Origin of the sequence: Streptomyces sp. KL116D (genome assembly GCF_030766975.1) — a bacterium.
Taxonomy (GTDB): Bacteria; Actinomycetota; Actinomycetes; order Streptomycetales; family Streptomycetaceae; genus Streptomyces; species Streptomyces longispororuber_A.
The window spans coordinates 1-112288 of sequence record NZ_JASERH010000150.1 but is presented as its reverse complement, the minus strand read 5'-3'; the positions used below and the strand labels follow the sequence as shown (position 1 = coordinate 112288).

Here is a 112288-nt window from a genome sequence, read left to right as displayed (position 1 = left end):
GGATCAGCCAGCTGGACCTGGCGCTGCGCGCGGACTCGTCGGCGCGGCACATCAGCTTCGTGGAGACGGGCCGCTCGCGCCCCAGCGAGGAGCTGATCCTGCGGCTCGCGGACCATCTGGACGTGCCGATGCGGGAGCGCAACGCCCTGCTGCTGGCCGCGGGATACGCGCCGCGGTACACGGAGACACCGCTCGACGACCCCTCGCTGGGCGCGCTGCGCGAGGGCCTGGAGCGGCTGCTGCGCGGCTACGAGCCGTATCCGGCGCTGATCGTCGACGCGACGTACAACGTGATCGCCGCGAACCGGGGCATCACGATGCTGATGGAGTCGCTGCCCGAGCACCTGCTGGCGCCGCCGCTGAACGCGATGCGGCTGACCCTGCACCCGGAGGGCCTGGCCCCGCGGATCCGGAACCTGCGCGAGTGGCGCGGGCACCTGCTGGCCCAGATGGAGCGGCAGATCGCGCTGGCCCGTTCGGACGCGCTGCGGGCGGTGTACGACGAGGTCGCCGCGTACCCCGTCCCGGAGGGCAGCGGGGAGGAGCCGGCCGAGCCGGTCCCGTACTTCGCGCTGCCGATGGTCGTCGAGCACGACGGGCACGTGCTGTCGTTCGTGTCGTCCATCTCGACGTTCAACACGCCGATGGACGTGACCGTCGCCGAGCTGGCCGTCGAGACGCTCCTCCCGGCCGACCCGGCGACGGTCAAGTACCTTCAGTCCGCGATGGGTTGAGTGCGGCTCGCGCGCAGCGCGGTGTGCTGGAGGGCTGCGAAGCCGCCCACCGTCACGGCCTGCAGCGGGACCCACACCGCGCCCGCGGTGCTCGGCTCCAGCCAGGCGAACAGGGCGATCAGGCTGAGCGCCGTCCAGGTGAGGTTCACCTCGACGACCGCGCGCACCGCGAGGACCGGCGGCCGGGTGCGCGCGGCGAGGGCCCCGACGGCGACGCCGTACGCGACGAGGCCCACGCCGAGCCCGAGCAGCAGGCCCGCGTCGATGCCGAGGAAGCGGCCGAGCGGTCCGGACGCGGCGACGTACGCGAGGCCGTTGCCCGTGGTGACGACGGAGTCGAGGGCGAGGAAGCGGCGCAGCCACATCCGGCCCTGAACTGCCGTGCCCAGCATGGTGGTCGAGGTCGTGGTGGCGGACATGTGGATCACCCTCCGTCGGCTCGGTGCGGATCCTTGCGGATCTCTGTCGTGCTGTTGCCACCACCCTGCCCGGGGCCGTCGGGCCGGTCGATTACGCCGGAGGTAATGGTCAGCCGAGCGTCAGCCCCTTGAACGCCTCGGTCTGCGCGACGATCGCCCGTTCCGTGGGCAGCCGCTCGACGGACGAGGCGCCGAAGAAGCCGACGACGCCGGTGGTGCGGTCGAGGACGTACTGGGCGTCCTCGGGTTCGGCGATGGGGCCGCCGTGGCAGAGGACGAGCACGTCCGGGTTGACGCGCTTCGCGGCGTCCTGCATCTCCTGCACGGCGGTGGCTGCCTGATCGAGCGTCAGGGCGGTGCCCGCGCCGATCGCGCCCTTCGTGGTCAGTCCGACGTGCGGGACGAGGACGTCGGCGCCCGCGCGCGCCATGTCGGCGGCCTGCCCGGGGTCGAAGACGTAGGGCGCGGTGAGCAGGTCGCGGGCGTGCGCGGCGGCCACCATGTCGACCTCCAGGCCGTACCCCATGCCGGTCTCCTCCAGGTTGACGCGGAACGTGCCGTCGTAGAGGCCGACCGTCGGGAAGTTCTGCACGCCCGCGAAGCCCATCGCCTTGAGCTGGTCGAGGAAGAGGTCCATGCGGCGGAAGGGGTCGGTGCCGCAGACCCCGGCGAGCACCGGGGTGTCCCGGACGACGGGCAGCACCTCGCGGGCCATGTCGACGACGATGGCGTTGGCGTCGCCGTACGGGAGGAGCCCGGCGAGCGAGCCGCGGCCGGCCATCCGGTAGCGGCCGGAGTTGTAGATGATGAGCAGGTCGACGCCGCCCGCCTCGGCGCACTTGGCGGAGAGCCCGGTGCCCGCGCCCGCGCCCACGACGGGGCGGCCCGCGGCGACCTGGGCGTGGAGTCGGGCGAGGGCTTCCTTGCGGTTCATGACGTGGCTCCCTGGGTGGTGATCAGTGCGTGCAGCCGGTCGGCCATGGCGACGGCGAACGCCGGGTCGTTGATGTGGGCGTCGATCTCGTGGAGGCGGACTCCGGTGCGCCGTACGGCCTCCAGCGCGGCGGCGTCGGCCTCCGTGTCCTCGAACGGGCCGTCCGCCACGTCGACCGCGGAGACGCCGCGCAGGGGCCAGAACACCTCGGCGGGGCCGGTCGCGGCGGCCGTCTTGCGGCCCAACTCGGCGCCCAGGTCCCGCATTTCGGCGGGGGTGGTGCGCATCAGGGTGACGGTCGGGTTGTGCACGAGGAGGCGGCGGTCGGCGAACCGGGCCGGGACGGTGGACTCCGGGCCGAAGTTGACCATGTCGAGCGCGCCCGGCGCGACGACCTGCGGCACGCCCGCGGCCCCGGCGGCGGTGAGCCGGTCGGGCCCCGCGCTGAGCACGCCGCCCACGCGTTCGTCGGCGAGTTCGGTCGTCGTCAGGTCGAGGACTCCGTCGAGCATGCCGTCGGCGGCGAGCTTCTCGACGGCCCGGCCGCCGGCGCCGGTGGCGTGGAACACGAGGACCTCGTAACCGAGTTCGGCGAGCCGGGCCCGCGCCGCGTCGACCGCCGGGGTGGTCACGCCGAACATGGTCGCGGCGACGACCCTGCGCCCGGTGCCGCCCGTGTCGGCCTTCTCGAACCGGGCGGCCATCCCCGCCGCGGCGGCGGCCGCGTTGCCGAGGACGAGCCGGGAGACGGCGTTGATGCCGGCGATGTCGACGACGCTGTACATGAGGGTGACGTCGCTGCTCCCCACGTACGGGGCGACGTCACCGCCCGCCATCGTGCTGACCAGGACCTTCGGCACGCCGATCGGCAGCGCCCGCATGGCCTGCGCGGCGATCGCCGAACCGCCGCTGCCGGCGGCCGCGAGCACGGCGTGCAGCCGCCCCTCCCGGTGCAGTGCGGCCACGGTCAGGGCCGCGCCCTCGGCCATCGCGGCGACGGCGGCGCCCCGGTCCCCGGCCGTCCGCAGCGCGGTCAGATCGTGTCCCGCGGTCCGGGCCACGACATCGGCCGGCACGTCGGCGGCGGGTGCGTCACCGGGTGGCGCGTGCACCCCGACGTCGACGAGCAGCACGTCGCAGCCCTGTTCCCGCAGCCGCTCGCGCAGCCATCCGTACTCCGCGCCCTTCGTGTCCAGCGTCCCGACGAGCACCACGGTCGCCATCGCCCGCTCACACCCCTTCGCGTCCGGTTCGTGTCCGGCGTTCTCGTTCGCCACTGCGCCGATCCTGCGCCCGTCCCCGCCGTCCGACAACGACCAGTGGGGCGGGATTGGCCTGCGGTGCCGCGGACGGCGCGGGTGAGTGAAGATGTTCGGTATGAGCCGAATCGCCGCACCCCGTCTGTCCCGTCTGCTGACGGGGTGGGCGGCGGACGGCGGCGGCGCCCTGCCGGCCCGGCTCGCGGCGGCGCTCGCGGACCTCGCCGAGCGCGGCGACGTGCCGGCGGGGACGGTGCTGCCCTCGCAGCGGGAGCTGGCGGCGGTGCTCGGGGTGAGCCGGTCCACGGTGACGGCGGCGTACGCGCTCCTGGAGTCCGACGGGCGGCTGGAGAGCCGGCGGGGTTCCGGGTCGCGGCTGCGCGGTGCGGGCGCGCTCGACCGGCACGTCGGCGAGGGCCGGCTGGCGAGCTTCGACACCCGGACCGCGCCGGTCGACCTGTCGAGCGGTGCGCTGCCGGGGCTGCGGGTGGTGACGGAGGCGTTCGGCGAGCTCGGCCCCGCCGACCTGGCCGGCCCGCTGCGCACCGACGGCTACCACCCGCACGGGCTGCCGAAGCTGCGCGAGGGCATCGCCGCGTACTACCGGGCGGCGGGGCTGCCCACCCGGGCCGAGCAGATCCTCGTCACGACGGGCTCGCAGCAGGCGGTCTGGCTGATCGCGCAGGCCCTCGTCGACCCCGGTGACACGGTCGTCGTGGAGAACCCGACGTACCGGGGCGCCCTGGAGGCGCTGCGGGCGCGCGGCGCACGGATCGTGCCGGTGGGCGGCGACCGTCCCGGCGCGGGCCGGGCCGGTGCGGACGTGGCGGCCCTGCGCGCGCTGCTGGGCACGAGCGTGCGCCCCCGGCTCGTCTACCTCCAGCCGTCCGTGCACAATCCGACGGGCCGCACCCTCGACAGCGCGGCCCGCGGCGCGTGGACGTCGGTGCTCGCGGACCACGGGCTGACGTCGGTCGAGGACAGCTCCTGCGCCGAGCTGACCCTGTCGGACGGCGCCCCGCCGGGACCGCTGCCGTCCTCCGACTTCACGATCGGCACGTTCTCGAAGCTGTTCTGGGGCGGGCTGCGCATCGGCTGGATCCGGGCCTCGGCGCCCGCGGTGGCCCGGCTCGCCGGCCTCAAGAAGGCGGTGGACCTGGCCTGCCCGGTCCTCGAACAACTGGTGGCGGTCCGGCTCCTGGCCCGGCTCCCCGAGGCCAGGGCCGAGCGCCGCGCCGCCCTGCGCGACGGGCTGGCCACGGCCGAGGAGGTGCTGCGCGAGCGGGCCCCCGACTGGGAGTGGGACCGTCCCGCGGGCGGCCCCGCCCTGTGGGTCCGGGTCCCCGGCGCGGACACCGAGTCCCTGGCCCAGCAGGCCAGACGCCGCGGCGTGGCGGTGGTCCCCGGCTCCGCGTTCTCGGCGGTGGACGGGTTCAGGGACCGGGTGCGGCTGCCGTTCGCGCATGACCGTGCGGTGCTGGCGGGCGCGGTCGAGGTGCTGCGCGGCATCGCGGCGCACGGCCCGCGGCCGGCATGACGGTCCGGGCGTCAGCGGGGCCCGCCGTCCGCCAGGTCGAGGCTGATGCCGAACAGCCCGTTGGCCGTCGCCACGCCGAGGAGTCGGCCTTGCACGGGGACCACGGACTGGATCTCCGCTGCCATGTGGACGGACGCCACCGGATCCGGTCTGTCGGGCGCGAAGAACACCAGGCGCTCGTCCGCGCTCACCATGACGACCAGGTCCTGCTCCGCCGTCCCGGCGAACCGGAGCAGCTGCGCCCTGCTGCCGTCGGGGCACGGCCAGACCCAGTTCCGCCCGGGGTCGGTGAGGTCCTGGACGAGGAGATGCCGGTCGCCGACCAAGAACGCGGCGGCCGGGGCGCCCTGCCAGGTGCCGAGGTCCCAGTCCGCCGATGCCACGAGGTGGGCGCCGGGGCGCCACTGCGTGGCGTCGTCGCGCGGATGGCGCAGGATGGGTCCGCCCTGCTTGTCCGAGCCGGGGACGCCGATGTAGAGGTGCCCGGCCGACTCGGCCGCGCGCAGCCGGTCGGGCGTGAACCAGCCGACGCGCCACGAGGCGATCCGGTGTCCGTCGAGGTCCCAGAGTGACACCGTGGACCCGGCGTAGCCGACGAGCACGGCGCGCCCGGCCCAGGACGCGGTCCGCAGGTTCCACAGGTACCGGCCGCGGGTCCCGTGCAGGGTGACCGTGCGCGGCTGCTCGGCCTCCCACACCTCGACGGAGTGCGCCAGGCCGCGGCTGCTCGCGCGCTGGTAGGTGACCGGGGGCAGATCGGAGCCGGAGGACTCGGCGAGCCAGTACTTGGAACTGCGGGCGCGCGGCAGCCGTTCGCCGGTGAACGCGTGGTAGAACGCGCGGTCCGCGCCGCTCCTGCCCAGGACGGTGCCCGCGGCGGTGCGGGCCGCGACGCCGTGCCGCCCCCAGGCCTCGTCCGCCTCCGGCGGCCGCGTGTCCTCGTCGCCGACCGTCCAGATCCGCACATAGGGGCCCTGACTCGCCGTCACCAGAGCGGGCAGCCCGGCGTGGTCGGGACCCAGGGTCGCCGCGCGCAGTGACCCTCCGACGTTGAACGTGGCCGTCCGGTCGGTCCCGGACACAGTGACCTCGCCCCCGTGGAAGTCCACGGTCCGCATTCCGTCGGCAGCGGGCGAGTAGGACCGGCGGTCGTGGCGGTCCATCGGGGACCACCATTCGACGAGTTCGTCCGCGTGCACGAGGCGCGCGTCCTTCGTCCGCAGGTCTCCTCGGCGGTACCCCACCGACGTCGGCACCTGGGCCTGCCCCCGCACCACGGAGACTCCCAGGACCACGTTGCCCCGGCTGGTGGCCTGCCGCACCCGCCGCACGGCCCAGCCGTCCCGGGGATCCACGGTCCAGGTCCGCATCCGGGCGTTGCGCGGACGCAGCAGCGACGTCTCGTACGTCTCCCTGCCGGTCGCCGCGGCGACGGTCAGCCGTCCGTGCCCGTCGGGTCCGGCCGCCAGGCGGTACGTGCCGCTCCTGGGGCCGGACAGTCCCTCGAGGCGCGCCACCACCCTGCCCGTGCGGGCGTCGATCAGCCGGACCGCGGTCTGTTCGGCGACGGCTACGACGCAGGTGCCGCCGGCCTCCGCCACGGCGAGTGCCCCGGGTGCCACCGGGGAGACGGGCAGGTCGGGCCCGACCGGTACGCCGGTGCCCGCATCGACGACGCGAACCTGTGCGGCCCGCTGTTCCGTGTCCTGCCCCGCGTTCTCGCTCCCGCTCACGACGGCGACCCACGCTCGGCCGTACTCTCCGAAGCCGTGCAGGGCGCGGGCCCGGCCGGTCCTGGGGCCGGACAGGTCGTGCAGGTGCTCCCCGGTGGCGAAGTCCCGCACCTCGATGCGTCCGGTCTCGTCGACGGCGACGATCGCGGTGCGGCTGCCGTCCGGCCCGTCCACCGGCACGACCGCGAGGCTCACGACCGGCGCGTCGAACGGGCCGACAGCCCGGTAGGGCGCCGGCGCGGCGCGGGCCCACAGGGTCTTCCACGGCAGCCGGTGGCCGTAGCGGTCCTCGATGGCGGTACGCAGTCCGGTCGCGGCCTCCTGCACCGCCGACATGTGGAGTTGGGCGGCCCTGTGCCCCTCGTCGGGTTCGGCGGCGAGGAGGGGCGCACAGCGCAGATACGCCGCCCGCGCCGCCCGCGCGGGCGCCTGGGTGACCTCGGGCAGCACCCGGCCCAGCGCCACGGGCTCGGCGGTCAGCAGGTACTGGGGGTCGACGGCCAGGCAATCGAGCAGCCCGGGGACCGCGGTGGCGTGCGTGGCGAGGTGGGCGGTCAGATACGGGTCGGCGCCGCGCCAGTCGCGCGGTCCCGGGTCGCCGTCGGCGAGGACGGGGACGAGTGCGTGCAGCGCCCGCGCGATGCGCTCCGCCGTGTCGCCGCCGGCGCGCTCGCGCAGCACCTCCGCGAACGACTCGTGGTAGAGCCGGTACACGGACCGCTCGTCGGGATCCGTGCTCTCGACGATGAACTCGCCGCCGCGTTCGAGGAGGCGGCGCACGTCGTCCACCGCGACCGGGGCGCCCAGCACGGCACCGGCTGCCGCCCGCCACACCTCGTTGCTGGGCAGACCGGTGCCCTCGGCGAAGGCCAGGGCGGTCAGCAGCGCGCGGCCGAGCGCGGGATCGTCGGCGAGCCGCTCGTCCATGACCCGGCTCAGGATCAGGCCGAGCGCGGCCCGTTCCTCGTCGGGCAGGCGGTCCCGTCCCTGCTGCGGGCCGCGCGGCGTGAGTTTCGCCATCCAGTCCCGGGCGTCGGTGGTGGGGCGGGCCAGATGCCGGGCGAGGAGGCGTGCGCACAGGTAGTTGTCCCCGGCGCGCTCGGCGACGGCACGGGCCAGCGTCCGGGTGGCGGAATCGTCCGTGTGCGGGCTGGAGCTGCCCTCGCCGTCGGGGGCGAGGAGCAGTTTGCGGGCGTACAGGGCGACGTCCTCGCCGCCGAGCCACCGTGTGTCGTCGAGGTCGAGCCGGGTGAAGGCGGGCCCGAGTGCGGCGGCCAGGTGGGGCCGGGCGCCGACGAGGAGCCGCACGCAGGGCAGTGCCGCGAGTTCACCGAGGAAGCCGCGGGCGATGTGCAGGGCCTCCTCGTCGGTTCCGGCGGTGCCCGCCTCGTCGAGGGCGTCCACGACGACGGCCAGCGGTGTGCTGCGGACGGCCAGGGCGGCCAGTACCTCAGGGCCTTCGGCGCCCGGCATGCCCGCGGCGTCGGCGACGGCCGCGACGATGTCCTCGAGGAGCTTGTGGCGGGCGTGGATCGCGGTGTGCAGCGGCCGGGCGGGCGGGGCGACGCGCGGGTCCAGGTCGTCGAGGCCGGCGCGGGCCGCCGGGTCGGCGAGCAGCACGAGGCGGCCCAGCAGGGAGGACTTGCCGACGCCTGGGCCACCGGTGACCAGGACGCAGCGTCCGAGGCCGGGCGAGCGGTCGTCGAGCCAGTCGGTGAGTTCGGCGAGCGCGGCCCTGCGCCCGGTGAAGTAGGACGCCGTGCCGGAGTGGGTGTCGGTACCGCGGCCGCGCGGGGCGAAGTGCTGCAGCCGTTCGGCGTGGCGGCGGCGCGCCTCGGGACTGGCGAGCCAGACCTGCTGTTCGGCGAGGTCGAGGCGGGCCGGGATGCTGGGCACGTAGCGGGGGTTGGGGAGGAACCCTGGGCCGCTGCCGCCGGCCAGGGTCGCGAGAACGGCCTCCTGTGCCGGGCCGGGACCGGAGGCGGTCGTCACCAGGATGTCGTTGACGCGGTCGACGACCGCTTCCAGGTGCAGCTTCGGCTGGTGCGAGCCGCCCAGCAGCCGGTCCTCCAGGGCGGCGCGCAGGGCGGGCGCGAACGCACCGTCCTGCGCGAGGTCCTGGCCCCTGGTGCTGGCTATGACGGAGAAGTCGGTGAGGCGATGCTCGTCGATCGCCGGGGAGGCGAGCAGCGCGTTGGCCAGGGACCTGACGGTGTCGACCGCCCCCTGGCCCGCGTAGCAGGTGTCGATGATCAGCAGCAGCCGGGTGAACCCGTTCTCCGCAAGGATCCCGACGACCTGGTCGGACGGGACGGCGGAGGCACGCAGTTGGTCCCCCTCGCTGTCCCGGCACATCAGGTAGTGCTGCCGGTCGTCCCGCTCGCCGTGGCCCGTGTAGTACAGGACGAGCACGTCGTCGGCGCCGGCCTCGCACTCCCGTGCCCAGACCGCCAGTTCCTTGCGCAGTTCCTGCGCGGTGGGGTCGAGGAGGCGCTCGGCCCGTGGGTAGCCGAGCGTCCTGAGGGCCTCGGTGACGGTGGCCAGATCGCTCTCGACGCAGGGCAGGTCGGGCAGGGCCTCCTCGTCGTAGCGGGCGGTCCCGGCGACGACGAGGAGTCTGCGGGGCGGGTCCGTGGTCATGGCCGCAGCCCCTCGGCGACGGCGGAGCCGGTCTGGACGGCGGTGAGGTGCCGGACGATGTCGTGGGCGTTCCATCCGTTGTCGACGAGGACGTCGGTGACGGTGCGCCGCCCGTCGCCGGGCGGATCGCCGAAGAGCGGGCCGAGCCGTTCGGCGAGGGCCACGACATCGCCGCGGTCGCACACGTTGGTCCAACTGCGCACGGTCCCGGGCCAGCTGCCCCGGCCGTCCACGGGTCCGGGCCTGAGCCGGTCGAAGACGAGTCGCGGCAGGCCGAGCGGGGAGCCCAGGGTGACCAGCGTGCGGACGTTCCACGCGGGGTTCGCAGCGAGTGCCTCGTAGGCGACGACGCTGCCGAGCGAGTGCCCGACGACGACGCGGGTGTCGTCGGTGACGCAGCGCGCGACGCACTCCTGCACCCGTTCCCGGACGCCGTCGTCGGTCAGGTACAGGCGGACCTGTTTGAGGACTCCGACGAGGAAGCGGTCGGTGAAGCGTGGCGGCAGGAGCTTGCTCAGGGCGTACAGGGCCCGCTGGACGGTGCGCGGGGTGACGGCCTTGTGGGACTCGCCGGGGTCGGGGGCGGGCACCCGTCCGGGGTGGCTTCGCGCCGCCTCCGCCCAGAGGGCCATCAGCAGATCGGTCTCGAACCCCTCGGCGACGTCCCGGTGGGTCCAGGACCGGTCGGCGCTCTTGGTGGTGGCGCCCGGCGGTCTGAACCAGTGTCCGTAGAAGGCGACATCGACGTCCTTCTCGGTCAGCGGCGGCCCGCCCGCGAGGTCGAGGCCGTCCAGCAGTGCGGGGGCGACCGCGGTGTGCAGGGTGCGGCCCCCCAGGTACTGCTGCGCGATGCCGTGCACGACGACTACGGACGCCATACGACCACTCCCCCGAGGTCCGCTGGTCATTCCGAAAAGCGTACTGCCCCGGCCCTGTGGGCAACCCGTCCGGCCGTCGCCCACGTGTGCGGATGCCCGCTTGCCCCTACCGTGCGAAGGACGGATGAGCGAGGGAGCACACGGTGACGGACACGACGGGCATCCCGACCGAGCCGGACGCGGCTCTGCTGCGGGCGGGACGGTTCTTCCGGAAGGGCACGGCCTCCGCCGATCTGCACAGCGTACGGATCGAGGGCGGCCGGGACGCGGACGTCTTCTACCGGGACCGGTGGAGCCACGACAAGGTCGTGAACTCGACGCACGGCGTGAACTGCACCGGTTCGTGCCGGTGGAAGGTGTACGTCAAGGACGGCATCATCACGTGGGAGACGCAGCAGACGGACTACCCGAGCGTGGGTCCCGACCGGCCCGAGTACGAGCCGCGCGGCTGTCCCCGGGGCGCGGCCTTCTCCTGGTACACGTACTCCCCCACCCGGGTCCGCTACCCCTACATCCGCGGGGTGCTCCTGGAGATGTACCGGGAGGCGAAGGCCCGGCTCAAGGACCCGGTGCTCGCGTGGGCCGACCTCCAGGGCGATCCCGAGCGGCGCCGCCGGTACCAACTCGCGCGCGGCAAGGGCGGGTTGGTGCGGGCGACGTGGGACGAGGCCGTGGAGATCGTGGCCGCCGCGCACGTGCACACGATCAAGACGTACGGGCCGGACCGGGTCGCCGGCTTCTCGCCGATCCCCGCCATGTCGATGGTGTCGCACGCGGCCGGGGCCCGGTTCATGTCGCTGATCGGCGCGCCGATGCTGTCGTTCTACGACTGGTACGCCGACCTGCCCGTCGCGTCGCCGCAGGTGTTCGGCGACCAGACCGACGTGCCGGAGTCGGGTGACTGGTGGGACGCCGCGTACCTGATGATGTGGGGCTCGAACGTCCCGGTGACCCGGACGCCCGACGCGCACTGGATGGCCGAGGCCCGCTACCGCGGCCAGAAGGTCGTGGTCGTGGCGCCGGACTACGCGGACAACGCCAAGTTCGCCGACGAGTGGCTGCACCCGCACCCGGGCACCGACGGCGCCCTCGCGCTCGCCATGGGGCACGTCATCCTCAAGGAGTTCTTCGTCGACCGGGAGACTCCCTTCTTCACCGACTACGTGAGGAAGTTCACCGACCTGCCGTTCCTGGTGACGCTGGAGGAGCGCGACGGGGCGTACGTGCCGGCGAAGTTCCTGCGCGCCGCGGATCTCGGGCAGGGCGGCGAGGGCGCGGAGTGGAAGACGGCGGTCCTCGACGAGAACACCGGGCAGCCCGCCGTGCCGAACGGCTCGCTCGGGTTCCGCTGGACGGAGTCGGGGAAGGGCAAGTGGAACCTCGAACTGGGCAATATCCAGCCGAAGTTGAGCCTGCACGGCAGTGACGTCGCGTCCGGTGTCGAGGTGCTGCTGCCGCGCTTCGACACCGACGGCGGCACGCACGGGCAGGGCCGCGGCGAGGTCGTGCGGCGCGGGGTGCCCGCGACCCGGCTCGGCGGGCAGGACGGCCCGCTGGTGACGACGGTCTTCGACCTGCTGCTGGCCCAGTACGGCGTGGGCCGCGACGGACTGCCGGGGCAGTGGCCCTCCTCGTACGAGGACGGGGACGCGCCCGGCACGCCCGGCTGGCAGGAGGGGCTGACGTCGGTGCCCGCCGCCAAGTGCGTCAAGATCGCCCGGGAGTTCGCACGGACCGCGGAGAAGTCACGCGGGCGCTGCATGATCCTGATGGGCGCCGGCACGAACCACTGGTTCCACTCGGAGACCATCTACCGCGGTTTCCTCTCCCTGCTCCAGCTCACCGGCTGCCAGGGCAGGAACGGCGGCGGATGGGCGCACTACGTGGGCCAGGAGAAGTGCCGCCCGGTCACCGGCTGGGCGTCGCTCGCCTCCGCCAACGACTGGTCGCGGCCGCCGCGGCAGATGATCGGCGCGGCGTACTGGTTCCTCAACACCGACCAGTGGCGCTACGACCGGTTCGGCGCGGACGTGCTCGCCTCGCCGCTCGGCAAGGGCGCCTTCGAGGGCATGACGGGCGCCGACTGCCTGGCCCTGTCCGCCCGTTCGGGGTGGATGCCGTCGTATCCGACCTTCGACCGCAGCCCGCTGGACCTCGGCGCGTCCGACGACCCGGTGGGCGACGCCGTCGCCGAACTCAAGGCGGGCACCCTGAAGTTCGCCTGCGAGGACCCGGACGCGCCGGAGAACTGGCCGCGCGTCCTCACCCTGTGGCGGGCCAACCTGCTGGGCTCGTCCGCGAAGGGCGCCGAGTACTTCACCAAGCACCTGCTGGGCACGCACTCGTCGCTGCGGGCCGAGGAGGCCTCCCCCGGCGAGCGGCCCACGACGGTCACCTGGCGGGACGAGGCACCGGAGGGGAAGCTCGACCTCCTCCTCTCCCTCGACTTCCGGCAGACGTCGTCGACGCTCCTGTCCGACGTCGTGCTGCCCGCCGCGACCTGGTACGAGAAGCACGACCTGTCGTCCACGGACATGCACCCCTACGTGCACTCGTTCACGCCGGCCGTCGACCCGCCGTGGCAGGCCCGCACCGACTTCGACACGTTCAAGGCGCTCGCGGAGAAGCTGAGCGAGCTGTCCGTCGCCCACCTGGGCACGCGCAAGGACCTGGTCGCGGCGCCGCTGCAGCACGACACCCCGGGCGAGATCGCGCAGCCCGGCGGCGTCGTCCTGGACTGGCGCAAGGGCGAGTGCGAGCCGGTGCCCGGCAGGACGATGCCGAACCTGGTCGTCGTCGAGCGGGACTACACGGCGATCGGCGCGAAGTTCACCTCGCTCGGCCCGCTGGTGGAGCAGCTGGGCCTGCCCGCGAAGGGCATCGTGCTCAAGCCGGACCAGGAGGTCGAGGAGCTGCGCGAGCGCAACGGCACGGTGCGCGGCGGCCCGGCCGACGGCCGCCCGCAGCTCGACACGGCGGTGAAGGCGGCGAACACGATCCTCGCCCTGTCCGGCACCACCAACGGCCGCCTCGCCACCCAGGGCTTCCACACGCTGGAGGCCCGTACCGGCCAGGAGATGGCGCACCTGGCCGCCGAGCACGAGGGCAAGCGGATCACGTACGCGGACACGCAGGCCGCGCCCGTCCCGGTGATCACGTCACCGGAGTGGTCGGGCAGCGAGGCGGGCGGCCGCCGCTACACGGCGTTCACGCTCAACACCGAGCACCTGAAGCCGTGGCACACGCTCACCGGACGCCAGCAGTTCTTCATCGACCACGACTGGATGCACGAGCTGGGCGAGGCGCTGCCCGTCTACCGGCCGCCGCTGGACATGAACCGGCTCTTCGGCGAGCCACGCCTCGGCCCGGACGGCGAACGGGAGGTGACGGTCCGTTACCTCACGCCGCACAACAAGTGGTCCATCCACTCCGAGTACCAGGACAACCTGTTCATGCTGGCGCTCTCCCGCGGCGGCCAGTCCATCTGGATGGCACCGCAGGACGCCGACGCGATCGGCGTGCAGGACAACGACTGGATCGAGGCGGTGAACCGCAACGGCGTCGTGGTGGCCCGCGCGATCGTCTCGCACCGGATGCCGGCCGGCACGGTCTACATGCACCACGCGCAGGAACGCACGGTCAACGTCCCCAAGGCGGAGACCACCGGCAAGCGCGGCGGCATCCACAACTCGCTGACCCGCCTGATCCTCAAGCCGTCCCATCTCATCGGCGGCTACGCCCAGTTGAGCTGGGCGTTCAACTACCTCGGCCCGACGGGCAACCAGCGCGACGAGGTCACGGTCATCCGCCGCCGCTCCCAGGAGGTCCAGTACTGATGCGCATCATGGCTCAGATCGCGATGGTCATGAACCTCGACAAGTGCATCGGCTGCCACACCTGCTCGGTCACCTGCAAGCAGGCGTGGACCAACCGCAACGGCATGGAGTACGTCTGGTTCAACAACGTCGAGACCCGTCCGGGGCAGGGCTATCCGCGCCGCTACGAGGACCAGGAGAAGTGGCGGGGCGGCTGGGAGCTGAACAAGAAGGGCGCCCTGAAGCTGAAGGGCGGCGGCCGGTTCAAGAAGCTCGCCGGGATCTTCTCCAACCCCAAGCTGCCGGAGATCAAGGACTACTACGAGCCCTGGACGTACGACTACAAGAACCTCACGGACGCCCCGCTCGGCGACGACTACCCGGTGGCGCAGCCCCGCTCGCAGATCACCGGCAAGCCGATGAAGATCGAGTGGTCGTCGAACTGGGACGACAACCTGGGCGGCGCGACCCAGTACGGCGATCTCGACCCGATGGTGGAGAAGACCCGCCAACAGGCCGCGGACAAGGTGCAGTTCGCGTTCGAGCAGACCTTCATGTTCTATCTGCCGCGGATCTGCGAGCACTGTCTGAACCCGTCGTGCGTGTCGTCGTGCCCGTCGGGCGCGATGTACAAGCGCGAGGAGGACGGCATCGTCCTGGTCGACCAGGACCAATGCCGCGGCTGGCGGATGTGCGTGACCGGCTGCCCGTACAAGAAGGTGTACTTCAACCACCGCACCGGCAAGGCCGAGAAGTGCACGATGTGCTACCCGCGCGTCGAGGTGGGCCTGCCGACGGTCTGCTCGGAGACGTGCGTGGGCCGGCTGCGCTATCTCGGCGTGATCCTCTACGACGCCGACAAGGTGACGGAGGCGGCCCAGACCAAGGACGAACACGGCCTGTACGAGGCGCAGTTGGGCGTCTTCCTGGATCCGGACGACCCCGGGGTGCAGCGGGCGGCCGAGGAGGCCGGGATCCCGTTCGACTGGATGGAGGCGGCGCGCCGCTCCCCCGTGCACGCGCTCATCAGCAAGTACAAGGTGGCCCTGCCGCTGCACCCGGAGTACCGGACGATGCCGATGGTCTGGTACATCCCGCCGCTCTCCCCCGTCGTCGACGCGCTCACCGAGACGGGCCACGACGGCGAGGACCACACGAACCTGTTCGGCGCGATCGACACGCTCCGCATCCCGCTGGAGTACCTGGCGGAGATCTTCACGGCGGGCGACGTCGGCCCGGTCCGGTCGTCGCTGGAGAAGCTCGCGGCGATGCGCTCGCACATGCGGGCCGTCAACCTCGGTGACCGGCCCGACGCCTCGATCTCCGAGTCGGTCGGCATGTCGGCCGTCGAGATCGAGGAGATGTACCGGCTGCTCGCCATCGCCAAGTACGAGGACCGGTACGTGATCCCCACGGCCGCGGTCGGCGACGCGCAGCGGCTCGAGGAGTCGGCGCTGCCGGACTCGTGCTCGCTCGACTACGAGGACGGCCCCGGCATGGGCGGCGAGGGCCCCTTCGGCGGCGACTCGGGCAACACCACCACGGGCGGCCGCAAGCTGCTGCCCGTCGTCTCCGTGGAGACCTTCCACCTCACCAAGCGCCGCCAGACCGCCGACGACCCGAAGGAGAGCCCATGACCGGCCCCACCGCGCTGGTGCACCAGGCGGCCGCGCTCTGCCTCACGTACCCGGACGAGGAGCTGTACGAGCGCCTCCCGCTGGTGCGGGCCGCCGCGCCGGCCCTGAGCGCCTTCGTCGACCACGCCGAGGCGACTCCCCTCCAGGACCTGGCGGCCCACTACGTCCAGGTCTTCGACTTCAAGAACCGGCACAGCCTGTACCTGACGTGGTGGCGCGACGGCGACACGCGGCGGCGCGGCATGTCCCTGGTGCGCATGAAGGAGGCGTACCGGGAGCACGGTCTGGAGTTCACCGGCGAGGAGCTGCCCGACTTCCTGCCCGCGGTCCTGGAGTTCTCCGCGCAGGCCGGACCGTTCCTCCTGGAGGAGCACCGCAGCGGCCTGGAACTGCTGCGGCTCGCGCTGACCGAGCACGGCACGCCGTACGCGACGGTCCTCGAAGCGGTGTGCCGGACGCTGCCGGGCCCGTCCCCCAAGGACCGTGCCGCGGCCCTCGCCCTGGCCCGATCGGGACCGCCGCGCGAAGAAGTGGGCCTGGAACCCTTCGGTTTCGGCGTCCACGAGGAACTGCCTCTGCTGGTGAAGGAGCACGCCCCGTGACCACGCTCATCTGGGGCGTCCTGCCCTACGTCGCCGTCGTCCTGCTGGTCGCGGGCACGATCTGGCGGTTCCGCTACGACAAGTTCGGCTGGACGACCCGCTCGTCACAGGTCTACGAGTCGAAGCTCCTCAACGTCGCGTCGCCGGTCTTCCACTACGGCATCCTCTTCGTCCTGGCCGGCCATCTCGTCGGCCTGTTCATCCCGGACGCGTGGACGGAGAAGGTGGGCGTCAGCGAGCACACGTACCACATGTTCTCGCTGATCGGCGGCACGTTCGCCGGGGTGCTCACGGTCTGCGGCATCTTCATGCTGCTCTACCGGCGCCGCACCAAGGCCCCCGTCTTCAAGGCGACCACGCGCAACGACAAGCTCATGTACGTGGTGCTGCTCGCGGCGATCGTGCTGGGCATGACGGCCAAGCTGACGCACGCCTCGGGCGACGGCTACAACTACCGCGAGTCGATCGCCCCGTGGGCCCGCAGCCTCTTCACGCTGAGCCCGGACACGTACCGCATGGACGGGGTGCCCGTGCTCTATCAGATTCATGCAGTAGTGGGCATGCTACTCATCGCGCTGGTACCGTTCACCCGGCTCGTGCATATGTTCAGCGCGCCGGTGCAGTACCTGTTCCGACCGTACGTGGTCTACCGCAGCCGCGACCAGCGGCGCCTCGGCCCGCGGCCGGAGCGACGGGGGTGGGAGCGCACCGGCACCTAGCCGCTGCTCGTCGTCAACCGGCACGTGGGGAGACGTGACGTGAGTGAACGACGGCCCGCCCCCACCGTGGGCCAGGTCGTCCTCGGCAGACGCCTGCGTGATCTGCGGGAGGCCGCCGGCCTCAAGCGGGACGAGGCGGCCCGCGCACTGCGGGTGACCGGGGCGACGATCCGCCGGATGGAGACCGCCGAGGTCGCCCTCAAGATCCCCTATGTCCAGATGCTGTTGGAGCTGTACGAGGTTCCCGAGCGGGAGATAGAGGCGTTCGTCGCGCTCGCCGAGGAGGCGAACCTGCCGGGCTGGTGGCAGCGGTTCCACGACGTGCTGCCCGACTGGTTCAGCCTGTACGTGAGCCTGGAAGGCGCGGCCGAGCTGATCCGCGCCTACGAACCGCACTTCGTGCCGGGCCTGTTGCAGACCGAGGAGTACGCGCGGGCCGTCTTCGACGCGGGCACGGTCGGCCGCTCGCACCCGGACGAGATCGAGCGGCACGTGTCGCTGCGCATGGCGCGCCAGTCGCTGCTGCACCGCGAGGACGCGCCGCACCTGTGGGTCGTGATGGACGAGACGGTGCTGCTCCGCCCGCCGGGCGGCCCCGCGGTGCTGCGCAGCCAGCTCGACCGCCTGATGGAGGCGGCCCGCCTCCCCCACGTCACGCTCCAGATAGCCGAGTTCTCCTCGGGCCCGCACCCCGGGACGTTCGGCCCGTTCACCCTGTTCCGGTTCCCCGTGCGGGAGCTGCCGGACATGGTGTACAGCGAGTACGTCACCGGGGCGCTCTATCTGGACGCACGGGACGAGGTGGGCGCGCACCTGGAGGTGCTGGACCACTTGGTGGCACAGGCGGCGGGCGCGGAGCGCACGCTGGAGATCCTCCAGAAGTGGCGCACACAGCTGAGCTGAGCTGATTCAAGCCCCTCCGGGGGACATATCGAGCCCCTCCGGCGATTGAGGAGCGGGGCCCGGGGCAGAGCCCCGAGTCGTCGGCCTACGAGGCCTCTCCCTTCTCGTCGTCCACGATCTCCGCATCGACCACGTCATCTTTCACGTCCCCGGCGGAGCCTTCCTCACCACCCCGCTGATACATGGCGGTGCCCACCTTCTGACTGACCGTGGCAAGCTTCCGGAACCCGTCCCGGAGGGCATTCGTGTCGGGCGGCTCCGCGGCCAGCGTCTCCTTCAACTCGGCGACGGCCGCGTCCACTTCACCGCGAACGTCCGGAGGGACCCGCTCCTCGTTCTCCCGCAGGAACCGCTCCGTCTGGTACACGAGCTGCTCCGCCTCGTTACGGGCCTCCGCGGCCTCCCGCCGCTTGCGGTCCTCGTCGGCGTGCGCCTCGGCCTCCCGCATCATCCGGTCGATGTCGTCCTTGGGCAGCGCCGATCCGCCGGTCACCGTCATCTTCTGCTCGCGTCCGGTGGCGAGGTCCTTCGCGGAGACGTGCATGATGCCGTTGGCGTCGATGTCGAAGGTGACCTCGATCTGCGGCACGCCGCGCGGCGCGGGCGGCAGCCCGGTCAGGTCGAAGACGCCCAGCTTCTTGTTGTAGGCGGCGATCTCCCGCTCGCCCTGGAAGACCTGGATGCCCACGGACGGCTGGTTGTCGGTGGCGGTGGTGAAGATCTCCGAACGGCGCGTCGGGATCGTCGTGTTGCGCTCGATGAGCTTGGTCATGACGCCGCCCTTGGTCTCGATGCCGAGGGAGAGCGGGGTGACGTCGAGCAGCAGGACGTCCTTGACGTCGCCGCGGATGACGCCGGCCTGGAGGGTGGCGCCCACGGCGACGACCTCGTCCGGGTTGACGCCCTTGTGCGGGTCCTTGCCGGTCAGCTCCCGGACGAGGTCGGTGACGGCGGGCATCCGGGTCGAGCCGCCGACGAGGATCACGTGGTCGACGGCCTTCAGCTCGACGCCCGCGTCCTTCACCGCCTGGTGGAACGGCTTCTTGCACCGGTCGAGCAGATCGGCGGTGAGCTCCTGGAACTGGGCGCGGGTCAGCTTCTCGTCGAGGTGCAGCGGGCCCTGCGCGGACGCCGTGATGTAGGGCAGGTTCACGTTCGTCTCGCTCGACGACGACAGCTCGATCTTGGCCTTCTCGGCGCCCTCGCGCAGCCGCTGCACGGCCATCTTGTCGGCCGCGAGGTCGATGCCGTGGGCGTTCTTGAACTGCCGGACGAGATGGTCGACGACGCGCTGGTCCCAGTCGTCGCCGCCCAGCTGGGTGTCGCCGTTGGTGGCCTTGACCTCGATGACACCCTCGCCCATCTCCAGGAGCGAGACGTCGAAGGTGCCGCCGCCCAGGTCGAAGACGAGGACGGTCTGCTCGTCGCCCTTGTCGAGGCCGTACGCGAGGGCGGCCGCGGTCGGCTCGTTGATGATGCGCAGCACCTTGAGCCCGGCGATCTCGCCGGCCTCCTTCGTCGCCTGCCGCTGGGCGTCGTCGAAGTAGGCGGGCACGGTGATGACGGCGTCGGTGACGTCCTCGCCGAGGTACGCCTCGGCGTCGCGCTTGAGCTTCTGCAGGACGCGGGCGGACAGCTCCTGGGCGCCGTAGCGGGCGCCGTCGATGGTCCCGCTGTCCGGGAAGTGCCAACTCCCGTCGCCCATGTGGCGTTTGACGGAGCGTGCGGTGCGCTCCACGTTGGTGACGGCCTGCCGTTTGGCGACCTCGCCGACCAGCACTTCCTTGTTCTTCGCGAAGGCCACCACGGAGGGGGTGGTGCGCGCGCCCTCCGCGTTGGCGATGACGGTGGGCTCACCGCCCTCCAGTACGGCCACCACCGAGTTCGTCGTGCCGAGATCGATACCGACCGCACGCCCCATGACGTGCCTCCTGTCCCATGAGTAGGCCCGCTCACGTTGTCCTGGTATCCAGCACAAAACTTGAGCGGGCCTATGTCAAGGGGGCCTGGGTCAGGCCAGCTTGGCCGTCAGCGTGATCGTCGTGCCGGTGAGCGCCTGGCTGACCGGGCAGTTCTTCTTGGCGTCCTCGGCGGCCGCCTGGAAGCCCTGGTCGTCGAGGCCGGGCACGGTGCCCTCGACGATCAGGTGGATGCCGGTGATGCCCTCGCCCGGCTGGAACGTGACGTCCGCGGAGGTGACCAGCTTGGTGGGCGGGGTGCCCGCACCGGCCAGGCCGTGCGACAGGGCCATGGAGAAGCACGACGAGTGCGCGGCCGCGATCAGTTCCTCGGGGCTCGTCTTGCCGTTCGCCTGCTCGGCGCGGGACGGCCAGGACACCGGCTGCTGGCCGATGCCGGACGAGTCGAAGGTGACGGTGCCGCTGCCCTCGAGCAGGTTGCCTTCCCAGACCGTGTGGGCGGAGCGCGTGGTTGCCACGGTGGTTCCTTTCCGGATGTGTGTGTCTGTGCCCACCATCCGATCACAAACGGCGCCGCGAAGCGCGCCAACCGGCCCCGGAACCCCGCGTCAGCGCACCTGGAACACCGGCCCCCGCGCGGTGAACGGCAGCCGGGCGCCCTGCGGCAGCAGATACGCGTGCTCGCGCGCGACCCGCAGCACGTCGCACGCGCCGTCCGTGATGATCAGCACCGGCGCGGTGGGCGGGAAGTCGTCGGCGCGGCGCAGCAGGTCGATGCCGGGCTGCAGGACCGTGCCGCCGCGCCCCTTCACCCGGACCCGGCCCGCGATCTCCGTCGCCGGGAGGTACCCGGCGTCGTACGCGGTGGCGTCGCAGAAGACGACCCGGGCGGCCGGTACGTCGCGGGACTGCGCGTACGAGGCGATGGCGCCCAGCGCCTTGCCGAGCAGGGTGCGGCTCATCGACCCGGAGGTGTCCAGGACGACGCCGAAGGTGCAGCGGGCGACCGCCTCGGGCGGGAAGTACCGGCCGGCGCGCGGGATGCCGGGCGTGGAGGCCTGGCGGCGCGCCGGACGGGAGTAGGACCGCAGGGGCTCGGGCCGGGGCACGAACTCGTCGAACCAGCGCGCCAGCCGGGCGTCCCACGGCACCGGCGGATGGGACAGGGCCCGGATCTCCTCGACCAGCCCGGACGGCAGCAGACCGCGCTCCTGCGCGTGGTGCAGCTCGAAGCCCTGGACGAGGCCGCGCCGGTAGAACTCGTCGAGGTCCACGAAGTCCCGTACGGGGCGCAGGGGTTCGCCGAGGACGTCACCGCGCCCCTTGCCGCGCGGCGTCGTGAGGCGGCGCCGGGTCCGCAGGTCGGCGGCGATCCGGTCGTACACCTCCTCGGCCGACAGGCCGCTCAACTCCGGGTCGTACAAGAGCCCTTCGGGCATCTCGCCGATCCGCATCTCGCGCAGCCAGCCGTTGATGACGTAGTCCGCGGCCACGTTGAAGAGAAAGGGGTCGCGGGCCCCGCACCGGTCGCCGTGGCGCAGCGCGGCGTGCAGCATCTCGTGGCCGAGGACGAACCGCCACTCCTCGTCGGAGAACTGCTTGAGCGGGTTGACGTAGATCTCGCCGAGGTCGGGGGCGACGGCGGCGATCGCGATGTCGTGCGCCCGGGCCAGCTCAGCGTCGGCGACGAGGGTCATGCCGGCCGCGACCCCGCCGAGCAGCGGGTACGAGGAGACGAACCAGCTCAGGGCCCGCTCCCAGGGCCGCAGCGGCACCCGCGCCCCGCCGAGCTCGTCGCGCCGGCCCCCGGCGACGTCCATGGCCGCCGACACCGTGCGGGTCAGGGCGTGCGCGAAGACCGCCTGCCAGTCCTTGACCGGCCCGTGCCAGGCGGGCCACGGCGCGAGCACCTGGTCGGCGTGGTCGGGGCCGCCCGCGCCGCAGCGGGCGTACTCGGGCGGGATGCCGTCGCGGCGCCAGCGCGCGGCGAGCTGCTCCTCGTCGCCGCCGGGGAACACCGTGGGCAGCTCGGCGGGGGGCTGCCCCACCGGGAACGTCTGCTGGAAGCGGTGCACGACGACGCAGCGCGCCGCCCGTTCGTACGCGTCGGGCTGCACGCGTCCGCCCCCGGCGGCCGGCACGTGCCCGAAGCCGAGGTGCAGCAGGCAGTGCGCGAGCGCCCAGGCCCACTCGGCGGGGTCGGCCCGGCGGGTGGGGTGGACGTGCACGCGGCCGTTCGAGTCGACGTGCGCCCAGCCGTTCGGCGGGGCCGCCCGGCAGCCGGCCCGGCAGAACTCGGCGTCGAGCGAGCCGAGCGCCGGATTGGCCCGGACCGTCGCGAGTCCCTCGAGATAGGCCTCGGTCGCCGGGTCGGGACGGTCCTGCGCGGTCTTCTTCCGGGCCCGGCTCACCGGCGGGCCTCCACCAGGCGGGGCATGTCGCGGGCCGCCTCCACGAGGAACCAGGCGGGCAGCAGCGGGTTGCCGTCGGCGTCGTCGGCGATGACGGTCTGGGCGACCTCGACGGAGATCTCGGCGAGCTGCACGAGCAGCGACTTGGCGCGGAAGGCCGTCTGGCGGACCGCGGGCGAGGCGTGCTCCTTGGACGCCGGGAGGTCCTTGGCGAGGCGGCCGCGGAACGAGTCGGCGAGGTAGTACAGCAGGTCGCGGTCCTCGACGCGGTGCGGCCAGCGGGCGTCGCCCTTGAGGATCGAGTCGAGGCCGAACCGGCTGCGGACGATCTTCGCGTAGCCGCAGAACGCCACGGCGTGGGCGGGGGTGAGCGTGCCGTGCGCGAGGATCCGCAGCGTGTCCTCGTCGAGCGTCGGGCCGAAGCTGTGCAGCGCGTCGGAGAGCATGTGCCAGGAGCGGGGCGTGGAGAACGGCTCCTCGGTCTTCGGCGGCTTCGACCACAGGTGGTCGGGGCGGTCGGTGAGGTGGTCCTGGATCCACGGGTGGATGCCGGCGCCGGCCGCCCAGGCCAGCCAGTCCGTGGCGGACGCCTGGAGGTGCACGTGGGTGAGCCGGTTGACCAGGGCGGAGGCGATGGGGCGGGCCAGCGCGTTGTCGGTGGCGCGGTTGCCCGCGCCGATCACGATCGAGCCCTCGGGCAGTTCGTAGTTGCCGATCCGGCGGTCCAGGATCAGCGAGTAGAACGCCTTCTGCACGTCGGGCGTCGCCGCGTTCAGCTCGTCGAGGAACAGGCAGTACGGCTCGTCGCGCGCGATCGCCTCGGGCGGGCAGAACACGGACCGCCCGTCGCGGATCTGCGGCACCCCGATGAGGTCCTCGGGCGCCAGCTGCGTGCCGAGCAGGCTCACGCACTCCAGGCCCAGCGAGTCGGCGAAGGCACGCACCAGCGACGACTTGCCGATGCCGGGCGCGCCCCAGATGAAGACCGGCCGCACGGTGGCGAGACCGAGCAGCAGTTCCGGGATGCGGGAGGGCGTGACCGTGACGGCAGCCTGCACGTACTGACTCCTTGCGGGAAACGAGGGATACGGGATGTGGGCGGGGCGGTGCCCCGGCGGCGACGGACGGGGCGCGCGGGTGCGCGGCTTCCCGTGCGACCAGTGTGGGCCGTGCCGCGCGGGCGCGCAGCCGAATTTCCCGTGCACCACCATGGCCGGAAAGCGCGCTGGGCAAGCCGTCACGGCGGTGACACTTTGAGGCCCCCAACTCAGGGGGATCCGCAGGGGGTTCGGCAGGGGGTTTGGACCATGCGCATGATCTATTCGGACCGGGGCCCGTCACCGCTGGAGACCGGCAAGCCCGGTGCGGCGGCCGACCGGGACTCGACGTTCGGCTGGTGGGGCGCGTTCAGCATCCAGAAGTTCGTGAACCAGAACCCGCTCTCGCACACGCACGAGGACGCGACCGGCTGGCTCTCGTACCTCCAGCAGTTCTACGACCGCAACTTCTGGTTCGCCGACAGCGGCGTACAGGTGTGGGCGTACGAGGAGACCTACGACAACTGGCAGGACAGGTACGGCGTGGACGCCGTGGTGGCCGTGTACCACTCGGGGCACGGCGGCATGGACGGCAACGGGGTGTTCTTCGCGCCGCTCGGCGCCAAGTGGGACAACCGCTCGGACGCTATCTCGAACCGGATGGCGTTCGGCAACGAGAAGGCCAACTACGTGTTCTGGTCGACGTGCAACTCGCTGCGCGTCCTCGACGGGCACTCCCCCGTGCGCACCTGGGCGGGCCCGAACCTGGGCTCCCGGATGATCTTCGGGTTCGAGACGACGAGCATCGACAGCCCGGACTACGGCAAGAAGTTCTGGGAGAAGTGGCGGGCCGGGCAGACGTTCTGCGACGCGTGGCTCAACGCGAGCTGGGACATCTACCACGGTCAGGCGCCGTCGGTGGCCGCCACGGGCGCGACCCAGGCCGAGGCGACCAATCGCCTCAACGCCGAGCGGAACTTCTACCGCGAGCACGTCTCCGACGCCTGGTACGCGTGGCGCTGGTACTACGCGCGCGAGGGCCTGCGCGACCCGATGACGCAGGCGCCGGCCGAGCCGGCGATCGTGCAGCTCGCGCCGCGCGACCCGAGCCAGGAGCTCACCCGGCTCGGCCAGCTCGCCCACTTCCCGCAGGCCGCGCTGCAAGAGGTGCACGTCGAGCGGCAGGGCGTGCTCAGTGCGAGCTCCGGCGACCGGTACGTGTCGACGGCGCCGCAGGCGGTGCGCTGGGTGCGGCTGGCCGAGGCCAACCACCGCAACACGCAGCAGCTGCCGACACAGCGGGCCGTCGAGGTGGCCCGGCAGTTCGCCGAGGAGCACGCCGACGGCGCCGAGCTGGTCGTCGACGGGGTGCATGACCTGATGCAGAACACCGGCAAGAAGGACGGTTCACAGATCGGTGAGCCGGTGTCGCTGGAGACCCACGTCACGTTCCGCCAGGTCCTAAACGGCGTCCCGGTCATCACGCCGGGCCGCGGCGAGTTCCGGGTGGCGCTCGACAACGACGGCACGGTCGTCCAGGCGACCCTGTCGACGCGGCGGGCCACCGGTGAGCTCCGCACCCCCGCGTCCGCGGTCGCGCCGCCGTCCGGCAAGGGCACGTCGGCCCTCGCCTCGCCCGGTTCGCGCGATCCGCGCCAGGCGCTCGACGAGGCGCAGCAGCGGCGCATCGCGCATCTGACCGCGATGGCGGCGGACAGTGGCCGTTCGGCGTCCGACATCGAGGCGCGGCTGGAGGTCAGGGACGTGCCGGGGACGCTCGAGGTCGGCTACGAGATCGAGGGCAACGAGGCGTACCCCGCTGCGCGGAAGCTGATCGAACTCGGGTCGCGGGACTCGATGTTCAAGAAGCTGAGGTGGGTCGTGGCTCCGCTGGCGCGGTGACGTCTGCCGTGTTCTGTTTCATGGGCGGGTGCGGGCCCGGTGGGGGCTTCTCGCGCAGTTCCCCGCGCCCCTGAAGGCATGCGCTGACGCGCAGCCTTCCCCCGTCGGGGAGATGCCGCACCGCAGGTGCGCATCTCAGGGGCGCGGGGAACTGCGCGAGAAGCCCCACCGGCCCGCACCCGCCCACGAGCGATCAGGCCCACGGCGACTGGGCGGTACCCCGCCGCTTCTTCGTCGCGGCCATCCACGCGTACACCAGCACCCCCACGAACAGGAACAGCACGCCCTGGTAGACGGCCGCGTACCCCGCCCCGCCGACCAGCCACATCGAGAACCCGAACGCGGCGACGGCCAGCACCATGTCGCGGGCGAGCCGGGAGCGCCGCACGCGGTGCCCCTGCCCCGACAGCAGGAAGTAGATCTGCGCGGCCGTGGCCAGCAGGTACGGCACCGTGGCCGTGAACGTCGTGACGAGCACCAGCGTCTCGAAGACCCCGGCGGACCCGACGGTGTAGTTGTAGACGGTGAGCAGCGACGCGAGGGTCACCGCGACGACGACGCCGAACGTCGGGATGCCGCGGCGCCGCTTGGTGAACGCGACCGGGAAGAGCCCGTCCCGCGCGGCCGCGTACGGCGTCTGGGCGCTGAGCAGCGTCCACCCGTTGAGCGCGCCGACCATGGAGACGAGCGCGGCGATCGCCACCGCCGTACCGCCCCAGGTGCCGCCGAACATGGCGTTGACGGAGTCGGAGAACGGGGCGGTGGAGTTCACCAGGTCGTCGTGGGCGACGGTGCCGAAGACCGCGACCGTGCACAGCAGGTAGAGCAGCGCGGCGAGCCCCGTGCCGAGGACGGTGGCCCGGCCGACGTTGCGCTGCGGGTCCCGGACCTCCCCGGCGCTGACGGACGCCGACTCGACGCCCAGGTAGCTGAAGAGCAGGATCGCGGCGGACGCGGAGACGGCGCCGATCGCGGAGTCGCCGCTCGCCCGGAACGGGCCCAGGTTGTCGGCCTGGAAGAAGAACAGTCCGCCGACCGCGACGAGCAGCAGCGGGGCGAACTTCAGCACGGTGGAGACGAGCTGGACCGCGCCGACGTAGCGGGTACCGGCGAGGTTGGCGAGCGCGGGCAGCCACTGGCAGGTGAGCGCGGCGACGATCGTCCAGAACGTCGAGCCGTGGATGGGCAGCAGTACGTCGAGGTAGCCGACGGCGGCGACGGCGAGGGCCGCGTTGGAGACCCAGGTGGTGATCCAGTAGCTCCACGCGGCGAGGAATCCGGCGAAGTCGCCGAAGGCCTCGCGGGCGTAGACGTAGGGGCCGCCGGTCTGCGGGTGGCGGTGCGCGAGCCGGCCGAAGACCAGCGCGAGCGCGATCGCGCCGACCGTGAGGACGCCGAAGGCGACGAGCGAGATCGTGCCGTACGGGGCGACGGAGGCGGGGAGCAGGAAGATGCCGCCGCCGATGATGTTGCCCATGACCAGGGCCGTGGCGATGGGGAGACCGAACCTGCGGGCGTGCCTGCCGTCCTGGTCGTCGCCCGGTGCCGGAGCCGTGACGGGTGCGGTTCCGGTGTCGTGCATGCGGGGGTGCGCCTCTCGGTCGTGCTGAGGCCGCCGCGGGATCGCCGGGCGGCGTCCCATGGTCCGGCGGCGGTGCGCTCCGCTCCAAATCAGGCGGATTTGTCCTGCGGCTCCGGGGGCGCCACCGCAAATGATGCGATGTCGGCGTCGCGGCCCGGCGAATTCTCCAGCGGCACCTGCGGCCCGTTCCCCTCGCCGAGCCAGCGCCGCAGGACCTGGTGGACCTGTTCGGCGCCGACCAGGTCGCCGCCGTCCTCGACCGGTTCGGACAGGCCGGGCGGCGACAGCAGGAACGGGCGGCCCTGGGCGCCGCCGAGCCCGCCGTGCGAGCCGATCTGCTCCTCGAAGGCGAGGACTTCACCGTCGATCGGGTCGTACCAGGAGTTGACCATGATGTCGGCGGTGTGCGGGAAGGAGTCGGTGCGGCGCACGGCGTCGGCGGCGCCGGGGCCGAAGTCGGCGAGCGGCCCCTGCCCGTCGGCGAGCTCCGCGCGCGGCACCTCGGCGCCGCGCGCGCCGAGGACGACGGCGCCGTGCTCCTCGCTGCGGACGAGGAGGAAGCCGATGCCGGGGTGGTTGGCGAGGGTCGGCAGCAGCGCCGGGTGGCGGGCGTCGAGCTCCTCGCGGCTCATCCGGTGCGGCACGTCGGGGAAGGAGACGAGCCCGAGGTTCCCGGAGGCCAGCACGACCGGCTCGCTGTGCTTGCCCCTGCCGGCGGACTCCTCGACCGGGCGGTGCAGGGCGGCGCGCACGGCGGCGCGGGCCTCGGCGCCGCTGTGGGTGCGGCGGGCCCGGCGCGGCACGGGCAGTCCGCAGCCCGCGCGCACCAGGTCCTGGAGGGTGAGGCCGTAGCGGGCGCGGAACGTCTCGCCGGGGCTCTGGCCGTGGTCGGACAGGACGACGACGCGGTACGGGCGCGGGGCGTGCTCGGCGACCTTCTCGATCAGGGCGAGGGACCGGTCGAGCCGTTCGAGGACCTTCTCCGCGTCGCGGCTGAACGGGCCCGAGTGGTGCGCGACCTCGTCGTAGGCGACGAGGTCGGCGTAGACGGCGCTGCGGCCGGCGAGCATGTCGCCGATGACCGCCGCGACGACGACGTCCCGCTCGACGACCGTGGCGAACGCGCGGATGAAGGGGTAGAGGCCGCCGCGGCTCACGCGCGGGCGCTGCCTGCAGACCCGGGCCCGGACGGACTGGCCGATCTCGCGGCCGACCTCGGCGAAGAAGGACAGGGCGGTGCGGACGGCGTTGGCGGGGTCGGAGAAGTACGCGAAGTATCCGGCCCGCGACCGGTTCTCCTTGCCGCGGCGGGCGGCGACGGACAGGACGAGCGCGACCTCTTCGGCGCCGCCGCTGAACAGGTTGCCGCGGCTCGCCCCGTCGACGGTGAGCAGGCCGCCGTCGCCGGTCCGCCGGATGGCGCGGCGCTGGAGTTCGGCGGCGCTGGTGGGGCGGTTGGAGACCTGGATCTCGCCGGTGTCCTTCTCGTACCAGCGGAAGGCGGGCACGTCGTGGTTCGAGCCGTGCAGGATGCCGAGCTGGCTGGCGCCGGTCTGGCTCGACCAGTCGGTGCGCCAGGGGGTGAGACGGTGCCGGCCGTCGCGCAGCCAGCGCCCGACCGTGGGCATCACGTCGTCGCGGGCGACGTGGCGCAGCACCTCGTGGCCGACGCCGTCGAGCTGGATGAAGACGGTGCCGGGGGTGGGCGGGCAGACGGCGGCGCCGTCCTCGGCGCGCCGCCGCCGGCGGTCGGCGAGGCGGTACAGGCGGCGGCGGTAGGCGTCGTCGTCGCGGACGGCGAGGGCACCGCCGGTGGCCGAGGCGACGGCCGACATGACGGCGGCCACGACGACCGCGGTCTCCGGGCCGACCTCGCCGCGGCCCTCGGGGACGAGCTTCAGGGCGAACAGCAGCAGGGCGCCGTTCAGGAAGAAGACGACGAGGCCGAGGACGAGGGCCGGTACGAGGAGGAGGGCGCGCACCAGCAGCGGCCACACCAGGGCCGACAGGATCGCGAAGGCGCCGGCGCCGAGGGCCGCGGTGATGGCGACGCGGGTGAGGCTGTCGCCGCTGTCCGACTGGAGCTGGAAGTCCGGCAGGATCCCGGCGAGGATCATCATCGTCGCGGTGCCCGCCGCCCAGACGGTGAGCGAGCGCCATGCCGCGCTCGCCGTCCGCCGCCACCACCGGCCTGTGGCCACTGTCCGGCTCCCCTCGCCCCGTCGCTGCTCTCGGCTGCTTGTCCGGGGCCAGACTTTCATACCTTTTGTACGGAGCCGGAGGGCCTTCGCGCCGTTGCGGTGTTCGACCGGCTAGCAGCCGTCGTAGCCCGCCGTGGGCATCGAGAGGCGGCGGTGCACGCGGGCCTTCATCTCCGTGTCGTACGCCGGCTCGGCGAGGCCCGCCGTCTCCAGCCGCACCCCGCGCCGCTCGCACTCCGCGGAGAACGCGTCGACGGAGCGCAGTGCCGCCCGCAGTACGCGGTCGCACGGGGCGACGAAGACGTCGACGAGGCCCGCGTCGACGTCGGCCCACAGGACCTCGTGGTCCGGGCGCAGGGCGTGCACGAGGAGTTCGCGGGTGATGACGTAGCCGCGCTCGGCGGCCCAGCGGGCGCACATCGCGTGCTGGCTGCGGGAGTCCACCAGGAAGGGGTCCGCGTCGAGTTCCTCCAGCGGAGTCAGACTGGCGATCGCCGCCACCCGGACCGCTCCGTCGGATGCGCCCATGGTGTCCCCCCTCACCTCAGCTTTCGCCGTCGACCCTACTCCTGCGCGTAGGCTCGGGGGAGTCGCACGAAGGAGCGTAAGGAGACAGCGTGCCGGTGGAGATCACCTGGTGGGGTCACGCCACCTGCACGGTCGAGGACTCGGGCATCCGGGTGCTGACCGATCCGCTCTTCGCCCGGCGGCTCGCGCACCTGCGCCGCCGGCGCGGCGCTCCCCCGCCGGCCGGCGCCGCGCACGCCGACCTGGTCCTGGTGTCGCACCTGCACGCCGACCACCTGCACGTCCCCTCGCTCGCCCGGCTCGCCCCCGGCACGCGCGTGCTGGTGCCGCGCGGCGCCGTCCGCTCCGTGCCCGCGCTGCGCCGGCTGCGCACGCTGAAGATCGTGGAGGTCGACGCGGGTGCCCGCGTCGAGGTCGGTGACCTGGTGGTGGAGGCGGTGCCCGCCGAGCACGACGGGCGGCGGCTGCCGGTCGGACCGCACCGTGCGCCGGCGCTCGGCTACGTGGTGAACGGCGAGGCCCGGACGTACTTCGCGGGTGACACGGGGCTCTTCGAGGGGATGGCCGAGGCGGTCGGCGAGGTGGACGTCGCGCTGCTGCCGGTGGGCGGCTGGGGCCCGTACCTGGGCCCGCACCACCTCGACCCGGCGCGGGCCGCCGAGGCGCTGACCCGGATCTCGCCGCGCAGTGCGGTGCCCGTGCACTACGGGACGTACTGGCCGATCGGCATGGACGCGGTGCGGCCGCACGAGTTCCACACGCCGGGCGACGAGTTCGTCCGGCAGGCGGCGCTGCGGGCGCCGGGGGTGGCCGTGCACCGGCTCGCGCACGGCGAGAGCGTCCGCCCGGAGGTGGCCAGGTGATGCTGTCCGCCGCCACCCAGGTGCCGCCCGAGTCGACCCAACAGGCCGTCGGCTACCCGACGTTGTTCCTGCTCGTCGCCGTCGGCGCGCTGGTTCCGGTGATTCCGACGGGTGCGCTGGTGAGTTCCGCGGCCGTCGTCGCGTTCCACCAGTCCGCGCCGTACTCGCTGCTGCTCGTGTTCGTCACCGCCTCCCTCGCCGCGTTCCTCGGCGACATCGCCCTGTACTGGCTGGGGCAGCGCGGCATGCGGTCGAAGAACGGGTCGCGGTGGCTGGCGGCCATCCGCTCGCGGGCACCCGAGGAGCGGCTCGCGCAGGCGCAGGACAAGCTCGCCGACCACGGGGTGATGGTGCTCGTGCTGTCGCGGCTGGTGCCCGCCGGGCGGATCCCGGTGATGCTCGCCTGTCTGATGGCGAAGATGCCGCTGCGCCGGTTCGCCCGCGGCGACGTCCCGGCGTGCCTCGCCTGGGCGGTGACGTACCAGGTCATCGGGATCCTCGGCGGCTCCCTGTTCCGCGAGCCGTGGGAGGGCGTGGTCGCAGCGGTCGCGCTGACCCTGCTGGTCAGCGCGGTCCCGTCGGTGTGGCGCAGGGTGCGGCGGCCGTCAGGCAGTCAGCACGCGTGACGCGCCGATCGGCAGGTCCCACAGCGCGGCGCGGGCCAGTCCCGCCTTCTCCCAGGCGGCCCGCAGCCGGGTGAGCGGTTCGAGGACCGGCTCGGCCGACAGCAGGAACGTGGCCCAGTGCATGGGCGCCATCCGGCGGGCGCCCACGTCCTGCGCGGCCCGCACCGCGTCCTCCGGCGAGCAGTGCACGTCCTCCAGCCACCAGCGCGGCTCGTACGCGCCGATCGGCAGCAGGGCCAGGTCGATGCCGGGGTAGCGGCTGCCGATCTCCGCGAACCAGTGGCCGTAGCCGGTGTCCCCGGCGAAGTAGACGCGCTGTCCGTCCCGGTCGGTGAGGACCCAGCCGCCCCACAGCGTGCGGCAGGTGTCGGTGAGGCTGCGCTTGGACCAGTGGTGCGCGGGGACGAAGTCGAAGCGCACCCCCTTCAGCTCCGCCGCCTCCCACCAGTCGAGCTCGGTGACCTGGGTGAAGCGGCGCCGGGTGAACCAGCGGCCGAGGCCCGCGGGGACGAGCACGGGGGTGTCCCGCGGGAGCCGTCTGAGGGTGGGCCAGTCCAGGTGGTCGTAGTGGTTGTGGCTGATGACGACCGCGTCGACGGGCGGCAGCGCGCTCCAGGCGACGCCGACCGGGGTGACCCGGGCGGGGGTGCCGAGGATCTTGCGGGACCAGACCGGGTCGGTGAGGACGGTGAGGCCGCCGATGCGGACGATCCAGCTGGCGTGGCCGGCCCAGGTGACGGCGGTGGTGCGGGTGTCGACGTCCGGCAGCGGGCCCGGCTCGAACGGCAGGTTCGGGATGTCGGCCAGTCCGTCGGCGGTGGGCCGCAGCGCGCCCTCGCGGGCGAACCGGGCGAAGGCGCGCAGCCCCGGCAGGGGTGCGGTCAGCCGGTCCGCGAACGACTTCGGCCAGCGGCGCGGCACGTCCGCCATGCCTCCCCCGCCGAGCGGCCGCGGCTCGACGAGGGGCCGGTGGGACGCGGTGGCATCAGCTCGCCGTGCCGTCTGCGCCCTGTTCGGCGCCTCGGACGCTTGGGTCATCGCTCGGACTCCCATCCCTCGCCAGTCGGCCCGTTGCCGTCCCGGCCCACGGGGCCCGCGTCGGCGCGGAGTTCGCCGATCTCGCCGAGTGCCGACCCCACCATGCTCAACAGCCGTGCCACGTGCGGCAATTCCAGGGGCTCCGGTGAGGTGAGAGACGCCGAGCGCTCCCGCGGGGTTGAACCGAGCAACGGCCCGGTGGCCAGCCGGCAGCGCAGGGCCGCCGGATCGTCGCCGAACCGGTGGCCGCCGGGCGCCGGCATGCCCAGGCGTGCGGTGAGGAAGTCCTCCAGGTCCTGGGCGTCCCGCACCCCGAGCGCGTCGAGCGGCGGGCGCAGCGGGTCCAGGTCGACGTACAGGTGGCGGCCGCACCGCGGGGGCCTGGCCAGGCCGCCCGCCGCGAGCACCCGGCGGTGCAGCGCGCCCGCCACCGCGCCGTGGAGGGCGACGGCGGCCGTGCGCCGGGCGGTGACCTCCTCGCCCTCGTTCAGGACGTACGTGGCCGCCGCCGCGACCGGCGCCGGGAGGACGCCGCCGGTCGCGGTGAGGATGTCGAGGACGCGGGCGGCGAGCGCGCTGCCCTCTGCGGTCGGCGCGAACCGGGCGCAGGCCGCGGGCAGGGACGGCGGCAGGAACGCCCCGGTCAGATCCGTCAGGACGGTGACCAGGGCGGGGAACATCTCGGCCGGGCTGAACAGGACGGTGTCCGTGTCCGGGTGCACGGTGTCGCGCCAGGTCTCGTCGCTGACGACGTGCAGCCCCTCGGCGGCGGCGGCCTCGACGGCCTCGTGCAGCACTTCGGGCGGCGGCACGGTGGCCGTGGGGTCGTCGGCCACGGACAGCACCAGCAGCCGCGGGTCGCCGCCCTCCGCTCTGACCCGGCGGATCGTCTCCAGGAGGGCGTACGGGTCGGGGACGCCGCCGCACTCGGCGGGCGTCGGCACGTGGAACACGTCGCGGCCGAGCAGCCGGGCCTGCGGCACCCACCAGGCCGGGCAGGGGCGCGGCAGCAGGACGTCGCCGCCGAGCGCCGCGGTGATCGCGAGCAGCAGCGGGGCGGCGCCGGGGGCCGCGGTCACCCGGCCCCGGTCGGCGGCCAGGCCGCGGCGCTGCCAGAAGCCGCGGGCCGCCTCGACGAGGGCGGGCGGGCCGCCGGGCGGTTCGGGGTCGGGGCGGGCGGCCGCTCCGGCGACGATCGCGGTGAGCTCGGGCAGGACCGGGAGGCCCGGTTCCGGCAGCGGTGGGCCGTACCGGACGGGGCCGCGCCCTTCGACGGGGCCGGGGGCTCCGCCGGGGGCGCGGGCGTGGGGGTCTCGGGCCGTGGGGTCCGATGGCCGCATGGTGCCTCCGTGACGTGTCCGATCGCCGGTGCGCTCCGTTGGCACCAGGGTCACATCCCGCGGGGCGTTTGCGCGCGGCGTACGCGTCTGCCGGGTTCCCTCTCGTGGGCGGGTGCGGGCCGGTGGAGGCTGGTCGCTCAGTTCCCCGCGCCCCTGGAGGCCTGCGGCCTCCTGGAGGCGCACGGAGTGCGCCTTTCAGGGGCGCGGGGAACTGCGCGAGAAGCCCCACGCACCCGCACCCGCACCCGCACCCGCCCACGACACACAGACCCGGAACGGCGTACGGGCGCCTCACCGCGTCAGGGCGGCCAGCTCACGTTCCAGCCCCCGCCCCCGCCGCTCCACCACAGCGGCAGCGACCTCCGCCAGTTTGCGGTTCGTGGTCTGCGATATCCGCCGCAGCACCGCGAACGCGGCGTCCGCGTCGCAGCCCAGCACGTGCATGACGATGCCGCACGCCTGGTCGACGACGGCACGGGTCCGCAGGGCGGCGCCCATCTGGTCGATCTCGGTGAGGGCCGCCCGGTAGGAGCGGTCCCGCACCAGACAGGTCGCGGCGAGGTCGCCCAGCGCGCGGACCGGGCCGTGCGGGGCGGCCTCCAGGGCCCCGGGCCGGAAGCTGCAGAGGGTGAGGGTGACGGTGAGGTCGGAGCTGCGGAACGGGATGGTCACGCTCGACCGCACCCCGGAGTCGAGCGCCAGGGCACGGTAGTCGGGCCACCGCTGGTCCCGCAGCAGGTCCTGCGCGTCCACCGGCCGCCCCTGCCGTTCGGCGGCGGGAATGGGCCCCTCGCCGGAGCGCAGCTGCACCGAGACGAGGGCGGCGAGGTCGGGGTGGGTGACGGCGGACGGCCGTTCGTCGCTGCCGTCGGACGCCGTGGCCACGGCGCCGCAGCAGTCGGCCGTGCACCGCACGGCCTCCTCGGCGAGTTCGGAGAGCCGCCGGGCCGGCAGCCCCGACTCCGGTGTCTCATGGGCGAGTCGGCCGCGCTCCGAGGAGTACGGCTCGCCGGTCCTGTGCTCGTTCCCGGTTCCTGGTGTGCGGACGGACTGTCGCATCGGATGACGCCTCCTCTACGGTCCGGCTTCCCCCTGCGCGCCCCCGAAAACGACCGGACGGGATACGTTCTGTCCATGGCGCAGAAGGAGGAATTCGGTGAAGAGCTTGCGGACTTCGTGCGCCGCGTGGCCGAGTTGAAGGCAGCCAGGTCGGTACCGACGGACGAGCTGCCTGCCGTGCTCGACGCGGCGCTCTTCGAACTCGACCACGCGGTCCGTGAGTTGTTGCCGGGGTACGCGCGGCTGAGCGCGGGCAGCGGTGGCGGCGCCGGCCGTTCGGCCACCGCGGACCGGCAGGAACAGCAGTTGCTGCGGGCCGTCTTCCAGCGGCTGCCGCTGCCGGTGGCGCTCGTGGACCGCGAGTCGGTGGTCCGCCGCCTCAACTTCGCGGCGACGACGTTCACCGGGGTGCGCGCCGGGTACGCGACGGGCCGCCCGCTGACGGGCCTGCTGGCCCACGCGGACCGTGTCGCGTTCCGCTCCCAGGTCGCGGCGGTGGCGCGCGGCGAGGGCGACCGCGGTCTGACGGTGCACCTGCAGCAGAGTCCGCAGACGCCCGTGCGCACCACCCTGACCGGCCTGCGGCCGGGCAACGAGCCGCGCACCACGGTCCTGGTGGTCCTCCAGCCCGCCGACGACGACGCCCCGGCGGGCCCGAGCACGGCCCGTCCCACCGCACCGGTCCCCGACCTCGCCGAGACGACCCGGCACACGGCCCTGATGGATCTGGTGGACCTGATGGCGCGGGAGTTGCTCGCCGCGCCCGCGGGCGACGCTTCCGAGGTGCTGCGGCGCGCCGCCCGGACCCTGCACGGCCGGTTCGCGGACTGGGTGGTGGCCGACAAGGGGGCCGCGCGCATGGAGCGTACGACGGTGCTCGGCGCCGACGACGAGGCGGTGCGGGACATCGCCGCGCAGGATCCGGCCGACAGCCCGCTCGTCGTCGAGGCGGCCCGCGGCGGCGCGCCCGCGCTGCTGGTGCGGCCGGAGGATCCGCAGGCGCTCGGCGCGGACGCGTCGGGGGCGCCCGTCGTGGTCCGTGCCGACGTCACCTCGCTGCTGTGCGTGCCGCTCGTGACGGCGTCCGGCGAACCGGTCCAGGGCGTGCTCACCCTGTGCCGGTCCGCCGGACGCCTCGCGTTCTCGATGGCGGAGGCGAAGGCCCTCGACGTGATGTCGCGGCACATCGCCCTCGCGATGCGGCGGCCCTGATCAGGCCGCGTCGGACAGGACCTGGTCCCGCAGCCGTTCGCAGCACCGGCTGATCAGCCGGGAGACGTGCATCTGCGAGATGCCGAGCTGGTCGGCGATCCGGCTCTGCGTCATGTCGCCGAAGAACCGCATGTACAGGATGCGCCGCTCCCGCTCCGGGAGCGCGGCGATCCGCGGTTTGACGGCCTCGCGGTCGATGACGACGTCGAGCGCGGGGTCGACCGAGCCCAGCGCGTCGGAGAGCGAGTACCCGTCCTCGCTGCCCGGCAGTTCGGCGTCGAGGGAGAGCGCGCTGAAGCTCTCCAGCGCCTCGATCCCGGTGCGGGCCTCGTCCTCGGTCATGCCCGCGTGCGCGGCGATCTCGCTGAGCGTCGGGGCGCGCCCCGAGATGCCCTGGGAGAGTTCGTGCTGCGCGAACCTGACGCGGTTGCGCAGGTCCTGGACGCGGCGCGGTACGTGCAGCGTCCACATGTGGTCGCGGAAGTGCCGCTTGATCTCGCCGGTGACGGTGGGCACGGCATAGCTCTCGAAGGCGTTGCCGCGCTCGGGGTCGTAGCGGTCGACGGCTTTGACCAGGCCGAGTGCCGCGACCTGACGAAGGTCCTCGTAGGACTCGCCGCGGTTGCGGAAGCGGCCGGCGAGCCGCTCCGACATGGGGAGCCACGCCTCGACGACCCGCTGGCGCAGTTCGTCGCGCTCGGGTCCGTCGGGAAGGTCGGACAGTTTCGCGAAGTCCTCGGCGGTGTCGGGGGCGTCGTCGTGCGGGTGACGTTGCCCGGGCTTCACCGGGTTCACGGGTGCGCTGGTACGCGTACGCATGGAATCGCAACTCCCTGATGGGGTGCCTTGGGTCCGGTGGTCACCGTGGGAGTCGCGCCCCGAAGCCACGTCGGGCACACCCGGGGCGAGGGCCGCTGACGCGGCTCCGTGGACACGTGATGTGCCCTTCCCACGGACGTGCCTCCTGTCCGAAGCACTGACATGCGCCTGCCCCCGGGGTGCCGTGACAAACACGGCCCCGCCCCGGGGACCCCTCAGCGGGCGGATGCGGCCGGTTCCCGTCGGTCGGAGTCGTCCGGCCGGGGCAACAGCCATTCTTCGTAGCGTCCGAGGGCGAGGACGAGCCCCAGCATGCCGACCGGTACGAGAACCGTGAGTACCTCCATGACCTGTCCTTCCCCAGCGATGGGAGCGAGGGGGTGACGGAGCACGGGTCTCCCCGGCGGAGGCGGGCAAACCGGCAGGTGTCAGCGGGAACCGGTCGGGTACGCGTCGGCCATCGCCGAGTCACTGGAGGGACAGATGCAGCGACGCAGCGACCGGCTCAGCGCGCATCGCGACGACGAGATGAAGACCGAACTGCAGGGTCTGCTGCGGTCCGGGCACTCCACGCGGGTCACGGAGTGGCACGACCCGGAGCCCGTGGCGGACGACGATCCGGAGGTGGCGGGCGGCCCGGTGCTGCCGGGCCCGGCGCCGGGCAGGTTCGAGGCCGTCCGCCAGGAACTGGGGCGGCAGTTGGGGCGCACGGCGTTCCCGGCGACCGCCGTCGCGCTCGCGGGGACGCTCCGTGAGCGCGGCGCACCCGACCGGCTGGCCGACCTGGTCGCCGGACTGCCCGGGGGCACGGTGTTCCGCACGGCGTCGGAGCTGGCCCGCGCACTCACCCCGGACGACGCATAGGACGCGGGTCACGGGGTACGCGGCGGGGTCCCACCACCGCCGCACGTCAGATGTACTCGAGGAGCAGAAAGGCCTACAGCCATGGCCGAATTGGTGAGGGACGTCATGACACCGAGTGTGGTGACGGTCCGCCCGGACGCCTCGCTCGTCGAGGCCGCCCAGTTGATGCGGGCCCAGGACATCGGAGACGTCCTGGTGACGGACGACCGGCGGCTGGTCGGCGTCCTGACCGACCGCGACATCGCGCTGCGCGCCGTCGCCGACGGAGCTGATCCGCTCACGATCAGCGCGCAGGCCGTGTGCACCCCGAATCCGGTGGCCATCGGACCGGACGAAGCGGTGTCCGCGGCGGTCACGCTGATGCGCGAGCACGCGGTGCGCCGGCTTCCGGTGGTCGAGGACGGTCACCCGGTGGGGATGGTGAGCCTGGGCGATCTGGCGCTCACCCAGGACCCGACGTCCGCGCTGGCCGACATCAGCGGCGCCGAACCGGACGGCGGCCCGGCCGGATTCCCGGTCTGACCGGCCCGAGCCGATCGGGCCGTCGATCGGTCACCCGTACAGGACAGCACACGGACACAACAGCACACGTGCACGTCAGCGCACGTACACGTCAGCACACGTACAAGGGAGTTGAGCAACCGATGCGTATCGCGTTCCTGGTGGCGCCCGAAGGGGTCGAACAGGTGGAGCTCACCGATCCCTGGCAGGCGGTGCGGGACGCGGGCGGCGAGCCCGTGCTCGTGTCGACGCGGCCCGGTGAGGTACGGGCCTTCCACCATCTCGACCGGGCGGACGCCTTCCCGGTGCAGGAGACCGTCGCGGACCGGGCGGCGCTGGGCGCCGACGGCTTCGACGCGCTGGTGCTGCCGGGCGGCGTGGCCAATCCGGACCAGCTGCGCACGGACCCCGACGCCGTGGCGTTCGTGAAGGACTTCTTCACCCGGGGTCTGCCGGTCGCGGCGATCTGCCACGCCGCGTGGACGCTGGTCGAGGCCGACGTGGTGCGCGGCCGGACGCTGACGTCGTGGCCGAGTCTGGCCACCGACATCCGCAACGCGGGCGGCACCTGGGTCGACATGCAGGTGAAGGTCTGCACCGGCGGGCCGAACGTCCTGGTCACGAGCCGTCGGCCGGACGATCTCAAGGCGTTCTCCGCGGCGCTGCTCGAACAGGTCAGCGGCGTCGCCTGACGGCTCTGGCGGCTCCGACGGGGCACGGCAGACCCACGCCGACGGGCCCGGCGCAGTGTCCGGGGGGAGTCCGGGCCCGCGGGCAGGTGCCGACCCGGCGGGTAGGGCCGAGTCGGGGCGCCCCCGGGTCCGTCACGTCGGCGGCCACGGGACGGCAAGGACCCGGGGCCGGGGACGGTCACCCGGCGACGGTCCCACGGTAGATCATCCGTGGCGGGCCGCTCGATCCGCTGAGCGCGGCCACTGTCCGGATAGCGCGGTGCCGTGCAGGACCGGGTCAGTCGGGCCGGCCCTCGCGCAGGGTCTGGGACGGCACGCGGCCGTAGCGGGCCCGGTACTGCTCGGCGAACCGGCCCAGATGTCCGAAGCCCCAGCGGTACGCGACCTCGCTGACGGTCGCCGTGCGCGGGTCGGCCGCGAGCAGTTCGGCGTGCACCCGCTCCAGCCGGACGGTGCGCAGGTACGCCATCGGCGGCATGCCCACGTAGCGGCCGAACGCCTCCTGCAGCCAGCGGACCCCGACCCGGGCCTCGGCGGCCAGGTCCGCCGTGGTGAAGGGGTGTTCGGGCCGCTCGCGCATGGCGTTCATGGCGCGCTTGACCGGGGCGGGCCGCAGCTCTCCCTCGACCCGGTCGATCTGTTCGCGGTAGCGGTGTTCGGCGGAGAGCAGCAGTCCGTTGAGGACGGAGTCGCGCAACGGGCCGGCGACCAGGGGGTGTTCGAAGAGGCGGGTGCCGTCGTGCAGATCGGTGGCGAGGGTCTCGACGAGGCGCGCCCAGGACCGGCCGCGGCCCGCGGTCAGGTCGAGTTCGGGGGCGAGGGTGACCGGGCCGCGGGGAGCCCGGCCGGTCAGTTCCTGGACGCGGCGCTCCAGCAGGGCGCGGTCTATCTTCAGCGCGATGACCCGGCCCTCGCCCACCCAGCGGTCCAGGACGGTGGTCCCGACCGGCTGGAACAGGGCGGCCCTGCCGGGCGCGGTGATCTGCTCGGGGCGTCCCGCCTGGTGCCAGGAGAGCGGGCCGCCGACCGGGATGTCCACGTGGTAGGCGCCCAACTCCCCGCAGCGCACCCGGACATCGGCCCCGCACGCCAGGTCGCCGATGGTGATGCCCCCGAGTTCGAGCACTTCGAAGGCGGCCCCGAACCGCTCCGGGCGGGCCAGCACGTCGAGCCGGTTGCTGTAGAAGGCGTCCTTGATCGCCTCCATGGCCTCGTCGACGTCGCCCGTACGGAAGGACGTCCTCGCCACCGCGTCTCCTCAAGCCTGGTCGAACGCTCCGACTCAGCAGCGTACGGCGATCCTCCGGTCGTGGCGACGATCCGCTGCGCCAGGCACCCGTTCCGGCCGCCGGCCCGCGGACACGGCCGCCAGGTCTGTCCACGCCCGGTGCGGGTACCTGCACCGCACGCGGTATCCCGGCCCGGGGTACCCACGACTCCTGGGAGGCAGTCATGGACCTCGCGTTCCTCACCCCGCTGTGCGACCGGCCCGGCCCCTGGGCGTCGGTGTACGTGGACACGTCGCGCTATTGCGGGTCGACGGCGGAGGACCAGACCCTGGAGGCGCTCGGCGTGCAGCGGGCCCTCGCGGCGGCCGGTGCCGACCAGGCCACGTGCCACGCTGCGCGGATGGCGGTCGACGAACTGCGGCACGCGCGGGAGCCGGTGGGCCGGGCGTTCTTCGCGACGGCCGGCGAAGTCGTCCTGGATCCGCCGCTGAGCGCGCCGCCGCCGGGTACCTCGGCCCACTGGGCGCCGGTGCCGCACACCGCTCCCCTGCTGGATCTCGCGGACGACGACCCGGTGTGCCTCGTCGTGTACCTGGACCGGCGGGGCGCGGACTTCGAGGTGCGGTCCTCGCTCGGTGAGTCGGCGGCCGGCACGGTGTCGGTGCCGCGGGCGGCGTCGGCCGGTCCGCCCGCCCGGAACACGTGGGACACGTGGGAGCGCGAGGCCGGGGAGATCGCCCGGGCGCTGGTGGTCTGCCAGGCGGAGACCGGGGCCGATCTGGTGGTGCTGGTGGGCGACGAGCGGGAGTGCGCCGCGGTGCGGGACCGGCTGCCGGGGGTGCTCGACGGGCGGGTGGTGCGGGCCCGGCACGGGGCCGGGAGCGGTCTGCTCGACGCCGAGCTGGAGCGGGCCAGGACCGGGCACGCGGCGCTGCGGGCGGCGCGCGGCGAGGACCTGTTCGCGTCCGCGCGCGGGCGGGTCGACGCGGCGGTGGAGGGGGTGCCCGCGCTGGTCGAGGCGGCCCGGGAGCACCGGATCGCCGAGCTCCTGGTGCGGTCCGGCGGGCCGGACGCGCACCGGGAGGTGTGGGTCGGCGACGCGCCGGACCAGGTGGCGGTGCGACGTGCCGACGCGGCCGCCCTGGGGGTGGCCGAACCGCTGCCCGCCCGGGCGGACGACGCGCTCCTGCGCTGCGCGGCGGCCACGGGCGCGTCGGCGCTCTCCGTGACGTCGGCGGGCCCCTCCGGCGGACTGGGGGCACTGCTGCGCCGGCCGGCCGGCTGAGTCCGTGGCCGGCCGCGCCTCCTGAGGCCTACCTCGTGCGCTCCACGCGGCGCTCGTCCCAGACCGGCTCCGGGGTCTCGCGGACCCTGCCGTCCGTGCCGAAGACCAGGAAGCGGTCGAAGGAGCGGGCGAACCAGCGGTCGTGGGTGACGGCGAGGACCGTGCCGTCGAAGGATTCGAGGCCTTCCTGGAGGGCCTCGGCCGACTCCAGGTCGAGGTTGTCCGTGGGCTCGTCGAGCAGCAGGGCGGTGGCGCCCTCCAGTTCCAGGAGCAGGATCTGGAACCGGGCCTGCTGGCCGCCGGAGAGCCGCTCGAACTTCTGCTCGGCCTGCGCCGTCAGCTCGTAGCGCCGCAGCAGCGACATGGCCGCTCCCCGGTCCTTGGCGTGGTCGCGCCAGAGGATGTCGAGCAGCGGGCGGCCCTGGAGTTCGGGGTGGGCGTGGGTCTGCGCGAAGTGGCCGGGGACGACGCGGGCGCCGAGCTTCCAGTGACCGGTGTGGGCCACCGACGCGTCGCCGGCGAGCAGTCGCAGGAAGTGGGACTTGCCCGAGCCGTTCGAGCCGAGGACCGCGACCCGCTCGCCGTAGAAGACCTCCAGGTCGAAGGGGTTCATGAGGCCGGTCAGCTCCAGGCCCTCGACGGTGACCGCGCGGATGCCGGTGCGGCCGCCCTTCAGGCGCATGGTGATGTCCTGCTCGCGCGGCGGCTCCGGCGGCGGCCCGGCCTCCTCGAACTTGCGCAGGCGGGTCTGCGCGGCGGCGTAGCGGGACGCCATCTCGTGGCTGACGGAGGCCGCCTGCCGCAGGTTCAGGACGAGCTTCTTCAGCTGGGCGTGCTTCTCGTCCCAGCGGCGGCGCAGCTCCTCGAACCGGGCGAAGCGCTCGCGGCGCGCCTCGTGGTAGGTGCTGAAGCCGCTGCCGTGCACCCAGGCGTCGGCGCCGCCGGGGCCGGGCTCGACACTGATGATCTTCTGTGCGGAGCGGGCGAGCAGCTCGCGGTCGTGGGAGACGAACAAGACCGTCTTGCGGGTCTCGCGGAGCTTCTCCTCCAGCCAGCGCTTGCCGGGTACGTCGAGGTAGTTGTCCGGCTCGTCGAGCAGCAGGACCTCGTCGTGGCCGCGCAGCAGCGCCTCCAGGACCAGCCGCTTCTGCTCGCCGCCGGAGAGCGTGCGCACCTCGCGGAACTGCGCCTTGTCGTACGGGACGCCGAGCGCGGCCGTCGTGCACATGTCCCAGAGCGTCTCCGCCTCGTACCCCTGCGCCTCGGCCCAGTCGGAGAGGGCCTGCGCGTACTGCATCTGCGCGGCCTCGTCGTCGACGGTCATGATCGCGTGCTCGGCCTTGTCGACGGCCTGCGCGGCCTCGCGGATGCGCGGCGACGACACGGAGACGAGGAGGTCGCGGACGGTCGTCTCGTCCTGCACGGAGCCCACGAACTGGCGCATCACGCCGAGCCCGCCACCGACGGTGACGGAGCCGCCGTGCGGCTGGAGCTCGCCGGACAGCAGGCGCAGGAGCGTCGTCTTGCCCGCCCCGTTCGGTCCGACGAGGGCGACGACCGCGCCCTCGCCGACGCGGAACGACACATCACCGAGCAGGGCCCGCCCGTCCGGCAAGAAGTACTCGAGGTGCGCGGCTTCCAGATGTCCCATGATCCCGCATTGTGGACGTCCGTGCGGGTGACGGGCAAACCGATTCCTCGGCCGGCGACGGGTGCGCGGCCCTTCACCGGGTACCCGTCGTCACATGTGTGCCGACCTCGACCTGACCACGCCCCCGCTGGACGTGGCCCCGCCGGGCCCCTCCCTGCGCGGCCGACTGGCCGCCCTCGACCTGCGCGTCTTCGAGTTCGCCGCCGGGGCCCGCTGGCCCGGCGCCGAGCGGATCCTGCCGCGGCTGAGCCGCGCCGCGAACCACGGTGTGCTGTGGTTCGCGGTGGGCGGCGCGCTCGCCGCCACCGGTTCGCCGCGGGCCCGCCGGGCCGCGGTGCGCGGGGTGGCGTCCCTGGCGCTCGCCTCGGCGACGATCAACACGCTCGGCAAGCGGTCGGTGCGCCGGCCGCGGCCGGTGCTCGACCCGGTGCCGCTGGTGCGCCGGCTGAAGCGGCAGCCGTTCACGACGTCGTTCCCGTCCGGCCACGCGGCCTCGGCCGCCGCGTTCGCGACGGGCGTGGCCCTGGAGTCGCGCGGCTGGGGCGCGGCGGTCGCGCCCGTGGCGTTCTCGGTGGCCGCGTCCCGGGTGTACACCGGCGCCCACTTCCCCGGTGACGTCCTGGCGGGCGCGGCGCTCGGCGTGGGCGCGGCCTTCGCGGTGCGCGGCCTGGTGCCGACCCGCGACCAGATGCCGTCGCCCGGCCGCCCGCTGGTGGACGACGTGCCGGCGCTGCCGGACGGCGAGGGCCTGGTGCTGGTGGTGAACACCGGGGCCGGGACCCCGGAGAAGGTGCGGGCCCTGAAGGGTGCGCTGCCGCGCGCCGAGTTCGTGGAGTGCACGGGCGGCGAGCTGGAGACCGCGCTGGAGAAGGCGGCGCCGCGGGCCCGCGCGCTGGGGATCTCGGGCGGCGACGGCTCGGTGAACACGGCGGCCCGGGTGGCGCTGAAGCACGGGCTGCCGCTGGCGGTGCTGCCCGGCGGCACCCTCAACCACTTCGCGTACGACCTCGGCATCGAGGACGTCGGCGATCTGGTGCGGGCGGTCGTGGGCGGTGACGCGGTCGCCGTCGACGTGGGCCGGTTCACCTCGTCCAAGGGCTCCGGCATCTTCCTCAACACGTTCAGCCTGGGCGCCTATCCGGAGCTGGTGCGGGAGCGGGAGCGCTGGTCGGGGCGGATCGGCGGGCGTCTCGCCGATGTCGTGGCGGCGGTCCACGTGCTGCGCCGCGATCACCCGCTCGAAGCCGAACTCATGGGCAGGAAGCGGCCGTTGTGGCTGCTGTTCGCGGGGAACTGCACGTACCGGCGGATGGGCCTGACCGCGGGGCGGCGCGCCGATCTGGCGGACGGGCTGCTGGACGTGCGCACCGTCAACGGCGGCCGGCTGCCCGGGGTGCGGCTGCTCGCGGCGGCGCTCTCCGGTCCGCTGTCCCGCTCCCCCTTCCACGCCGCGACACGGCTCACCCGGCTGCGGGTGGGCGGCATCGCGCCGGGCACGCCGCTCGCCTTCGACGGTGAAGTGGGCGAGTGCGGGCCGGAGTTGACGGTCGACAAGCAGCACGAGGCGCTGCGCGTGTACCGGCCGCTCGCCCTCCTCTGAGCCTTCGGACCCAGCACCGCTGTCCACATCTCAAGACACGTATCTCACTATGCGAGTGACCGGCGTACGGTGATCACATCGCCCGGGGCGGCCCGCCCCGGGCGGTTCGCCACACCGTGAAGGGGATCCGGTCATGTCGCAGGAGACCGCCGTGTACACACACGGCCACCACGAGTCCGTGCTGCGTTCGCACACCTGGCGCACCGCCGCCAACTCGGCGGGCTACCTGCTGGGTTCGCTCAAGCCGCACATGAAGGTCCTGGACATCGGCTGCGGCCCCGGCACGATCACCGCCGACCTGGCCGCCCTGGTCCCGGACGGACACGTCGTCGGCGCGGACCACGCCGCGGGGATCCTGGACCAGGCGCGCGCCACCGCCGCCGAACGGGGCCTGACGAACGTCGAGTTCACCACCGCGGACGTGCACGCCCTGGACTGGCCGGACGACACGTTCTGCGTGGTGCACGCGCACCAGGTGCTGCAGCACGTCGGCGATCCGGTGCAGGCGCTGCGCGAGATGCGCCGCGTCACCAAGCCCGGCGGGATCGTCGCCGTCCGCGACTCGGACTACGCGGCGATGGCCTGGTACCCGCAGTCGCCGGGCATGACCGACTGGCTGGACCTGTACCGGCGGGTGGCCCGCGCCAACGGCGGCGAGCCGGACGCCGGCCGGCACCTCAAGTCCTGGGCGCTGCGGGCCGGTTTCACCGCGGACGAGATCACCGCGTCGGCCGGTACGTGGTGCTACGCGACGGCCGACGAGATCGCCTGGTGGAGCGGGCTGTGGGCGGACCGCACCGTGGCCTCCACGTACGCCGAGCGGGCGACGGAGGGCGGGCACGCGACGCCCGAGCAACTGACCGCGGTGTCCGAGGCGTGGCGGGAGTGGGGCGGGCACGACGACGCCTGGTTCACGGTGCTGCACGGCGAGATCCTGGCCCGCAAGTCGGGCCAGGAGTAAGGGAGTTCGACGCCGGTGAGGCGGCGCGGGAACGGCGGTCAGCTGCGCGGCAGCAGCGGGCCGAGCGGTCCGAGGTCGATGTTCAGGTCCTCGGGCCGCAGCCCGTAGCGCTCCGTCAGCTCGGCCATCCGGTCCTCCAGCAGCATCAGGGTGAGACCGATCCGTTCCTCCTGGTCCTCCGTCAGATCACCGGTGTCGAACCGCCGTACGGCCTGGCGCTCCATGAGCTGGCGCAGCAGTTCCACGACGGTCAGCACGAGCTTCATCAGGTCGCGCTCCACCGTGTCCGGTTCGAGCTCGATCCGCCTGCGGGAATCCGTCATGTCAACTCCGGCCAGGGTGAGGGGACCTGTTCGTTGACCGAGCTGATGAGGGCGTTCAGGTCGATCCGGACCAGGTCGACGTCCGCGATGCGCAGGGTGATGTCGCCCGTGAGGACGACACCACCCGCGAGCAGCCGGTCGAGCAGGTCGACCAGGGCGATCTCGCGCCGCTCCACGACGGTCACGGCTGCTCCTCCCCTCCCTCGGCGCCCTCGGGGCCGCTGAACGAGTAGCCGGCCCACGGCCCGGTCAGCTCCACCCGCAGCCCCGGCTCCCGGTCCTTGGTGGCGTCGACCGTCTCCACGAACTCCTCGGACGCCGAACGCCCCACCAGATAGGCCGCGTTGAGGACGTTGCGGCCGCTGGTGCGGGCCAGCTCCGGGTTCTGCGGCGGGTGGATGCGGGTGGCCGCGGCCTGCCCGGACAGCTCGTCGTGCAGCTCCTGCGCGAACCGTTCGGCGCGCTGCCAGGTGTCGTCGCGGGCGGCCCGCTCGGCCCGGCGGCGGCGCAGGTAGTCACGGCCGGACGCCGCGGCGGGCTCGGCGGCCGGCGCCGGTTCCGCGGCGGCGGCCTCCTCCTCGACGTACACCTTCACGCCCCACTCCACGCGTCCGGCGAGCCGGTCGAGCGCGGCGCGGAAGCGGTCGCCCTCCTGCTCCAGCATGGTCCGTACGCCGCTGTCGTCACGGAACACGGTGGCCAGCCGCAGCGGCAGCGGACTGGTGACCGTGGACAGGGCCGCGATCACCCGCTGGTGGGCGCGGGCCGTTCCGGTGAGCCAGTCGAGGTCCTCCAGATGGGAGCGGAGCGGGGCCTCGGCGAAGTCCCGCTCCGGCACGTCACCGACGACGGCGACCAGCCCGTGGTGCTCGACCAGACCCGGCGGCGCACCCGCGACGCCGGTGAGGTCGGCCTGCAACGGGGCGTCGCCGAGCGGACGGCAGACCGCGTACACGTACCGCAGTTCACTCCTCCTCGTCATGCGGTGCCCTCCTCCAGTTCGGCCAGCCGCTGCTTCAACTCGGCGTTCTCCCGCGCGAGTTGCTTGCGGCGGGCGCCCGACGACAGCGCCGGGTCGTCCTCCCACCAGTCGATGCCCATCTCCTTCGCCTTGTCGATGGAGGCGACGATCAGCCGGAGCTTGATGGTGAGCAGTTCGATGTCGAGCAGGTTGATGCGGATGTCGCCCGCGATGACGATGCCCTTGTCCAGGACGCGTTCGAGGATGTCGGCGAGGTTGGCCCCGCCGTCGCCACCGCGGTAGGTGTCGGGGAAGCGGCTCGCCGTGGTCATCGGCGGGCCCCGCTGCCGGCCCGCTCCCGCCGGGGCCGGCGCGCCGGCTCCTCCTCGGGCTCGTCGTCCTCGGGCTCCGGCTCCTCGTCCCGGTCGTGCTCCTGCTCGGGCTCGGTGTCGTACTCCTCGTACTCGCCTTCGTACTCGCCGTCGGCCTCGGACTCGTCCCGGTCCTCGTCCTCGGCGTCGTAGCGGTCGGGTTCCTCCTCGCCCTCGTCGCCCTCGCCGCCCTCTTCCTCGGCGTACTCCTCGTAGTCGTCGTCCGCGGGCTTGCCGGAGTCCTGCTCCAGCTCCCCCTCCTGCTCCTGCCCCTGCCCCTCTTCGTTCTCCCGCTCCTCCTCGGCGACGGCGTCCTCGTGGCTCTTGACGACCTCGCCGTCCTCGATCTCGCCGCGCCAGCCGTCGCTCGCCTCGCCGCGCAGCGTCACGAACCGCGCGAAGTGCTTCAGGTCGAGACGGGCCCGGCGGCCCTGGGCGCGCCAGATGTTGCCGGTCTTCTCGAACAGGCCCTTGGGGTAGTACTCGATGACGAGCAGCACCCGGGTGAGCCGGTCGGCCAGCGGGTGGAAGGAGACGACGCCCTTCGTGGTGCCCTTGGCGCCCTCCGACGTCCAGGCGATCCGGTCGTCGGGATGCTGCTCGGTGGTGTGGGCCTTCCAGCTCCGGTTGGACCAGAAGACCTTGAGCTGCCAGTCGGAGGTGACGTCGTCGGCGCGGTTCGCGTTCTTGACGCCCTTCGCGAAGGTGCTGAACTCCTGGTACTGGGTCCACTGGTCGTAGGCGTTGCGCAGATCGACGCCCACGTCGATGAACTCCATGATGACGGTGGGCTTCTTGCCCGCGCCGCTCTTGCGCTTGCCCTTGCCGCCGCCGAGGTTCTTGAACGCGCCCACGACGTTGTCCTTCAGCCGTCCCGCGCCGAGCTCGACCGCGCTGCGCAGCGGTCCCTTGCCCTCGGCGAGTTTGCGGCCGCCGTCGAGGGCGAGCTTGGCGAATCCGGGGCTCTTGCCGTCGGCGATGTCGTTCAACTTGAGCGTGGTCTCGCCGAGCTTGCGGCCCGCGCCGATCAGCATGCGCTGGGCCTGGGCCGCCAGGTACTCCTGGAGTTCGGCCTTGAGGTGGTCGGCGGCCTGGCTCTTCGCGAGACCGCCGAGCGCGTTCTTCGGGGAGTCAGCCACGGCCACGGCCCCCTTCCACGGTCTTCTTGGCGGCCCGCTTGGCACCGCCCGCCCGCTGCGCCGGGGCCTTCTGCGCCGGCTTGCGCGCCGCGGTCTTCTTGGCGGCCGCCTTCTTGGCCGGCGGCTTCTTCTCCGCCGTCCGCGACCCGGCGCCCCTCGGCCGGTCCGCCGCCTCGTCGGCTTCGTCCCGGTCCGCCGCCTCGTCCGGGCCCTCGTCGTCCGGGGCCTCGTCGTCATAGGCGTCGTAGGGCTCCTCGTCGCGGCCCTCCTCGGGCTCCTCGTCGCGGCCCTTGCCGCGCCCCGGTACGAGACCGGTGACCCGCTCGCCCGCGTCGCGCACGTCGTCGGCGTCGGGGGCGACGCCCTCGATCCGGTCGCGGACGCCGCGCGTGCGGTCGTGCAGACGGCCCGCGAGCCCTTCGATCTGGCGCTCGACGAGCGCACCCGACGCCGCCTTGCCGACGCCGCGCAGATCCTGCCTGAGCTCGTCGCCGATCTCCTTGAACTGCGGATTGTTCGCCAGCTGTTGGCTGACCAGGTCCGCGAGCGCGCTCGGGCTCAGCTTCAGCCGTTTGCCCGCGACCATCGTGCCGACGGCGAACGCCAGCTTCATCTTCTTCGTACGCCCGAGGACGTAACCGGCCCCTACCGCGAGGCCGAGCGCTGCTCGGTTCACTTTCCCTCCAGACGGTCGAGGAGCTCGTCCTCGATCCGGTCGAACGTCTCCTGGTCGATCTCGCCGGACGTCAACCGCTCTTCCAGGCGGGCGAGTTCGGCGCGGATCGACGCGGGGTCGTAGTACTGCCGCTCGGCCTCCGTGAGCACCTGCTGCACGGCCCACAGGGACCCGCGCACCGGCGCGATCGGCAGCAGCAGCACTTCCTTGATCAGCCCCATGGGCTCACTCCGTGCCCGCGGGCTCCGCGGGGCCCGGCTCCACGAAGCTGTACGGCGGGAGCGGGCCGTTGACCGTGAGGTCGAGGTGCGGGCGGCTGCGGCGGACGTGCTCGATCGCGGCGAGGAAGTGCTCGGCCTGCCCGCGGTCGACGAGGAAGGAGACGTTGGCCAGCCAGCCGCTGCTCTCCGGTCCCGTCGACACCGCGTCCGCCGCGGGTTCGAGCAGGCGCTGCAGCTCGGCGGCGTCCTCCGCCTCCCGGGCCTGCACGGCCGACACGACCAGCTCGCCGAGGCGCAGCCGCTCCTCGTACGTGCCGCCGCCGGCCTGCCGGTTGGCCTCGGTCAGGGTGCGGACCTCGGGGTCCTCGGCCATCACCCGGTGCAGCACGGCCTCCTCGTCGTGCTGCGCCTTGACGTTGTACTCGACCTTGCCCTCCAGGGAGCTCAGCCGCTCCTGGTAGTGGTCGGCGCGCTCGGCGAGCACCGCCGCGACGGCCTTGTCGTCGGGCGCGAGGCTGCCGAACCGCATGGGCAGGACGGGCCCGCCGCCGCCCGCCTCGGACAGCACGCTCTGATGGGCGAGCAGGTCCCGGCGCTTGGGCCGCAGGTCTTCGGGGGCTTCGCTGACGATCGCCGCGAGGGGCCCTTCCTTCACGAGGCGCACCTTGCGCGCGGGTTCACCGATGCCGCCCATGCCGTCGGGCAGCGAGGGGTGCTCGGCGCTCGCGATGCCGTAGATGTACGTGCTGGTCACTCCTGCTCCTCCTTACGGCGGCTCGGGGCGGACCTGCGGGTCCGCTTCGGCTCGGCCTGACCCTCGTCGCGGGCCTGGTTGAAGGCCTCGGAGATGGTCTGCGCGGCTCCGCTCAGGGCGCCCTTGGACTTGCCGCGCGCGCCGGACTCGGTCATCTCGCCGACGAGGTCGGGCAGGCCGGGGCTGCGGTGCGGGCCGGCTTCCAGGTCGAGCCGGTTGCAGGCCTCGGCGAAGCGGAGATAGGTGTCGACGCTGGCGACGACGACCCTGACGTCGATCTTCAGGATCTCGATGCCGACCAGCGAGACACGGACGAACGCGTCGATGACGAGTCCGCGGTCCAGGACGAGTTCGAGTACGTCGTACAGACCGCTGGTGCCGCCACCGCCGCCTGACTGCTGTGCAGGAACAACGGTCATGGAGACCGGTCCTCCTTGTCCGTAAGGGGCTTGTCTGTGTGGTGCGCGGGGCGGCGGCCTACCGGCCGCCAGGCTTGCGCGACTCCGCACGTCCCCGCTCGTAGCGATGGACGCGCCGGTATCCGGTGAGCACGCCCTGCGGGTCCAGGCTCACCTGGTAGCTCGCCAGCAGGCTCATCGTGTCGGGGACCCGGGCCACTTCGAGGACCTCGATCTCCAACTCCCAGCCGTCCTCGGTACGTTCGAAGGACGAGACGGACTCCGCCGCCATTCCGGTGAGCTCGGCCAGCTGGGTGCGCGCCTCGCGCAGCACCTCCATGGGGCCTGGCCCCTGGCCGCCGTCGCCCTGCGTCTTGTTCATGCGGGGCGAGTCACCCCATGAGCCCTGGCCAAACCTTCAACTCCGCTGCTGGGCATGGAGCTTGCGCAGCGCGGGCCCGAGCGCGCGCCCCCGGCCGAGCAGCCCTTCCCAGGGGCGGGTGCGGGCCTGTTCGAGGGCGTCCGTGACCGTCCAGCGGCGGGCGTCCGTGGTCGGGTCGTCGAGCTGCTCCCAGGTCATCGGGGTGGCCACGGGTCCGCCCGGTTTCGCCCGCACGCTGTAGGGCGCGACGGCGGTCTGGGCGTAGCCGTTGCGCAGCACGTCGAGGTAGAGGCGGTCGCCGCGGTCCTTCTTGCGGACCTCGGTGGTGAGGGCGTCGGGGTGCTCGTCGGCGAGGGTCTGCGCGACCTGCCGGGCGAAGTCCCGGGCGGCGTCGAAGTCGTGCCGCCCGTCGAGCGGTACGACGACGTGCACGCCGCGCGAGCCGGTGGTCATCGGGGCGGCGGGCAGCCCGAGTCCGTCGAGGAGCTCGTGCAGCCGGCGGGCCGCGTCCCGTACCGTCCCGAAGTCGTCCTTCGCGGGGTCGAGGTCGAAGACCAGCCGGTCGGGGCGGTCGATCCGGCCGGCCCGCGACTGCCACCGGTGCAGGGTGAGCGCGGCCCGGTCGACGAGGAAGAGCAGGGTGGCGGTGTCCTCGCACACGGTGTGCGTGACGGTGCCGCCCTCCTTGGCGACCTCCACCCGGCGGATCCAGTCGGGATAGCTGTCCGGGGTGTCCTTCTGCATGAACCGGGGCCCGTCCGGACCGTCGGGGTGCCGCTCCAGCATCAGCGGCCGGCCGCGCAGGTGCGGCAGCATGAACGGCGCGATCGCGCGGTGGTAGTCGGCGAGCGCGCCCTTCGTGATGCCGTCGGGCAGCAGTTCCTTGCCGGGCCGGTGCACCTCCACGCTGCGCTTGCCGACCCGGTACGTGCGTACGTCGTTCACGGCGCCTCCCTGGGCCGACGGGCCCCTGCGGCGGTCAGGGCGTCATCTGCTGCTCGACGAGGAGGGCGGTCGCCGCGATGAGGGACGCCGCGTCGATGCCGGCCGCCCCGAGCTGTTCCGCCGGGGTCCCCGAACCCGGCATCGGACGGACGGCCAGCCGCACCAGGCGCGGCGTGGGGCTGCCGTCCGCGAACGCCTCGGCGACCGCGTCGCCGAGCCCGCCCTCGTCCCGGTGGTCCTCCACGGTGACCAGGCATCCGGTGTCCCGGGCGGCCTCGGCCAGGGTGCGCCGGTCGACCGGCTTCACGGAGTACAGGTCGATCACCCGGACCGGGATCCCGGCCCTGGCCAGTTCGTCGGCCGCGGTCAGCGCCTCGTGCACGGTGACCCCGGCGGCGACGATGGTCAGCCGGTCGTCGCCCCCGGCCCGCAGGACCTTGCTGCCGCCGACCGGGAAGTCCTCGTGCGGCGGGTAGATGACGGGGCTCTTGCCGCGCGAGGTCCGCAGGTACCGGATGCCGTCCAGTTCGGCCATGCGGCCGACGAGCCGGGCCGTCTGGTTGGCGTCGCACGGGTACAGGACGGTCGATCCGTGCACCGCCCGGAACATGGCGAGGTCTTCGAGGCCCATCTGCGAGGGCCCGTCCTGCCCGATGGCGACGCCCGCGTGCGAGCCGACCAGGTTGAGGCCGGCGCCGCTGACGGACGCCATCCGGACGAAGTCGTGGGCGCGGGTCAGGAACGCCGCGAAGGTGGACGCGTAGGGGACCCAGCCGCGGCTCGCGAGTCCGACGGCCGTCGCGACGAGCTGCTGCTCGGCGATGTAGCACTCGAAGAACCGGTCGGGGTGCTCCTTGGCGAACTGCTCGGTGCGGGTCGAGTCGCTCACCTCGCCGTCGAGGGCCACGACGTCGCCGCGCGCCGAGCCGAGCGCCGCGAGCGCCTGCCCGTAGGCGTCGCGGGTGGCGACCTCGTCGCCGAGCTCGTAGCGCGGCAGGTCGAGGTGGCCGCTGCGCACGGCGTGCAGGATCCGGGCGGCGGGCGGCGACTGCACCTCGACCCGCACTCCCTGGTCGCCGCCGAGTTCCGCGATCGCCCCGTCGGCGTCGGGCAGCGGCTTGCCGTGCATGCCCTCCCGGTCCTCGACGGCGGCGACGCCCTTGCCCTTGAGGGTGCGGGCGATGATCACGGTGGGCTGTCCGGTGGTGGAGCGGGCCTCGGCGTACGCGCGGTCGATCTCGGCCACGTCGTGCCCGTCGATCTCGACGGTGTGCCAGCCGAACGCCCGGAAGCGGCGCGCGTACGCGTCGAGGTCGTGGCCGTGCCGGGTGGGTCCGCGCTGGCCGAGCCGGTTGACGTCGACGATCGCGGTGAGGTTGTCGAGGTGCTCGTACGCGGCGTGCTCGGCGGCCTCCCACACCGATCCCTCGGCGAGTTCGCTGTCGCCGCACAGGACGTAGACGCGGTAGCCGACGCGGTCGAGCCGGCGGCCGGACAGCGCGATCCCGACGCCGACGGGCAGCCCCTGCCCCAGCGATCCGGTGGCGGTCTCGACCCACGGCAGCCGCTGCGGCGTCGGGTGGCCCTCCAGGCGGCTGCCGAAGGTGCGGAACGTCATCAGTTCGCTGTCGTTGATGGCGCCCGCCGCCTTGTACGCGGCGTACAGCAGCGGCGACGCATGACCCTTGGAGAGGACGAAGCGGTCGTTGCCCGGGTGGGCGGGGCGGTCGAAGTCGTAGCGGAAGTGGCGGGCGAGGAGCACGGCCAGCAGATCGGCCGCGGACATCGAGGAGGTCGGATGGCCGGATCCGGCGGCGTCCGCCGCGCGCACCGAGTCGACCCTCAACTGCTGTCCGAGCTCCTGGAGTTCAGCATCTGTGTAGGTGGTCACGAGGTACCTCCGTTGCGTTCTTCGCCCCCGTCTTGCCGGTGCTGGTCCCGCCCCTGGTCCTGGTCCCGGTCCTGGTTTTGGTCCTGGTCCCGCTCCCGGTCCTGGCTCCGGTCCTTGGTGTCGTCCGGTACCCGGGCGAGCTCGGGGGACGCCGTGTCGAGCGGCACGGACCAGGAGCGGACGAGCCCCAACTGGACTGCCTGGCGCGGCAGTACGGCGTCCAGGATCCAGTCCGCCGCGACCCGGACGCGGTTGCCGGGCAGCGCGGCGAGGTGGTAACCGCGGGTGACGGCGCCCGCGAGCGGCCCGGACAGGGGGACGCCGAGCGGATTCGCGGCGGCCTTCGCGCCGCCCAGGTCGACGGTGAAGCCGAGGTCCTTGTGACGGTAGCTGCGGCGTTCGCCGTGCCCGAGGGACGCGGCGACGTTGAGTCCCGCGACCCGCCCCTGCCGCCAGGCGTGCTGCGCGGTCATCGGCGTGTACGAGCCCGGTTTCTCCAGGTCGGGCACGGCGGCCGCGTCACCGCAGGCGAACACCTCGGGGTGCCCGGGCACGTTCAGGAACGGGTCGACCAGCAGCCGTCCGCGCTCCAGCGGCCTGCCGAGGCCCGCGACCAGCGGGTCGGGGCGGACGCCGACGCACCACACGAGGGTGCGGGTGTCCACGAACTCGCCGTCGTCGAGCAGGACCCCGTCCCGGGTGGCCTCCTTCACGGAGGTCCCGGTGCGCACCTCGACGCCGCGTTCGCGCAGCACGCGGTCGGAGGTGCGGGAGAGCCGCTCGTCGAGTTCGGGCAGCACCCGGGGCGCGATGTCGAGCAGCATCCAGCGGGGGCGGATCCCCCGGCGCAGCGGCTGCCTGCGCACCAGGGCGTCGGTCAACAGCTGTCCCTGCGCGGCGACTTCGGTGCCGGTGTAGCCGGCGCCGACCACGACGAAGGTGCAGCGGGCCCGGCACTCGGCCGGGTCGTCGGCGGCCGCGGCGAGTTCGATCTGCCGGGTCACGTGGTCGCGCAGGTACAGCGCCTCGGGCATGCCGCGGAAGCCGTGCGCGTGCTCGGCGACGCCCGGCACGGGCAGCAGTTTGTTGACGCTGCCGACGGCGAGGACGAGCCGGTCGTACTCCAGGGTGCCGCGGGCGCCCTCGGGGCCGACGTACGAGACGGTCCGGCCGTCGAGGTCCACGCCGTCCGCCTCGCCGAGCACGAGCCGGGTGCGCGGCAGCGTCCCCGACAGGGAGACGGTGACGCGGCGCGGCTCCAGCGTGCCGGCGGCGACCTGCGGCAGCAGCGGGAGGTACAGGAAGTAGTCGGTCGGATTGAGCAGGGTGACGTCGGCGGTGTGCCGGGCCACCCGGGTCAGCATGCGGGCGGCCCGGTAGCCGGCGAAACCGGCACCGACGATCAGGACGCGCGATCGGCTCACGGTTCTCCTCCGGGGGACGCGATGGTGGACCTCCCGCGTCCCCGGGCCGAGCGCCGCCAAACGTGCGGCGTCTACGCTCACGCCATGACTCTCGACGCGCACGGAACGGATCTGCTGCTGATCGGCGGCCGCTCAGGGGCGGGCAAGTCGTCGGTGGGCCGGGAGGTGGCCGCACTGCTGCGGGACGCGGACGTGGCGCACGCGTACATCGAGGGCGACGCCCTGGACGCGGTGCACCCGGCGCCGCCGGGCGACCCGGACCGCGGGGCGATCACGGAGCGCAACCTGGCGGCGCTGTGGCGCAACTACCGCGAGCTCGGCCACACGCGGCTGGTCTACACGAACACGGCGTCGGTGCTGGGCAGCGGGACCGCTCTGTTCCGGTCGGCGCTGGCGCCGGACGAGCCGCGCATCGTGCGGGTCCTGCTGACGGCGTCGGACGACACGGTGCGGCTGCGGCTGACGGCGCGGGAGCAGGGCTCCGAGCTGCGGCGGCAGCTGGAGCGGAGCGCGTTCATGGCGCGCCGTCTGGAGGCGGGGGTGCCGCGGGACACGGTGCGGGTCCCGACGGACGACCGCACGGTGACGCAGGTGGCCCGCGCGGTCGTCTCCGCGGCGGGCTGGCCCGCGTCCTGAGGCGGGGAGCCGGGTCAGATCCCGGGCGGCGGCGGGGCGGACGGCATCGGCGGCGCCGTGGGCGCGTCCGGCGTACCCGGCCTGGCGGCCTGCCGCAGCGCGAACGCCGCGACGCCGAGCACCACGGCGACCACCAGGGCCGCCGCCCAGTCCGGCATGCCGAGGGCGAGCACCAGCCCGAGGGCCAGCGCCGCGGCGGCCCCCGCGTACAGGGCGACCGCCCCTGCGCCCGCGTACAGGCCGGCCCGCCGCTTCTGCGCGCGGAAGCCCTCCTTCATCTCGGCCCGGACGGCGTCGCGGACGGCGTGGGCCACTTCCTCGTTGAGTCGCTGGTCAATGCGTTCCATGCGCCCCGGGTACCCGCCGCGCGGCGCCCGTAACGGCGGGTTGGGCGAAGTGATCACACCGGTTCGCGGCGCCAACTAGGCTGCCCCGTATGGAAATCCTGGGAACCACGCTGCGCGTCTGCGTCGAGGACCTGGAGTCCTCGGTCGCCTTCTACGAGCAACTCGCGGGCAGCAGGGCGCTGCGGTTCGAGCGCGGCGGGGTGTCGGTGGCCGCGGTCGGCTGCTTCCTGCTGATGAGCGGGCCCGAGGAGGAGCTGGCGGTGCTCCGCAAGGTCGCGGCGACGATCGCGGTGCGCGACGTCGACGAGGCGAACGCGGTACTGACCGCGTCCGGCGCGAAAGTGATCGCGGGACCGGTGCCGACACCGGCCGGGCGCAATCTGATCGCGCTGCACCCGGACGGCTCGGTGTTCGAGTACGTGGACCGGCAGGCACCGCCGGAGTCCTGAAACGCACGTATCCTCGCCCGGAGCACGACCGGTGAAGGACGGTGCACGTGGCGGGCAGTACTGCGGAGTCGGGAGCGGGACGTACGTCCCTGAGCGCACAGGCGCGCGAGGAGGTGCGGCAGCGCATCGTCGACCGCCGCTACGCGATGGGCGCGCGCCTCGTGGAGCGCGAGATCGCCGAGGAACTGCGGATGTCCCGGGTGCCGGTCCGGGAGGCGCTGCGCGCGCTCGTCAGCGAGGGCCTGCTCGAACTGCTGCCGCACAGCGGCGTGCGGGTGCGGCGTCTGGAGCGGGTCGACGTGCGCCATCTGTACGAGGTGTGGGAGCCGCTCGCGGTGCAGGCGTCGCGGCTCGCGGCCCGCAGGGCGGCGGCCGTGGCACCCGCCGAGCCGGACGGCCTCGCCGATCTGCGCGCCAGCCTGGAGCGGGCGGAGCGGGCGGCGGCGGCCGACGAGGGGACGCGCGAGGTGGCCGCGCACACGGCGTTCCACGAGCAGGTCGTGGCGCTCGGCGGCAATCCGCTGCTGATCCGCACGATGGAGCAGCTGAGCTGGCAGCTGCAGCTGCTGTTCGGGATGCGCGAGGAGCCCGCCCACATGCGGGCGCAGCACGCGGACATGTTCCGGCACATCGCGGCGGGCGACGAGGAGGCCGCGGCGGCGAGCACGCTGCTGCACGTCAGGGACAGCCGCGCCGTCGCTCTGAAGTCCCTCTTCGGTGACACCGATTTGTATACCGAGGCTGACTAGCCAGACCACGGCCCCGCCCCACTCTTGACGTCATTCACGACAAACAGCGCAAACCCCTACCCTGCGGACGGTGCTCCCTTGCCGCCCCGCTCACCTTGGTATACAAAAAGTCGGGCCAGGCCACCTCCTCCCCTCAAGGAGCCCCCATGTGCGTCGAGCCCATCGAGCCCCCGTCCGGCCGACTGACCCGCCGCGGCGTGCTCGCCGCCTCCGCCGTGCTCGCGGGCACCGCGACCGCGCTCGGAACCGGCGCGTCCCCGGCCGCGGCGGCGCCCCGCACGAGCCGGCCGGGCACCGCCGGCGATCTGGTCGTCGAGGGCGGCACGCTGCTCGACCCGGCGACCGGCCACGTGACCGAGGACGCGGTCGTCGTGATCCGCGGCGGCGTGGTCCGCGCGGCCGGGTCCCGGGACGCGGTCCGCGGGCAGCTGCCGGCCGACGCCCCGCGGCTGGCCGCGCACGGCCACTGGATCCTGCCGGGACTCGTCGACGCGCACATCCACCTGAACACCGCGGCCGAGGCGCGCGACGCCGTCCGCAAGGGCGCCACCAGCGCGCGCAGCGGCTCCACGAACTTCTACCAGGACATCGCCGTACGGGAGTTGGCCCGCCAGGCCCCCGGGCTCGCGCCCCGCCTCAGGGCCGCCGGTGTCTTCGTGACGCCCGACCTCGGCGACACCGTTCTCGCCGACCCCGACCTGACGCCGCTGGCCCGCCTCAAGGACGGCGTGCGCTCGGCCCAGGCGCTGCGGCGCGTCGTCGAGGTGAACCTCGCGCGCGGCGCCGACGTCGTCAAGACCCGGGTCAACGAGCGCGCGGGCCTGCCCGAGCAGGACCCGCTCGCCCAGGTCTACTCGCACGAGCAGCTGTCCGAGGTGGTGGCGGCCGCCCGGCGCGGCGGCAAGGGCGTGCTCTGTCACAGCTACAGCGAGCAGGGCTGCCACGACGCGGTGACGGCGGGCATCCGCTCGCTGGAGCACGGGGCGTTCGTCGGCGAGCGCACGCTGCGGGAGATGCGCCGCAGGGGCACGTACTTCACGCCCACGCTGACCGCGATCGCGGGCCTCGCCACGTCCTCGGACCCGGTGCTCGCCGAGCGCGGCCGCACGTACCTGCCGGTCCTGAAGAAGGCGGTCCTGGCCGCGCACGAGATGGGGGTGCCGCTCGCGGCGGGCACCGACTCGTCGGGCGGCTCGGTCCGCCCGATCGGCGGCGAGGTGGAACTGATGCACGCCGCAGGGCTGTCGCCGCTGGACGCGATCCGCACGGCGACGACCGGCGCCGCGCGCCTGCTCGGCCTGGCCGGCACGGCGGGCCGCCTCGACCGCGGTTTCGCCGGTGACCTGCTGCTCCTGCCGGGCGACCCGCTCGAGGACCTGAGCGTCCTCACGTCACCGTCCCGCGTGGTCCGTTCGGGCCTCGCCGCCTGATCTCCGCACCGCCCGCACCGCCCGCACCGTTCTCGCGCCCTCCCTCGACCCAAGGAGAACCGCATGACTCCCCCTCACCTGTCCCGCCGCGGCGTCCTCGCGGGTGCCGCCTCGCTCGGCGCGGCCCTCGCCCCGACGCACGCCCAGGCCGCGCAGACCGCGGAGCCCCGGCCGCAGGACCGCCCCAAGAAGGCCGTGGTCTTCCGGAACGTCCGCCCGTTCGCCGCGCGGGACGCCGTGGACCTCACGGTCGTCGACGGCGTCATCTCGGACGGTCCGGCCCCCAAGGGCGCGAAGGTCGTCTACGGTGACGGCCGGATCGCGCTGCCGGCCCTCGTCGACGCGCACATCCACCCCGACAAGACGAGCTTCGGCGGCGACTGGGTGTCCCGGAAGCCGGCGTCCGGGATCGCCGAGTACTGCGCGCAGGACGTGGAGCTGTTCCGCTCGCAGAAGCGCCCGGTCGGCGAGCGCGCCTACGGACTGATGGCGCACGCCGTGACGCGGGGCACCCGCGCGATGCGGGCGCACGCGGACGTCGCGCCCGCCTACGGGCTGGCCGGCCTGGAAGGGGTGGCCGAGGCCCGCGAGCGACTCTCCGACGCGCTCGACGTGCAGATCGTCGCGTTCCCGCAGCACGGCGTGGTCCGGACGCCCGGCACGGCGAAGCTCCTGGAGGACGCGGCGCGCGCCGGCCTCGTCGACATGATCGGCGGCATCGACCCGATCAGCTTCGACAACGCCCTGGACGAGCAGCTCGACCTGGTCTTCGACCTCGCCGACCGCTACGGCGTCGGCGTCGACATCCATCTGCACGACCGCGACGAGAAGGGCACGAAGGTGCTCCGCGGCATCATCGAGCGGACCAGGGCGCTGTCGCTGCGCGGCAAGGTGACGGTGAGCCACGTGTTCTGCCTGCCGTTCCTCAAGGGCGCCGAGCTCGACGCGATGGCGAGCGACCTGGCCGACATGGACATCGCCCTGACCACGGTCTCGCCGAACGAGTCCCTGGTCCTGCCGATCGGCAAGCTGCGGGAGCACGGAGTGCGGGTCGGCCTCGGCTCGGACGGCGTCCGCGACGCGTGGAGCCCGTTCGGCAACGCCGACATGCTGCACCGCGCGCACATCCTCGGCTGGGTCACCGACGTCCGCCTCGACGAGGAACTGACCGACTGCTACACGGTGGGCACGCACGGCGGCGCCGACGTCATGGGCCTGCCCCGCGTCGACTTCACCCCGGGCTCCCCCGCCGACTTCGTGCTGCTGCGCGGCGAGTGCGTCCCGCAGGTCGTGGTGGACATGCCGCAGCGGGACATGGTCGTGCACGGCGGCCAAGTGGTCGCCCGCGCGGGCGAGTTGGTCTAGGGCCTGGCACGCCGGCCGGGGCGGGACCGCCCCGGCCCCACCCCGGCCCCGCTCCTTCAGTCGCCCGAGGTGCTCGCGGGCGGCCTCATCCGGAAGTCATAGGTGTCCGGCAGGGGTTCGCCGGGGGCCGCCCTCGCCCACAGCTCCCCGATCGTCTCGGCCCCCTCCCGCAGATCGGCGACCTCGAACCCGGCGTCGAAGACGGCGCGGGCCGCGGCCGACTCGCCCTCCGCGACGAGGAGTTCGGCCTCCAGCAGGCGGAACCGGCCGCGGGCCCTGGTGGCTGCGTGCAGCCGGTCCCACACGCCGCGGGCCGCCGTCACCCGGTCCACCGCGAGCAGTGCCGAGATCGCCTCGCGGCCCAGCGACGCCGTCGCGGCGACCCACACCGCCCCGTCGTCCCGGCGCTCCGCGCACAGGTCGTCGAAGGCCTCGGTGTAGCGGTCCGCGGCCCGCTCGGCGTGCCCGTCCGCCGCGTCGGCGACCGCCAGGCAGCGCAGGAACGGCCAGAGGGACGGGGCGAGTTCGAGCCCGCGCTCCCAGCTGCGCACGGCCTGCGCGCGGTCGCCCGCGTGCCACTGCGCGACGCCGAGGTGGTACTCGGACAGCGGCCTGGCCGGCGCCGTCTCCAGCATGTCGCGCCAGGCGGGCGCGACGAGCGAGGGTCCGGGCGGCCCGACCCGGCGCGGCTCGGGCAGCGCTCCGGACTCCAGCAGCTCGCGCCAGGGCGCCTGTTCGTCGCCCAGCATCGCCTCGTCGAACGGCGTGCCCGTCAACTTCTCGCCCGTGCGCAGGACTTCGAGGGCGCCCCAGCCGGAGCCGACGGCGAGGCGCTCCCCCGGCTCGGTGTCGGCGCTCGGCCGCCACGCCGCGTACGCGGCGTCCACGTCGGCCCTCGGCAGGGCGTCCGCGAGGCGGCGCTCCACCTCCTCGACGGCTGCGTCCCAGTCCTCCTGCGCGTGATGCGAGTGAACCGTTTCCGCGGACGCCGAGAGCGGCCCGTACGCCTCCAGCCAGCTGAACTCGCCGGCCGCCTCCAGGCGGACGTGCTCCAGCTGGGTGCGGGCGAGCCCGGCCTGGATCTCGGCGTAGCCGCCGGTGCCGGGCTCGGTGAGCCAGCGCTGCCAGCGGCGCCCGCCCGTGCCGCTGCCCCAGACGAAGAGCTTGCGGCCGCGCAGCAGATCGGTCGAGGTCTGCACGAGGCCGTGCCCGGCGTCGTCGAGCGCGGCGATCCAGCGGCGCCGCCCGTCCTCGACCTCGTAGAAGTAGTCGGCGGGGTACGTGCTGTTCAGCGGGTACGTGCGGTCGGCGCCGTCGAACTCCGGCACGGGGACCCGGCGCAGGCTGCGCTCGTACCCGAAGTGCCAGGCCTCGGACGCCGGGGCGAGGACGCGGCGCTCCTCCGGCACGGCGATGTTGGACCACCAGTACACCGGCGCGGGCTTCTCGTGCGGATTGCGGATCCGGACGCCCACGTACAGGAAGTCGGAGCCGTCGGGGAGCCACAGGTCGACCTGGAAGGGCAGGTCGCGCAGGCGCTCCCACTCCCACAGGCGCAGCATCTCGCCACCGTCGGGCGCGGTGACGCGGGCGGCGTGCACGGGTGCGCAGGACAGGGTGGTGTGGCCGGTGGCGCCGATGTTCCACTCGATGCCGCCGGAGAACCAGGCGCCGTTGAGCGCGAAGTCCGCGGGCTGGAACACCGGGTTGCGGTACAGGAGTTCACGGTCGGTCGGCTTGTGGAACAGGGACGCGATGCGGCCGCCGAGGCCCGGCAGGACCGTCGCCCGCAGCCGGTCGTTCTCGATCACGATCGTGTCGAGCGTGACCGGTGCGCGGTCCCGGCCGTAGCCGTCGAGGATCCGCTCGGGCAGCACGCTGCGCAGCGGCCGGTAGCCGATCTGCCGGGACATGTCGAGCGGCAGGCCCTCCTTGGACCGCTCGTCGAGTTCGTGCATCTCGTCGAGGGTGCGCAGCGGTGGCAGCGGGTTCGCGGGGCCCAGTTCGACGCCTGGGAGGGTCAGTACCTCACGTCGCACGATCGTCACGTCTGCCTCCCGTCGCCACGGGGCGCGGCCCGCCCCGATGACCATGGAACATGGTCATCGGCGAGCTGACCAGGGTCTGCCCCGGTCAGGATTGCGCAAAGGCCGTCACGATCAGATCGGTGAGCAGGGCGCCGGCCGTCCCGTCGGGGTCGAGATCCGGGTCGTAGATCGTGACGTTCATGCCGACGCAGCGCGGCGAGGCGAGCAACGGCCGCAGCAGCGCGAGGAGTTCGTCGGGCAGCAGCCCGTCGGGGTCGGGGCTGTCGACGGCGGGCATGACGGCCGGGTCGAGCACGTCGGCGTCCAGGTGCACCCAGAATCCGTCGAGGACCGGCACCTCCAGGCTCCGCACGAAGCCGGGCACGACGTCCTCGACGCCCCACTCGCGCAGCTCGCCGACGGTCACGTTCGGGATCTTCAGTGCGGCGAGCTCGGCCCGGTCGTCGGTGAAGGCGTCGCGCCCGCCGAAGAGCCGTACGTCCTCGTCGCGCAGGTACGGGCGCAGCCCTTCGATGTCCGTCAGGTCGTCCTGCCCGCGGCCGGTGCCGAGCGCCAGCTCCTCGCCGCCCGCCGCGCCGACCCGGTCGGAGTTCCCGGGGTGCCGGAAGTCGGCGGAGGCGTCCACGGCGGCGAGCCCGTACCGGCCGATGCGGCGCAGCGCGAGCGCCGCGCCGAGCTGGATCGAGCAGTCCCCGCCCAGCACCAACGGGAAGTCCCCGGCGCGCACGTGCCGTTCGATCCGGTCGGCGAGCCGGACGGTGTAGGCGGCGATGGCGGCGGCGTTGAACACCCCGTCGCCCTCCTGCCAGTCGCCGCGGTCGTAGCGCGGCGGCACGACGACGCCGCCCTCGAAGGCGCCGAGCCTGCGGACGATGCCGTGCTCGCGCAGGGCTCCGGCCAGCTTGTAGACACCGGGCACGGTGCCGGGGGCGGGCGGGCGCAGGCCCAGGTTGGAGGGGGCGTCGACGGCGACGATATTCCGCATGCGCAGCATCCTCATCGACGTACCCTGGCGCTTTCAACCGGCTGACCCGCCGCCGTACGCACGAGGAGCGACCCGCACCATGTCCGACCAGCACACCTATCGCGTCATCGTGCGCGGCACCTTCGACGGTCTCACCGCACCGGCCCGCGAGCGGCTGCTCGCCGAGGTGGCGGAGCACGAGGGCATCGCGGGCATGCGGTTCGGCCCGGAGGGTTCGCTCGCGTACGACCGGACGCTGAAGCACTTCTCGATGCGCTACGTCGTCACGTCCGACCCGGCCGACGGCGACGAGATGGCGGGCGCGCTCGCCGAGGAGCAGGCGACGGCGCACCTGGCGGAGCGCGGGTACGGGCACGGCGAGCTGCGCTCCACCGTGACCGACATGGACACGATGAAGATCAACCGGAAGCGGTGAGCGCCCACCGCTGGTGATCGCGCCAGGCCCCGTCGATGAAGAGGAAGTCCGGCGAGAACCCTTCGAGGCGGAAGCCGGCCCGGCGGGCGAGCGCGATGGATCCGGCGTTGCCGGGCTGCACGTTGATCTCGAGCCGGTGCAGCCCGAGCGTCCCGAACGCGTGGCGGACGACGAGGCCGAGGCCCTCGGACATCAGACCGCGGCCTGCCGCGTGCGCGAAGGCGCCGTAGCCGAGGGCGCCGGAGCGAAAGCCGCCGAGGACCACGTTGTTGATGTTGATGAACCCGGCGATGGCCCCGTCGGTTCCGGCGGCCCCATCGGTTCCGGCGGCCCGCTCGCAGACCAGGAAGCCGTGCTTCGCCGGGTCCTCCACGAGCAGCCGGGCGTACGCCTCGAAGGCGGCCGCGTCGGTGGGCGGGAAGAGCCAGGGCCGGTGCAGCCGCCCGCTCTCCCGCGCCCTGGCGGTGAACTCGGCGGCGTCCGTGAGCGCGAAGGGGCGGATGCCCACGCGCGGGCCCTCGGCCAGGTACTCGGTCATCGGGCCAGCCTACGGACCGCTATCCGGCGGCCGCCCGGGGGCACTTCTCGCCGTTCTTCACGACGCCGATCCGGACCGTGGTGTCGCCGATCTCCCGGCCGACGGCCGGTGACTGGGTGCAGACCTTCCAGCTCGGCGGCCACAGCACGTGCCGGTGTGCGCCGCCGACGTCGGTCACCTGGACCTGGGTGCGGTAGTCGAGCGTCGTGAACACGTGCATCAGTCCACGGCCGCGGAAGTCCGGCATCCGCGGCCCGTCGGCCGCGACCGCCGCGCCCACCGGGACCGTCAGGGCCAGCAGGGCCCCCGCGGTGACCGTCGCCACTCGTCTCACTTGCGTCTCCTCGCCACGAAGTAGCCCCCACAGATCCCGCCGATGATGAAGACGGCCGCGAGTGCCAGGTACAGCGGCATGGTGACCTCGGGGATCAGCAGCCGGATCTTCACCTGCCGGGTGTTCTCGAAGATGAAGATCACGGCGAGGACCGCCAGGGCCAGGACCGCGATCCTGGCCGGCGTGAACGCGCTGGAGCCGCCGCTCTTCGACGAGCTCGCGGTGTCCTTGGGGCTCATCGTGACCCTTCCGTCGTTCCCCCGGAGGTCGTCGCCGCCTCCTCGCCCAGCATGGGCGGGAAGGCGGCGCTCGCGCACCGGCCGAGGGCCCGTACGGGTGACGGGCGGTGGTGGGAGGGCGGCGGGCGGGCTGCGGGCGGGTGACGGGCTACTCGGGGACGACCGGCAGCTCCACCGTTCCGGTGTCCTCGGGGGCGCTGGTGACGGTGACCGGCCTGATCCCCCTGTTGCCGCCGTACGCGTCGTCGCTCGCCGCGATCACGAACTGGATGCGGTGCCCCTTCTCGTAGCGGTGCACGATGCCGGGGAGGGTGACGGTGAACGGCCGGGTGACGTCGGGCACCCGGACCGGGGCGACGAGCCGGTGCACGAGGGTCTTGGTCCCGTCGGGCGCGACGTCGTACAGCTTCGCGAAGAGGACGAGCTTGTCGGCGGCGTCCCCGGAGTCCTGCACGCGTTCGGTCCGCGGCGAGACGACCTTGAGGGTGGCCTTCGGCGATCCGACCACGTCGGTGGCGCGGGCGAGGGGCTCGGTGGTCCAGTCGAGGTAGGTGCCGCGGGTGTCGTGCGGGGCCGGGTCGGGCAGTCCGACGAGGCCGGCCAGGGACGATTCGGAGTGACTGGTGGGGATCAGCCGGTTCTGGTACTCGCGGCTGCCGCGGGCGACCTTCTCGCGGTGGTCGACGAGCTTGCCGTCGCCGGACAGGTACAGCTTCCGCGACGGCGCGGGCACGCTCGACGCGGTCGCGTAGGTGCGGTTCGGGTCAGCGATCCAGTCGCGGTAGTAGGCGAACGCCGGCCCGGTGTCGACGCCCTTCTCGTGGCGCAGGTACCGGTCGAACCAGGCGAGGATCCGCCGGCCGACGTACGACGTCTCCAAGTTGCCCTGCGACAGGTTGAGTTCGCCGCTCGCCGGGTCGGTGAGTCCGCCGCTGTGGCCCCAGGACTGCCAGATCATCTTGGCGGTGGTGCCGTTCGCCCTGAGGGTCCGGTACGACGCCTGCCCCTCGTTCAGGTTGAAGAGGCTGTCCGCCTGCCCCTGGACGAGCAGGGTCGGCGCCTTCACGTCCTTGAGGTACGAGACCGGGGAGACGCTGCGCGCGTAGCGCAGCAGTTGCTCGGTCCGGTCGGCCGGGTAGCGGCCGGAGTTGAGGGTGTGGATGGTCGCGCAGGCGTCGTCCACGAAGTGCAGACAGCTCAGCTTGTTGATCCGGGACGGGTCGAGGGAGGGTTCGAGCAGCGGCTGGCCCTCCCCCATCAGGTAGAAGCCGTTGGTCCACTGCCACTTGAAGACGCCGGGGACGTCGCGGTCGGCGGCGTTCTGCGGGTCGAGCGAGTACGCCAGGTCGTTCCAGGTGATCAGCGGCACGAGGGCGTCGACGCGGTGGTCGACGGAGGCGGTGGCCAACTGAACGGCTCCGCCGTACGATCCGCCGATCATGCCGACGCGCGGATCGCCCTTCTTGTCGGCGGTCACGTAGTCGGCCCTGGTGCCGTCGTCGGCGGCGCGGGTCCCGGCGAGGAAGTCGACGAGGGCGGATGCCGCGACTCCGTCGATGCGGGGGTCGTCCAGGGAGACGAGACAGCCGGACCGGCCGAAGCCGAGCCCGGAGTAGGCGAGCCCGACGTATCCGCGCTGCGCGAAGGCCTTCGCGGTGGCGTCGGTGGACCCGTCGGACTTGCTGCCGCCGAAGCCGTTCGTGGTGAGGACGGCGGGGGCCGGGTGGGTCGCGTCGACTCCGGCGGGCCGGTAGAGGTCGGCGTCCACGACGCAGCTTCGATCTCCGGCCCGGACCGTGAACTTCAGTGCTGTGACCGTGAATTGACCGGAGGTGGGGGTCGCCGCACCCGCGGGCGCGGCGCCGGCGAGCGGGGCGGCGAGGGCCGCGACGGCGGTGGCCGCCGCGAGCACGGCACGGGTTCTGGGCAACGGTGACCTCCACGGTGGCGCTAGCCGCTCTACTGACCAGTAAGTTCACGTGCGGAGTCATGGTGTGACGCGTGTCAGTCGAGGGTCAATGGGGGTGCGTGGGGATATTCCGTGGAGGGGCGGCCGGGGCGAACGGCACGTACCGGGTGCCGAGTTGCCCCCCTCCGCTCCGCCCTGGGACCCTGCCGCCCGTCGGCGTCACGGCCCTGGGACCGAGAAGGGAAAGTGAACGACAGCGACCAGAGGGGACGAGAGAGGACAGGAAACGTGCCCGTACTGAAGTCCCCCGCGGCGGTGGATGCCTGGCTGTCGGCTGCCGGGTGGCACCCGGGGCGCCGGTGTGACGACCTAGGGCCTGTCTCCCAGATCCCTCCGTCCGCCCGAAGGGCGGGCTTCGCGGCGTCTGGTGCGTGCTCTCGGCGTGCCGGGCCCAAGGCCTCGTACTGGACCGTACTTGGCCTTGCGCCCGGTGCGGCGAGAGCGCGTGCCAGGCGTCGTGGGGCAGGAGGGATCTGGGAGACAGGCCCTAGCCGCGGCCGAGGTGGCGGGCGTCCTGGCGGACTTCCGCGCCGACGGTGGCCGTCTCGGGACCGTCGAGCCCGCTCTCGCGTTCCTGCGCGAGCACGTCGGCCTCGTGGCGCTCCGGCACGCCTCCACCGACGACCGGGTGGAGTTCGCCCCGCGCCTCATGTACCGGGGCGCCGCGGAGGACGTCCAGGAACTCGCCGACGGACTGGGGACGAAGCTCTTCCCCGTCGCGCACGACACCTACGACGGGGGGACGGTCCTCATGGACGAGTCCGGCCGGTTCTTCTACCTGCACCACAGCGGCGCGTACTTTCTCGGCGACGAGAAGTACGCGGCACTGATGAGCTATTCGCGGGGGCATCCGCTGGAGAACGCGGAGGACCACTACGCCTGAACGCGTGCGCCGACCGCGACGCCCGCTCCCGCGAGGCAGCGGCATGGCCCGTCGGCCCGGCGCCCGGACCGCTGCCCTTCAGGCCCCTCAGCCCTCTCAGACCCTTCAGGCCAGTGCAGGCACCGCCAGCGTCAGTGTCCCGGCCGTCGTGTCCAGCTCGCCCTCGATCCCGAACGGCACGGTCAGCGCCCCGTCCCCGTGCCCGAAGCCGAACGCGTCGATCACCGGCACCCCGAGCCCGCCCAGCCGGTCGGAGAGCAACGCCGGCAGGTCCGGATCGTCGCACTCCGCCCAGGAGCCGAGCAGCACCCCGGCCACCCCGTCGAACCACCCGGCCCGCAGGAGCTGGGTCAGATAGCGGTCGAGCCGGTACGACTCCTCGCCCACGTCCTCCAGGCACAGCAGCCCGCCCCGCGCCGACCGCCGGGCGAACGGCGTGCCCAGGTCCGACGCGAGCAGCGAGAGGCACCCGCCGAGCGTGACGCCGCGCGCGGTGCCGGGCACCAGGACCCGGCCCCCCTCGGGCGCGGCGATCGTCCGCACGGTCTCGGGCTCGAACAGCGTGGCCCTCAAGTGCCCCTGCGCACGGGCGTTCTTGAGGAAGTCGAACGCGCCGGCCATCGGGCCGTGCAGCGTGCTCACGCCGAGCCGGACCGCGAACGCCTCGTGCAGCGCGGTGATGTCGCTGTACCCGACGAACACCTTGGGGCGGGCCGCCCGCATCGCGGCCCAGTCGACCAGGTCGACCATCCGCTGCACCCCGTAACCGCCGCGGGCACAGATCACCGCGTCGATGTCCGGGTCGCACCAGGCCCGCTGGAGGTCGGCGGCCCGGTCGGCGTCGGTGCCCCCGAGGTAGCCGAACTCCGGGTGGACGTCGCGGACGTGGGCCGCGGGCACCGGCTCCAGGTCCCAGCCCCGCAGGATGTCGAGGCCCGCTTCGAGCCGGTCGGCGGGGACCGGCCCGCTGGGGGCGACGACGGCGACGCGGGCGCCGGGCACCAGCCGGTCGGGCCGGTGCAGCGACCCCGCCGTCACTTGGTGAGCTCCAGGGTCGGGATGCCGGTCGGATGGAGGCCGAACACCTGGGAGTACAGGGAGAGTTCGGCCTCCAGTGCGCGCACCATGGTGTCCGCGCGGCGGAAGCCGTGGCCCTCGCCCTCGAAGGCGATGTACGCGTGCGGCACCCGCCGGCCCTCGCTCTCCACCCGGGCCAGGAACCGCTCGCACTGGGCGGGCGGGCAGATCACGTCGTCGAGGCCCTGGAGGAGCAGGAACGGCGCGGTGAGCCGGTCGGCGTGCTCGGCCGGTGAGCGCTCCGCGTACCGCGCGGGCACCTCGGTGAGCGGTCCGACGAGCGTCTCCAGGTAGCGCGACTCGAAGTCGTGGGTCTCGCCCTCGGCCCAGCCGGTGAGGTCCAGGATCGGGTAGATGATCGTGCCGCACGCGTAGACGTCGGTACTGGTCAGGGAGGCCGCGCTGGTCCAGCCGCCGGCGCTGCCGCCGCGGACGGCGAGCCGGTCGCGGTCGGCGGTGCCCTCGGCGGCGAGGGCGAGGGCGACGGCGGCGCAGTCCTCCACGTCGACGACGCCCCACTGCTCGCGCAGCCGGTTGCGGTACTCCCGGCCGTATCCGGTCGAGCCGCCGTAGTTGACCTCGGCGACGCCGATGCCGCGGGAGGTGAAGTAGGCGATCTCCAGGTCGAGTACGAGGGGTGCGTGGCCGGTGGGGCCGCCGTGCGCCCACACGACGAACGGCGGCAGCTCGTCGTCGGGGGCCATGTGGGTGGGGTTGTGCGGCGGATAGATGTGGGCGTGGACGTCCCGCCCGTCCGGGCCGGCGAAGGTGCGGATCTGCGGCTCGGGGTAGTACGCGGGGTCCACGGGGTCGGTGTGCGCGGCGCCGATGACGCGGGTGCGGCCGGTGCAGGTGTCGAGCTCGACGACCTCGGTGCCGGTGCGCGGGCTGGCGGCGACGCCGACGACACGGGTGCCGTGCACCGCGACCGACGAGGCCCACTCGGTCCATGGTCCCGCCGTGTCGACGACCTCGCCGGTCTCCGGGTCGAGGATGCCGAGCGAGGTGGCGCCGACGCCGTGCACGACGGCGACCAGTCCGCCCTCCAGCGGCTTGAACCAGCTCAGGCCGATCTTCCACAGCGGCCCGCCGAACTCCTCGTCGCGCGGGCACAGCGGCCGGGCCGCGGCGCGCGTGGGCCGGGCGAGGGCGCCCTGCGGCGTGGTGGGCACGGACAGGGCGGGAGCCGGGCGGACGTCCGCGCCGCGCCGGGCGTCGTCCCCGGCGGGCGGCACCTCCCAGCCGCCGCGCACGTCGAGCCGGTACAGGTTCCACCAGCCGCTCGCGTCACCGGAGTACAGGAGGGTCCCGTCGGCGGCCCACTCGACCTGGCAGACGGATTCCTCGGGCCCGCCCGCGACGGTCTGCGCGGGGCCGAACACGCCGTCCTCGCGGACCTCGGCGAGCAGCAGCTCGGTGCCGTCCCACGGCATCCGCGGGTGGTCCCAGGCGATCCAGGCGGCGCGCCGTCCGTCCGGCGCGAGCCGGGCCCCGGTCACGAACCGGTGGGCGCCGTCGGTCAGTTCCCGCACGGCGTCGCGCGCTTCGGCGGCCGAGCCGTCGAGCGGGACGGCGGCGACCACGCGCCGCACGTCGCTGGGTCCTTCGCCGGTGAACTCCTCCAGGACGCACCAGACCTCGCCCCGGTCCAGGTGGAGCTGCGGATCCGCCCAGCGCAGGCCGTCGCCGACCGGCGAGAGCGGGGTGAGCGGGCGCGGTGCCCGCTCGGGGGTCTCCGGCTCGTACGCGTACAGCCGCTGGTCCGCGAAGTTCACGAAGACGACGAGCGGGCCCTCGATGCGCTCGGCACCGGCCCAGGGGCGGCCGCCGTACTCGATGACGCGGCTGCGCACGTTCCACGGCGCGGGCAGCACCGACTGCTCCGTGCCGTCCGGGCGGCGCCGGACCAGCGCCCGGCGGCCCGCCTCGGTGGGCCGCGGCTCGGTCCACCACGCCTCGTCGCCGACGAAGCCGACGTACTCGGGCTGTCCGTCGTGCGCCGCGGCCAGTGCGGCGTCGATCGGCGACGGCCAGGATCCGTATGCCTGGGTGTGCACCATGTCCCCGCCCCCCATTTGTTCCGAGGCCCCCATGTTCTTCGCGTCCGCCATGTTTTCCTAGTCCGTCGCCGTGTGCTCGCCGTGTCGCTATGCCGTGCGCAGGAAGCGGTCGAGGACCCGCACGCCGAAGTGCAGCGCCTCCACCGGCACCCGCTCGTCCACACCGTGGAAGAGCGCCTGGTAGTCGAAGCCCTCGGGGAGCTTGAGCGGCGCGAAGCCGTAGCCCGTGATGCCGAGGCGGGAGAACTGCTTGGCGTCCGTGCCGCCCGACATGCAGTACGGCACGACGTGCCCCTCGGGCGCGAACTCCTCGACGGCCGCCCGCATCCGCGCGAACGTGGGCGAGTCGACCGGCGCCTGGAGGGCGACCTCCCGGTGCTCGTACTCCCAGTCGACGTCCGGTCCGGTGAGGGCGTCGAGGGTGGCCCTGAACTCGTCCTCGGTTCCCGGCAGGTAGCGGCCGTCGACGTGCGCGACGGCCTCGCCCGGAATCACGTTGATCTTGTAGCCGGCGGACAGCATCGTCGGGTTGCTGCTGTTGCGCACGGTCGGCGCGACGAGGTCGGCGGCCGGACCGAGCCGGCCGAGCAGTGCGTCGACGTCGAGGTCCGGCGCGTCCACGTCGGCCTCGATGCCGTAGACGGCCGCCATCTCGGACAGGGCGGCGCGGACCGTGGGCGTGAGGCGCAGCGGCCACTCGTGCTCGCCGATGCGGGCGACGGAGGCGGCCAGCCGGCTCACCGCGTTCGCCCGGTTCACCTTGGAGCCGTGGCCCGCCTTGCCGCGCGCGGTGAGCTTCAGCCAGCCGGTGCCGCGCTCCCCCGCCGCGATCGGGTACAGCTGCTTGCCGCTGCCGTCGTGGAAGGTGAAGGCGCCGGACTCGCTGATGCCTTCGGTGCAGCCCTCGAAGAGGCCGGCGTGCCGGTCGGCGAGGAAGCCCGAGCCGTCCTCGGCGCTGGCCTCCTCGTCGGCGGTGAACGCGATGACGATGTCGCGCCGCGGCCGGTACCCGACGCGGGCCCACTGCCGTACGGTCGCGAGGATCATCGCGTCCATGTTCTTCATGTCGACGGCGCCCCGGCCCCAGACGACGCCGTCGCGGACCTCGCCGGAGAACGGGTGCACGCTCCAGTCGGCGGCCTCGGCCGGCACCACGTCCAGGTGGCCGTGGACCAGGAGGGCGTCGGCGGACGGGTCGGTGCCCTCGATGCGGGCCACCACGTTGCCCCGGCCGGGGGTGCGCTCCAGGATCGTCGGCTCAAGGCCCGCGCCGGCGAGCAGCTCCGCCGCGTACTCGGCGGCGGGCCGCTCCTTGCAGTCGCCGCCGCCCCGGTTCGTGGTGTCGATCCGGATCAGCTCGGAGGTGAACGTCACGACCTCGTCGAGCGCCTGCTGGTCCACGGTCCCGGAAAATGCGTCAGCCATACTGTTCCTCCACCGCGGCCGAGGCGATCGTGGTGACCGCCTTGAAGGTGCGGATGCCTTCGTACATGGTCTCGTGCGTGTAAGAGATCCTGCGCTCGCCGGTCCGGCGCACTCCGGGGACGACGGTGGACGCCATGGCGAGGTGCTCGGCGTCGAACTCGACCTCCACCGTGAACGGGCCGCCGCGGACCGGCTCGTGGCGCACCGCGATCGACGCGGCGTCCTTGGCCGCGGCCCGGATGTCGGCGGCGGTGCGGGCGGGGGTGCGGCAGACGGCCGCGTACCGGGAGACATGGTCCTTGACGGCGACCTTGCGGGCCTCCGGCGCATAGCCGAGGGCGTCGTCGCAGGCGTGGTCGTCGCCGGTGACGAGGACGACGGGGACGCCGTACTCCGCCACCACGTGGGCGTTCAGCAGGCCCTCGCTGGCGCGGACGTCGTTCACCCAGACGCCCGTGATCTGGTTAGCCAGGTACGTGTGCGCGAGGACGCCCTCCATGCCGGCGCCCGCGTGGTAGCCGATGAACGCGATGCCGTCGACGTCACCGTGCTGGACGCCCTCCACCATGGAGAGCGCCTTGTGGCGTCCGGTGAGCATCTCCACGCGGTCGTCGAGCTGCTCCAGGAGCAGGTTGCGCATCGTCCAGTGCGCCTCGTTGACGAGCACCTCGTCGGCGCCGCCGTCGAAGAAGCCGAGCACCGCCGCGTTCACGTCCGAGGTGAACATCGACCGGCAGCGCTCCCACTGCGGTGTGCCCGGCAGGACGTCCGCCGGCCAGGTGACACCCGTGGCGCCCTCCATGTCGGCACTGATGAGGATCTTCATGGCCAGAACCGTACGCGGATCCGGGCACACCTCACCAGGCCTGTGGATAACTCTCAGTGGCATAGACCAATGTCACACTCGTAAGGCGCAGTTCCCGCTCGTCAGCGCGGTGCGGGCCGCACCGGCGCCGGGCGCGCGTCCCGGTGTCAGGCGGCCCGTCCCACCACGAGCCAGGTGGACGGCAGCTCGATCCGGCTGCCGTCGGCGGTGAACTCGGTCGTGGTCAGCGGCAGCTCGCCCGAGGCGAACACCTCCAGGCCCGCCTCGGTGACGTAGTCGCGCACGGCGGCGTCGGAGACCTCGCCGGGCGCGATGCCGTGCGCGAAGACAGGGGCGAGCTTGGGCGGCGGCCCCGCCGGGTTCCTGGCGAGCTCCTGGAGGACCGGCCGGGCGCGCTCCGACAGTTCGACGACGAAGGCGCGGCCGCGGTCGCCGACGAGCGCCGCGACCGCGTCGATCAGGGCCTGCCGGTCGGCGGGCTCGCACTGGTGCAGCACGCCGCGTACGTACACGTTCACGTCGCCCAGCTCGGCGTGCATCGGTCCGACCTGACCGGCGTCGGTCGCGTCGATCTGCCGGTAGTCGGCCTGTTCGGCGGGGTCGGCGCGGCGGGCCCGATCGAGGGCGGCGGCGGACAGGTCGGCGCCGACGACCTTCGGGTAGCGGTCGGCGAGGAACCGGGTCTGCGTCCCGTTGCCGCATCCCAGGTCCACGAGGGGCAGTCCGGCGGCCGCCAACTCCGGTTCGAAGAGGGCCAGGTGGAGTCCCGCGGTGAGGGCGGGCTCGGCGTCCCAGAAGACGCCGCCCGGCTCCTCGGGGGCGTCCTCCCAGAAGCCCTCCCACGCCTTCCTGTAGCGCTCGGTCACGCTCATGGGACCTCCCGGGGGCACGGCGGCGGACTCGACGGAGCGTCAGCTCGGTCTACCGCTCCGGAGCCCGCCCCCACAAGTCGCGCGCACACACCTTCACCCGCCGTTCGAGAGGTGTGCGCCGGTCGGCCGCGCGTCAGCCGCGCCGTCGGGGGGCCGTCAGCTCGAACCACACCGTCTTGCCGGTCGCCGTACGGCTCGTGCCCCATTCGCGCGCCAGGTGCGCCACCACGCGCAGGCCGCGTCCGAACTCCACGCCCGGGCCCGCGCCGAGCAGGCTCGGCAGCGTGTGGTCGGCGTCCTCGACCTCGCACAGCAGTGTGCCCGAGCGCACCAGGCGCAGCCGGACCGGGCCGCCGCGGGCATGCCGCACGGCGTTCGTGACCAGCTCGCTCACGATCAGCTCCGCCGTCCGTTCGATGCTCAGCAGGCCCCATTCCAGGAGCTGTTCACGGACCAGCTCACGGGCCCGCGGCACCTCGGACGGGTCCGGCGCGAGCTCCCAGTGCGCGACGTCCCCGCTCTCGATCCCGGCCATCCGGACCAGCAGCAGGGCCACGTCGTCCTTGCGCCCGCCGCGCGCGCCGAGCGACCGGATGATGGTGTCGCAGGCGTCGTCCATGGAGGCGGCAGGGTGGGCGGCGGACTCGCAGAGCGTGGCGAGGCCCACGCCGATGTCCTCGCCGCGCACCTCCACCAGGCCGTCGGTGCACATCACCAGGCGGTCGCCGGGCGCGACCGGGACCCGTACGGCCTCGAAGGGCACTCCGCCGACGCCGATGGGCGCGCCCGTCGGCAGTTCGAGGAGCTCGCTGCGGCCGTCGGCGGCCCGCACGATCACCGGCGGGATGTGCCCCGCGTTGGCCAGGTGCAGCTCGCCGACGATCGGGTCGTAGACCGCGTACAGGCACGTCGCGAGATAGGTGTCGCCGAGCCGCTGCGCCAAGTCGTCGAGGTTGCGCAGGAGTTGGGCCGGGGGCAGATCGAGGGCGGCCATCGTCTGCACGGCGGTGCGCAACTGCCCCATCATCGCGGCCGAGTTGAGGCCGTGGCCCATCACGTCGCCGACGACGAGCGCGGCCCTGGCGCCGGGCAGTTTGACGGCGTCGAACCAGTCGCCGCCGACCCGGCCGAGCAGCGTGCCGGGCAGATAGCGGGTGGCGATGTCACAGCCCGGCATGTGCGGTTCGATGTGCGGCAGCATGCTGTCCTGGAGCGTCTCGGCGACGGACTCCTGGTACGTGTACATGCGCGCGTTGTCGAGCACGAGCCCGGCGCGCGCGGCGAGTTCGGCTCCGGTGACGCGGTCCATGTCGTTGAAGACGGGCCGCTCCTGGTGGCGGAGCAGGATCATGAACCCGAGGACGACGTTGCGCGCCTTGAGCGGGACGACGAGCATCGAGCGGTGCGTGATCAGCGGCCGGATGTCGCGCTTCTCGAACTGCGACGCGATCGCGTTGCCCATCTCTTCCGAGATGTACGGCACGAGCACCGGGTCGCCGCTCGTCATGCACTGGAAGAACGGGGTGTGCACCGGGAACGGCATCGACTCGCCGACGGGCACCACGTCGTCCCAGCGCCCCGGTTCGTCGGTGTGCTCCAGGGCGACGCGGTGCCACATGGTCGTGGCGTCCGGCGGGCCCTCCGGGAACCCTTCGCCCGCGACGACCTGTTCGCGCAGGTACGTGCCGGCGACGTCGGTGAAGCGGGGCACGACGGCCCGGCTGACCTCGAAGACGGTCCGCGCCAGATCGAGGGACGAACCGATGCGCCCGCTCACCTCGTTGAGGAATTCGAGCCGCTCGCGCACCGCCGCGTACTCGATGTCCTCGGCCGTGTCGTCGAGCGGTGCGCGCGGCGAGGGCACTCCCGTCGCCGCCGCCCGGGCCGCCGCGGCCCGCCGCTCCTGGCGCTCGGTGCGCCGCGAGACGCCCCAGTCCGCGGTGACGGGGACCCGGTCGTGCTGGCTGAACTCCAGTACGGGATAGCCGAGTTCGAGCACCTGGGAGACGATCCGGGCGCTCTCGCCGACGCTCATGCTCGGCAGGATCTCGGGCAGGCCGCGGGCCAGCTCGTCGGCGGCCGGGAAGTCGGTGTGCAGGGCGAAACCGGGGGCGATGCGCTCCCGGTCCCCGCTGACACCACTGTCTCCCCTGTCGCCGCCGTCCCCGCTGAGCCGCTCGGCGTCGGCGGCGAGCACCAGCATCCGCTCGGGGCCGGGGCCCACCAGCGGGTACGCCCACCACAGCACGTCGATCCGGTTCCGCGGCCCCGCGCTGGTGTCGAGCCTGGCGCGGCCCGCCGCCGGGTAGGAGGTGTGTCCGCCGAGCGACTCCTCCAGATCGTGTCCCGCGAGGTCGAACGCGCCGCGCGCGGCGGGGTCGGTGGGCTCACGCACGTCCGGCAGCGCGCCGGACACGGGCATCAGGTCGGTCGCGGGGCGGCCCACCGCCTCGTCCCTGGCCGGGCCGAAGAGCCGGCGGGCGCCGGTGCTCCAGTGCGAGACGCGGCCCGCCTGATCGATCACGACGACCGCCAGCGGAACGCGGGCCTGCGGGGGTCGACCGGTGCCGTGCATCACCGCGCTCCTTCCCCTCCCGGCGCGCCGGGGGACGCGCGCCACCTCTTTCCACGGTACGGCTCCGCCGCTCAACGGGAGGCGCTTACCCATGAATTGGGCGAGCCCCCGTAAGGGGCGCGGGGCTAGTCCTCGTGGCCCAGCTGGAGGTCGCGTTCCGTACGGCCGCCTCCCGCGACCTGGAGCACGGTCGCGACCGGAGGGTAGCCCGCCGCGATGACCGTGTACTCGCCCGACGACAGGTCGACGAACCGGAACGTGCCGTCGGGGCCCGTGGTCAGCGTGTCCACGACGTTGCCCGCGGCGTCGAGCAGGGTGACCCGGGCCTCCTCCACGGGCCGCCCGCCACTGGCCCGCACCGTCCCCCGCAGCACCGCGCCACCCGCCAGCTCCACGTCCTGGCGGGTCTCCCGGGAGGCCATCACGGTCACCGGGAGCGCGGCGGGGCGGAACGCGGGGGCGCTCGCCGCGAGGGTGTACTCGCCCGCCACCAGCTCGGTGATGACGTAGCCGCCCTCGCGTCCGCTGCGGGTGGTGGCGACGACCTCGCCGTGCACGTTCGTCAGCGTGACGGTCGCCTCCCGTACGGGAGCTCCGTCGGCGGTCAGCACGCAGCCGGCGAGCCGGCCCGCGCCGCCGAGCACCACGTCCAGCTCGACGGGCCGCTCGCCGACGGTCACCGTGACGGCCTGCGGCTGGTGCCCGCCGGCCGCCGCGATCAGCACGTACGAACCGGTGCCGGGCGTCGACAGGGCGTACCGGCCGTCCTCGCCGCTGGCGCCGCGCCCGATCTGGGTGCCGCCGACGTCGATCAGGGTGAGCGCGGCACGCGGTACGGCGGTCCCGTCGGAGTGCTGCACCGTTCCGCAGACCGGGACTCCGGCGGCGTAGGACACCCGCTCCTGCTGCGGGACGACGGGGTGCTCGGCCGGGGACGAGGGCGAGGAGGGGGCGGCGCTGGACAAGAGGGGGGTCTCCTTGAGGAAGAAGGCGAGGAGCAGGCCCAGGACCAGGACCGGCACCAAGTAGAGGAAGATGCGGGGCATCGCGTCGGCGTACGCCTCGATGTACGGGGCGCGCAGGGCCTCGGGCATCGCGTGCACGAGCTGCGGGGTGATCGACTCGGCGTCGGGCAGCTCGCCGCCGGTCGGCAGCCGGTCCGCGAGGGAGTCGGCGAGCCGGTCGGCGAAGAGGGTGCCGAAGATCGCGGCGCCGACGCTGCCGCCGATCTGCCGGAAGTAGTTGTTGGCGCTGGTGGCGGTGCCGAGGTCGGCGGCGCGCACGGAGTTCTGCACGGCGAGCACGAGCACCGGCATGATCAGGCCGATGCCGGCGCCGAGCACCGCCATGTAGACGCTGTACTCGAGGCGCGGGGTGTCCACTTCGAGGCGGGACAGGAGGTACATCCCGAGCGTGGACAGGGCGCCGCCGAGGATCGGGTAGAGCTTGTAGCGGCCGGTGTGGCTGATGAGCTGTCCGGAGACGATCGACGCGCCGACGACGCCGCCCATCATCGGGAGCATCAGGAGGCCCGACTCGGTGGCCGAGGCGCCGTCGACCATCTGCAGGAACGTCGGCAGATAGCTGGCCGCGCCGAACAGCGCGACGCCGACGACCATGCCGACCAGGCCGCTGAGGTTGAAGACGGAGTCGCGGAACAGCCGCAGCGGGATGATCGGTTCGGCGGCGTGCTTCTCGGCGAGGACGAACAGCGCGGCCGAGACGACGGCTCCGGCGGCGAGCCCGATGATGACGCGGTCGCCCCACTCGTACTCGGTGCCGCCCCAACTGGTCAGCAGGACCAGGCAGGTGGAGGCCGCGGCGAGCAACAGGGCGCCCAGGACGTCGAGTCGGGCCTTCTTCTGCGGCTTGGGGAGCTTGAGGACGACGGCGGTGACCGCGAGGGTGAGCAGGCCGAACGGCACGTTGAAGTAGAAGCACCAGCGCCACGAGAGGTGGTCGGTGAAGTAGCCGCCGAGCAGCGGGCCCGCGACCGACGCGAGGCCGAACGCGGCGCCGATCAGGCCCATGTAGCGGCCGCGTTCGCGGGGCGGCACGATGTCGCCGATGATCGCCTGCACGCCGATCATGAGGCCGCCCGCGCCGACGCCCTGGACGGCGCGGAACGCGATGAGCTGGTCCATGCTCTGCGCCCGGCCCGCGAGCGCGGAGCCGATGACGAAGACGACGATCGCGAACTGGAAGACGCCCTTGCGGCCGAAGAGGTCACCGAGCTTGCCGTAGATCGGCAGGCCGATGGTGGACGTCAGGAGGTAGGCGGTGATCGCCCAGGACATCTTGTCGAGACCGTGCAGCTCGCCGACGATCTTCGGCAGCGCGGTGGCGACGATCATCTGCTCCAGCGCCGCGAGCAGCAGCGCGAGCATCAGACCGACGAAGACCATCCGGACCCGCCGCGGACTGAGTCCGTCGCCGGGCAACTGCGGTGGCGCGGCGGCCCGTCGGGGCCCGGTCGGGGTGGCCGGTTCCGGCACGGGGGCCGTCACCGGCCCCCCGACCGACTCGGTCACCAGCGTCGTCGTGCCCACCTGCAGCTCCCCTCGTCGCCCTTGCGCCGCCCATTTCTCGCATTGCGCGACAACGGGGGGCAAGCGCGACGATTCGCTGTTCAGACGGGTTTCGTCGACGAACGCGCCGGTCGGAGCCCTACGGCGTACAACCGGCGCGAAACGAAAACCACTCGAAACGGTGAGCGGCAGATCAGTGTGCGCGTGTCAGTTCCACGCGGTCACTTCTCGACCTCGGTGGCCAGCTTGGCGAGGACGGCGTCGTAGATGCGGCCGAGCCCCTTCGGCGCGAAGGTCTTCTCGAAGAAGCCGCCGATGCCGCCCGCGCCGTTCCACACGGTCGTGACGACGACCCGGGACCGACCGTCGCCCGCCGGGGTCACCCGCCACGTCGTCACCATCGAGGAGTTGCGGTCCTTCTCGACGAGCTCGCCGTCGGTCGGCTCGCTCACCTCGAGCAGGCAGTCGCGGATGCGCTTGCTGGTCGCCTGGAGCTTCCAGTGGACGAGGGTGCCCTCGCCGTCGCCGCCCTCGCGGACCTCGTACTCGCTGAAGTGCTCGGGGAGCAGCTTCTCGCGTGTGCCGTTGTAGTCGGCGAGGGCGTCGAACACGTCGTCCGGCTTCGCGGCGACGACCCGTTCCGTGGTGGCCTCGACCTGCGCCATGACTCTTCCTCCAGCACTTGGTTCCTCAGGGGCTCGCCCAAGCCAACCACCCCCCGTACCTGCCACCAAATCCGGGTCCTGGCGGGCATCACCGGACGGCCCGCACGATCAAGGGAACATGTGTTCTATTGTGTGGCCAGTGCTACCGAGGAGGCGTCATGCGCTGGGAGAACCTCACGGACCCGACGGGCCCCACGGACGACAGGGCCGACCACGGCCGGGCGCCCGACGCCGCGCTGTTCGGCGCGGACGCGGTGGTCCGCCGCACCGTCGACACCCCCGAGTTCGCCGGAGTGACGTTCCACGAGATCCGGGCCCGGTCGATCGTGAACCGGGTGCCCGGGGCGTCCCGGATGCCGTTCGAGTGGACCGTCAACCCGTACCGGGGCTGCACCCACGCGTGCGTCTACTGCTTCGCCCGCAACACCCACAGCTACCTCGACCTCGACACGGGCCTCGGCTTCGACAGCCAGATCGTGGTGAAGGTGAACGCGCCGCAGCTGCTGCGCGGCCACCTCGCCTCGCGCCGCTGGCACGGCGACCACATCGCGATGGGCACGAACGTGGACTGCTACCAACGGGCCGAGGGGCGCTACCGGTTGATGCCCGGCATCATCGATGCGCTGCGCGACCACGCGAACCCGTTCAGCATCCTGACGAAGGGCACGCTGATCCTGCGCGACCTGCCGCTGCTGCGCCAGGCGGCCGACGTGACGGACGTCGGCATCTCGGTCTCGGTCGGCTTCGTGGACCAGGAGCTGTGGCGCACCGTCGAGCCGGGCACCCCCGCGCCCGAGCGGCGGCTCGACGTCGTCCGGGCGCTGACCGACGCGGGGATCGGCTGCGGGGTCCTGATGGCGCCGGTGATCCCGTTCCTCGGCGACCACCCGGACCAGCTGCGGGCCACGGTGCGGGCGGTGGCCAGGGCCGGCGCGACGTCGGTGACACCGCTGGTGCTGCACCTGCGGCCGGGGGCCCGCGAGTGGTTCATGACGTGGCTCGGCCGGCACCACCCGTATCTGGTGCGGCGCTACGAGCGGCTGTACGCGGAGGGCGCCTACGCCCCGAAGTGGTACCAGCGGCGGGTGACCCGGCAGGTGCACGAGCTGGCCGAGGAGTTCGGGATCGGGCCCTCCCGGGCGGGCGCCGCGCGCCGGGTCCGGGCGGCCGCCCCCGAGCCGGCCGAACCCGGGCCGACCCAGCTGTCCCTGCTCTGAACGGCCGTTGCGCACAATCGGGTCAACTTCCGGCAGAACGGATTCTTCCGGGCAGGGTTTCGGGGACGATGCGGCCGGGGGCCGTGGACTCACGGCCCCGAACCCCCCTCCGTCCTGGGAGGCCTCATGAAGAAACGCGCCGTAGCCCTGTGCGGCATCGCCGCCCTGGCCGCAGGCACCGTCGTGACCGCCCCGGCCGTGGGCGCCGACGCCGGGCCGGCCCGCCCGGCCGCGCACACGGCCGTTTCCTGGAAGAAGTGCGGCACGAAGGACTACCCGACGCTGCAGTGCGGGTCGCTGAAAGTGCCGCTCGACCACGCCGCACCGCACGGCCGGCAGATCACGCTCGCCCTCTCCCGCGTCCCGCACACGGCGAAGACGTCCCAGGGCCCGCTCCTGGTGAACCCCGGCGGCCCCGGCGGCAGCGGGCTCACCCTCGCCGGGTTCGTCGCGTCGAGCCTGCCGGCGAAGGTCGCGGCGCAGTACGACGTGATCGGCTTCGACCCGCGCGGTGTCGGCGCGAGCCGCCCCGCCCTGGACTGCAGGCCCGGCCACTTCACGCCGGTGCGCCCGCCGAGCGTCCCCTCCTCCGGGGCGATCGAGGACGCCAACCTGAAGCGGGCGGCCGCGTTCGCGCAGAGCTGCGCCGACAAGTACGCGGACCTCCTGCCGTACATCGACACGGTCAGCGCGGTCCGCGACATGGACGCGATCCGCGCGGCGCTCGGCGCGAAGCGGCTGAACTACTTCGGCTACTCCTACGGCACGTACCTGGGCGCGGTCTACGCGAAGTACTTCCCCGAGCGGGTGCGGCGCTTCGTCCTGGACTCGATCGTCGACCCGACCGGCGTCTGGTACCAGGACAACATGGGGCAGGACTACGCCTTCAACGCCCGCCACCAGGCGTTCCTGGCCTGGGCGGCGAAGCACGACGCGACGTACCGGCTCGGCAAGGACCCCGCGAAGGTCGAGGCCGCGTGGTACCGGATGCGGGACGCGCTCGCGAAGAAGCCCGCGGGGAAGAAGGTCGGGGCCGCGGAACTGGAGGACACGTTCCTGCCCGGCGGCTACTACAACGGCTACTGGCCGCACCTGGCCGAGGCGTTCGCGGCCTACGTGAACGACAAGGACGCCGATCCGCTCGTCGAGGCGTACGAGACCTTCGCCGCGGTCGACGCCGCCGGCGACAACGGGTACAGCGTCTACGCCGCCGTCCAGTGCCGTGACGCGCACTGGCCGCGCGACTGGAACCAGTGGCGCGACGACAACTGGCGGGCGCACGAGAAGGCGCCGTTCTCCACGTGGAACAACGCCTGGTACAACGCGCCGTGCGCGTTCTGGCCGACGAGGTCCCTGCACCCGACGGACGTCGCCAACTCCGCCGTCCCGCCGGTGCTGCTGTTCCAGGCCACCGACGACGCGGCGACCCCGTACGAGGGCGGCGCCGCGGTCCACCGGCTGCTGCGCGGTTCGAGCCTGGTCGTCGAGCAGGGCGGCGGCAACCACGGCATCACGCTCAGCGGCAACGCCTGCCTGGACCGGTACCTGTCGGCCTATCTGGCGTCCGGCGACGTGCCGCGCAGCGGTGGCGAGATCGACGCGGTCTGCGCCAAGCTGCCCGACCCGAAGCCGCTGACGACGAAGGCGTCCACGGGTCCCTCCGACGGCACCGAGCTGCACGGCCTCCTGGGGTACAGGGGCTGATCCCCGGTGCGGTACGGGGGTGGGTGAGGATGACCGCATGACGACTCACCTCACCCACATACCGGCCCCCGACGGCGTGGCACCGGCCACGGCGTACACCCACGTGGTCATGGGCACGGGCCGGCTGATCGCCGTGTCCGGCCAGCTCGCGCTCGACGAGAAGGGCGCGCTGGTCGGCCGCGGCGACCCGTACGCGCAGGCGCGCCAGGTGTTCGAGAACCTGCGGCGCTGCCTCGCGTCCGCCGGGGCCGGGTTCGACGACGTCGTGAAGCTGACGTACTACGTGACGGACATGGCCTGGATGCCCGCGGTCCGGACGGTCCGCGACGAGTTCCTCGACCCGGCCCGGCTGCCGGCGGCGTCGGCGGTCCAGGTGGCGGCCCTGGTGGGCCCCGAGTTCCTGATGGAGATCGAGGCGTTCGCGGTGGTGCCGCGGTGACGTCGGCGGCGCCGCTGCTGATCCGGCCGATGACGCTCGACGACTGCGACGCGGTGGCCGAAGTGCGGGTGCGGGGCTGGCAGTTCGCGTACGCCGGACTGATGCCGCAGACGTACCTCGATGCGATGAGCGTGGCCCGGGACGCCGCGCGCCGGCGCGAAGTGTTCGGCCGGGGCGGCGATCTGGTCGCGGAGCGGTCGGGATCGGTGATCGGCTGGGCCTGCCACGGACCGTCCCGCGACCGCGACCTACCGCCCGGCGAGGCCGAGTTGTACGCGCCGCGCTCCGCGGGCCTGCCGGGTTCCGGATTCTCGCCGTTGACACATCGGTAGTTCCCGCGTGCGGGCACGTCGTGGTTGCTCGCGCAGTTCCCCGCGCCCCTGAGGGGCGCTGCACCTTCGCCCCGCCACATCCGCATTCACGGTTCCGGCAGCCTCGCCAGGGCCGCCGAGGCCGCCATCGCGAGGCGTGGGTGGGCGCACGCGTCCGTGAGGACCTCGCGGGCGCGGGGGTCCGCGAGGCTGCCGAGGCCCTCGACGCAGGCGAGCGCCACCTTGCGGTACGGGTCGTGGGGGGCCAGTCGGCGGCGCAGCGTCTCGATCAGGGCCGGCGCCGATTCGGGCGCCCTGAGCTGGGTGAGCAGGCGGACCGGGTGGAGGGCGTACGCGACGCGCAGTTCGTTCGTGGCCAGGGCCGCCGCGGCACGGGCGGTCCGGGGGTCGTTCAGGGCGGCCAGGGCCCGGGCCGCCGCCGCGCAGCGCTCCGGGTCCCGGTGGTTGAGGAGGAGGACGAGGGACTCGAAGGCCCGGCGGTCCCCCGCCAGGCCGAGCCGGTACGCGGCCAACTCGCGGGCCCACAGGGGCTGTTCCGGAGCCGTCAGCACGGCCGCCAGATCATCGCGGTCGTCCGTCGCCGCGAGCTTCTCGAAGGCGGGCGTCCCGCCGGATTCCTTCCGGATGCGTTCCGTCACCGTTCGCGACTCTTCGTCCATGACGTCGAGGGTAGACGCGCCGGGCCTGCGGCGACGTAGATCACAGAGACTGGCCAACGACAAGGGCTGGCGCGCTCGTTACCCGGCGGTTAAGCTCAGGTGAGCGGGACATACTCCCGCAGCACAGCTCCCGGTGGCCTGGTGACGCAGCCGCCCGGAGTGTCAGTCGGTTCGGTACGACACGGCTTGGGACAGGGCCGGTCGATTCACCATCAGCGCAGCGCGCTCAATTCCCGTACGCCACGGGCCCGTCGGCATACCCGGGTCCTCGCGTGCGCTCCTCGGTCGTCACCCTCACTTCCTGGAGTCCCCGGATGGACGCTCCCCTGTCCCCGTCGCCGTCGTCGTCGCCTGCTTCCTCTCTCACCACCGTCGCCGTCGTCGGCCTCGGCACGATGGGCACCGGCATCGCCGAAGTGCTCGCCCGCGCCGGCCGCGAGGTCATCGGCATCGACATCAGCGAGGTCGCCACCGCGCAGGCCGTCGCGTCCCTGGAGGCCTCGACGGCGCGTGCGGTGCGCCGCGAGCACCTCACCGAACAGCAGCGGGCCGACCTGCTGGCCCGGTTCCGTACGTTCACGGACCTGCAGGCCGCGGCCGACGCGGACCTCGTGATCGAGGTCGCCCCGGAGTCGTACGAGATCAAGCAGCAGATCTTCCGTGCCCTGGACGACATCGTGCGGCCCGGGACCGTCCTCGCGACCGGCACCAACGCGCTGTCCGTGACCCGGCTCGCCGCCGACTCGGCACGGCCCGAGCGCGTCCTCGGACTGCACTTCTTCAACCCGGCCCCGGCGATGAAGCTCGTCGAGGTCGTCTCCAGCGTGCTGACCGCGCCGACCGCCGTCGCCGCCGTCACCGATCTCGCGATCGAGCTGGGCAAGGAGCCCGTCGCGGTCGGCGACCGGCCCGGATTCGTCGCCGACGGCCTGCTCTTCGGCTACCTGAACCAGGCCGCCGCCATGTACGAGGCCAAGTACGCCTCGCGCGAGGACATCGACGCCGCGATGAAGCTGGGCTGCGGGCTGCCCATGGGGCCGCTCGCCCTGCTCGACCTGATCGGCATCGACACGGCCCGCACCGTCCTCGACGCCATGTACGCCGAGTCGCACGACCGCCTGCACGCCCCCGCCCCGATCCTCAAGCAGCTCAGCGAGGCGGGCCTGACCGGGCGCAAGGCGGGCCGCGGCTTCTACTCGTACGAGGCGCCGGGCAGTTCCGTGGTGGTGCGGGACGCGCTGACGCCGCTGGCCGACGCCCTCGCCGCCCCGCTGCGCACCGTCCGCTCGGTGGGTGTCGCGGGCTCGGGGACCATGGCCTCCGGGATCGCCGAGGTCTTCGCGAAGGCCGGCTACCAGGTCGTGCTCGCGGCCCGCAGCGAGGAGAAGGCGCAGAAGGCCAAGGCCCGTATCGGCACGTCGCTCCAGCGTTCTGTCGACAAGGGCCGGATGAAGGCGGAGGCCGCCGAGGCCGCGCTGGCCCTGATCACCCCGGCCGGTTCGTACGACGCCTTCGCCGACGTCGACCTCGCCCTGGAGGCCGTCGCCGAGGACCTGGAGATCAAGCAGCAGCTCTTCGCGACGTTCGACAAGATCTGCAAGCCGGGCGCGATCCTGGCGACGACCACGTCCTCGCTGCCCGTCGTCGCCTGCGCCCGCGCCACCTCGCGGCCGCAGGACGTCATCGGGATGCACTTCTTCAACCCGGCCCCGGCGATGAAGCTCGTCGAGGTCGTGCGGACCGTGCTGACCTCCGACGACGTGCACGCCACCGTCCGCGATCTGACCCTCACGGTGCGCAAGCACCCGGTCGACTGCGGGGACCGCGCCGGGTTCATCGTGAACGCGTTGCTGTTCCCGTACCTGAACAACGCGGTCAAGATGGTCCAGGAGCACTACGCGTCGCTCGATGACATCGACGCCGCGATGAAGCTCGGCGGCGGCTATCCGATGGGCCCGTTCGAACTCCTCGACGTGGTGGGCCTGGACGTCTCCCTCGCCATCGAGAAGGTGCTGCACCGTGAGTTCCGCGACCCGGGCCTCGCACCGGCACCGCTGCTCGAACACCTGGTGGCCGCGGGCTGCCTCGGCCGCAAGACGGGCCGTGGCTTCCGCGAATATGCCCGGCGCTGAGCCGGGTACGGAGGCCGGAGCCGGCTGGGGCGGGCTGCTCGGAGCATCGGGCGGCCCGCTTACCGGGGAGCGACTTGGAACGTACATGCAGTACGTTCGGGGCATGACGCCCGCTTCCCAGGCCGACCAGTCCTCCCGTACACCCGCCACGACCGGCGCCTCCGGTGCCTCCTCGGACGCGCCCGAGAGCGCCGCGAGCAGCCGTGCCGCGGCCCAGCGGCTCAAGATGCGCCGCGAGCTCGCGGCCGCGGCGATGGAGCTGTTCGCCACGAAGGGGTACGAGGCGACGACGGTCGACGAGATCGCCGCGCGGGCCGGCGTCGCCCGCCGCACCTTCTTCCGGCACTTCCGCTCCAAGGAAGAGGCGATCTTCCCGGACCACGACGACACCCTGGTGCGCGCCGAGGCCGTGCTGAACGCGGCGCCGCCGCTCGAGCACCCGCTGGACACGGTGTGCCGCGGCATCAAGGAAGTCATGAAGATGTACGCGGGCTCGCCCTCGGTGGCCGTGGCGCGCTACCAGCTCACCCGCGAGGTGCCGACGCTGCGCCAGGCCGAGATCGCCTCGGTCTCCCGCTACGAGCGCCTCTTCACCCGCTACCTCCTGGGCCACTTCGACGAGCAGGCCCACCACGACGGCAACGACGACCCGCTGCTCGCCGAGGTCGCCGCGTCCGCCGTCGTGACCGCCCACAACCACGTGCTGCGACGCTGGCTGCGGGCCGGCGGCCAGGGCGATGTGGAGAGCCAGCTGGACCACGCCTTCGCCATCGTGCGGCGCACGTTCGGCACCGGCATCGGTGCGGGCCGCACGCCCGCCGCACCGGCCCCCGCCGCGCAGGTGTCGCACACCGATGAGGTGCTGGTGACCGTGGCCCGCACGGACGCGCCGCTGGCGGAAGTGATGCGGACGATCGAGGAAGCCCTCAGGAATCGGTGAATCGGTAACCAGTTCCCTCGCCCCATAGCCGGTAGCCGGAAATTCGCAACCGGCAGGCAGGACTTCCAGGACCGATGACCGGCCACATGCAGTGCGGTGGTTCGCCCTGCGTGCCCGACTGATTGTCCACCCCATCCACCGCAGCTGTACGAACCTATTCGGTATCTCCCCGGTGCACTGAACCCCGTGGCATGCTGACGCCTTGTGCCAATCCGACCGATTCCGCGTCCGCGGCGTCCATATCCGCGATCCAGGGGGGAGACCGGATATCGGGGGACCGGGGATCAGGGGGATTTCCAGTGGGTGCTTCAGAAGAGTTATTCACGCATGCCGCGACGCCGGTCGTAGGCATCATCGGACTTGGATATGTCGGCCTGCCGACCGCGCTCGCCCTGCTCGACTCCGGGGTGCGGGTGATCGGCGTCGACGTCGACGAGCGACGGCTCGCCGCGATCCGCGCGTACGACGTGGATCTGCTGCCCACCGACCATGCGCGCCTGCGCCGTCAACTACCCAGCCAGCGCTTCTTGTTGACGTCGGATCCGAACGAACTGCGGGCCGCCGAAACCGTGTTGATCTGCGTACCGACGCCGGTCGACGACCATCTCGTGCCGGACCTGCGGGCCCTGGAGGGCGCGTGCCGCTCCGCGGTCGAGCAGGCCGTGCCGGGGCAGGCCATCGTCCTGACCTCGACCAGCTATGTGGGCACCACCCGCGACCTGCTGCTCCGCCCGCTCGCCGAGCGGGGCCTGGCCGTGCCGCAGGACGTGTGCGTGGCGTACGCGCCGGAGCGGATCGACCCGGGCAACGCCGCGCACACGCAGGACACCACACCCCGGGTGATCGGCGGGGTGAGCCCGGAGTGCACCCGGCGCGCGGCGGACATGCTGCGGCGCACCGGTGCCCGGGTGCACGAGGTCCTCTCGCCGGAGGCGGCGGAGATGACCAAGCTCCTGGAGAACACCTTCCGGGCGGTGAACATCGCCCTGGCCAATGAATTCGCCACCATCTGCGGGGAGTTGGGCCTGGAGGCCATCGAGGTCATCGAGGCCGCGGCGACGAAGCCGTACGGGTTCATGCCGTTCTTCCCGGGGCCCGGCGTCGGCGGGCACTGCATTCCGTGCGACCCGCACTACCTGCTGTGGCAGCTGCGTGAGCGGCGGGTCGCCTCGCCGCTGATCGACACCGCGATGACCGCCATCGCGACCCGCCCCCACCAGGTGGTACGGCGGGCCCGCGAGGTCCTCGCCGACGCCGGGACGGCGCTGCGCGGGGCCCGGATCCTGATCGTGGGCGTCGCCTACAAGCCCGGGGTCGCCGATGTGCGCGAGTCGCCGTCGGTGGAGATCCTGGCCGGGCTGCGCACGGCCGGCGCCGAGGTGGCGTACGCGGATCCACTGGTGCCCGAACTGACCGTCGAGGGGCAGCCGTTGAAGGCGGTGACGAACCCCCGCGAACTGCCCTGGGACCTGGTCCTGATCCACTCCGTGCAGCCGCTTCAGGACCTGTCGTGGATCCCCGACCGGGTGCCGGTCCTGGACACCACGTACCGGCTGCAGGACTTCAAGCGCAGGGCGGTCGTATGAGCCTGGAGACGGAGCCCCTCCCCGATCCGTGGGCGGCGCCCCCGCCGCCCGTGACCGCACCCCTCACCCTCGCCCCGCCGCGCCCCGGGCGGTTCCGGGACGCCGGTCCGCGCGGCCGCCTGGTCCGCTTCGCGGACCGGATGGACCCGGGCGTGCGGCACGCGGCACGGCGGCTCGTCGTGGTGATCGTGCTGCTGCCGCTGCTGCTCGTGCTGGCGCGCGAGGCGCCGCGCCTGGTGCAGGCACCGCTGCTGCTCGGCTACGGGTTCACGGTCCTGTCGGTGACGATCGCGATGCTGTTCATCGCCTACAGCCGCTACGACGACCCGTCGGTGCGCATCCTGCACCACCGCCCCCGCCGCCTCGACCGGTTCCCCGCGCTGCCCGACGTCCCGCGGGTCAGCTTTCTGGTGGCCGTGAAGGACGAGGAGGAGGGCATCGAGGAGTGCGTGCGCTCGATGGCCGGAAGCGACTACCCGGATCTGGAAGTCGTCGTCGTGGACGACGCGTCCGAGGACGGCACGCGCGCGATCCTGGGCCGGCTGGAGCGCGAACTACCGCTGAAGGTCCTCTACTTGGAGGAGAACGTCGGCAAGAAGCACGCTCTGGTGAAGGCCGCCGAGCAGGCCACGGGCGAGGTCATCGCGTTCACCGACTCCGACTGCCTGCTGGCGCCCGACGCCCTGCAGCGCTGCGTCACGGCGCTGGTGCACCACCCGGAGCTGGGCGCGGTCAGCGGCCACGCCCGCGCCCTCAACCCCGACGACTCACTGCTCTCCCGCACGCAAGACGTCTGGTACGAGGGGCAGTTCAGAGTCGCGAAGGCGGCGGAGGCCACCTTCGGCTCGGTGTCGTGCGTGTCGGGACCGCTCGCCGTGTTCCGCCGCGACGCCATCTACAACTATCTGCCCGCGTGGGCGGGCGACCGGTTTCTCGGCGGCGAATTCCGCTTCGCCACCGACCGACAACTGACGGGATATGTTCTCGGACAGTGCTGGAAAGGCCGGAAATTGAAGAAGCGATATTCGGACTCGCCCTTCGTCAAAGAAGCCGACCACCCCGAACTGCCGTGGCGCATCGGCTATGTGCAATCGGCGAGAGTGTGGACGACGGTACCCGCACGATTTCGGCCCTTCATGCGGCAGCAAGTGCGCTGGAAGAAGAGTTTCATCCGTAATCTCTTTTTCACCGGGACATTCATGTGGCGCAGGGGACTCGGACCCGCCGTCCTCTTCTACGGGCACGTGCTGTGGGTGCTGTGCGCGCCCCTGATGGCCGTACGCCACCTGGTCTGGGCGCCGTACCACGGGCTGTGGTTCCTGACCGGCCTGTATCTCGCGGGGATCATCCTCAAGGGCACGGTCTGGGGGCTCGCCTTCAAGGTCGACAACCCGGGGGACGCGAACTGGCGCTGCCGGCCGCTGATGAGCCTGCTGTCGTCGCTGCTGCTGTCGTGGCTGCTGCCGTACTCGCTGCTCACGATCCGGCGCGGCGTGTGGTCGAGGAGTCGGTCATGAGGCAGCCGGTGCGCGGGGCGGGCCGGATCACGGCCGCGCTGCTCACGGCGGCGCTCGTCGTGTTCGTGTACCTGCTGGTCCTCACCCGGGGGAGCTGGCCGCCATGGTCTTCACTGTGACGCGGGTGCGGCCCCGGTGGACGGTGCGGGTCGCACGGCGCGGGGTGCGGGTCGTCCTGACGCTGCTCACCGTGGTCGTGCTGGCCGTGCCGTTCCTGGTGGCCTGGCGGCTGTACCAGGACCAGCGGTTCGTGACGCGGCAGGAGGACACCCCGGCCGCTCCGGTCGACGGGGCGGCACGGGAGCGCTGGCGGGGCATGGCGGCCGGGCTGCCCGAGCGGGCCGCGCCCGTCGTGCTCACCTACCACGACATCGCGAAGGGCAGTCCGAGCAAGTACGTCGTCGGCCCCCAGGCCTTCGAACGGCAGATGGCGGCCCTGTCGGCGGCCGGCTACCGCACGCTCACCGTCGACGAGTTCGTGAGGTACCTGCTCGGCGGCCCGGTGCCGCAGCGCTCGGTCCTGCTCACCTTCGACGACGGCACGCACGGCCTGTGGACCTACGCGGACCGCATCCTGGCCCGCCACCGCATGCACGCCGTGTCGTTCCTGATCACCGGCAAGGTCTCGGTGAAGCGGCCCTACTACCTGTCCTGGCAGGAGATCGACCGGATGGACAACTCCGGCCGCTGGGACTTCCAGAACCACACCCATGACCTGCACACCCGCAGCCGCACGGGCCCGGACGGCGAGACCGGCTCGCTGCTGATCAACCGCCGCTACCTGGCCTCCACCGGGCGGCCGGAGTCGCAGGCGCGCTACGAGCAGCGGGTGCGCGCGGACCTCGACACGTCCCTGAAGGAGTTCAGGGAGCACGGGCTGGCGACGCCGCGGCTGTTCGCGTACCCGTTCTCGGAGAACGCGCGCCCCGGCGACCATGCCTCCGCCTACGTCCACGATCTGCTCAACCGCCTCTTCGTCGCGGCCCTCTCGGACAAGACGGGCACCGCGCAGCCGGTCGGCCGGCGCTCCACGGTCGCCCAGCAGTACCAGCGCCTCGAGGTCTTCGCGGACACCACAGCGGATGCGCTGCTGCGGCAGGTCACGGCCCGTACGCCGGTGCCCGCGACCGGGGATCCGCTGCGGGCGCCGCAGCGCTGGACGGGCAACGACTGGAAGCCCCTGACCGACCTGCGCTTCCTCACCGGCAAGGGCCCCCACCCGCGCAGTGGCCCCTACCGGTACGCGGCCTACGCGCCGTACGGGTCCGCCGACTGGGACCACTACACGGTGACCGCCGACGTACGGGCGCTCGATCCGCGCGGTGGCGGCGTCAGCGTGTCCGCCCGGGTGGGTTCGCCCGCGCAGGTGGCGGCGCGCGTCTCGTACGACAGGCTCCAACTGGTGCTCGGACAGTCAGTGGTGGCGGAGCGTCAGCTGCTGCCCGGCGCCCGGCACACGGTGCGGGTGCGCGCGGCCGGGGCCCGCACGACGGTGACCGTGGACGGGACGGTGCAGGTGTCCACGCAGCACGCGTACGGGGCCCGCGGCACCGGCGGCATCGCCCTCATCCTGTCCCGGCGGGGCGTGCCGGACTGGCCCGCGGTCGGCCGGGTGCGACTCGCCTCTGACCGGGCCGCGACGACCCGGGCCCGCCCCTTCGACGGCGTCGGGCCGTGGCTGGAGCGGAAGCCGCACGGCGCGGGCTGGACGCGTTCCGCGGTCGTGGTCGGCGGGGGCCGGGTGCAGCCGGTCGGCACCCGCGGATGGTCGTACGCCGCGTACGACCCCCGGCACAGCAGGAGGTGGACGGACTACACGCTGCGCACGACGGTCACCGGACTGACCGAGCGAGGGCTGCACGCCAGTGTGACCGTGCGGCGCGGCGCCCGCGAACAGCTCACCGTCCGGATGTCGAAGGGCTGGGTATCGGTGCTGACGGGACCGGACCCCGGGGTGGGGCGGGTGACGTCGCGCAAGCTCGCGCGGGCGGACCGGCGGACCGTGACCATCACGGTGCGGCCCGACGTCACGCTGGTGCGGGTGGCCGGCACGTCCGCCCTGGAGGTCCCGGCGTACGGCGGCACGGGCGGCATCGCGCTGAGCGCGTACCGGGGGTCGCCGCTGCAGCCGTGGCCCGGGTTCGACGCGGCGTCGCTGACCGGGCCCGGCGGGGGCACACCATGAGGGTGCTGCCGCTGGTACGCCGTTGGGGCCCGCGGCGGTGGGCGCTGATCGCGGCGGCGCTCGCACTGATCGCGGCCCTGCTGATGGCGTTCGGTCTGTCCGGCGGCGACACCGGGGACGGGGCGTTCCGCCCCCGCTTCCCCCAACAGGGCCTGGTCACCAATGAGTTCGCGTACTGGCACCCCAACCGGGCGCACGTCCGCCACTCCCCCGACTGGACCATGACGAGCGGCTCGCTGTTCGGCAGGGACGGCGCGGGCTGGACCGGCGTGCCCGACGGCGACGGCCCGGACGCCCGCTCGGCCACCGGCACGGACTCGGCGGTGTTCCGGCTCGCCAGCCGCAGAAGGGACTTCGGGCGGACGACGGTGCGGCTGCGGCTGCGCGTGCAGCGGATGGTGACGACGGGGCGCACCCCGTCGCGGCGGTACGACGGGGTGCACATCTGGCTGCGCTTCCACAGCGAGCAGGAGACGTACGCGGTGAGCGTGGCACGCCGGGACGGCGAGGTCGCGGTGAAGCGCAAGACGCGGGGCGGCACGTCGAACGGCGGCACGTACGTCACGCTGGCGCACGCCCGTGCGCCTGCCCCGATGGGGAGTTGGTACCCGGTGAGCACCTCGGCCGGCACCCTCGCCGACGGCCGCGTCCGCCTCACCCTCGATCTGGCGGGCCGCCGTGTGCTCGACGTCGTGGACGACGAGCCCGGGGAGCTGGCGCGGCCCGGGGCGGTCGGCATCCGGGGCGACAACACGGAGTTCCTGTTCGCAGGCTTCGTGGCGTGGGGCGGCCGGTAGGCCGTCCGCCGGGGCCCCGCGCCGTCCGGCAGCGCCGTCCTCACCCGTCCCACCCCATCGAACACATCCGGAGAAGAGGTCCAACTCGCCATGACAAGACGACACTTACCCGCGCGGGCCAAGCTCGCCGCACTCGCCGTCCTGGCCGCTCTCGCGGCCGTCCTGGTCCCCGCGGCCACCGCCGCCCACGCGGCCCCGGGGCCGGTGACCGTCTCACTCACGTTCGACGACGGGACCGCCGACCACTTCACCACCGTGAAGCCGATCCTCGACGACCACGGCATGAAGGCCACGTTCTACGTGAACAGCGACCGCCTCGGTGACGCCGGGCATCTGACAGCCGCTCAGGTGAAGCAACTCGCGGCCGGCGGACAGGAGATCGGCGGGCACACCGCCACCCACGCCCGGCTGCCGGACCTGAGCCCCGACGACCAGCGCCGCGAGATCTGCAACGACCGGGTGGCCCTGCTGAAGCTCGGTCTGAGCGTCAAGAACTTCGCCTACCCCTTCGGCGCCGACACGGCGGCCACCCAGGGCTACGTCGCCGACTGCGGCTACAACTCGGCGCGCGACGTGGGCGGCCTGGTCACTCCTGGGTCGTGCGGCGGGTGTCCGTACGCGAACGCGGTCCCGCCCCCGAACCCGTACGCGGTCCGCACGAACGACTCGGTGACCACCTCGACCAGCTTGGCCACGCTGCAGGGTTACGTGACCCGGGCGGAGGCGAACGGTGGCGGCTGGGTGCCGATCGTCCTCCATCACGTGTGCAACGGCTGCGAGCCCACCTATGCGACGACGCCCGCACTCCTGGACGCCTTCCTGGACTGGCTCGCCGCCCGCGGCACGGCGGTCGCCACGGTCGACGCCGTGGTCGGCGGTCCGCTGCGGCCCGGCGTCCCGGGTCCGGCCCCCACCTCGACGCTCCAGAACGCCTCCCTGGAGGCGTCGTCGGGCGGCGTGCCGACCTGCTTCCAGCTGGGCGGCTACGGCACCAACACGTACTCCTGGACGTACACGACGGACGCCCGCACCGGCTCACGCGCGCAGAGAGTCGACGTCACCTCCTACACGGACGGCGACCGCAAGCTCGTCACCCGTCAGGACACCGGCGCCTGCGCCCCGGCCGTCACCGCGGGCCGCAGCTACACGCTCGGCCTGTGGTTCAAGGGCAGCTGGCCGGCCGGCGCCCCGGTGAAGATCAGCGTGGCCCTGCGGGGCACCGGCGGCGCCTGGGCGTACTGGACGGGCTCACCGGCGTACGCACCGTCGCCGTCGGTCTGGCAGCACGCGGTGTTCACGACGCCGGCCGTCCCGTCGGGCAGCACGGCGATCAGTTTCGGCCTGTCCCTCCCGGCGGTGGGGAACGTGACGGTGGACGACTTCTCACTCGTACAGACCTGAGAACGGTTCACACCCGGGCGCTTGACGTGGCACTGCGTGCCACGTCAAGCGCCCTTCTCCTGCCCCGCCCCACCCGCTCACCGACCCCCGTGATCGATCATCGATCCCTTGTGACGGTCGAAACCCCTCCCTGACCACGGATGATCGATCATCGCTCGCCTGAACCGTAAAGATTTCATCTGAGCGCAACCAATGGCACGCAGTGCCTTGCCAGCTGTCACGGTGTGCCATACGTTGAAGGTGTCCGGGCGGCCGGCGTGCAGAGAACTTCCGTACGCCGGCTGTCCCCACGAGCCACGACAGACCGTGACCCGTGCGCCCGGACGCCTGCGTCACAGGCAACCTTCCGCGCCACACCAAGCGCTGCCACAGCACCATCCGCCGAACCGACGGCACACCCCTCAGTTCCCTGCAGCCACACCCGACTCAGCGTTCCCCTCAGACGCTCACCGCCGGAGGCACCACCGTGAAGGACATCCTGGACGCGATCCAGTCGCAGACCGCCACGTCTGCCGACTTCGCCGCCCTGCCGCTCCCCGACTCGTACCGCGCGATCACCGTGCACAAGGACGAGACGGAGATGTTCGCGGGGCTCGAGTCCCGCGAGAAGGACCCCCGCAAGTCGATCCACCTGGACGACGTGCCGGTGCCCGAGCTCGGTCCGGGCGAGGCCCTGGTGGCCGTGATGGCCTCCTCGGTCAACTACAACTCGGTCTGGACCTCGATCTTCGAGCCGCTGTCGACCTTCGGGTTCCTGGAGCGCTACGGCCGGCTCAGCGAGCTGACCAAGCGCCACGACCTGCCGTACCACATCATCGGCTCCGACCTGGCGGGCGTCGTGCTGCGCACCGGCCCCGGCGTGAACGCCTGGAACCCGGGCGACGAGGTCGTCGCGCACTGCCTCAGCGTCGAGCTGGAGTCGAGCGACGGCCACAACGACACGATGCTCGACCCCGAGCAGCGCATCTGGGGCTTCGAGACGAACTTCGGCGGCCTCGCCGAGATCGCGCTCGTCAAGTCCAACCAGCTGATGCCGAAGCCGGACCACCTCAGCTGGGAGGAGGCCGCCGCTCCCGGTCTGGTGAACTCCACCGCCTACCGCCAGCTGGTCTCGCGCAACGGCGCCGGCATGAAGCAGGGCGACAACGTCCTCATCTGGGGCGCCTCCGGCGGCCTCGGCTCGTACGCCACGCAGTTCGCGCTGGCCGGCGGCGCCAACCCGATCTGTGTCGTCTCCTCCCCCGAGAAGGCCGACATCTGCCGGTCCATGGGCGCCGAAGCGGTCATCGACCGCAACGCCGAGGGCTACAAGTTCTGGAAGGACGAGCGCACCCAGGACCCCAAGGAGTGGAAGCGCTTCGGCAAGCGCATCCGCGAGTTCACCGGCGGCGAGGACATCGACATCGTCTTCGAGCACCCCGGCCGCGAGACCTTCGGCGCCTCGGTCTACGTCACCCGCAAGGGCGGCACCATCACCACCTGCGCCTCGACCTCGGGCTACATGCACGAGTACGACAACCGCTACCTGTGGATGTCGCTGAAGCGCATCATCGGCTCGCACTTCGCCAACTACCGCGAGGCGTGGGAGGCCAACCGCCTGATCGCCAAGGGCAAGATCCACCCGACGCTCTCCAAGGTCTACTCCCTGGAGGACACCGGGCAGGCGGCCTACGACGTGCACCGCAACCTCCACCAGGGCAAGGTCGGCGTCCTCGCGCTCGCCCCCGAGGAGGGCCTGGGCGTGCGCGACCACGAGAAGCGCGCCCAGCACATCGACGCCATCAACCGCTTCCGCAACGTCTGAACACCCAGAGGAGCAGCGGCTCATGACTGAGCGTCAGAAGGACCGGCCGTGGCTGATGCGGACCTACGCCGGTCACTCCACGGCGGAGGCGTCCAACGAGCTGTACCGGCGCAACCTCGCCAAGGGGCAGACGGGCCTGTCGGTCGCCTTCGACCTGCCGACCCAGACCGGGTACGACCCCGACCACGTCCTCGCCCGCGGCGAGGTCGGCCGGGTCGGCGTCCCCGTCTCCCATCTCGGTGACATGCGGCGCCTGTTCCAGGACATCCCCCTGGAGCAGATGAACACCTCGATGACCATCAACGCCACCGCCATGTGGCTTCTGGCGCTCTACCAGGTCGTCGCGGAGGAGCAGGGCGCGGACATCGCGACGCTCCAGGGCACGACGCAGAACGACATCGTGAAGGAGTACCTGTCGCGGGGGACGCACGTCTTCCCGCCGGGCCCCTCGCTGCGTCTGACGACCGACATGATCGCCTACACGGTGTCCCACATCCCCAAGTGGAACCCGATCAACATCTGCTCGTACCACCTTCAGGAGGCGGGGGCCACTCCGGTCCAGGAGATCGCGTACGCGATGTCCACCGCCATCGCGGTTCTCGATGCCGTACGCGACTCAGGGCAGGTCCCCGCCGAGAAGTTCGGGGACGTCGTGGCCCGCATCTCCTTCTTCGTGAACGCGGGTGTCCGCTTCATCGAGGAGATGTGCAAGATGCGGGCGTTCGGGCGGATCTGGGATCAGATCACGCGCGAGCGGTACGGCATCGAGAACCCGAAGCAGCGCCGTTTCCGGTACGGCGTGCAGGTGAACTCGCTCGGCCTGACCGAGGCGCAGCCGGAGAACAACGTCCAGCGGATCGTGCTGGAGATGCTGGCCGTGACGCTGTCGAAGGACGCGCGCGCCCGGGCCGTCCAACTGCCCGCCTGGAACGAGGCGTTGGGCCTGCCCCGCCCCTGGGACCAGCAGTGGTCACTGCGCATCCAGCAGGTCCTGGCGCACGAGAGCGACCTGCTGGAGTACGAGGACATCTTCGCGGGCTCGCACGTCATCGAGAAGAAGGTCGACGAGCTCGTCGCCGATTCCCTCGCGGAGATCGACCGGATCCAGGAGATGGGCGGCGCGATGGCCGCCGTCGAGTCCGGCTACCTCAAGTCGCAGCTCGTCTCCTCGCACGCCGAGCGCCGCGCCCGGATCGAGGGCGGCGACGAGAAGATCGTCGGCGTGAACATCTACGAGTCGACCGAGCCGAACCCGCTCACCGCCGACCTGGACGCCGCGATCATGACGGTGGACCACCAGGTCGAGGCGAAGGTCGTCGGGGCCATCGGCGACTGGCGCACCACGCGCCAGGAGTCGAGCGACCGGCAGGGCATGGGCGACCCGTTCCACTACCCGACCACCGGCCAGGCCCTGGAGCGCCTCAAGGAGGCCGCCGCGGGCACCGAGAACCTCATGGAGGCCACCCTCGAGTGCGCCCGCGCCGGCGTCACGACCGGCGAGTGGTCGGAGGCGCTGCGCGAGGTGTTCGGCGAGTTCCGGGCGCCCACGGGCGTCTCGTCGGCGCCGGTCGCGGTGACCGCCGAGGAGGGCACGCCGCTCGCCCTCGTCCGCGAGAAGGTCCGCCGCACCGGTGACGAACTCGGCGGCCGGCTGCGTCTGCTGGTCGGCAAGCCGGGCCTGGACGGCCACTCGAACGGCGCCGAGCAGATCGCCGTGCGGGCCCGCGACGCCGGGTTCGAGGTGGTCTACCAGGGCATCCGGCTCACTCCCGAGCAGATCGTGTCCGCCGCGCTCGCCGAGGACGTGCACTGCGTCGGCCTGTCGATCCTGTCCGGGTCGCACGCCGAGCTGGTGCCGGACGTCCTCGACCGGCTGCGCGAGGCGGGCGCCCCCGACATCCCGGTGATCGTCGGAGGCATCATTCCGAATGCAGACGCCGAGGACCTGAAGCGGGCGGGTGTGGCCGCCGTCTTCACCCCCAAGGACTTCGGCATCACGGAGATCATCGGCCGTATCGTCGACGAGATCCGGAAAGCGAACAACCTCGACCCGTTGGAGGTCCCCGCATGACCAGCTCCGTCAACCGCCTTCGGCCGCGCCGTTCCTGTCTCGCCGTCCCGGGCAGCAATCCGCGCTTCCTGGAGAAGGCCCAGGGCCTGGCCGCCGACCAGGTCTTCCTGGACCTGGAGGACGCCTGCGCCCCGCTGGCCAAGCCGGAGGCCCGGCACACCATCGTCAAGTTCCTCAACGAGGGTGACTGGACGGGCAAGACGCGCGTCGTGCGGGTCAACGACTGGACGACCGAGTGGACCTACCGCGACGTCGTGACCGTCGTGGAGGGCGCCGGCCAGAACCTCGACTGCATCATGCTGCCGAAGGTCCAGACGGCCGACCAGGTCGTCGCCCTGGACCTGCTGCTCACGCAGATCGAGAAGACGATGGGCTTCGAGGTCGGCAAGATCGGCATCGAGGCGCAGATCGAGAACGCGCAGGGCCTGAACAACGTGAACGCGATCGCCGAGGCGTCCCCGCGCACCGAGACGATCATCTTCGGCCCGGCCGACTTCATGGCCTCCATCAACATGAAGTCCCTGGTCGTCGGCGAGCAGCCGCCCGGCTACGGCGCGGACGCCTACCACTACATCCTGATGAAGATCCTGATGGCGGCCCGCGCGAACGACCTCCAGGCGATCGACGGCCCCTACCTCCAGATCAAGAACGTGGACGGCTTCCGCGAGGTCGCGGGCCGCGCCGCCGCCCTGGGCTTCGACGGCAAGTGGGTGCTGCACCCCGGCCAGGTCGACGCGGCCAACGAGGTCTTCTCGCCCTCGCAGGAGGACTACGACCACGCCGAGCTGATCCTCGACGCGTACGAGTACTGCACGTCCGAGGCGGGCGGCAAGAAGGGCTCGGCGATGCTCGGCGACGAGATGATCGACGAGGCCAGCCGCAAGATGGCCCTGGTCATCTCCGGCAAGGGCCGGGCCGCCGGCATGCAGCGCACCAGCAAGTTCGAGGCCCCGGAGGCGTAAGCACCATGCAATTCGGCCGCACCTACGAAGAGTTCACCGTCGGGGACGTCTACAAGCACTGGCCCGGGAAGACGGTCACGGAGTACGACGACCACCTCTTCTGCCTGCTGACGATGAACCACCACCCGCTCCACATGGACAGCAACTATGCGGAGAAGACGACGGACTTCGGCAAGAACGTCGTCGTCGGGAACTACATCTACTCCCTGCTGCTCGGGATGTCGGTCCCGGACGTGTCGGGCAAGGCGATCGCCAACCTGGAGGTCGAGTCGCTCAAGCACGTCGCGCCGACCTTCCACGGCGACACGATCTACGGCGAGACGACCGTCCTGGACAAGACGCCCTCGAAGTCGAAGAGCGACCGCGGGATCGTGTACGTCGAGACCAAGGGCTACAAGCAGGACGGCACGCTCGTCTGCGTCTTCCGCCGCAAGGTGATGGTGCCCACCGAGACGTACATCAAGGAGCGCGGCGGCGAGCAGCCCGGCCGCCCCGAACTCGAGCAGCAGGAGAAGTAGCCATGGCGCGACTCGCCCGGACCGCCGGTCTCACCGACGTCCAGCAGGAAATCCTGTCCACCGTCCGCGACTTCGTGGACAAGGAGATCATCCCGGTCGCCACCGAGCTGGAGCACCGCGACGAGTATCCGCAGGCGATCGTCGACGGGCTCAAGGAGTTGGGTCTGTTCGGGCTGATGATCCCCGAGGAGTACGGGGGGCTCGGCGAGTCGCTGCTCACCTACGCGCTGTGCGTGGAGGAGATAGCGCGTGGCTGGATGTCGGTCTCCGGCATCATCAACACCCACTTCATCGTGGCCTACATGCTCAAGCAGCACGGGACGCAGGAGCAGAGGGAGTACTTCCTTCCGCGGATGGCGCTCGGCGAGGTGCGCGGCGCGTTCTCGATGTCCGAGCCGGCGCTCGGCTCCGATGTGTCGGCGATCACGTCGAAGGCGGTCAAGGACGGCGACGAGTACGTCCTGAACGGTCAGAAGATGTGGCTGACGAACGGCGGCACGTCAACGCTTGTGGCGGTTCTCACGCGAAGTGACGAAGGCCACCCCGAGGGCACCGCCCCGCACAAGTCGATGACGACCTTCCTCGTGGAGAAGGAACCCGGCTTCGGCGAGGTCCGTCCCGGCCTCACCATCCCCGGGAAGATCGACAAGATGGGGTACAAGGGCGTCGACACCACGGAACTGGTGATGGACGACCTGCGCATTCCGGCCAATCGTGTACTCGGCGGCGAGACCGGCCGAGGGTTTTACCAAATGATGGACGGCGTCGAAGTCGGGCGCGTGAATGTGGCGGCGCGTGGCTGTGGCGTCGCACAGCGTGCATTTGAGCTGGGTGTCTCGTACGCCCAGCAACGTCACACTTTCGGCAAGCCGATCGCCCAGCACCAGGCGATCCAGTTCAAGCTGGCCGAGATGGCTACCAAGGTCGAGGCCGCCCATGCGATGATGGTGAATGCAGCACGCAAAAAGGACTCCGGGGAACGAAACGACCTCGAAGCGGGAATGGCCAAGTACCTGGCCTCCGAATACTGCAAAGAAGTCGTGGAGGACGCGTTCCGGATTCACGGTGGTTACGGGTTCTCGAAGGAGTACGAGATCGAGCGTCTGTACCGTGAGGCGCCGATGCTGCTGATCGGTGAAGGTACCGCCGAAATCCAGAAAATGATCATTGGTCGTCGACTCCTCGAGGAGTATCGCTTCCAGGGCTGAGCCTGGGCGAGATGTCCTGTTACGGGGTGTTTTCTTCGCAAGGAAGATCACACCCCGTCAACACTCTTCGGCCGTCGACTCGGCTTCCTGGCTTGCCCAGTTGTGGCTCGCAACCGATAGCATCCCCGGAAAAGCCGCCGTCCCCCCGTATCCAGCGCGGCCTCATCCGCTACGAAGGTCATCCATGCCCCACAGCCAAACCTCTGCACCACGCGACGGCTTCCTCGGTGGTCGCCTTGCGCGCGGAGCATCGCCGTGGCTTCTCCCGACCGTCGCCACGGCTGCCCTCAGCCTGGCGCGCTCGCGCCGTTCCAAGAAGGCAGCAGCACTCGCCGTCCCGACCACCGCTCTGGCGGCCGGCATGCTGTGGTTCTTCCGCGACCCCGAGCGCGAGATCGCCCCGGGCCGGGTCATCTCCCCGGCCGACGGCGTGGTGCAGAGCATCATGCCGTGGAAGGACGGACGCACCCGCGTCGCGATCTTCATGAGCCCGCTGAACGTCCACGTGAACCGCGCCCCCCTCGCGGGCACCGTGACGTCCGTCGAGCACATCCCGGGCGGCTTCGTGCCGGCGTTCAACAAGGAGAGCGAGAACAACGAGCGCGTGGTCTGGCACTTCGAGACCGAGCTCGGTGACATCGAGATGATCCAGATCGCCGGAGCCGTCGCCCGCCGCATCGTGCCGTACATCCCCCAGGGCACGAAGGTGGAGCAGGGCGAGCGCATCGGTCTGATCCGGTTCGGCTCGCGCGTCGACATCTACCTCCCCGAGGGAGTCGAGGTCGATGTCGAGGTGGGCCAGAAGACGGTGGCTGGGGTGACTCGCATTGACCGTGACTGATCCGGAGACGCAAGCGGGCTGGGTGCCCGAGACGGACGAGGCGGACGACGCGGAGGAGATGCCGCTCTCACTGCGCCTGTCGATAGCGGACACCCTCACGCTCGGTAACGCGACGTGCGGCTTCATGGCCGTCTACTTCACGACGACCGGCATCCTGATCCCGCACATCCAGGGCAGCAACGACTCGGGCATGGCGCGGCACTCCGCCGCGACCGCCGTGATCCTGATGCTGGCCGCCGCGATCTTCGACCTGTTCGACGGTCTGGTGGCCCGCAAGCTGCGGTCGTCGCCGATGGGCGCGGAGCTGGACAACCTCTCCGACCTCATCAGCTTCGGCCTGGCGCCCGCGTACTTCGTCCTCGTCTACGGCATGGTCGCCGACGACGCGCACCAGAGAGTCGCGGCGGTCGGGGCCATCGTGGTGCTGCTGGCGGTGGTGCTGCGGCTTGCGCGGTTCTCGTGCGTGACGGTGAAGGACGGCACCTTCCAGGGCATGCCGTCGCCGTTCGGCGCGCTGACCGTGGTCTCGATCGTGCTCCTGGAGCTGCCCTTCGTGGCGACGCTCCTCGCGATCATCGGCACCGCGTGGCTCATGGTGAGCCGCGTCGAGTACCCGAAGCCGCGCGGCCGCCTCGCCGTCGCGATGCTGTCGTGGATCGTGCTGAGCATGGGTCTGCTGGCCGCGTGGGCGTTCGACGCCCCCGGTGGCCAGCTGCTGCTCCAGACCGGCTGTGCGCTGCAGCTCGTCCTCGGCGCCGTGATCCCGCTGTTCGCCACGGCCCGCCGGGTGAACAACTTCCGGGACAACCGGCGCGAGGCGCGGGCGGCCCAGCTCCCGTAGCGCTCCGGCACCCGGCATGACGAAGGGCCCCGAACCATCCGGTTCGGGGCCCTTCGCCGTGTCTCAGCTCGCCGACGGCGTGTAGGACGCGGCCTGCTCGGCCTCGCCCGGCTGCCGGACGACCTTCATGCCGCCGACGGCGGACTTGTCGGGCTGCAGGATCACCGACTGGTGGGAGGACGGGGCCTTGGGGTCGCTGAAGTCCTGGTCGACGCCGAAGCCGTTGTCGAAGGAGCTGAGGGTGAGCAGCGCCTTGTCGACGCCCTCGCGGGTCAGGTCCTTGCTCTCGCACGCCTTCTTCAGGGCCTCGCCGAAGACCGACGCGGCGGTCCAGCCCGCGACGACGCCGTTGTCGAGGGAGTCCTTCGGGTAGGCCTTGCGGTAGTCGGCGACGAGCTTCTTCGCCTCGGCGGTGTCGGCGCCGATCGGCAGCGACGGGGAGGCGACCCAGTAGTTCTTCTCCAGCGCGGGTCCTGCCTGGGTGGCGAGGAGCTGGGGCGCGAAGGCCGAGTTGTTGCCGATCACCGGCACGTTCAGCTTCGCCGCCGCCGCGACGCCCACGAGGGAGGCCGCCTGGCGCGGGCCCGCGCTGATCACGATGCCCTTGACGCCGGCCTTCTTCAACGCGGCGACCTGGGCGGTCATGTCGTTGTCGGTCGGCTTGATCTTCTGCTCGACGACGGTCAGCCCGGCCTTGTCCGCCATGTATGTCGAGCCCTGCAGCGCGTTCTCGCCGTAGTCGCCCTCGAAGTAGACGTGACCGAGCTTGTCGCCCTTCTTCAGGCCCTTCTCCTTCATCAGGAAGTCGATCGCGTTGATCGTCTCGATGTCGTACGTCGATCCGATGACGCGGACGTACGGGCTCCCGAGCAGATGCGCCGACCAGGCCTGCGGCAGCACCAGGGCCTTGTCCTGGCCGTCGATGCGCTGCTTGACGGCGGCGACGAACGGCGAGCCGATGAACTGGGTGAAGCCGAGCACCTTCGGGGCCAGCTCGGTGTAGCCGGCGACGGCCTTCTGCGGGTCGTAGCCGTGGTCGCGGACGGTGAGCTTCAGCTGGTAGCCGCAGATCCCGCCGTCGGCGTTGATCTGCTTCACGTACAGCTGCTGGGCCTGGGTGACGGACTTGCCGAGGGTCGCGTACACGCCGGTCATGTCGGTGAGGACACCGAGGTCGATCGTCTTGCCGGAGATGCCCTGGCCGGTCTTGACGCCGCCCGCGCTCTGCTTGTCGTCGTCGTCTCCCCCGTCCTTGGCCTTGGAGCTGCACGCGGCGGTCAGCGCGAGCAGCGCGGCCACGGCGGTCGCCGTGAGCGTACGGGTGCGGTTACGGGGGTTCCGGGCGGTCATGCGTCCTCCTGAGGGTGTTTCCGGGCACGGCGGGCGGCGAGCTGTACGAGTCCGCCGGGTAGGAACAGGACCACTGCGACGACGGCTGCGCCGTAGAGGTAGCGGGATGCCTCGCCGGGCGCGACGCCGCCGGTGCCGGGGGCCGAGACGAGGGGCAGGGCGTCGCTGTAGCGGGTCAGCAGCTGGGGCAGCAGCGAGACGAAGGCGGCGCCGACGACGGCGCCCGCCACGGAGCCGAGCCCGCCGATGACGATCATGGCGAGGTACTCCAGGGAGAGCGTGATGCCGAAGTAGTCGGGCACCGTCCGCTGGAAGACCAGGGCGAGCAGGACGCCGGCGAGGCCCGCGTACATCGAGGAGAGGACGAAGACGGCGCCGCGGTAGCGGGCGACCGGGACGCCGAGGACGCCGGCCGCGATCCGGTGGTCCCGGATGGCGTTCATGGCGCGGCCCGGGCGGCCCCGCAGCACGCCCCGGGCGAAGAGTCCGCAGCCGAGGGTGAGGACGAGCCCCAGGTACCAGAGCTTCTCCGCGGAGCCGAACGGCACGTTCGCGACGGTGAGCTCGCTCTCGTCGAAGGTGAGGCCGAACAGGCTCATGGCGGGGACGTCGCGGCCGTTGGCGCCGCCCGTGAGGTCCTCCGCGTTGAACAGGACGTGCTGCCCGATGAAGATCAGCGCGAGGGTGGCGATGCCGAGGTAGGCACCCTTGAGGCGTCCGGCGATGGGGCTGAACAGGCCGCCCGCGACCCCGGCGACGAGCACGGCGAGGACGGCGGCGAGCCAGGGCGGCAGCCCGAGCCCGTTGATCTCCTGTCCCCGCTCCCCCGCGAACACGCAGTAGCCGTACGCGCCGACGGCGAGGAAGAAGGCGTGGCCCATGGAGAGCTGGCCGGTGGCGCCGGTGAGCAGGTTGAGGCCGATGGCGCCGATGGCGGCGGCCATGGCGAACAGTCCGGCCTGCAGCCAGAAGCGGTCCAGGTAGAAGGGCAGGGCGAGCAGCAGCAGGGCGCAGGCCGTGATCACGTACGTGCGCCGGCGGGTGAGGAGGGTCTTCGTCGAACCGGCGGGGGCGGTGCGGGACTCGGCCGGTTCGGCCTGGGTGGCCACGGCGTCAGACACGGGCGAGCTCCTTCGTGCCGAAGAGCCCGGAGGGCCTGAGCAGCAGGATCAGGGTCATCACGAGGTAGGGGGCGAGGTCGCCGAGCCCGCGGCCCATGAAGGCCAGTTCGCTCTGGTAGCCGGTGGCGAGGGACTCGGTGACGCCGACGATCAGGCCGCCGACGAGGGCGCCGGTGGTGGAGTCGAGGCCGCCGAGGATGGCGGCGGGGAAGGCCTTCAGCGCGGCCAGCGAGGTGGCCCGTTCCAGTCCGGGCGTCGGGAACACGGTGAGGAACAGCGCGGCGACGGCGGCGAGTCCGCCCGCCACGGCCCAGGCGCCGAGCGACACCCGGCCGAGGCGTACGCCCATCAGCGCGGCGGTCTCGCTGCTCTCGGCGGCGGCGCGCATGGCGACGCCCCACGACGTGTACCGGAAGGTGAGGAGGAAGGCCGTGATCAGCAGGGCGGCGGCCACGAACGCGGCGATCCTGGTGTGCGCGATCGACACCCCGCCGACGGTGAGCACGGCGTCGCCCCAGGGGTCGCCGAGGGTGAGGACGTCGGTGCCGAGGCGGCGGGTGAGTTCGGTGGTGAGCAGGATGTCGACGCCGATGGTGACGATGGCGAGGACGCTGTGGTCGTGCCCCCGGTAGCGCCGCATGACGAGGAACTCGACGGCGGCGCCGACGACCGCGGCGGCGGCGATGCCGACGCCGAGCGCGGGCCAGAAGCCGATGTCGTCGTGGAGCGACGCGGTGACGTAGCCGCCGGCCAGCAGCAGGGAGGCGTGGGCGAAGTTGACGACTTCGGTCGCCCGGAAGATGACCACGAACCCGAGGGCGATGAGGGCGTAGACGGAGCCCATCGAGACGCCGTTGAGGAGGAGTTCGAGGAAGGTCGAGACGTCGCTCATGCGGTGGCCTCCGGCTCGTCGGGGGCGCCCAGGTAGGCCTGGATCACCGCCGGATCGTTCTGGACCTGCTCCGGGGCTCCCCCGGCGATCCTGCGGCCGAAGTCGAGGACGGTGACCTCGTCGGCGAGACGCATGACGACTCCCATGTCGTGCTCCACCAGGACGATGGAGATGCCGAGGCTGTCGCGGACGCCCGCGATGACGGCGGCGGTGCGGCGGCGTTCGTCGGCGGTCATCCCGGCGACGGGTTCGTCGAGGAGCAGGACCCGCGGCTCCATGCACAGGGCGCGGGCCAGCTCGGCGAGCTTCTGCTGCCCGTAGGGCAACGCCCCGGTGGGCGTGGCCAGTTGGTCGGCGATGCCGACGAACTCGGCGATCTCCCTGACCCGTTCGCGGTGCCGGCGCTCCTCGTGCACCGCCGACGGCAGCCGGAGCCCGGCGGCGACGAACCCGGCGCGGGTCAGCCGGTGCCGGCCGAGCAGCAGGCTGTCGGCGACCGTGGTGCGCGGCGGCAGGGCGAGGTTCTGGAAGATGCGGGCCACGCCGAGTCCGGCGATGCGGTGCGGGGGCAGCCCGGTGAGTTCCGTGTCGCCGAGCCGGACGCTGCCGGAGGTGGCCCGGTACACGCCGGACAGGACGTTGAAGCAGGTGGACTTGCCGGCGCCGTTGGGTCCGATGACGGCGTGCACGGTGCCGGGTCCGACGGTGAGACTGATCGCGTCGAGGGCGGTGAGGCCGGCGAACCGTACGGTCAGCTCCTCGACGCGCAGCGCCGGTACGTCGCTCATGCGTCGCCTCCCCACTTGCGCAGCACCGGGGCGTGGGCGGCGACGGCCGTCGCGTCGGCGGCGGCGGTCTCGTCGACCACGCCCAGGTAGCGGCGGCGCACCTCGTCGGACCCGGCGAGTTCGTCGGCCGGGCCGTGCAGGGTGATCTCGCCGACCTCCAGGACGTAGGCGTGCGAGGCGAGCCGCAGGGCGAGGGCCGCGTTCTGTTCGACGAGGAGCACGGAGACCTGGCGGTCGCCCCTGGCGTTGATCTCGCGGACGGTGTCGGCGATCCGCGCGGCCATCAACGGGGCGAGTCCCAGGGAGGGTTCGTCGAGCAGGAGCAGCCGGGGAGCGGCCATCAGGGCGCGGCCGACCGCCAGCATCTGCTGCTCACCGCCGGACAGCAGCCCGGCCCGCTGGTGCGCCCGGTCGGCGAGGACCGGGAACAGTTCGTGCACGCGGCGCAGCGCGGCGGCCTTGTCGGCCCGCGAACCGGTCGCGCCGAGCGCTCCGGCGCGCAGGTTGTCGGCGACGGTCATCCGCGCGAACACCCGCCGCCCTTCCGGGACCTGGCAGATCCCGGTGGCCACCACGCGGTCGGCGGCCAGGCCGCTGATCCGGCGCCCGCCGAACCGCACCTCGCCGGACGTCACCGCCCCGCCGTGGAAGCCCAGCGTGCGCGAAATGGCGCGCAGCAGCGTGGACTTGCCCGCGCCGTTGCCGCCGAGCACGGCGACGACGGCGCCCGGCGGGACCTCCAGCGTCACCGAGCGCAGCGCCCGTACGGGCCCGTAGCCGACCGACACGTCGTCGACGGCGAGCCCTTCTTCTTGTGCATCGGCCACAGCCAGCGTCCCTTCCCTGGGTCGATGGCGCTCACGACAGCACCGCGCGGGCGGCCCGTCCACGGGCGGCCCGCGAATCGCTGCGTGGGCCCAGCGCCCGCCCGCCCCCGTTGTGCGCGCGCACAAGACCCCGTGTCAGGGGCCTGCCGGGGAGCGGTGCGGGGTGGCATCCTCCGCAGAGGCGGGCGAGTCCTTTGCCGTCGCTTTACGGGTTGTTGGGGAGGGGCGATGGGCGCACGCAGGCATCGCACGGGGCAGGACTGGAAGCTCCTCAAGGAGGCGTGCACCAGCCTGCTCGACCGGGTGCCCGAGCTGGTCGACGAGCATCTGCGGCAGCTGTTCGCGTACTCGGACGTGTACGCGCGGGTGCTGTCGTACGACGCGCAGTGGCGGGAGGCCGAGGAGGCGATGCGGATCGGCATCGAGACGATCTCGGCGCCCCGCGACTCACCGCGCAGGGACCTGGCGTACGCGGAGGACGCGGGCCGGCGCCGCGCCGGTCAGGGCCTCCCCCTCGACCTCCTGGTCCACGCGTACCGCAACGCGGGCTATCTGGTCTGGGACGCGCTGATGGAGAGCGCGGGCGGCGAGCCGGCCCGGCTGTCCGCCCTCATGCGCTCGGCGACGATGGTGTGGGCGGCGGTCGACGCGCAGGCCGAGGCGGCCTCGGAGGCGTACCGGGCGACGGAGCTGGAGTTGCGGCGGCGCACCGACGAGCAGATGCAGGCGCTGCTCGACGCGCTGCTGGAGGGCCGTCCGACGCCGGGGCTCGCCGCGCGCGCCGCGGCCGGGCTCGACCTGCCCGAGCACGGGCCTTACGCGGTGGTCGTGCTGCGGGTGGAGCGCCGGGACGCCCGCGAGGCGTTCCACCGGCGGATCCAGGATCCGGGGTTCCGGTTCGTCTGGCGGATGCGGGCGGACTGCGAGGTCGGGGTGGTGGGGCTCGGCACGGACCGCACCCTCGACGACGTGTCGGCGCTGCTCGACGGGCGCTGTCCCGGCCCCGGCGGGCTCAGTCCGGTCGTCACGGGCCTCGCCGAACTCGGCCACGCCCGTCGGCTCGCCGAGCTCGCCCTGCGCACCTGTCCTCCGGACACGACCGGTGTGGTCCGGCTCGACCGGCGGATGCCGACGGCCCTCGTGGTGAGCCAGCCAGATCTGGCGCAGCGCCTGGTCTCCGGCGTCTTCGGCGAGCTCCTCTCCCTCGAACCGGCCGACCGGGCCGTGCTCCTGGAGACGCTCGAGGCGTGGCTCTCCTGCGAAGGTTCCGCGGGGCGGGCGGCCGGGCGTCTCTACTGCCACCGCAACACGGTCTTCAACCGCCTGCGACGCCTCGAACAACTCACGTCCCGGTCGCTGTCACGTCCTCGGGACCTGATGGAGATGACGCTGGCCCTGGACGCGTACCGGCTCTCGCCGGGTTAACGGGTCCCGGGTCACTTCTTCGCCCGCGGGCCGGTGGGGCTGATCGACTGCGTCTGCCCGGTGGGGTTGCGTCGCCGGGTGCGGGCCGGTGGAACTTCTCGCGCAGTTCCCCGCGCCCCTGACGAGCCGACTGCGTCCGGCCCACGCAGGTGCGCCGCCGGGTACAGGCCAGTGGGGGCTTCTCGCGCAGTTCCCCGCGCCCCCGACAGGCCGACTGCGTCCGGCCCATGCAGGTACCTCGCCGGGTACAGGCCAGTGGGGGCTGGTCGCGCAGTTCCCCGCGCCCCCGACAGGCCGACTGCGTCCGGCCCACGCAGGTGCGCCGCCGGGTACAGGCCAGTGGGGGCTGGTCGCGCAGTTCCCCGCGCCCCTGAAAGCCTGCGGCTGCGCCGCGCTTTCCCCTGGAGGTCGCGCACGAAGTGCGCACCGCCAGGGGCGCGGGGAACTGCGCGAGAAGCCCCACCAACCCGCACTCCGCCACACAACCGGACCTTCAGGGGCGCGAGGAACTGCGCGGGAAGCCCCACCGGCCCGCACTCCGCCACGCAACCAGTCCTTCAGGGGCGCGAGGAACTGCGCGGGAAGCCCCACCGGCCCGCACTCCGCCACGCAACCAGTCCTTCAGGGGCGCGGGGAACTGCGCGAGGAGCCCCACCGGCCTCCGCGGCGCAACCGGTTCAGGCCACGTAATCCGCGGCGATCCGCGCAGCGACGTCCTCCAGGATCGGCCCCGCCTCCGCGATGCAGCGCGCCACATCCGGCTCCACCTCGGTCAGAGGATACGCACGGCGGATCCCGGCCCGCCCGAGCGCCGCGGGATCGAGAGCGAGCCGGCCGCAGACGGCGACGACCTCGACCCCGGCCGCCCGGGCCGCCGCGGCGACCCCGGCCGGCGCCTTGCCGTGCAACGTCTGCTCGTCCAGCGACCCCTCACCCGTGATGACGAGCGTGGCCCGCGCCAGCGCCGGCGCGAAGCCGAGGACGTCGAGCATCACCTCGATCCCGGGCCGGAAGCTCGCACCGAGGCCGACCAGCGCCCCGTACCCGATACCGCCGGCGGCACCCGCCCCGGGCGACTCCGCGTACTCCAGGGCCTGCGGCCCGGCCGACTCGGCCAGCACCTTCGCGAAGTGGCCGAGCGCCGCGTCCAGCTCGGCGACGTCGTCGGGGCTCGCACCCTTCTGCGGACCGTAGACCGCGGGCGCGCCCTTGGGCCCGGTGAGCGGGTTGTCGACGTCGCTGGCGAGGACGATCTCGACGTCGGCGAGGCGCGGGTCGAGGCCGGAGAGGTCGGCCGAGGCCAGTGCCGCCAGGGCGCCGCCGCCGGGTCCGACCGGCGCGCCCGCCGCGTCCAGGAACCGTGCGCCGAGCGCGGCGAGCATGCCCGCGCCGCCGTCGGTGGTGGCGCTGCCGCCGACCCCGAAGACGATCGAGCGGGCGCCCGCGTCGAGCGCGGCGGCGATGACCTCGCCGGACCCGTACGTGGTCGATGTCAGCGGCGCGAAGACGCCCTCGGGCAGCAGCTGAAGGCCGGACGCCTCCGCCATCTCCACGACGGCCGTGCCCTCGCGCAGCGCGTACGCGGCGGTGACCGGCTCGCCCAGCGGCCCGGTGACCCGGACCTCATGGCGCTCGAACCCGGCGGCGACCGCCGCCGCGACGGTCCCGTCGCCGCCGTCCGCGACCGGCACGGACTCGACCGTGACCCCGGGCACGACCCGGTGCAGTCCCGCCGTCACACGCTGTGCGACCTGCACCGCGGTGAGCGAGCCCTTGAACTTGTCCGCCGCGATCAACACGTGCCGCGCGGCCTGTGCAGCGTCCGCCACCTTGCTCCCCTTGCTGTTCGGGCCTTGCTCGCGTCAAGGCAGTCGCGCCGCTGCGACCTTAACCGCAGGAGGGGTCCGCTGCCCATGGCCGTCCGCCCCGCGAAACGGCGCGCCCCGCCCGAATATGCCCCTATTACCGGCCATAGTGGGGCGCCATGAGCACGGAAATGATCGATCAGCCGGGGCGCCCCGCACCCGCGGACCTGGCTGGTGGTGACGTGGGGCGTGCCCATGGCGGCGGTCGCGCGCGGTGCGGCTGGTGACGGGCGGCCTCGCATCGCCGCGGAGCGCGACCGTCCTCGTGGCGCTGCCGTGCGTCGTGGCGCTGCCGTGCGTCGTGGTGATGCCGTGCGTCGTGGTGGTGCCGTGCGTCGTGGTGGTGCCGGCGGGGCCACGCGCCCCCGCACTGGCCGCGGGACGCGGTGCTGGCGAGGGCCGGTGACGCGATCCCGAGCGCACCAGCCCGCACACTCCGGCGGCGGCCAAGTCGCGGAACCAGGACGACAGTTGATGTAGGGAAGCGGGTAGACCGGACACATGACAGCAACGAGCCCCCAGCTCACCGAACACGACCTCGCCGACCGGGTGCTCGGCGGCTGGCTCGGCCGGATCGCGGGCAACATGCTCGGCAAGCCGGTCGAGCAGGGCGAGGTGTGGACGCGTGAGCGCATCGACCGCTACCTGCGGCAGGCCGAGGCCCTGCCGCTCACCGACTACCTGCCGGAACCCCCTTCGGACGACGTGGAGTTGGCGCTGCGCCCGGAGTGGCGCCAGTGTGTCCGCGGCCGGATCCACGGCAGCTGCCGGGACGACGACGTGGACTACGCGGTGCTCGGTCTGCACCTCCTGGAGACCCACGGCTTCGCCTTCACGACGGAGCAGGTCGGGGAGGTGTGGCTGCTGCGGCTGCCGTACCTCCAGACGTTCACGGCGGAGCGCGCGACGTACCGGAACCTGGCGAACGGTCTGAAGCCGCCGCTCACGGCGACGTACGACAACCCCTACCAGGAGTGGATCGGCGCGCTGATCAGGGCGGACGTCTTCGGCTGGACGTGTCCGGGGGCGCCGCGCCGGGCCGCCTCGCTGGCCCGCCGGGACGCGGTCCTGTCGCACACCGGCAACGGTGTGTACGGAGCGATGTGGGCGGCGGCCCTGATCTCCGCCGCGTTCACGGCCCCGACGCCGCGCGCCGCCCTCGACGCGGCGCTCGCGGTGATCCCGGCGAGCAGCCGGCTGGCCCGCGTCGTGCGCCGCACGATCTCGCTCCACGACTCCCGCCTCACCTGGGAGGAGACGCTCGCCACGGTGGAGGAGGAGACGGGCGGCCTGGGCTGGATCCACACCGTCCCGAACGCCGCGGTGATCACGGCCGGACTCCTGTACGGCGACGGGGACTTCACCCGCACCGTGACGCTGACGGTGCGCGGCGGCCTCGACACGGACTCCAACGGGGCGACGGCCGGGTCGGTGGCCGGGGTGCTGTGCGGCGCCGCGGCGGTCCCGGCGCAGTGGAAGGAGCCGCTGGAGGACCGGGTGCGCAGCGCGGTGTTCGGCTTCGACGGCGTACGCATCAGTGAACTGGCGGCGCGCACGGTGGAGTTGGCCGGCCGCCCGGACGGACCGTGACCGTCCCCCGGCCTTCGGCCGGGGCGATCACTGCCGCACGGACGCGACCTGGTCCTCCCCGGCCTCCGGCCGGGGCACCCCCTGACAGGTCCTAACCGTCGCGCTCCTCGCCCTGGGCGACTTCCACCTGGTGGTGGACGCCGACGAGTGCGGTGGTCGCGGCGCCCGTCGAGAGGAGGGCGCCGACGGCGAGGGCGACGGCGATGCCGCGGGACGCGCGGGGGCGGCCGGGGGCGAGGAGGGCGG

At 72.8% G+C, this 112288-nt stretch carries 99 protein-coding genes (1 of these 99 cut by a window edge); 45 read left to right on the top strand and 54 right to left on the bottom strand.

The features are described 5' to 3' along the window. Positions 1-734, top strand: the 3' portion of a protein-coding gene (locus RBJ77_RS59685) for a helix-turn-helix domain-containing protein (RefSeq protein WP_372352577.1). The gene continues 70 nt to the left of window position 1, outside the view; 734 of the gene's 804 nt are visible here — the last part of the coding sequence; its start codon lies off the left edge, out of view; it ends in the stop codon at positions 732-734. Here the strand turns inward: RBJ77_RS59685 and RBJ77_RS59680 are convergent. From RBJ77_RS59680 to RBJ77_RS59670, 3 genes are all read right to left on the bottom strand, one after another. After that, positions 716-1153, bottom strand: coding sequence for a hypothetical protein (locus RBJ77_RS59680; protein WP_372352576.1), 438 nt, complete (start codon positions 1151-1153; stop codon positions 716-718). The two genes, RBJ77_RS59685 and RBJ77_RS59680, sit on opposite strands and share 19 nt — an antisense overlap. Before the next feature lie 109 nt (positions 1154-1262). Next, a complete protein-coding gene (locus tag RBJ77_RS59675) occupies positions 1263-2087 on the bottom strand; it encodes a phosphoenolpyruvate hydrolase family protein (RefSeq protein WP_372352575.1) in 825 nt (274 codons plus the stop codon). Next, positions 2084-3310 carry a Tm-1-like ATP-binding domain-containing protein gene (locus RBJ77_RS59670; RefSeq protein WP_372352594.1) on the bottom strand — a complete coding sequence of 409 codons (1227 nt, stop codon included), beginning with the start codon at positions 3308-3310 and terminating at the stop codon, positions 2084-2086. The genes RBJ77_RS59675 and RBJ77_RS59670 overlap by 4 nt, the downstream gene beginning before the upstream one ends. Before the next feature lie 154 nt (positions 3311-3464). Between RBJ77_RS59670 and RBJ77_RS59665 the strand changes: the two genes are divergently transcribed. Continuing rightward, positions 3465-4883: a PLP-dependent aminotransferase family protein gene (locus RBJ77_RS59665; protein ID WP_372352574.1), complete on the top strand. Its 1419-nt coding sequence runs from the start codon at positions 3465-3467 to the stop codon at positions 4881-4883. 11 nt (positions 4884-4894) lie between these two features. Here the strand turns inward: RBJ77_RS59665 and RBJ77_RS59660 are convergent, their stop codons facing one another. After that, complete coding sequence (locus RBJ77_RS59660; RefSeq protein WP_372352573.1) at positions 4895-9256, bottom strand: caspase family protein; 4362 nt, start codon at positions 9254-9256, stop codon at positions 4895-4897. After that, on the bottom strand, positions 9253-10134 hold the full coding sequence (locus RBJ77_RS59655) for a hypothetical protein (protein ID WP_372352572.1): 882 nt from the start codon (positions 10132-10134) through the stop codon (positions 9253-9255). The genes RBJ77_RS59660 and RBJ77_RS59655 overlap by 4 nt, the downstream gene beginning before the upstream one ends. Before the next feature lie 143 nt (positions 10135-10277). Between RBJ77_RS59655 and RBJ77_RS59650 the strand changes: the two genes are divergently transcribed. The 5 genes from RBJ77_RS59650 to RBJ77_RS59630 are packed head-to-tail and all read left to right on the top strand — an operon-like array spanning position 10278 to position 17810. Beyond that, positions 10278-13970 carry a nitrate reductase subunit alpha gene (locus RBJ77_RS59650; RefSeq protein WP_372352571.1) on the top strand — a complete coding sequence of 1231 codons (3693 nt, stop codon included), beginning with the start codon at positions 10278-10280 and terminating at the stop codon, positions 13968-13970. Then, entirely contained in the window at positions 13970-15586 is a 1617-nt protein-coding gene (gene narH, locus RBJ77_RS59645; protein WP_372352570.1) for a nitrate reductase subunit beta, read from the top strand. Before RBJ77_RS59650 ends, narH begins: the two co-directional genes overlap by 1 nt. After that, positions 15583-16188, top strand: a complete 606-nt coding sequence (gene narJ / locus RBJ77_RS59640; protein ID WP_372352569.1) for a nitrate reductase molybdenum cofactor assembly chaperone — start codon at positions 15583-15585, stop codon at positions 16186-16188. Before narH ends, narJ begins: the two co-directional genes overlap by 4 nt. Continuing rightward, positions 16185-16907 (top strand): respiratory nitrate reductase subunit gamma, encoded by a 723-nt coding sequence (gene narI / locus RBJ77_RS59635; RefSeq protein WP_372352568.1) that lies wholly within the window; start codon positions 16185-16187, stop codon positions 16905-16907. The genes narJ and narI overlap by 4 nt, the downstream gene beginning before the upstream one ends. A gap of 39 nt (positions 16908-16946) precedes the next feature. Then, entirely contained in the window at positions 16947-17810 is an 864-nt protein-coding gene (locus RBJ77_RS59630) for a helix-turn-helix domain-containing protein (protein ID WP_372352567.1), read from the top strand. A gap of 85 nt (positions 17811-17895) precedes the next feature. On the opposite strand, the gene dnaK is transcribed toward RBJ77_RS59630, so the two are convergent. The 4 genes from dnaK to RBJ77_RS59610 all read right to left on the bottom strand — a co-directional run bounded on the left by dnaK (position 17896) and on the right by RBJ77_RS59610 (position 23198). Further along, positions 17896-19731, bottom strand: coding sequence for a molecular chaperone DnaK (gene dnaK / locus RBJ77_RS59625; RefSeq protein ID WP_372352566.1), 1836 nt, complete (start codon positions 19729-19731; stop codon positions 17896-17898). A gap of 90 nt (positions 19732-19821) precedes the next feature. Beyond that, entirely contained in the window at positions 19822-20247 is a 426-nt protein-coding gene (locus tag RBJ77_RS59620; RefSeq protein WP_255977345.1) for an OsmC family protein, read from the bottom strand. 90 nt (positions 20248-20337) lie between these two features. Then, positions 20338-22140, bottom strand: a complete 1803-nt coding sequence (locus tag RBJ77_RS59615) for a hypothetical protein (RefSeq protein ID WP_372352565.1) — start codon at positions 22138-22140, stop codon at positions 20338-20340. After that, the gene (locus RBJ77_RS59610; RefSeq protein ID WP_372352564.1) at positions 22137-23198 is read right to left on the bottom strand and encodes an ATP-binding protein; all 1062 of its coding nucleotides are present in this window, start codon (positions 23196-23198) and stop codon (positions 22137-22139) included. Before RBJ77_RS59610 ends, RBJ77_RS59615 begins: the two co-directional genes overlap by 4 nt. A 255-nt stretch (positions 23199-23453) precedes the next feature. On the opposite strand from RBJ77_RS59610, the gene RBJ77_RS59605 reads away from it, so the two are divergent. Continuing rightward, a complete protein-coding gene (locus tag RBJ77_RS59605) occupies positions 23454-25079 on the top strand; it encodes a DUF6345 domain-containing protein (protein ID WP_372352563.1) in 1626 nt (541 codons plus the stop codon). A 193-nt stretch (positions 25080-25272) separates the two neighbouring features. Here RBJ77_RS59605 and RBJ77_RS59600 read toward each other — a convergent pair whose 3' ends face one another. From RBJ77_RS59600 to RBJ77_RS59590, 3 genes are all read right to left on the bottom strand, one after another. Beyond that, positions 25273-26661: an amino acid permease gene (locus RBJ77_RS59600; protein ID WP_372352562.1), complete on the bottom strand. Its 1389-nt coding sequence runs from the start codon at positions 26659-26661 to the stop codon at positions 25273-25275. A gap of 89 nt (positions 26662-26750) precedes the next feature. Next, a complete protein-coding gene (locus RBJ77_RS59595; protein ID WP_372352561.1) occupies positions 26751-28922 on the bottom strand; it encodes an alkaline phosphatase family protein in 2172 nt (723 codons plus the stop codon). A gap of 51 nt (positions 28923-28973) precedes the next feature. Further along, entirely contained in the window at positions 28974-29390 is a 417-nt protein-coding gene (locus RBJ77_RS59590; RefSeq protein ID WP_372352560.1) for a hypothetical protein, read from the bottom strand. Between the two features lie 89 nt (positions 29391-29479). Between RBJ77_RS59590 and RBJ77_RS59585 the strand changes: the two genes are divergently transcribed. Both RBJ77_RS59585 and RBJ77_RS59580 read left to right on the top strand, forming a co-directional pair. After that, positions 29480-30253: an MBL fold metallo-hydrolase gene (locus tag RBJ77_RS59585; RefSeq protein WP_255972134.1), complete on the top strand. Its 774-nt coding sequence runs from the start codon at positions 29480-29482 to the stop codon at positions 30251-30253. Continuing rightward, the gene (locus RBJ77_RS59580; protein WP_372352559.1) at positions 30253-30879 is read left to right on the top strand and encodes a DedA family protein; all 627 of its coding nucleotides are present in this window, start codon (positions 30253-30255) and stop codon (positions 30877-30879) included. The genes RBJ77_RS59585 and RBJ77_RS59580 overlap by 1 nt, the downstream gene beginning before the upstream one ends. On the opposite strand, the gene RBJ77_RS59575 is transcribed toward RBJ77_RS59580, so the two are convergent. The 3 genes from RBJ77_RS59575 to RBJ77_RS59565 all read right to left on the bottom strand — a co-directional run bounded on the left by RBJ77_RS59575 (position 30859) and on the right by RBJ77_RS59565 (position 34316). Next, positions 30859-31917, bottom strand: coding sequence for an MBL fold metallo-hydrolase (locus RBJ77_RS59575; protein WP_372352558.1), 1059 nt, complete (start codon positions 31915-31917; stop codon positions 30859-30861). The two genes, RBJ77_RS59580 and RBJ77_RS59575, sit on opposite strands and share 21 nt — an antisense overlap. After that, a complete protein-coding gene (locus RBJ77_RS59570; protein ID WP_372352557.1) occupies positions 31914-33257 on the bottom strand; it encodes an aminotransferase class I/II-fold pyridoxal phosphate-dependent enzyme in 1344 nt (447 codons plus the stop codon). Before RBJ77_RS59570 ends, RBJ77_RS59575 begins: the two co-directional genes overlap by 4 nt. A 291-nt stretch (positions 33258-33548) precedes the next feature. Then, entirely contained in the window at positions 33549-34316 is a 768-nt protein-coding gene (locus tag RBJ77_RS59565; RefSeq protein ID WP_372352556.1) for an ANTAR domain-containing response regulator, read from the bottom strand. Positions 34317-34391: 75 nt separating this feature from the next. On the opposite strand from RBJ77_RS59565, the gene RBJ77_RS59560 reads away from it, so the two are divergent. Continuing rightward, a complete protein-coding gene (locus RBJ77_RS59560; RefSeq protein ID WP_372352555.1) occupies positions 34392-35528 on the top strand; it encodes a PAS domain-containing protein in 1137 nt (378 codons plus the stop codon). Here RBJ77_RS59560 and RBJ77_RS59555 read toward each other — a convergent pair whose 3' ends face one another. Next, positions 35529-36347 carry an RNA polymerase sigma factor SigF gene (locus tag RBJ77_RS59555; RefSeq protein ID WP_372352554.1) on the bottom strand — a complete coding sequence of 273 codons (819 nt, stop codon included), beginning with the start codon at positions 36345-36347 and terminating at the stop codon, positions 35529-35531. Positions 36348-36562: 215 nt separating this feature from the next. After that, positions 36563-36694: a hypothetical protein gene (locus RBJ77_RS59550; protein ID WP_372352553.1), complete on the bottom strand. Its 132-nt coding sequence runs from the start codon at positions 36692-36694 to the stop codon at positions 36563-36565. A gap of 136 nt (positions 36695-36830) precedes the next feature. On the opposite strand from RBJ77_RS59550, the gene RBJ77_RS59545 reads away from it, so the two are divergent. The 3 genes from RBJ77_RS59545 (at position 36831) to RBJ77_RS59535 (ending at position 38404) form a co-directional block, all read left to right on the top strand. Beyond that, entirely contained in the window at positions 36831-37211 is a 381-nt protein-coding gene (locus RBJ77_RS59545) for a DUF2795 domain-containing protein (protein WP_372352552.1), read from the top strand. A gap of 81 nt (positions 37212-37292) precedes the next feature. After that, on the top strand, positions 37293-37733 hold the full coding sequence (locus tag RBJ77_RS59540; RefSeq protein WP_372352551.1) for a CBS domain-containing protein: 441 nt from the start codon (positions 37293-37295) through the stop codon (positions 37731-37733). A 122-nt stretch (positions 37734-37855) separates the two neighbouring features. After that, positions 37856-38404, top strand: coding sequence for a type 1 glutamine amidotransferase domain-containing protein (locus RBJ77_RS59535; RefSeq protein WP_372352550.1), 549 nt, complete (start codon positions 37856-37858; stop codon positions 38402-38404). A 277-nt stretch (positions 38405-38681) separates the two neighbouring features. Here the strand turns inward: RBJ77_RS59535 and RBJ77_RS59530 are convergent, their stop codons facing one another. Beyond that, complete coding sequence (locus RBJ77_RS59530) at positions 38682-39653, bottom strand: AraC family transcriptional regulator (RefSeq protein WP_372352549.1); 972 nt, start codon at positions 39651-39653, stop codon at positions 38682-38684. Positions 39654-39856: 203 nt separating this feature from the next. Here RBJ77_RS59530 and RBJ77_RS59525 point away from each other — a divergent pair, with 203 nt between their 5' ends. Further along, a complete protein-coding gene (locus RBJ77_RS59525; protein WP_372352548.1) occupies positions 39857-40918 on the top strand; it encodes a hypothetical protein in 1062 nt (353 codons plus the stop codon). A 28-nt stretch (positions 40919-40946) separates the two neighbouring features. Here the strand turns inward: RBJ77_RS59525 and RBJ77_RS59520 are convergent, their stop codons facing one another. Continuing rightward, positions 40947-42569, bottom strand: coding sequence for an ABC-F family ATP-binding cassette domain-containing protein (locus tag RBJ77_RS59520; RefSeq protein ID WP_372352547.1), 1623 nt, complete (start codon positions 42567-42569; stop codon positions 40947-40949). A gap of 94 nt (positions 42570-42663) precedes the next feature. On the opposite strand from RBJ77_RS59520, the gene RBJ77_RS59515 reads away from it, so the two are divergent. Next, the gene (locus RBJ77_RS59515) at positions 42664-44169 is read left to right on the top strand and encodes a bifunctional phosphatase PAP2/diacylglycerol kinase family protein (protein WP_372352546.1); all 1506 of its coding nucleotides are present in this window, start codon (positions 42664-42666) and stop codon (positions 44167-44169) included. A 133-nt stretch (positions 44170-44302) separates the two neighbouring features. Beyond that, complete coding sequence (locus RBJ77_RS59510; protein ID WP_372352545.1) at positions 44303-45130, top strand: class I SAM-dependent methyltransferase; 828 nt, start codon at positions 44303-44305, stop codon at positions 45128-45130. Positions 45131-45168: 38 nt separating this feature from the next. On the opposite strand, the gene RBJ77_RS59505 is transcribed toward RBJ77_RS59510, so the two are convergent. Genes RBJ77_RS59505 through RBJ77_RS59445 form a run of 13 tightly spaced genes read right to left on the bottom strand, consistent with a single transcriptional unit; the run spans position 45169 to position 54615 of the window. Then, the gene (locus RBJ77_RS59505; protein ID WP_255972104.1) at positions 45169-45453 is read right to left on the bottom strand and encodes a gas vesicle protein K; all 285 of its coding nucleotides are present in this window, start codon (positions 45451-45453) and stop codon (positions 45169-45171) included. After that, positions 45450-45638: a gas vesicle protein gene (locus tag RBJ77_RS59500; RefSeq protein ID WP_372352544.1), complete on the bottom strand. Its 189-nt coding sequence runs from the start codon at positions 45636-45638 to the stop codon at positions 45450-45452. Before RBJ77_RS59500 ends, RBJ77_RS59505 begins: the two co-directional genes overlap by 4 nt. Beyond that, on the bottom strand, positions 45635-46435 hold the full coding sequence (locus tag RBJ77_RS59495) for a GvpL/GvpF family gas vesicle protein (protein WP_372352543.1): 801 nt from the start codon (positions 46433-46435) through the stop codon (positions 45635-45637). Before RBJ77_RS59495 ends, RBJ77_RS59500 begins: the two co-directional genes overlap by 4 nt. Next, on the bottom strand, positions 46432-46746 hold the full coding sequence (locus RBJ77_RS59490) for a gas vesicle protein (RefSeq protein ID WP_255972098.1): 315 nt from the start codon (positions 46744-46746) through the stop codon (positions 46432-46434). The genes RBJ77_RS59495 and RBJ77_RS59490 overlap by 4 nt, the downstream gene beginning before the upstream one ends. Further along, positions 46743-47930 carry an SRPBCC family protein gene (locus RBJ77_RS59485; protein WP_372352542.1) on the bottom strand — a complete coding sequence of 396 codons (1188 nt, stop codon included), beginning with the start codon at positions 47928-47930 and terminating at the stop codon, positions 46743-46745. Before RBJ77_RS59485 ends, RBJ77_RS59490 begins: the two co-directional genes overlap by 4 nt. Then, a complete protein-coding gene (locus tag RBJ77_RS59480; RefSeq protein WP_372352541.1) occupies positions 47917-48600 on the bottom strand; it encodes a DNA primase in 684 nt (227 codons plus the stop codon). Before RBJ77_RS59480 ends, RBJ77_RS59485 begins: the two co-directional genes overlap by 14 nt. Beyond that, positions 48597-48821: a gas vesicle protein GvpG gene (locus RBJ77_RS59475; protein ID WP_372352540.1), complete on the bottom strand. Its 225-nt coding sequence runs from the start codon at positions 48819-48821 to the stop codon at positions 48597-48599. The genes RBJ77_RS59480 and RBJ77_RS59475 overlap by 4 nt, the downstream gene beginning before the upstream one ends. 4 nt (positions 48822-48825) lie before the next feature. Then, positions 48826-49575 (bottom strand): GvpL/GvpF family gas vesicle protein, encoded by a 750-nt coding sequence (locus RBJ77_RS59470; RefSeq protein WP_372352539.1) that lies wholly within the window; start codon positions 49573-49575, stop codon positions 48826-48828. Then, on the bottom strand, positions 49572-49994 hold the full coding sequence (locus tag RBJ77_RS59465) for a gas vesicle structural protein GvpA (protein ID WP_372352538.1): 423 nt from the start codon (positions 49992-49994) through the stop codon (positions 49572-49574). The genes RBJ77_RS59470 and RBJ77_RS59465 overlap by 4 nt, the downstream gene beginning before the upstream one ends. Positions 49995-50052: 58 nt before the next feature. Next, positions 50053-50355 (bottom strand): gas vesicle protein, encoded by a 303-nt coding sequence (locus tag RBJ77_RS59460; protein ID WP_372352537.1) that lies wholly within the window; start codon positions 50353-50355, stop codon positions 50053-50055. Between the two features lie 36 nt (positions 50356-50391). Further along, the gene (gene ligD, locus RBJ77_RS59455) at positions 50392-51300 is read right to left on the bottom strand and encodes a non-homologous end-joining DNA ligase (protein WP_372352536.1); all 909 of its coding nucleotides are present in this window, start codon (positions 51298-51300) and stop codon (positions 50392-50394) included. A 34-nt stretch (positions 51301-51334) separates the two neighbouring features. Further along, on the bottom strand, positions 51335-53191 hold the full coding sequence (locus RBJ77_RS59450) for a transketolase (protein ID WP_372352535.1): 1857 nt from the start codon (positions 53189-53191) through the stop codon (positions 51335-51337). Beyond that, entirely contained in the window at positions 53188-54615 is a 1428-nt protein-coding gene (locus tag RBJ77_RS59445) for an NAD(P)/FAD-dependent oxidoreductase (protein ID WP_372352534.1), read from the bottom strand. The genes RBJ77_RS59450 and RBJ77_RS59445 overlap by 4 nt, the downstream gene beginning before the upstream one ends. Positions 54616-54699: 84 nt before the next feature. On the opposite strand from RBJ77_RS59445, the gene RBJ77_RS59440 reads away from it, so the two are divergent. Continuing rightward, positions 54700-55251: a hypothetical protein gene (locus RBJ77_RS59440; RefSeq protein WP_372352533.1), complete on the top strand. Its 552-nt coding sequence runs from the start codon at positions 54700-54702 to the stop codon at positions 55249-55251. 14 nt (positions 55252-55265) lie between these two features. Here RBJ77_RS59440 and RBJ77_RS59435 read toward each other — a convergent pair whose 3' ends face one another. Then, positions 55266-55598, bottom strand: coding sequence for a phage holin family protein (locus tag RBJ77_RS59435; RefSeq protein WP_372352532.1), 333 nt, complete (start codon positions 55596-55598; stop codon positions 55266-55268). Between the two features lie 89 nt (positions 55599-55687). Between RBJ77_RS59435 and RBJ77_RS59430 the strand changes: the two genes are divergently transcribed. The 4 genes from RBJ77_RS59430 (at position 55688) to RBJ77_RS59415 (ending at position 59591) form a co-directional block, all read left to right on the top strand. Next, on the top strand, positions 55688-56047 hold the full coding sequence (locus RBJ77_RS59430; RefSeq protein ID WP_372352531.1) for a VOC family protein: 360 nt from the start codon (positions 55688-55690) through the stop codon (positions 56045-56047). A gap of 47 nt (positions 56048-56094) precedes the next feature. Beyond that, entirely contained in the window at positions 56095-56796 is a 702-nt protein-coding gene (locus RBJ77_RS59425) for a GntR family transcriptional regulator (protein WP_372352530.1), read from the top strand. Positions 56797-56942: 146 nt separating this feature from the next. After that, positions 56943-58226 (top strand): amidohydrolase family protein, encoded by a 1284-nt coding sequence (locus RBJ77_RS59420; RefSeq protein WP_372352529.1) that lies wholly within the window; start codon positions 56943-56945, stop codon positions 58224-58226. 63 nt (positions 58227-58289) lie between these two features. Continuing rightward, positions 58290-59591: an amidohydrolase gene (locus RBJ77_RS59415; protein ID WP_372352528.1), complete on the top strand. Its 1302-nt coding sequence runs from the start codon at positions 58290-58292 to the stop codon at positions 59589-59591. 56 nt (positions 59592-59647) lie between these two features. On the opposite strand, the gene RBJ77_RS59410 is transcribed toward RBJ77_RS59415, so the two are convergent. Beyond that, the gene (locus RBJ77_RS59410; protein WP_372352527.1) at positions 59648-61684 is read right to left on the bottom strand and encodes a DUF5107 domain-containing protein; all 2037 of its coding nucleotides are present in this window, start codon (positions 61682-61684) and stop codon (positions 59648-59650) included. 40 nt (positions 61685-61724) lie between these two features. Beyond that, entirely contained in the window at positions 61725-62624 is a 900-nt protein-coding gene (locus RBJ77_RS59405) for an arginase family protein (protein WP_372352526.1), read from the bottom strand. A 79-nt stretch (positions 62625-62703) separates the two neighbouring features. On the opposite strand from RBJ77_RS59405, the gene RBJ77_RS59400 reads away from it, so the two are divergent. Further along, a complete protein-coding gene (locus RBJ77_RS59400; RefSeq protein WP_372352525.1) occupies positions 62704-63039 on the top strand; it encodes a DUF6204 family protein in 336 nt (111 codons plus the stop codon). On the opposite strand, the gene RBJ77_RS59395 is transcribed toward RBJ77_RS59400, so the two are convergent. The 4 genes from RBJ77_RS59395 to RBJ77_RS59380 form a co-directional block, all read right to left on the bottom strand. Beyond that, the gene (locus tag RBJ77_RS59395) at positions 63023-63577 is read right to left on the bottom strand and encodes a GNAT family N-acetyltransferase (protein ID WP_372352524.1); all 555 of its coding nucleotides are present in this window, start codon (positions 63575-63577) and stop codon (positions 63023-63025) included. The two genes, RBJ77_RS59400 and RBJ77_RS59395, sit on opposite strands and share 17 nt — an antisense overlap. Positions 63578-63596: 19 nt before the next feature. Further along, entirely contained in the window at positions 63597-63911 is a 315-nt protein-coding gene (locus RBJ77_RS59390; protein WP_372352523.1) for a hypothetical protein, read from the bottom strand. Next, a complete protein-coding gene (locus RBJ77_RS59385) occupies positions 63908-64150 on the bottom strand; it encodes a LapA family protein (protein WP_255972062.1) in 243 nt (80 codons plus the stop codon). Before RBJ77_RS59385 ends, RBJ77_RS59390 begins: the two co-directional genes overlap by 4 nt. Before the next feature lie 148 nt (positions 64151-64298). Continuing rightward, the gene (locus RBJ77_RS59380; RefSeq protein ID WP_372352522.1) at positions 64299-66080 is read right to left on the bottom strand and encodes a CocE/NonD family hydrolase; all 1782 of its coding nucleotides are present in this window, start codon (positions 66078-66080) and stop codon (positions 64299-64301) included. Positions 66081-66564: 484 nt separating this feature from the next. Between RBJ77_RS59380 and RBJ77_RS59375 the strand changes: the two genes are divergently transcribed. Next, positions 66565-67002: an SUKH-3 domain-containing protein gene (locus RBJ77_RS59375; protein ID WP_372352521.1), complete on the top strand. Its 438-nt coding sequence runs from the start codon at positions 66565-66567 to the stop codon at positions 67000-67002. A gap of 105 nt (positions 67003-67107) precedes the next feature. Here the strand turns inward: RBJ77_RS59375 and RBJ77_RS59370 are convergent, their stop codons facing one another. From RBJ77_RS59370 to RBJ77_RS59335, 8 genes are all read right to left on the bottom strand, one after another. Next, entirely contained in the window at positions 67108-68040 is a 933-nt protein-coding gene (locus tag RBJ77_RS59370) for an LD-carboxypeptidase (protein ID WP_372352520.1), read from the bottom strand. Continuing rightward, positions 68037-70139 carry a prolyl oligopeptidase family serine peptidase gene (locus RBJ77_RS59365; protein ID WP_372352519.1) on the bottom strand — a complete coding sequence of 701 codons (2103 nt, stop codon included), beginning with the start codon at positions 70137-70139 and terminating at the stop codon, positions 68037-68039. Before RBJ77_RS59365 ends, RBJ77_RS59370 begins: the two co-directional genes overlap by 4 nt. 87 nt (positions 70140-70226) lie before the next feature. Next, positions 70227-71564 (bottom strand): M20/M25/M40 family metallo-hydrolase, encoded by a 1338-nt coding sequence (locus RBJ77_RS59360; RefSeq protein ID WP_372352518.1) that lies wholly within the window; start codon positions 71562-71564, stop codon positions 70227-70229. Further along, positions 71557-72390, bottom strand: a complete 834-nt coding sequence (locus tag RBJ77_RS59355) for a M55 family metallopeptidase (protein WP_372352517.1) — start codon at positions 72388-72390, stop codon at positions 71557-71559. Before RBJ77_RS59355 ends, RBJ77_RS59360 begins: the two co-directional genes overlap by 8 nt. A 146-nt stretch (positions 72391-72536) precedes the next feature. Beyond that, positions 72537-73262 carry a class I SAM-dependent methyltransferase gene (locus tag RBJ77_RS59350; RefSeq protein WP_372352516.1) on the bottom strand — a complete coding sequence of 242 codons (726 nt, stop codon included), beginning with the start codon at positions 73260-73262 and terminating at the stop codon, positions 72537-72539. A 133-nt stretch (positions 73263-73395) separates the two neighbouring features. Beyond that, a complete protein-coding gene (locus tag RBJ77_RS59345) occupies positions 73396-75837 on the bottom strand; it encodes a SpoIIE family protein phosphatase (protein WP_372352515.1) in 2442 nt (813 codons plus the stop codon). A 125-nt stretch (positions 75838-75962) separates the two neighbouring features. After that, entirely contained in the window at positions 75963-78386 is a 2424-nt protein-coding gene (locus tag RBJ77_RS59340) for an MFS transporter (protein WP_372352514.1), read from the bottom strand. Positions 78387-78586: 200 nt separating this feature from the next. After that, positions 78587-79030, bottom strand: coding sequence for an SRPBCC family protein (locus RBJ77_RS59335; RefSeq protein WP_255982862.1), 444 nt, complete (start codon positions 79028-79030; stop codon positions 78587-78589). A 158-nt stretch (positions 79031-79188) separates the two neighbouring features. On the opposite strand from RBJ77_RS59335, the gene RBJ77_RS59330 reads away from it, so the two are divergent. The 4 genes from RBJ77_RS59330 (at position 79189) to RBJ77_RS59315 (ending at position 82722) form a co-directional block, all read left to right on the top strand. Next, positions 79189-80247 carry an Rv2578c family radical SAM protein gene (locus RBJ77_RS59330; protein WP_372352513.1) on the top strand — a complete coding sequence of 353 codons (1059 nt, stop codon included), beginning with the start codon at positions 79189-79191 and terminating at the stop codon, positions 80245-80247. Positions 80248-80373: 126 nt separating this feature from the next. Next, positions 80374-81951, top strand: a complete 1578-nt coding sequence (locus tag RBJ77_RS59325) for an alpha/beta hydrolase (protein WP_372352512.1) — start codon at positions 80374-80376, stop codon at positions 81949-81951. A 37-nt stretch (positions 81952-81988) separates the two neighbouring features. After that, positions 81989-82390, top strand: coding sequence for a RidA family protein (locus RBJ77_RS59320; RefSeq protein WP_372352511.1), 402 nt, complete (start codon positions 81989-81991; stop codon positions 82388-82390). After that, positions 82387-82722 (top strand): N-acetyltransferase family protein, encoded by a 336-nt coding sequence (locus RBJ77_RS59315; protein ID WP_372352510.1) that lies wholly within the window; start codon positions 82387-82389, stop codon positions 82720-82722. The genes RBJ77_RS59320 and RBJ77_RS59315 overlap by 4 nt, the downstream gene beginning before the upstream one ends. A gap of 86 nt (positions 82723-82808) precedes the next feature. Here RBJ77_RS59315 and RBJ77_RS59310 read toward each other — a convergent pair whose 3' ends face one another. After that, entirely contained in the window at positions 82809-83381 is a 573-nt protein-coding gene (locus tag RBJ77_RS59310) for an adenylosuccinate lyase (RefSeq protein ID WP_372352509.1), read from the bottom strand. 314 nt (positions 83382-83695) lie between these two features. On the opposite strand from RBJ77_RS59310, the gene RBJ77_RS59305 reads away from it, so the two are divergent. The 15 genes from RBJ77_RS59305 to pssA all read left to right on the top strand — a co-directional run bounded on the left by RBJ77_RS59305 (position 83696) and on the right by pssA (position 102184). Then, the gene (locus tag RBJ77_RS59305) at positions 83696-85513 is read left to right on the top strand and encodes a 3-hydroxyacyl-CoA dehydrogenase family protein (RefSeq protein ID WP_372352508.1); all 1818 of its coding nucleotides are present in this window, start codon (positions 83696-83698) and stop codon (positions 85511-85513) included. Between the two features lie 85 nt (positions 85514-85598). Beyond that, complete coding sequence (locus tag RBJ77_RS59300; protein WP_372352507.1) at positions 85599-86453, top strand: TetR/AcrR family transcriptional regulator; 855 nt, start codon at positions 85599-85601, stop codon at positions 86451-86453. Between the two features lie 299 nt (positions 86454-86752). Then, positions 86753-88039, top strand: coding sequence for a nucleotide sugar dehydrogenase (locus tag RBJ77_RS59295; protein ID WP_372352506.1), 1287 nt, complete (start codon positions 86753-86755; stop codon positions 88037-88039). Continuing rightward, positions 88036-89556, top strand: coding sequence for a glycosyltransferase (locus RBJ77_RS59290; RefSeq protein ID WP_372352505.1), 1521 nt, complete (start codon positions 88036-88038; stop codon positions 89554-89556). The genes RBJ77_RS59295 and RBJ77_RS59290 overlap by 4 nt, the downstream gene beginning before the upstream one ends. Next, on the top strand, positions 89553-89675 hold the full coding sequence (locus RBJ77_RS59285) for a hypothetical protein (protein ID WP_372352504.1): 123 nt from the start codon (positions 89553-89555) through the stop codon (positions 89673-89675). Before RBJ77_RS59290 ends, RBJ77_RS59285 begins: the two co-directional genes overlap by 4 nt. Next, entirely contained in the window at positions 89660-91741 is a 2082-nt protein-coding gene (locus RBJ77_RS59280) for a polysaccharide deacetylase family protein (protein WP_372352503.1), read from the top strand. The genes RBJ77_RS59285 and RBJ77_RS59280 overlap by 16 nt, the downstream gene beginning before the upstream one ends. Next, the gene (locus tag RBJ77_RS59275) at positions 91738-92538 is read left to right on the top strand and encodes a hypothetical protein (RefSeq protein ID WP_372352502.1); all 801 of its coding nucleotides are present in this window, start codon (positions 91738-91740) and stop codon (positions 92536-92538) included. Before RBJ77_RS59280 ends, RBJ77_RS59275 begins: the two co-directional genes overlap by 4 nt. A 90-nt stretch (positions 92539-92628) precedes the next feature. Then, a complete protein-coding gene (locus RBJ77_RS59270) occupies positions 92629-93939 on the top strand; it encodes a polysaccharide deacetylase family protein (protein WP_372352501.1) in 1311 nt (436 codons plus the stop codon). A 466-nt stretch (positions 93940-94405) separates the two neighbouring features. Next, the gene (ccrA, locus tag RBJ77_RS59265; RefSeq protein ID WP_255976908.1) at positions 94406-95743 is read left to right on the top strand and encodes a crotonyl-CoA carboxylase/reductase; all 1338 of its coding nucleotides are present in this window, start codon (positions 94406-94408) and stop codon (positions 95741-95743) included. A gap of 22 nt (positions 95744-95765) precedes the next feature. Continuing rightward, positions 95766-97814, top strand: coding sequence for a protein meaA (locus RBJ77_RS59260; protein ID WP_372352500.1), 2049 nt, complete (start codon positions 95766-95768; stop codon positions 97812-97814). Continuing rightward, positions 97811-98776: a CoA ester lyase gene (locus tag RBJ77_RS59255; RefSeq protein WP_372352499.1), complete on the top strand. Its 966-nt coding sequence runs from the start codon at positions 97811-97813 to the stop codon at positions 98774-98776. Before RBJ77_RS59260 ends, RBJ77_RS59255 begins: the two co-directional genes overlap by 4 nt. Before the next feature lie 5 nt (positions 98777-98781). Further along, positions 98782-99294, top strand: a complete 513-nt coding sequence (locus RBJ77_RS59250; protein WP_372352498.1) for a MaoC family dehydratase — start codon at positions 98782-98784, stop codon at positions 99292-99294. A 2-nt stretch (positions 99295-99296) separates the two neighbouring features. Next, positions 99297-100502, top strand: a complete 1206-nt coding sequence (locus tag RBJ77_RS59245) for an acyl-CoA dehydrogenase family protein (protein ID WP_372352497.1) — start codon at positions 99297-99299, stop codon at positions 100500-100502. Between the two features lie 184 nt (positions 100503-100686). Further along, positions 100687-101343: a phosphatidylserine decarboxylase gene (locus RBJ77_RS59240; RefSeq protein WP_255976899.1), complete on the top strand. Its 657-nt coding sequence runs from the start codon at positions 100687-100689 to the stop codon at positions 101341-101343. Between the two features lie 22 nt (positions 101344-101365). Beyond that, the gene (pssA, locus tag RBJ77_RS59235) at positions 101366-102184 is read left to right on the top strand and encodes a CDP-diacylglycerol--serine O-phosphatidyltransferase (RefSeq protein ID WP_255976924.1); all 819 of its coding nucleotides are present in this window, start codon (positions 101366-101368) and stop codon (positions 102182-102184) included. Between the two features lie 63 nt (positions 102185-102247). Here the strand turns inward: pssA and RBJ77_RS59230 are convergent, their stop codons facing one another. The 5 genes from RBJ77_RS59230 to RBJ77_RS59210 are packed head-to-tail and all read right to left on the bottom strand — an operon-like array spanning position 102248 to position 107162. Further along, a complete protein-coding gene (locus RBJ77_RS59230; protein ID WP_372352496.1) occupies positions 102248-103534 on the bottom strand; it encodes an ABC transporter substrate-binding protein in 1287 nt (428 codons plus the stop codon). Beyond that, positions 103531-104655, bottom strand: coding sequence for a branched-chain amino acid ABC transporter permease (locus tag RBJ77_RS59225; RefSeq protein WP_372352495.1), 1125 nt, complete (start codon positions 104653-104655; stop codon positions 103531-103533). The genes RBJ77_RS59230 and RBJ77_RS59225 overlap by 4 nt, the downstream gene beginning before the upstream one ends. Further along, entirely contained in the window at positions 104648-105547 is a 900-nt protein-coding gene (locus RBJ77_RS59220) for a branched-chain amino acid ABC transporter permease (protein WP_255976896.1), read from the bottom strand. The genes RBJ77_RS59225 and RBJ77_RS59220 overlap by 8 nt, the downstream gene beginning before the upstream one ends. Continuing rightward, complete coding sequence (locus RBJ77_RS59215; protein ID WP_372352494.1) at positions 105544-106335, bottom strand: ABC transporter ATP-binding protein; 792 nt, start codon at positions 106333-106335, stop codon at positions 105544-105546. The genes RBJ77_RS59220 and RBJ77_RS59215 overlap by 4 nt, the downstream gene beginning before the upstream one ends. Beyond that, positions 106332-107162, bottom strand: a complete 831-nt coding sequence (locus RBJ77_RS59210; protein WP_372352493.1) for an ABC transporter ATP-binding protein — start codon at positions 107160-107162, stop codon at positions 106332-106334. The genes RBJ77_RS59215 and RBJ77_RS59210 overlap by 4 nt, the downstream gene beginning before the upstream one ends. 228 nt (positions 107163-107390) lie before the next feature. On the opposite strand from RBJ77_RS59210, the gene RBJ77_RS59205 reads away from it, so the two are divergent. After that, positions 107391-108587 (top strand): PucR family transcriptional regulator, encoded by a 1197-nt coding sequence (locus RBJ77_RS59205; protein WP_372352492.1) that lies wholly within the window; start codon positions 107391-107393, stop codon positions 108585-108587. A gap of 677 nt (positions 108588-109264) precedes the next feature. On the opposite strand, the gene RBJ77_RS59200 is transcribed toward RBJ77_RS59205, so the two are convergent. Beyond that, positions 109265-110416 (bottom strand): glycerate kinase, encoded by a 1152-nt coding sequence (locus RBJ77_RS59200; protein WP_372352491.1) that lies wholly within the window; start codon positions 110414-110416, stop codon positions 109265-109267. A 537-nt stretch (positions 110417-110953) separates the two neighbouring features. Between RBJ77_RS59200 and RBJ77_RS59195 the strand changes: the two genes are divergently transcribed. Further along, positions 110954-112042, top strand: coding sequence for an ADP-ribosylglycohydrolase family protein (locus RBJ77_RS59195; RefSeq protein ID WP_372352490.1), 1089 nt, complete (start codon positions 110954-110956; stop codon positions 112040-112042). The last annotated feature ends 246 nt before the right edge of the window (positions 112043-112288 follow it).

Excerpts from the sequence above, each read along its gene's own strand:
- RBJ77_RS59680 (WP_372352576.1), bottom strand. The coding sequence starts at position 1,153 with ATGTCCGCCACCACGACCTCGACCACCATGCTGGGCACGGCAGTTCAG.
- RBJ77_RS59675 (WP_372352575.1), bottom strand. The coding sequence starts at position 2,087 with ATGAACCGCAAGGAAGCCCTCGCCCGACTCCACGCCCAGGTCGCCGCG.
- RBJ77_RS59670 (WP_372352594.1), bottom strand. The coding sequence starts at position 3,310 with ATGGCGACCGTGGTGCTCGTCGGGACGCTGGACACGAAGGGCGCGGAG.
- RBJ77_RS59665 (WP_372352574.1), top strand. The coding sequence starts at position 3,465 with ATGAGCCGAATCGCCGCACCCCGTCTGTCCCGTCTGCTGACGGGGTGG.
- RBJ77_RS59660 (WP_372352573.1), bottom strand. The coding sequence starts at position 9,256 with ATGACCACGGACCCGCCCCGCAGACTCCTCGTCGTCGCCGGGACCGCC.
- RBJ77_RS59655 (WP_372352572.1), bottom strand. The coding sequence starts at position 10,134 with ATGGCGTCCGTAGTCGTCGTGCACGGCATCGCGCAGCAGTACCTGGGG.
- narH (WP_372352570.1), top strand. The coding sequence starts at position 13,970 with ATGCGCATCATGGCTCAGATCGCGATGGTCATGAACCTCGACAAGTGC.
- narJ (WP_372352569.1), top strand. The coding sequence starts at position 15,583 with ATGACCGGCCCCACCGCGCTGGTGCACCAGGCGGCCGCGCTCTGCCTC.
- dnaK (WP_372352566.1), bottom strand. The coding sequence starts at position 19,731 with ATGGGGCGTGCGGTCGGTATCGATCTCGGCACGACGAACTCGGTGGTG.
- RBJ77_RS59605 (WP_372352563.1), top strand. The coding sequence starts at position 23,454 with ATGATCTATTCGGACCGGGGCCCGTCACCGCTGGAGACCGGCAAGCCC.
- RBJ77_RS59600 (WP_372352562.1), bottom strand. The coding sequence starts at position 26,661 with ATGCACGACACCGGAACCGCACCCGTCACGGCTCCGGCACCGGGCGAC.
- RBJ77_RS59595 (WP_372352561.1), bottom strand. The coding sequence starts at position 28,922 with ATGAAAGTCTGGCCCCGGACAAGCAGCCGAGAGCAGCGACGGGGCGAG.
- RBJ77_RS59590 (WP_372352560.1), bottom strand. The coding sequence starts at position 29,390 with ATGGGCGCATCCGACGGAGCGGTCCGGGTGGCGGCGATCGCCAGTCTG.
- RBJ77_RS59580 (WP_372352559.1), top strand. The coding sequence starts at position 30,253 with ATGCTGTCCGCCGCCACCCAGGTGCCGCCCGAGTCGACCCAACAGGCC.
- RBJ77_RS59575 (WP_372352558.1), bottom strand. The coding sequence starts at position 31,917 with ATGACCCAAGCGTCCGAGGCGCCGAACAGGGCGCAGACGGCACGGCGA.
- RBJ77_RS59570 (WP_372352557.1), bottom strand. The coding sequence starts at position 33,257 with ATGCGGCCATCGGACCCCACGGCCCGAGACCCCCACGCCCGCGCCCCC.
- RBJ77_RS59565 (WP_372352556.1), bottom strand. The coding sequence starts at position 34,316 with ATGCGACAGTCCGTCCGCACACCAGGAACCGGGAACGAGCACAGGACC.
- RBJ77_RS59560 (WP_372352555.1), top strand. The coding sequence starts at position 34,392 with ATGGCGCAGAAGGAGGAATTCGGTGAAGAGCTTGCGGACTTCGTGCGC.
- RBJ77_RS59555 (WP_372352554.1), bottom strand. The coding sequence starts at position 36,347 with ATGCGTACGCGTACCAGCGCACCCGTGAACCCGGTGAAGCCCGGGCAA.
- RBJ77_RS59550 (WP_372352553.1), bottom strand. The coding sequence starts at position 36,694 with ATGGAGGTACTCACGGTTCTCGTACCGGTCGGCATGCTGGGGCTCGTC.
- RBJ77_RS59545 (WP_372352552.1), top strand. The coding sequence starts at position 36,831 with ATGCAGCGACGCAGCGACCGGCTCAGCGCGCATCGCGACGACGAGATG.
- RBJ77_RS59540 (WP_372352551.1), top strand. The coding sequence starts at position 37,293 with ATGGCCGAATTGGTGAGGGACGTCATGACACCGAGTGTGGTGACGGTC.
- RBJ77_RS59535 (WP_372352550.1), top strand. The coding sequence starts at position 37,856 with ATGCGTATCGCGTTCCTGGTGGCGCCCGAAGGGGTCGAACAGGTGGAG.
- RBJ77_RS59525 (WP_372352548.1), top strand. The coding sequence starts at position 39,857 with ATGGACCTCGCGTTCCTCACCCCGCTGTGCGACCGGCCCGGCCCCTGG.
- RBJ77_RS59520 (WP_372352547.1), bottom strand. The coding sequence starts at position 42,569 with ATGGGACATCTGGAAGCCGCGCACCTCGAGTACTTCTTGCCGGACGGG.
- RBJ77_RS59515 (WP_372352546.1), top strand. The coding sequence starts at position 42,664 with ATGTGTGCCGACCTCGACCTGACCACGCCCCCGCTGGACGTGGCCCCG.
- RBJ77_RS59510 (WP_372352545.1), top strand. The coding sequence starts at position 44,303 with ATGTCGCAGGAGACCGCCGTGTACACACACGGCCACCACGAGTCCGTG.
- RBJ77_RS59505 (WP_255972104.1), bottom strand. The coding sequence starts at position 45,453 with ATGACGGATTCCCGCAGGCGGATCGAGCTCGAACCGGACACGGTGGAG.
- RBJ77_RS59495 (WP_372352543.1), bottom strand. The coding sequence starts at position 46,435 with ATGACGAGGAGGAGTGAACTGCGGTACGTGTACGCGGTCTGCCGTCCG.
- RBJ77_RS59490 (WP_255972098.1), bottom strand. The coding sequence starts at position 46,746 with ATGACCACGGCGAGCCGCTTCCCCGACACCTACCGCGGTGGCGACGGC.
- RBJ77_RS59475 (WP_372352540.1), bottom strand. The coding sequence starts at position 48,821 with ATGGGGCTGATCAAGGAAGTGCTGCTGCTGCCGATCGCGCCGGTGCGC.
- RBJ77_RS59465 (WP_372352538.1), bottom strand. The coding sequence starts at position 49,994 with ATGACCGTTGTTCCTGCACAGCAGTCAGGCGGCGGTGGCGGCACCAGC.
- RBJ77_RS59460 (WP_372352537.1), bottom strand. The coding sequence starts at position 50,355 with ATGAACAAGACGCAGGGCGACGGCGGCCAGGGGCCAGGCCCCATGGAG.
- RBJ77_RS59440 (WP_372352533.1), top strand. The coding sequence starts at position 54,700 with ATGACTCTCGACGCGCACGGAACGGATCTGCTGCTGATCGGCGGCCGC.
- RBJ77_RS59435 (WP_372352532.1), bottom strand. The coding sequence starts at position 55,598 with ATGGAACGCATTGACCAGCGACTCAACGAGGAAGTGGCCCACGCCGTC.
- RBJ77_RS59430 (WP_372352531.1), top strand. The coding sequence starts at position 55,688 with ATGGAAATCCTGGGAACCACGCTGCGCGTCTGCGTCGAGGACCTGGAG.
- RBJ77_RS59420 (WP_372352529.1), top strand. The coding sequence starts at position 56,943 with ATGTGCGTCGAGCCCATCGAGCCCCCGTCCGGCCGACTGACCCGCCGC.
- RBJ77_RS59415 (WP_372352528.1), top strand. The coding sequence starts at position 58,290 with ATGACTCCCCCTCACCTGTCCCGCCGCGGCGTCCTCGCGGGTGCCGCC.
- RBJ77_RS59410 (WP_372352527.1), bottom strand. The coding sequence starts at position 61,684 with ATGGTCATCGGGGCGGGCCGCGCCCCGTGGCGACGGGAGGCAGACGTG.
- RBJ77_RS59405 (WP_372352526.1), bottom strand. The coding sequence starts at position 62,624 with ATGCGGAATATCGTCGCCGTCGACGCCCCCTCCAACCTGGGCCTGCGC.
- RBJ77_RS59400 (WP_372352525.1), top strand. The coding sequence starts at position 62,704 with ATGTCCGACCAGCACACCTATCGCGTCATCGTGCGCGGCACCTTCGAC.
- RBJ77_RS59395 (WP_372352524.1), bottom strand. The coding sequence starts at position 63,577 with ATGACCGAGTACCTGGCCGAGGGCCCGCGCGTGGGCATCCGCCCCTTC.
- RBJ77_RS59385 (WP_255972062.1), bottom strand. The coding sequence starts at position 64,150 with ATGAGCCCCAAGGACACCGCGAGCTCGTCGAAGAGCGGCGGCTCCAGC.
- RBJ77_RS59365 (WP_372352519.1), bottom strand. The coding sequence starts at position 70,139 with ATGGTGCACACCCAGGCATACGGATCCTGGCCGTCGCCGATCGACGCC.
- RBJ77_RS59360 (WP_372352518.1), bottom strand. The coding sequence starts at position 71,564 with ATGGCTGACGCATTTTCCGGGACCGTGGACCAGCAGGCGCTCGACGAG.
- RBJ77_RS59355 (WP_372352517.1), bottom strand. The coding sequence starts at position 72,390 with ATGAAGATCCTCATCAGTGCCGACATGGAGGGCGCCACGGGTGTCACC.
- RBJ77_RS59350 (WP_372352516.1), bottom strand. The coding sequence starts at position 73,262 with ATGAGCGTGACCGAGCGCTACAGGAAGGCGTGGGAGGGCTTCTGGGAG.
- RBJ77_RS59345 (WP_372352515.1), bottom strand. The coding sequence starts at position 75,837 with ATGCACGGCACCGGTCGACCCCCGCAGGCCCGCGTTCCGCTGGCGGTC.
- RBJ77_RS59335 (WP_255982862.1), bottom strand. The coding sequence starts at position 79,030 with ATGGCGCAGGTCGAGGCCACCACGGAACGGGTCGTCGCCGCGAAGCCG.
- RBJ77_RS59330 (WP_372352513.1), top strand. The coding sequence starts at position 79,189 with ATGCGCTGGGAGAACCTCACGGACCCGACGGGCCCCACGGACGACAGG.
- RBJ77_RS59325 (WP_372352512.1), top strand. The coding sequence starts at position 80,374 with ATGAAGAAACGCGCCGTAGCCCTGTGCGGCATCGCCGCCCTGGCCGCA.
- RBJ77_RS59320 (WP_372352511.1), top strand. The coding sequence starts at position 81,989 with ATGACGACTCACCTCACCCACATACCGGCCCCCGACGGCGTGGCACCG.
- RBJ77_RS59310 (WP_372352509.1), bottom strand. The coding sequence starts at position 83,381 with ATGGACGAAGAGTCGCGAACGGTGACGGAACGCATCCGGAAGGAATCC.
- RBJ77_RS59305 (WP_372352508.1), top strand. The coding sequence starts at position 83,696 with ATGGACGCTCCCCTGTCCCCGTCGCCGTCGTCGTCGCCTGCTTCCTCT.
- RBJ77_RS59300 (WP_372352507.1), top strand. The coding sequence starts at position 85,599 with ATGCAGTACGTTCGGGGCATGACGCCCGCTTCCCAGGCCGACCAGTCC.
- RBJ77_RS59290 (WP_372352505.1), top strand. The coding sequence starts at position 88,036 with ATGAGCCTGGAGACGGAGCCCCTCCCCGATCCGTGGGCGGCGCCCCCG.
- RBJ77_RS59285 (WP_372352504.1), top strand. The coding sequence starts at position 89,553 with ATGAGGCAGCCGGTGCGCGGGGCGGGCCGGATCACGGCCGCGCTGCTC.
- RBJ77_RS59280 (WP_372352503.1), top strand. The coding sequence starts at position 89,660 with ATGGTCTTCACTGTGACGCGGGTGCGGCCCCGGTGGACGGTGCGGGTC.
- RBJ77_RS59275 (WP_372352502.1), top strand. The coding sequence starts at position 91,738 with ATGAGGGTGCTGCCGCTGGTACGCCGTTGGGGCCCGCGGCGGTGGGCG.
- RBJ77_RS59270 (WP_372352501.1), top strand. The coding sequence starts at position 92,629 with ATGACAAGACGACACTTACCCGCGCGGGCCAAGCTCGCCGCACTCGCC.
- RBJ77_RS59260 (WP_372352500.1), top strand. The coding sequence starts at position 95,766 with ATGACTGAGCGTCAGAAGGACCGGCCGTGGCTGATGCGGACCTACGCC.
- RBJ77_RS59255 (WP_372352499.1), top strand. The coding sequence starts at position 97,811 with ATGACCAGCTCCGTCAACCGCCTTCGGCCGCGCCGTTCCTGTCTCGCC.
- RBJ77_RS59250 (WP_372352498.1), top strand. The coding sequence starts at position 98,782 with ATGCAATTCGGCCGCACCTACGAAGAGTTCACCGTCGGGGACGTCTAC.
- RBJ77_RS59245 (WP_372352497.1), top strand. The coding sequence starts at position 99,297 with ATGGCGCGACTCGCCCGGACCGCCGGTCTCACCGACGTCCAGCAGGAA.
- RBJ77_RS59240 (WP_255976899.1), top strand. The coding sequence starts at position 100,687 with ATGCCCCACAGCCAAACCTCTGCACCACGCGACGGCTTCCTCGGTGGT.
- RBJ77_RS59230 (WP_372352496.1), bottom strand. The coding sequence starts at position 103,534 with ATGACCGCCCGGAACCCCCGTAACCGCACCCGTACGCTCACGGCGACC.
- RBJ77_RS59220 (WP_255976896.1), bottom strand. The coding sequence starts at position 105,547 with ATGAGCGACGTCTCGACCTTCCTCGAACTCCTCCTCAACGGCGTCTCG.
- RBJ77_RS59215 (WP_372352494.1), bottom strand. The coding sequence starts at position 106,335 with ATGAGCGACGTACCGGCGCTGCGCGTCGAGGAGCTGACCGTACGGTTC.
- RBJ77_RS59205 (WP_372352492.1), top strand. The coding sequence starts at position 107,391 with ATGGGCGCACGCAGGCATCGCACGGGGCAGGACTGGAAGCTCCTCAAG.
- RBJ77_RS59195 (WP_372352490.1), top strand. The coding sequence starts at position 110,954 with ATGACAGCAACGAGCCCCCAGCTCACCGAACACGACCTCGCCGACCGG.